Consider the following 112,099-nt stretch of genomic DNA (forward strand, 5'->3'; position numbering starts at 1 on the left):
CGTCGCGACGCCGAGCCTGTCCGCGCGGCTGCTGCAGTTCTACGAGGGCAGCGAGCGCGAACTGGTCAAGGAACTGGTGGGCGGGGACGGCGCCGACGACCTGATCGCCCGGCTGGCCGCCGCGCAGATAGTGGCCACGCAGCGCACCCTGCTGATGGACAACATCCGCCGCCTGACGAACGGGGCCCGCGCCTCGGACGCCTACCCGGACGCGGTCGCGGACGCGCGCAAGGCGTTCAAGCTCCTCCGCAGCGGCCTGGCGGAGTTCGGTCTCGGCTAGGCGCTGTCCGGTGAGTCAAGGTCGCGCTCTCCGCGCCCAGGCGGCACGGGCGAGTTCGGCCGAGTACGGCCAGTACGAGGCCGAATCGCCCGCACCGCCAGGAACCACCTGGATCACGAAGCCCATCGACCAGACCCACAGGGCAGCGCCTAGTTGGCCGCGGGGATCAATGCCTGCACGTCCAGGCGTTGTTTCAGCACGCCCGCGCTGTGCATGAGGTCCGCGACCCGTTGCAGCCGCACGCCGCTCAGCGAGCTCGGGTAGCTGCCCAGCGAGACCAGCGCGGCGGTGTTCGCGTTGATGCCGGCGAACGACGGCAGCGCCTGCCGCACGATGGCCGGGTCCGCGGCCTTCTGCTGCGCCTGGCTCAGCAGTGACCGGAACAATGCCAGCGTGCGCGGGTTGGCCTGGGCGAACACGGCGTTCGACGCGTAGGCGGACACCGGGAACTCGAGCGTCGCGCCGCGGGCGGTGTCGGCGAGCACCTTCGCGCCGAACTCCTGCTGCGCCAAGGTGATCTGCGGCTCGACCAGCCAGGCCGCGTCCGCGTCGCCGTCCCGCAATGTGGACATCATCTGGTCGGCACCACGCTGGGTGAACTTGATGCGGTTCGCCTCCACACCCGCGGTGGCCAGCACCGAGCGGGTGGTGAGCGTGCCGAGCCCGTCGAGGGTGTCCACCGCGATGGTCGGCGAACGCTTGGCGGTGGGCGAGTCGTAGGCCGAGCCGGGCAGGGTCACCAGTGCCATCGTGCCGGCGCCCGCGGTGTACGCCTCGCCCTGGAGTTGAAGCGCCACACCGTTTCCGGCGGCCTTGAACAACGCGACGTCGCGGCCGAAGGCGACGTCCAGCTCACCGGCGGCCAGCCGGCCCAGTCCTTCGTCGGCACCCGCCTGCTCGACCAGTTCCACCTTGAGCCCGGCCTGGGTGAACAAGCCCTCGGCTACCGCCATCCGGAGCGGGGCGCTCTCGATCGGGTTACCAACACCGACACGGAGAGTGTCACGTTCGGGCGCGGCCGGGGTGGCCTGCGGGTTCTTCTCGAAGGCCGAACAGCCACCGAGCGCGACCGTCAGCGCCACGACCAGCACTGCCGTGACGGCTCGCCGCGCTCCGGTGCCCATCGCTGCCTCTCGTAGCCGGGAAAACTCGCATCTGTTTGGAGCTTAAAGGCTTCTGCCCATACCATCGCCGCAAGGGCGGTGCTGGCGGACAGCTACCATCGGACTACTCGAGTCGTGCACTACTCTCCAGTAGGTTACCGGCGGCTGGCCCGCGTTCGAACGAGCTGGGTGGAAAAGGAAGCCAGGTGAACCGTCGCGGAAACGAGCCCCGAAAGGGTTATGCGACGGATTCCACATCTGCGCAGAGTTTGACCGGGGACCCCGGCGGCCGGTGGCGGCTGCGCAACTGGCGGCTGCGCACGAAGTTGTTCGCCGTGCTGCTGATCCCGACCATCGCGGTGATCACGCTGGTCGGCCTGCGGGTGCGGCTGGATCTCGGCGAAGCGGGCAGGCTGGCCGAAGCGGCCACCCGGGTGAAGGTCGACACGGCACTCGCCGAACTGACCCACCGCCTCCAGCGTGAGCGCGACCTCACCGTCCGCTTTGTCGCCACTGAGCGGAAAACCGGCCTCGACGAGTTGCGCGGGCAGCGCGACAAGGTCAACGAATCGCTCGGGGCGTTCGAACGTGTGCTGAGCGATACCGAATCCGGGTTGGCCCCCGAGGTCGCCGCCGATTTCGGGCGACTGCGCGATCAGCTGGCCGGGCTGACCGGCCTCCGATATGCCGGGGAGTTCTCCCAATTCCCCCCGGATTCGGTGCTGCGCTCCTACAGCGACCTGATCACCGCCACGCTCACGGTCGGTGATCAATCCGCGGCCGAGATCACCGATCCGGGGCTTTCCCGCCTGCGACTGGCGGTGAACGCGCTGGCCAAGGTGAAGGACACGATGTCGGTCAAGCGCGCGGTGCTCGCCGAAGCGCTGGCGCAGGGTTCGCTCAGCGTGGACCGCACGCGGGCGCTGCTCGGCGCGGAAGCCGAATTCGAGGCGGCGCGGGAGGATTTCCGCCAGTTCGCCACACCGGAGCAACGCCGGATGTACGACGACACCGTGCTCGGCATGGTCGTCGACAACGGCAACAACATGGTCGAGTCGGTGCTGCGCCGGTCCGAGACCGACCAGCCGCTGACCGGCCTGGATCCCATTCAGTGGGACATCGCGTCGACCTACACCATCAACCTCGTGCGCCAGGTCGAGGACGCGCTGCAGCAGTCCAGCCAGACCCGCACCGACGCGCTCGCCACCGACGCCAGGGCCTCGGCCATCCGCGACTCGGCCATCGTGCTCGGCGTCGTGTTGTTCGGCGGGGTGCTCGCGGTGATCGTCACGCGCTCGCTGCTGAGGTCGCTGCGGATCCTGCGGCGCAGCGCGCTGGAGGTCGCCGAGCACCGCCTGCCCGCGGCCGTCGAAGGCATCCTCACCGACCCGGAACCCCCGTACCCCGGCTCGCCGTCGGCGCCGCGGATCGCGCCGGTCCCGGTGTTCAGCAAGGAGGAACTGGGCCAGGTGGCCAGGGCCTTCGACGCGGTGCACGGCGAGGCCGTGCGGCTGGCGGGGGAGCAGGCGCAACTGCGCGAGAACGTCAACTCGATGTTCGTCAACCTGTCGCGGCGCAGCCAGGAACTGGTCGAGCGGCAGCTGTCCGTGCTGGACCGGATGGAGGCCGACGAGCAGGACCCGGACATCCTCGGCGGCCTCTTCGAACTGGACCACCTCGCCACCCGGATGCGCCGCAACAGCGAGAACCTGCTGGTGCTCTCGGGCACCGATCCGGCGCGCGAGGTGGCCGGGCCGGTCAGCGCGGACGAGATCATCGGTGCCGCGCTGTCCGAGGTCGAGCACTACCAGCGGATCGAACTGCCCGCGGCGCCGGAGCTGACCGTGCGCGCGGAGGCGGTCAGCGACCTGGTCCACGTGATCTCCGAACTGCTGGAGAACGCCACCGCCTACTCGCCGCCCGCCACCACGGTGTCCGTGGTGAGCCTGGTGCTCGACGACGGCGGCTGGCGGATCGACATCGTGGACCGGGGCAGCGGCATGGCCGAGGCGGAGGTACGCCGGACGAACGCGCGCCTGGCCGACCCGCCGAAGGTGGACGTCGAGGTGTCCCGCCGGATGGGGCTCTACGTGGTGGCGCGGTTGTCCAACCGGCACAACATCGACGTGCGCCTGGCGAACCGGCGCACCGGCGGCATGACCGCGACCGTGGTGGTGCCGCCGGAGCTGGTCAGCGTGTCGTCCCCGGTCTCACTGCTGCCGCCCGAGCCGGTCGCGGTGCTGCCGTCGTTCAGCGAGCCGCCCGCCGAGATCGTGGTGGCCCGGCCGGAACCCGAGCCGCGGTACGAACCAGAACCAGAGCCGGAACCAGAACCAGAGCCGGAACCAGAACCAGAGCCGGAGCCCGTACCGGAGCCCGAGCCCCGGTTCGAGCCGACCTGGCCCGACGAGGCCTACGACGAGCCCTACGAGCCGGACTGGCCCGCCTACGACCCCGAGCCGCCGGAGCCGCGACGGCCGATCGACCCGCCCGCCAGGGCGCCGGTGCACGAGTTCGAACCGCCGGAATGGCCCACGGAGGACGACGTCGAAGTCGAGGACGAGGCCGGTATCGACGGCCCGACCGAGCGCATGCCCGCCTACGTCGAGGTGCTCACGCGCTGGTTCCGCGACGAGGAGGCCCGTGGGGACGAACCGGCCGCCCGGCACCGCCGCACCAACGCGGAGCAGGCGGTGCTCACCCTGAGCCCCGACGCCGTGCGCGGCCGGATGTCCAGTCTGCAGAACGGGGTCGAGCGCGGTCGTTACGTGCGCGACCGGCAACGGGAGAGAGGACTCGAGTGAGCCGCGACCGGGGGTTGCTGGAAGTGATCGCGCTCGACGCGCGGGACGCCGAACAGGCCCAGCTCGGTGGCGCCGACCGCGTCGAACTGGTCACCGACATGGCGCTCGACGGGCTCACCCCGTCCGACGCGGTGGTGCGCGAGGTGCTCGCCGCGACCGACCTGCCGGTGCGGGTGATGCTGCGCGAGTCCGGTTCCTTCCTGGCGGCCAAGCTGGACGCCCTGCGGGCCCGCACGAACGAGCTGCTGGCCTTGGGCGCCGAGGAGTTCGTGCTCGGCTTCCTCACCGAGGAGGGCAGGGTCGACGAACTGGCCACCCGCGCGCTGGCGCGGGAACTGCGGGGTGCGAGCTGGACCTTCCACCGCGCGGTCGACCACGCGCGTGACGTGCGCGGTGCCTACGCCAGGGCCGCGCGCCTCGGCTGCGACACCATCCTCACCGCCGGGCACGCCGACGGGGTCACCGAAGGCATCCGCACGCTCGAACAGCTGGCTTCGCACGAAGAACCGCCGATGCTGATGGTCGGCGGCGGCCTGCGCGCGGACCACGTGGCGCGGCTGCGCGAAGCCGGGGTGCGGGCGTTCCACGTCGGGTCCGGGGTGCGGCCGCTCGGCTGGGTGGAGCCGGTCGACGCCGACGCCGTGCGCCGGTGGTCGGAACTAGTCCACGGCTGACTCGCGCTGCAAGATCAGGAGCCCGGCCGAGGTGAGCACGGTGAGCGCGCCGCCGAACAGCAGCACGCCGGTGGTGCCCAGCGAGTCGACCCACAGCCCGCCGAACAACGCGCCGAGCGAGATGGACACCTGGAACGCGGTGACGAACAGGGCACCGGCGATCTCCCGGCGGTCCGGCACCGCGCTGCCCAGCCAGATCTGCAGGCTCACCGGCACCGCGCCATAAGCCGTACCCCAGACCAGCAGCAGCGCGATCAACCCGGGGAGCGTCTGGCCCACGAGCGGGAAGAGCAGCAGTGAGCCGCCGAGTCCGGCGGCCGCGACGATCAGCGTGCGGCGTGGTCGCCGGTAGGCGGCGGTGCCGCCGAGGAAGTTGCCCGCGAACCCCGCGCCGCCGTAGGCCAGCAGCAGCGCGGTGATCAGCGCGGGCGGGGTGCCGCCGGACTCGCGCAGGATCGGCGTGATGAAGGTGTACGCGCTGAAGTGCCCGATCACCAGGAGGAACACCGCGACGAAGCTGATCCGGATCTCCGGGTGGCGGAACAGGGAGAGCAGGTCGCCGAGCTTCGTCGTGCGTGCGGCGGGCAGGGCGGGCAGCAGGAACGCCTGCACGATCAGCACGCCGAGCGCGACCACGCCGAGCACCGCGAAGGCCGCGCGCCAGCCGGCGAGGTCGCCCAGGAGCTTGCCCGCGGGCACGCCCGCGACGGTCGCCGTGGACACCCCGGCGAAGATCGTCGCGGTGGCCCGGCCGACCACCGCTTCCGGCACCAGTCGCACGGCGATCCCGCCCGCGATCGCCCAGAACCCGCCGACGCTCAGCCCGACCAGGACGCGCGCGATCAACAGCACGGTGAAGTCGGTCGCGATCGCGCTGACCAGGTTCGCGGCCACCAGCAACGCGCTCAGCCCGGTGAGGATGAGCCTGCGGTCGAACCGGCTCGCGGCCACGGTCAGCGCGGGCGCGGCGAAGGCGGCGACGAACCCGGGCACGGTCAGCGTCAGCCCGACCGTGCCCTCCGAGACGCCGAGCGCCACGGCGATCTGCGGCACCAGCCCGACCGGGAGCAGTTGGGAGGTGACGATGGCGAAGGTCCCGACCGTCACCGAGAACACGGCGAGCCAGTACCTCAGCGGAGTCCGGGTTTCCTGCTGCACGCCCACGAGCGCAGGGTAAGCACCCGTTCTAAAGCGGTGGTTCAGACGATCCCGGGGTCGGCGGGCGCGGCCACGTGACCGACCCGGCGCTCCCGGCGTTCCAGCCACCGCCCGAGCCTCGACAGGGTGAAGTTGACGACGAAGTAGATCAGCGCGACGACCAGGTAGGTCTGGACCAGGTACCGGTTGTACGAGGCCAGCTGCTTGCCGATGGTGATCACCTCGGCGAAGCTCAGCACGTACCCGAGCGAGGTGTCCTTCACCGTGCCGACGGTCTGGCTGATCAGCGACGGCAGCACGTGCCGCAGCGCCTGCGGCAGGATGACGTGCCACATCGCCTGCCGCGGCCGCAACCCGAGCGCGGCCGCCGCCTCGCCCTGACCGGCGTCCAGCGAGAGGATGCCCGCGCGGAACACCCCGGCCAGCTGCGCCGACCGGTTCAGCGTCAGCGGCACCACCAGCTTCCACAGCGTCGGCAGGTCCAGCCCGTACCGCGGCAGCGCGAACAGCATCATGAACACCATGAGCAGCGCGGGCACCACCCGGAACACCTCGATGTAGGTGCGCGCGGGCAGCCGGATCCAGCGGTGCTGCGACAACCTGCCCAGCGCGAGCAGCAGGCCCAGCGGCATCGCCAGCACCAGCACCAGCCCGGCGGCGAGCAGCGTGCCGCCGAGGCCGTTGAGCAGGTACTTCCACATCGGCCAGGTGCCGTAGGGCTGCCACTTCGCCGGATCGAGCTGGCCGTTCACACCGAACTGGTACAGCGCGAAGGCCAGCGCGCCCAGGCCCAGCAGGAACGCGAGCGCGGTGGCGATCCGGATCCGGCGCCTGCCCTGGGGCCCCGGCTCGTCGAAGAGCACGTTCACCGGTGGATCACCAGCTTCTTCTCCAACCGCGAGGTGACCAGCGAGATGAGCAGCGCGAGCAGGCCGTAGACCACCCCGGCGCCGATGTAGACCGGCAGCGGATCGGAGGTGATCACGTTGACCGCGTTGGCCGCGGCGGTCAGCTCGAACAGGCCGGTGCCCGCGGTGAGCGCGGTGTTCATCAGCAGCCCGATGGTGATGTTGCACAGCGGCTGGAGCACCGAGCGCAGCGCCTGCGGCAGCACCACGCTCGTCTGCGTGCGGAGGAACCCGAGCCCGAGCGCCCTGGCGGCCTCGGCCTGGCCCTTCGGCACGGAGTTGATGCCCGAGCGCAGCGCTTCGGCGTAGTAGGCCGCCGAATACAGGGAGAGCGCGAGCACCGCGCAGAGGAACAGGTCGAAGTTGAGGGCGATCTCGGGCAGCGCGAAGATGATCAGGATCAGCCAGAGCAGCAGCGGGATGTTCTGGAAGACCTCCACGTACGCGATGGCGAAGGCACGCAGCGGCTTGACCGGCGACACCCGGCACGAGACCACCACCAGCGCGACGAGCATGGCGCCGGTGAAGGACAGCACGGTGAGTTCGATCGTGGTGAGCACACCGCGGCCGAAGTCGGGGAGGTGGTCGAGGAAGACGTTCATCCTGGTGGGGCCTGCCTGCGGCGGGCGGGAGCGCGCGGCCCCCGCCCGCCGGCGGATCAGGAGCCGGCGACCGAGCCGATGGCGGGCGGCGCCGGGGTCTCACCCGGGATGACCGTGCCGAGGGACTCCTCGTACGCCTGCTGCCACAGCCCGGCGTCCTGGATCTTCTTCAGCCAGTCGTTGACGAACTTCTTGAACGAGTCGTCCCCGTGCTTGATGCCGATGCCGTACGGGTCGTTGCCGAAGGTGCCGGTGGCCAGCTGGATCTTGTCGTTCAGCTTGGTCTCCCCGGCGATCACCGGGAGGTCCTTCACCCAGGCGTCACCGCGGCCCTGTTCCAGCGCCTGCACGCACTCCGGGTCGGTGTTGAACGAGATCTGCTGCGCCTGCGGGGCCAGCTCCTTGACCACCCCGGCACCGGTGCTGCCGGTGGCGACCAGCACCTTCTTGCCGTTGAGGTCCTCGGGCCCGGCGATGTCCGGCTTGCCCTTGAGCGTCGCCACGGCCTGGCCGGAGATGAAGTACGGCCCGGCGAAGGACACCTTCTCCGCGCGCTTGGCGGTGATCGAGTAGTTCTGGATGACCGCGTCCACCGTGCTGTTCTGGATCAGCGCTTCCCGGATCTGCGGGGTGGTGGTGATGATCTTGCGCTTGGGCTCGCCGAGGATGTACTTGGCGAGCAGCTTGCCGAGCGTGGCGTCGAAGCCCTCGGCCTCACCGGTGGTCGGGTTCTGCTGGGACATCAGCGGGGTCTCCAGCGAAGCACCGATGAACAGCTCGCCCCGCTGCTTGATTGCCAGCGCGGTGGGGCTGGCCGCCAGCTCCGCCTCGGTGGCGACCGGCGCGCGGTCGAGCATGCTCTGGGCGGCGCTGTTCGTGCCCGGGACCGCGTCGGTGCCGCCGGAGCAGGCGCCCGCCGCCGCTCCCAGCGTGACTACCGCGCACACGAGCGCGATCCTCCTGCGCGTCGAAGACGCCTTGGCCATGGTCGACTTGTTCCTTCCTCGACTAACCACCGTGCGCCGGTCCGAGCGGTGTCACTCCGGAGTGCTACTTCGGGTAGCACGTGACGTTCCGGGCTCACCCAGTGGTGCGAAGCGAACACACGGCGCTTGGGCCGAAGAATGGTTCAGTCCTCTGGGGTGCGTCAAGCAGGGGTGATCCGCGTCGCGACCCGCCGGGAACTGGGGAAAACACTGTTTCCACAGGTCCGGGCCTGCCTCTCACATCGTGGGAACAGGCCCCGGTCGCCAAAATTTCACCCCCGGATAACCAGGTCAGCGGGAAGATCACCGTGGTGCCGGGAAGTGAATTTCGGTCGCTTGACAGTTGCCCCGTTCGCGGGAGTGACGCAGGTCGCCCTGCTTCCGTTTCGCGCTTGTTGTCGATACCCTCTAGCCCCAATCGGGTGATCGATGTCATGCGCCCGGCTCGGGGTGGCCTCGGCGTGCCGGCGACCCAGCCGGACGGATCGGGCTGCCCGACCTCCCGGCGCGTGGGAACCTGGTTGCCACCGGACGGATGCAACGAAAACGGGAAGGAACTCCTCGGTGCCCCAGCTCACGAGCGGGGAGCACGGTCGCAAGGCGGTGTCCTCGGCGCACCCTCGTGTCGCAGAAGGTAATGACGCGGCAACTCAGGACGGCCCGAACGGAGTAACCACGTCACGGGCCGGCGCCTCCTTCACCCCGCCACCTGGGGGTCAGCGGACCCGTGGGCTGAAGAACTGGCGCGTGAGCAACAAGCTCATCGTGGTGTTCCTGCTACCCACCATCGCCGCCCTCTTCCTCGGTGGCCTGCGGGTCTACAACGGCTTCGAGGACATCGGCGTCTACGACCGCGCCGAGCAGCGCATCGAGCTGAGCCAGAAGGTCGCCGGCACGGTCGACGAACTGCAGTCCGAGCGCGAGACCATGTCGGCGTGGATCGTCTCCGGGCGCCCGGCCGGCCGCGGTGAACTGGACGACCAGATCGCCAGGACCGACCTCGCCTCCGCCACGCTGCGGGAGGCGCCGGAGGTCGAGGGCATCGACGACCCGGTCACCACCGCGTTGTTCGGCCAGGCCACCGCCCGCCTCGACGGCCTCGGCCAGCTGCGGGTCTCGGCGAACGACACCTCCTTCGCCGCGCTGGCCGCGCTGGAGTCCTACGCCGGCGTCATCGACGCGCTGCTGGCCGTCTCCGACGAGTTCGGCGCCGACGTCACCGACAAGGGCCTGCAGGACCGGCACGACGCGCTGGCCGCGCTGTCGCACGCCAAGGAGTACTCGGCCCAGCAGAACGCCTTCCTGCGCAACGCGGCGATCCGCGGCAGCTTCGAGCCCGCGGAGCTCTCCAGCATCAACACCGCCGAGGCGAACCTGGTCTCCCAGATCGACGCCTTCAGCAACGTGGCGACCCCGCAGGCCCGCCAGGACTACTCGAACACGATCACCGGTGAGCTGGTCTCCCGGCGCTTCCAGTACCAGCAGCTGGCGCTGCTGCGGGCCGAGGCGAAGATCAACGTGGCGATCGACCCCGGCGCGGTGGCGCAGTCCTCGGCGGCCACGCTGAACCTGATCAGCCAGGTGGAGAACCGCCTGCTCGACGAGGCCGGGTCCTACACCAGCGGGCTGGCGGGCACCGAGCAGCGCACGACGATCCTGGTCTCGGCGGGCATCCTGGCCGGGCTGCTGATCGCGCTGACGCTGATGTTCGTGGTCGCCCGCTCGATGCTGCTGCCCCTGCGCAGCCTGCGGACCAACGCGCTCGAAGTGGCCGAACGGCACCTGCCCGAAGCGGTGCGGAAGATCATGTCGGAGTCGGACCCGAAGGCCGCCGCCGAGCGCGCCATCGACCCGGTGCCGGTGCACACCACCGAGGAGATCGGCCAGGTGGCCCGTGCCTTCGACGTGGTCAACGCCCAGGCCGTGCGCCTCGCCGCCGAGCAGGCGATGCTGCGGGAGAACGTCAACGGCATCTTCGTCAACCTGTCCCGGCGGTCGCAGCGGCTGGTGGAGCGCCAGCTCGGCGTGATCGACCGGCTCGAGGCCGACGAGCAGGACCCGGACCACCTCGCCAGCCTGTTCGAGCTGGACCACCTCGCCACCCGCCTGCGCCGCAACGGTGAAAGCCTGCTGGTGCTCTCCGGCGCCGGGCTCGCCAAGTCGGTGCCGCGGCCGGTGCCCGCCGCCGACGTGATCGGCGCCGCGGTGTCCGAGATCGAGCAGTACTCGCGCGTCGAGGTCGGCGTCATCCCGGACGTCGCGGTGCAGGGCCTGACCATCCACGACCTCGTGCACGTGCTGGCCGAGCTGCTGGACAACGCCGCCTACTTCTCCGAGCCGGAGACCAAGGTGACCGTGCGCGCGGTGATGACCCGCCGCCGTGCGCTGGCCATCCAGGTCACCGACAAGGGCGTCGGCATGTCCGACGACCAGATCACCGAGGCGAACCGCCGCCTGGCCGACCCGCCCGACCTGGACGTCTCGGTGACCAGGCGGATGGGCCTGTACGTGGTCGCGCGGCTGGCCCAGCGCCACGGCATCGAGGTGCAGCTGCGCGAGAACGAGGACATCGACGGCGGCATCATCGCCAGGGTGGTCGTCCCGCCGCAGCTGCTGACCACCATGCCGGTCACCGAGCGCCCGCGGTCCGAGTCCTCGATGCCGAACATGGCCCCGCTCGGCAGGCAGCAGCCGCAAAGCGCGCTGGGTGCGGACTCACTGACCTCGCCGATGACGCTGACCCCGCTGACCCCGGCCGCGCCGCCCGAGCAACCGGCCGAGATCAGCCGCCCGCAGACCCCGGTGCCCGCGGCGCCGTCGTCCGGGCACACCGGAGGCGGATCCGGCGGCCTGGTCGCGCTCGACCAGCCGATCAGCCTCGACGACCTGGTGCACGGCTCGTCCAGCGCGGCGGGCCCGTTCCTCAGCGACGCACCGGAGCCGCCGCAGGTCGCTCCGCTGGCCGCCTCCCAGCTGCCGAAGCGGCCGGTGGACGACCTCGGCTTCCCGGTCGACGAGTTCGACGAGAACGCGCACCCGACGGTGACCAGCAGCCCGGCGTCCAACGGCGCCGGCCGGGTCGAGCGCGCCGACTCCAACGGGCACGGTCCCGAACAGCCCTTCCCGCTGGCCCTGCCCACCCGTGAACCGACCTTCGTGCCGCCCATGGGCCGTCCCGAGGCGGACGACTCGGCCGAGGGCGCGCGCAGTGCGCTCGAGGACGACGTCCCGACTCGCCGGTTGCCGATCTACCAGTCCGTGCTCTCCCGGTGGTTCAGTGAAGCCGAGGAGACCGAACCGGAAAAGCCCGGCTGGCCCGTGGACTCGCCAGAGGAGACCGCGGCCGCGCCGGAGGGGCGAGAGGGAGCGGGTGTGAGCGATGGTGGATGGCAGAGCGCCTCGGACGAGGGGTGGCAGGCCGCGCAGTCGCTGCTGGAGGACAAGAGCGAGGAGGTCACCGAGGCCGGCCTGCCCAAACGGGTGCCCAATGCCTACCTGGTCCCCGGATCGGTGACCGGGGAGTCGACGGACCAGAGTGCGTTCACCGATAATTCCTCCGCGCAGGCGGAAGCCGCTCCGGCTCTGACGACCCGATCCGCTTCGGTCGCGCGCAGCCGGATGGTCAGCTTCCAGCGGGGTTACCAGAGCGGCAGGCATGCCGTCCAGGACAATCCGGAGGCCGGCCACACGGAGCCGGACACGTACGCGGACGTCGCAGAGGGCGGCGCGGCGGAACGACCTACTGAACCAAGCGCGAAGGAGTGAGAGTGACACGGGCGGGGTCAGTGCAGCCGGGCGGGCAGCCGCAGCCTGGTAAGGCGGTGCCGCAGCCGGGTACCGGTCAGCAGGGCAGTTTCGCTTGGCTCATCACCGATTTCGTGCACCGGGTACCCGGTGCCGCGCATGCGGTCGTGGTCTCGGCGGACGGCTTGCTGCTGGCGGCCTCACGAGGGCTGCCGAAGGACCGGGCGGATCAGCTCGCGGCCGTGGCGTCCGGGCTGACCAGCCTGGCGCGCGGGGCGGCGAAGGTTTTCGACGGTGGAGCCGTCGCGCAGACGGTCGTCGAGATGGCCAACGGGTTCATGTTCCTCATGTCGGTTTCGGACGGCTCGTGCCTGGCGGTGCTGGGCGCACCGGACAGCGACATCGGGCTGGTCGTCTACGAGATGACCCTGCTGGTCGAACGGGTCGGCCAGCAGATGACCCCGGAACTGCGCGCTCAGCTGCAGGGCGCTGTCCGCCGCTAGGGCGGGCCGCGGGACACAGAGGAGATAACCGTGGACTCGGGGCGCTCGAGAGGCGAACGTCGTTTCGACGACGACTTCTCCAGTGCGCGTTGGCCGAATGAGTCGGACAACTCGAACATTTCGGACAGCCGTGGGGGCGAGGTCGCAGGAGAGGACTGGAAGAGCTTCCGCGATCGGATAGATCGCGAATGGCGGTCCAGGAGAGGCGGGGAGGACCTGCCGCCGGAGCCGGCGGCACCCGATCCGGCCTCCTGGCTCGATCCGGGGGAACCACCCGCCACGCGCGGGCCCGCCGATTTCAACGTCGACGACTTCCGCGACCGCCTGCTCAGCGGGCCGGTCTCGGAGCTCTACGGCGTCGGCGGCGGTTCGCTGCGGGACGCGGCAGGCGGGTTCACCGCCTTCGGCGGCCCCGACGAGCCGGAACCGGAGCAGTTCATCCCGTCCGCGCGCCCGAGCACGCCACCGGAAGAGCCGGTGGAGACCTCCGGACTGGTCCGGCCGTACTTCCGGACCGGCGGGCGGACCAAACCCACCTACGACCTGGCCATCGAGGCCTTGATCTCGACCAGTGAACGGGGCAGGCTGATCGATTCGGTCCGGGTGCCCGAGCACCGGTCGATCTGCGACCTGTGCCTGGACACCCGGTCGGTCGCCGAGATCGCCGCGCACCTGCGGCTGCCCCTCGGTGTGGTGCGGGTGCTGATTGGTGACGTCGCCGGACTCGGCCTGGTTCTCGTGCACAGCGGGAACACGGTCGTCGGGGACCGGCCGAGTATCGAGTTCATGGAAAGGGTGCTCAGTGGGCTTCGGAGAATTTAGCTCCGACGCGAACACGTCGGCGGCCGCGGGTCCGACCTCGTCGGCGAAGATCGTGGTGGCGGGCGGGTTCGGGTCGGGAAAGACCACGCTGGTGGGTGCGGTCTCCGAGATCGACCCACTGACCACCGAGGCCTCGATGACCGAGGCCAGTTCCGGCGTCGACGACGTGTCGGCGACGCCGAACAAGACGACCACCACGGTGGCCATGGACTTCGGCCGGATCACCCTGGACTCGGACATCGTGCTGTACGTGTTCGGCACGCCGGGCCAGCACCGGTTCTGGTTCATGTGGGACGACCTGGCCCTCGGTGCGATCGGCGCGGTGGTGCTGGTGGACACCCGGCGGCTGTCCGACGCGTTCCCGTCGATCGACTTCTTCGAGAACCGGAAACTGCCGTACGTGGTCGCGATCAACTGCTTCGACCGCCTGCTGCACCACCAGATCGAGGACGTCCGGCACGCGCTGACCATCTCCCCGTCGGTGCCGATCATGGCCTGTGACGCGCGCGAGCGCGACTCGGCCAAGCAGGTGCTGATCTCGGTGGTCCAGCACGCCATCCAGCACGACACCGCGTTGCGGGCGGGCTGAAGTTCCTCCTTTTCACCGCGGGGCGGGGTCGAACCCTGCCCCCGACGCGAATACGCTGGTCGCGGGAAGCGTCGCGCCGGGTAGTCGCCGGAGCAAGGGAGGGACAGTGATGGCTACCACCTCGTCCGGTGGGTTCAGCTGGCTCGTCACCGACTTCGTGCGCAGGGTGCCGGGTGCTGCCCATGCCGTGGTGCTGTCCGCGGACGGACTGTTGCTGGCCAGTTCGGACGGGTTGCCGGTGGCGCGGGCGGAGCAGTTGTCGGCGGTGTCGTCCGGGCTGGTCAGCCTGACCCAGGGCGCGGCCAGGTGTTTCGAGGCGGGAGTGGTGAACCAGACGGTGGTGGAGATGGAGCGGGGCTACCTGTTCCTGATGTCCATTTCGGACGGTTCGAGCCTGGCCGTGCTGGCCGCGCCGACCAGTGACATCGGCACCGTGGCCTACGAGATGACCCTGCTGGTGGACCGGGTCGGCCAGCAGCTGACACCGGAGCTGCGTGCGCAACTGCAAGGCGGGGTACGCGGCTGAACATGGGCACCCCTGGGAACTTCGGGCTGGATCCGCAGCCGGTGAGCGCCGACTGGGACGCGCTGCACGCCGGCAGCGAACGCGAGGCGCTGGACTCGCCGAGCCGGTTCGACATCGCCAAATACACCACGGGCCGGTTCTCCCTCCCGGTTTCACCGCCGCCTTCACCGCCGCCGCCCGAACCCGAGGCCCCCTCGTGGCCTTCGCACGAACCCGACCCGGAACCCGCGCCGATGCGTGCCATGGCCCCGGTCCGCCCGGCCGCCCGGCCACCCGCCCCGGTCTGGCCCGCGGGCCGCGCTTCGCGCTCGCTGGTCCGCCCGTACGCCCGGACCGGTGGCCGTACGCACTCCGCGCACGACCTGGCGCTGGAAGCACTGATCTCCACCACGGACCTGGGGCGCGCGCAGAACGCCGCGCTGCCGACGGAGTACCGGCTGATCTGCGAGCTCTGCTACGACACGCATTCGATCGCGGAGATCGCCGCCTACCTGCGCCTGCCACTGGGCGTGGTGAAGGTCTTCGTCGGCGACCTGGCGGACGCGGGCCTGGTACTGATCCACCAGTCGAGCCTCATCCAGGGCGACCCCTCCGCACGGGAGTTCATGGAACGCGTCCTCCAAGGCCTACGAGAACTCTGACCAATGCTATGAGTGGGGCATTACTAGCGTTCAATGCAAGTAATGCCCCACTCATAGCATTCGCGCGGCGAACCCCACACTCGTGCAGCCGAGTTCCACGTTCAGGAAGCTGAAACCCACACTCGTGCAGGCGAGTTCTACGTTCGTGACCCGTCGTCAGTCTTCGACGAGGGCGGCCGAAGTGATGCGGTGCAAGGGGTACCGCTCGTTGTCCGTGCTCTCCAGCATGCCGCCACCGACCCGGACCGGGGTGACCACCCGCTGTGCCGCCGTGCCGTGGGCGTCGACGAAGCCGATCCACACCTGACGCCGTTCACGCGTGGCCTGGGCGAGCAGCGCGAGCGTCATCGACGTGTCGGCACCGCCGCCACCGGGTGCGTGCACGGCCGTGCCGCGCCGGGTGCCCGCCGCGCGGTCGCCCGCCCGCAGGTTCGTCACGATCGACGCGATCTGGTCGCCGCCCGGTCCCGTCGGCTCGGCGAGCACGCGCCGCGCGTTCCGCCCCCTGGCCGGGATCCGGCGTCCCCGGTCGCGGTTGAGGTCGACCACGCGCCCGTCCGGGCCTTCGGCGGCCGGGGCGAACCCCGCCGCGCGCAGGCCGTCGAGCACCTCGGCCAGCGGGTAGGTGCTGATCAGCACGGTCGGCGCGATCTTGCGCAGGTCCAGTTGCTCGGCCGCCGGGTTGCCGAGCACCTCGGCGAGCAGCACCTCGTCGTCGCAGCGCAGGAACGAGGCGGCCACCCCGCCACGCAGGCGGCCGTGCCGCCGCGCCACGTCGTCGATCATGTACGTCAGCGACTGCGGCACCGGCGTCGCCGAGCGCTCGCGGAACAACGCGTGCAGTTCCGCCGCGGTCCGGCCGGTGTCCAGCGCGCGCCGGACCGAGGTCTCGGTGACGCGGTAGACGGTGGCGTGCCCGGCGGATTCGATGTCGGCCACCGCGGTGATCTCCGCGGCCAGATCGGCTTCGAGCGGACCGGGGGCGACCACCGTGAGATCCGCCTGCACCAGCACGTGGCTCACCGGATCCGGGAGCGCGTCGGCCATCGCGAGTGTCGCATGAGGACGATCGTCCTCGAGCAGCGCGCCGGCGGCCGTGGTGAGCGCGCCGAGCGCGACCAGGCCGAGGGCGGTCGCCTCGGACATCGTCCAGCGCACGTTCTCGTCCCGGAACCGCCCACCCCGCCGCGGTGCCCGCCAGGCCAGCGCGGCGACCAGCTCCTCGACGCTCTTCACGCCGGTGCCCGCGGGCAGGTCGGCGAGCGTGGCCAGCACGCGGCGGCGGCCGGCGGGCGCGAGCGGGCGGCGCAGGTCCTCCGACAGCGGGGCCAGCGGCTTGTCCTTCGCGTCGCGCTGCCCGGCGAGACCGGGGGAGCGCGGCAGGTCCAGCCACGCCTGCGCCAGCATCGCCCAGCGGGCCGCCGGTTCGGAGGCGAGCCAGCTGTCGGCGAGCACGGTCGGCACCCATTCCGGGGTGCCGCTCTGGTCGTCACCGGCCAGCCCGGCGCCGACGGCGACCTCCGCGACCAGCGTCGCGCGCTGGTCGTCGGCGTCGAGTTCCTTGCCCAGCTTCCGCAGTTCGCGCACGCCGAGCCCGCCCGACTTGAGCGCCGGCGGCGGCTGTTCCGACCACAGCGCGATCAGCCGTTCGGTGTGCCGGATGAACTCCATCGCCTCCCCGGCCGCCGCTTCGTCCACTGTGGACTTCTGGTGCGGGTGGGTCGGCAGCTCCGGCTCGGTCAGCTGCGCGGCGCTGAACGCGTGCCCGCCACGCAGCAGGACGCCGAGTTCGCGGGGGAGTTCGACGGTGGTGTCGCCGCGGCGCAGCAGCAGCCCGCGGGCGAGCAGCTTCTGCACCGGGGTGGTCGCCTCGTCGAGCGGCACCAGCGCGCCGGCGTCGCGGGTGTTGCCGATCGGCGGCCCGGCGGCGAGCTTCTGCAGCAGCGCGCGTTCGGCCTCGGTCACCTCGTCGACCGCGGCCGCGAGGTCCACACCGGCCAGTGCCCTGGACGGCGTGCCGAGCCCGGCGGGGAACGGGCCGAGCGCCTCCCTGGCCGTCGGCGGCACGCGGATCGCGTCGTCCTCACCCCAGGCGAGCGCGCGGTCGCGCAGGCGGTCCAATCCGGACTTCGACGGCAGCCCGAGCAGACCGTCCACTTCGGCGCGGGTGACCGCGGCGGTGTCGGCGCCGGCCAGCAGCAGCGCGTCGAGCACGGCCAGGGTGAAGGTGTCCAGGTCCTCGCAGGCACGGGCGATCGAGCCGGGCGTGCCCGCGCGGGTGGCCAGCACCGTGCTGTTGGACGGCGGCGGGGTCGCCAGGTCGCGCCGGGTCTGCAACAGCGCGGCGAGCGTTCCGTCCGGTCTGGAGCGCAGCCAGTCCGCCAATGAGGTTCCGGGCATCCGTCACAGAATATCGCCTGTTCGGACCCGCGCCGGGGCCACCTGGCACACTGGACCCGCGAGTTCGAACCATGGAGGACGACGTGGCGAAGGCCAAGACCGGTAAAGAGAGCGGCATCGACCCCACCTGGCCGCACGTGGCCGACGGGGAACACCCGGTGTCGGAGCTGGCCGCGGACCGCCAGGGCGCGCTGTCCCCGTTCGGCGACGTCACCTTCCCGCTGGACTCGGTGCCCTACGTGCACCCGGAGACCGAGATCAACAAGTAGCGGTTACCGGCCGGTAAACCGGCAGATCGCCAGTGTCGGCGATCACCGGACTAGGGTTTGTGCACCACTGTTCCAGCACAGATCGCGGGGGTTCTCCCATGCCGGTTCCCGGTCCCGGATATTCGATCACCGTCCGAGTCGAGGCGCCGTCTTCGGCGAGCGCGGCGGGGGACCTGACCAGCGCGGTCGGCCGCGTCGGCGGCGTGCTCACCGCGTTCGACGTGGTCGAGTCACACCCCACCTCGATCGTGGTGGACATCAGCGCGAACGTGCTGTCGGCCAACCACGCCCAGGACATCACCGAGGCGCTCGACGCGATGCCCGGCGTCCGGGTGCGCAAGTTCTCCGACCGCACCTTCCTGATCCACCTCGGCGGCAAGATCGAGGTCACGCCCAAGGTCGCGCTCCGCAACCGTGACGACCTCTCCCGCGCCTACACCCCGGGCGTGGCCCGCGTCTGCCAGGCGATCGCGGCCAACCCCGAGGACGCGCGGCGGCTGACCATCAAGCGCAACACCGTCGCCGTGGTCACCGACGGCTCCGCCGTGCTGGGCCTTGGCAACATCGGCCCGGCCGCGGCGCTGCCGGTGATGGAGGGCAAGGCGGCGTTGTTCAAGAAGTTCGCCGACGTGGACGCCTGGCCGGTCTGCCTGGACACCCAGGACACCGAGGAGATCATCAGCATCGTCAAGGCGCTGGCCCCGGTCTACGCGGGCATCAACCTGGAGGACATCGCCGCGCCGCGCTGCTTCGAGATCGAGGCGCGGCTGCGCGAACTGCTCGACATCCCGGTCTTCCACGACGACCAGCACGGCACCGCGATCGTGGTGGTCGCCGCGCTGCGCAACGCGCTGCGGGTGGTCGGCAAGCGCATCGAGGACTGCAAGATCGTGGTCAGCGGGGTCGGCGCGGCGGGCTCGGCGATCATCCGCCTGCTGCTGCGCAAGAACCCGGGCGACATCGTGGCCGCCGACATCGACGGCATCGTGCATTCGGCGCGCGGCAACCTCGACGAGAACCTGACCCAGATCGCCGCGGCCACGAACAAGGAGGAGATGTCCGGCACCCTGCACGACGCGCTGGTCGGCGCGGACGTGTTCATCGGGGTCTCGGCGCCGAACCTGTTCGGTGCCGAGCAGGTCGCCACCATGAAGGACGACGCGGTGGTGTTCGCGCTGGCCAACCCGGACCCGGAGATCGACCCGCTGGAGGCGCAGCGGCACGCCGCGGTGGTCGCCACCGGCCGCAGCGACTACCCGAACCAGATCAACAACGTGCTCGCCTTCCCCGGCGTCTTCCGCGGCCTGCTCGACGCGCACGCCCGGCACATCGACGACGAGATGCTGCTGGCCGCGGCCGACGCGATCGCCGACGTGGTGGACGGCGAGCGGCTCAACGCCTCGTTCATCGTGCCCAGCGTGTTCGACTCGGCGGTGGCGCCCGCGGTCGCCGAAGCGGTGAAGAACGCCGCGCGGGTAGTCTCCGGCGGGTGAGCGAACTTACGCACGTCGACCCGGCGGGCGCGGCTCGCATGGTCGACGTCTCCGGCAAGGACCCGACGGTCCGGATCGCGCGGGCGAGCGGCGTGGTCCGCACCACCGCGGAGGTGGTCGGGCTGCTGTCGTCGAACGGCCTGCCCAAGGGTGACGCGCTGGCGACCGCCCGGATCGCCGGGATCATGGGCGCCAAGCGCACGCCCGACCTCATCCCGCTGTGCCACCAGCTGGCGCTGTCCGGGGTGGAGGTCGAGTTCACCCTCGGCGAGGCGGAGGTCCGGATCCTGGCCACCGTGCGGACCAAGGACCGCACCGGCGTGGAGATGGAGGCGCTCACCGCGGTGGCGGTGGCGGGGCTGACCGTGCACGACATGATCAAGGCGGTGGACCCGGCCGCGTCGCTGGACGAGGTGCGGCTCGACCGCAAGGAGGGCGGGAAGACCGGCCTCTGGGAGCGTCCTGGTTCGGCGGGAGGTGGCCGGTGAAGCGTGCGGCGAGGGTGATCGTGGCGTCGAACCGGGCGGCCACCGGGGTGTACCCGGATCGGACCGGCCCGGTGATCGCGGACTGGTTGACCCAGCGTGACTACGAGGTGCCGGACCCGATCGTGGTCGAGGACGGCGAGCCGGTGGCCTGCGCGCTGCGGGCGTGCCTGGCCGAGGACGTGCACGTGGTGATCACCACGGGCGGGACCGGCATCTCGCCGACCGACCGCACCCCGGAGGCGACCGCGCCGCTGCTGGACTACCAGCTGCCGGGCGTGGCCGACGCGGTGCGGGCGGCCGGGCTGCCCGAGGTGCCGACAGCGGTGCTCTCACGGGGTCTCGCGGGGGTCGCGGGGCGGACGCTGGTGGTGAACCTGCCGGGGTCGCGGGGTGGGGTGAAGGACGGACTCGGCGTGCTGGAGGGCGTGCTGGACCACGCTGTGGAGCAGTTGCACGGGGGTGATCATGTGGCGGGTCCGGCGACCGCCGGGGCGCGGATCGCGCTGGCGGCGGTGACGGATGCGCCGATCTCGGCGTCGGAACACGCCGCCCTGGTCGGGGACGACGCGGCTGGGGCCGTGGTGACGTTCTCGGGGGTGGTCCGGGACCACGACGGCGGGAAGGGCGTGACGGGCCTGGTGTACGAAGGCCACCCGAGTGCCGGCGATGTGCTGGCGCGGGTGGTCTCGGAACTGGCCGCCCGCTTCGACGGGGTGCGGGCGGTGGCCGTGAGCCACCGGATCGGCACGCTGGCCATCGGGGACGTCGCCCTAGCCTGCGCCGTCGCCGCCGACCACCGGCGGGAAGCCTTCCTCGCCTGCTCCGACCTCGTCGACGAAGTCAAGGCGCGCCTCCCGGTCTGGAAACACCAAACCTTCACCGACGGCACCGACGAATGGGTCAACTCCCCCTAACCCAGACACGCGAGTCCCACGTTCAGGCAGCCGAGTTCCACACTCCAGCGCCCGAGTCCTGCGTTCAGGCGCCCGAACCCCACACTCGCGAGCCTGAACTCCACACTCTGGTACCTGAGTGTCACGTTCGAGCGCTCGAGTCCAGCACTCACGCGGGCTGAGTGTTGCGCTCCGGCAGCCGAACTCCACGTTCAGGAGGCCGAACTCCACACTCGGGCGGCGCCTGACCCTCGCGTTCGCCGAGACTCCCAGGCCTCGAGTGTGGAACTGGCCTGCCTGAGTGGAGTTCGGCTGCCTGAGCGCAGGACTCGGCTGCCCGAGTGTGGGACTCGGCTGCCTGAGCGTGGGACTCGGCTGCGCGAACGTGGATCTCGGCTGCCTGAGTGTGGAAGTTCGGGTGTCCGAACGTGGGACTCGCCCGCGCGAGTATCGACCTTGCCTGCCCGGAGATGGGCTCGCGGGCCCGAATGTGGAGTTCGGGTGCCTGAGTGTGGGACTCGGGTGCGCGAACGTGGATTTCGGGTGGCTGAACGTGGGGGAATGGGTTCGGGGGGTTATTGGGGGGTTGCGGTGAGTGGTGATAGAGAGCGCGAAAAGGCCCCACCGCCCAGGGGATCGGCGGTGGGGCCTTTTTGCTCGTCACGGCGTTATCGGGCCGTGATCGCACACACGGAACTTACTTGGTGGCGATCTTCTGGCCGACCACGATGAAGTCCGCGTTCGGGATGAACTCCTTGTTCAGCTCCTGCAACTTCGAGAAGCCACCGTCGACACCGTGCGCCTGCGCGATCTTCGACAGGGTGTCGCCCGCGACCACGGTGTAGTCGCCGATCGGGTTGGACTTCGCGACGCCGGTGGTCACCGGGGCCGACTTCGGCGCGGCCGAGGCCGGGGCCGGAGCGGACTTCGGAGCGGACTTCGGCGCGGCCTTCTTCGCGGGGGCGCTCTTCTTGGCCGAGCCACCGGTGTTGGTGCCCTTGTAGCTGGCCGACGAGCCGCCCTTCTTGCCACAGGTCGGCCAGGCGTTGATGCCCTGACCAGCCTTGACGCGCTCGGCCACGGCGATCTGCTCCTCGCGGGAGGCGTTGTGGGCGCTGCCCTTGCCGCCGTAGGCCTTCCAGGTGCTCGGCGAGAACTGGAGCCCGCCGTAGTACCCGTTGCCGGTGTTGATGGACCAGTTGCCGCCGCTCTCGCACTGGGCGATGGCGTCCCAGTTGGTGCCGCCTTCGGCCTGCGCGGGGGTCGCGGCGATGGCGAGCGGGGCGCCGACAGCCATGCCGGCGATCGCGACGCGGGCGATGTGCTTGGTGGCGGCGGACATCTTGCGGTGCTTGCCTCGGTAAGCCATGGGATTACTACTCACTTCCCGCGCCTGCTGAACTCGGGGTGTTCTCGTCGTCCCTGTCCGGAAAGTTTTCTTTCGCTCGGGGTATGGGCCGGGATTCCGCCGGACAGGGTTCGGCGCTTCGGAATCCCGGTGTTGCTCTGGTCGGTTCGGGGCCAACCGAAATGCGACGGTACGTAACCTTCGCCGTGATCGGAAATTAATCGGGGTGTGAGCTACGTCACTGTAACGACGCGCAACCTTCGACGATTCGCTGGTTTTCGCAGCTCAACTGGCCGTTATCGGGCCGTTTCCTTCCCGAGATCATTCACTGATCGTGAGGTCTGGGTCACGTGAAAACGCCCGTCTAGGCCGTTGGTGGAGATAACCGAACTGTGTGGTTTACCGGCCGGAATCGCGCAGGAATGCCGCCAGGCCGGTCAGGTCGTCGGTGTTGACGTGGTCCACGCCCGCGGCCACGAGCTCGGTCCACACGGCTTCCCGTGCCGGACCGGGGGCATCGGGTGTGGCCCAGAACCGTACCCGTTGCCCGGCAGCGTGCGCGACGGACACCACGTCCCGCAGGCGGGCGCGCTCGCCGGCGGGGAACTCGCCCACGCCGGTCCAGGTGAACAGCTTGGTCCAGTTCTCCGAGACCAACGGCGTCAGGCGGGCGTCGGAACCGGGCCCCAAATCGTCCGTAGCGGCGATACGGCCGTCGTAGAAGGCCAGGCGGTGCTTCTCCGCCGCGAGGACCGCACGCGGCCGGTTGCCGGACAGCACGACCTCGACGGCCTTCTCACGCACCCAGCTGTCCCGGTAGGCGGTGAAGAGGAAGGAGTAGCGCGGGGACGTCAGAACCCGCGAGAGCGCCGCGTAGGTGTCCTCCGCGCCGCTCTTGAGGTCCACCAGCAGCTGGAACGGCGTCCGCCGTGGGTAGACGTGCCCGAAGTTGCGCAGCACCCGCTCACGCAGCGGCTCCAGGTACAGCGCCTCCAGCGTGCGCTCCGGGGTCACGTCCTCCGGGTCGTGCGCCACCAGCAACTGCCCGCCGACCAGGTAGATGTCCGCCTCGACGCTGGTGAACCCCTGGTCCAGCGCGTCGTGCAGCGGCCGTGCGTGCTCGTAGTCGTTGTGCGCGTGCGCCTGCGCGAGCGGCCGGACCCAAGCGGCGGCTGACGCGGGTGTGGCGAGCCCGGCCACGGCGAACGCGGTCAGCAGGAGCACGAGGAGGCGGCGCATGCGCGTCAGCCTCGGTGAGCGTGGCGTCCGGGGGGTGACACCGGGGTTAACCGCCGGCGAAAGGCGGCAGGACGTCGAGTTCGGCGCCGTCCGGCAGGCGGTGGGAGGTGTCGCGCACCGCGACGCCGTCCAGCAGGAAGCTGGCCACGTCGAGCACCTTCGGCAGCCGCTCGGGGTGGCGCTGCCGCAACTGCTCGACCGCCTCGGCCACCGACGAGCCGGAGGGCAGCGTGAGCACCTCGCTGTCCATCCCGGTCGCGGCCCGAGCGGAGGCGAAGAACCGCACCTGGACCGTGGTCACCCGCATCAACCGCCGATCGCGCTCATCGGCCGGATCGGCTGCGCGAACCCGGCCTCGTTGATCTCGTGCCCGGCCAGCTTGCCCCACATGGTGGCCCGCCAGGCGTCCGCTATCTCCTCATCGCGCGCGCCCGTGCGCAAGAGGACACGCAGGTCGGTCTCCTCGTTGCTGAACAGGCAGGAGCGGATGGAGCCGTCCGCGGTCAGCCGGGTGCGCTCGCAGGCCGAGCAGAACGGCCGGGTCACCGAGGCGATCACGCCGACGTCACCGGGACCGCCGTCGACCAGCCAGCGTTCGGCGGGCGCGCCGCCGCGCGGTACCTCGCTCGGGGTCAGGGCGAACTCGGTGCCGAGCAGGCCGAGGATGTCCTCGGCGGTGATCATGCCGCCGCGGTCCCAGCCGTGCTGGGCGTCCAGCGGCATCTGCTCGATGAACCGCAGGTGGTAGCCGTTGTCCAGGCAGAACCGCAGCAGCGGCACGGCCTCGTGGTCGTTGACCCCGCGCATCAGCACCGCGTTGACCTTCACCGGCGACAACCCGGCGTCGCGCGCGGCGGCCAGGCCCTCCAGCACGTGGCGCAGCCGGTCGCGGCGGGTCAAGCGGGCGAAGGTGTCGCGGTCGATGGTGTCCAGCGAGACGTTGATCCGGTCCAGCCCGGCGGCCACCAGGCCCTCGGCGCGTTTCGCCAGGCCGATGCCGTTCGTGGTCATCGACAGCCGGGGTTTCGGCCGCAACGCCGACACCTCCGCGATGATCCGCTCGAGCCCCTGGCGCAGCATCGGTTCACCGCCGGTGAGCCGGATGTCGGTCACCCCGAGCAGTTCGACCGCGATCCGCAGCAGCCGCAGCAGCTCGTCGTCGCTGAGCACCTGGTCGCCGGGCAGCCAGTCCAGGCCCTCGGCGGGCATGCAGTAGGTGCAGCGCAGGTTGCACTTGTCGGTCAGGGACACCCGCAGGTCGGTCGCCACCCGGCCGAAGGTGTCGAGCAGGCCGGGATGGTCGGGCCGGGGCTCGGCGGGGTCCTGCCGCTTCCCGGTCACCCGGGGAATGCCTAGATTCACCGCCGTCACCCTGCCCAGCGTAGTGCGGATCCGGCTGAGCAGTGGTCGAGCGGGAAACGAGGATGATGGCGCATCCGCAGTTGCGGAGCTAGCGTGGCGAACATGCCGCAGTTTCGGTTGGCCGAGGTCGCACGCCTGCTCGGCGTCAGCGACGACACCGTGCGCCGCTGGGTCCGCGCCGGCCAGTTGACCGCCCTCGACGACAGCAGCGGGCGCAAGGTGGTCGACGGCGCCGAGCTCGCCGCGTTCGCCAAGGCGCAGGCCGACGAGCCGCCGGACCCGTCGCGGGTCGGCCGGTCCGCGCGCAACCGGTTCGTCGGACTGGTCACCGAGGTGGTCCAGGACAAGGTGATGGCCCAGGTGGAGATCCAGTGCGGGCCGCACCGGGTGGTGTCGCTGATGAGCAGCGAGGCCGTCACCGAAATGGGGCTGAAACCGGGCTCATTGGCGGTCGCCGTGGTGAAGGCCACGCAGGTGATCGTCGAGACCCCCACCGGCTAATAAGGTGGCGGCCATGAGCGACGAACCGCGCTGGAGCTATCTCAGCGACATGGACGGGGTGCTGGTCCGCGAGGAGCACCTGGTGCCCGGCGCCGACGAGTTCCTCACCGAGCTGAAGGCCAACGGCATCGGCTTCCTGGTGCTGACCAACAACTCCATCTACACCCCGCGCGACCTGCGGGCGCGGCTCGCCCGGACCGGCCTGGACGTGCCGGAGGAGTCGATCTGGACCTCCGCGCTGGCCACCGCCGAGTTCCTGCACCGCCAGCGCCCGAACGGTTCCGCCTTCGTCATCGGCGAGGCCGGGCTGACCACCGCGCTGCACGAGGCCGGTTACGTGCTGACCGACCGCGACCCCGACTACGTGGTGCTCGGCGAGACCCGCACCTACAGCTTCACCGCGATCACCAGGGCCATCCGGATGATCGAGGCGGGGGCGAAGTTCATCGCCACCAACCCGGACGCCACCGGCCCCAGCCTGGAGGGCTCGATGCCGGCCACCGGCTCGGTCGCCGCGCTGATCGAGAAGGCCACCGGCCGCCAGCCGTACTTCGTCGGCAAGCCGAACCCGCTGATGATGCGCTCGGCGCTGCGGGCGATCGGCGCGCATTCGGAGCACACGCTGATGATCGGCGACCGGATGGACACCGACGTGCACGCCGGGATCGAGGCCGGGCTGGAGACCATCCTGGTGCTCACCGGGATCTCCACCAGGGAGAGCGCCGAGCTGTACCCGTACCGGCCCACCCGCGTGCTCGACTCGGTGGCCGACCTGATCGGGCGGACGAAGGATCCCTTCGCGCAGGGGTGACGAACCTCTCGAGTGAGCAGGCCTTATCTTCGTGGGATGAACGATGCCGGTGCGGCGGGACCGCCGACCTATGTGGTGGGTGACGTGCACGGGCATCGGGACGGGCTGGCCGAGGCGCTGCTCGCGAAGGAACTCGTCGACGACAGCGGTGACTGGGCCGGCGGCGAGAACCGCGTCTGGTTCCTCGGCGACTTCGTCGACCGCGGGCCCGACGGCGTCGGTGTCATCGACCTGGTGATGCGCCTGCAGGAGCAGGCCGCCGAAGCCGGTGGCGAGGTGGAGAGCCTGCTCGGCAACCACGAGATCCTGCTGCTGGGCAGGCACCGCTTCGGCGACACCGAGGTGCCGTCCGACTTCGGCCCGCGCAGCTTCGGCCGCAGCTGGGAGATCAACGGCGGGCAGCAGTCCGACCAGGAGAAGCTGACCGAGCGCCACATCGAGTGGCTGATCCAGCGCCCGCTGCTGGCCCACGCCGAGAACTACCTGCTGATGCACTCCGACACGCTCGAGTACCTCGAATGGGGCGCCGACGTGGCGGAGATCAACGAGAACGTGGGCGAGGTGCTCGCCGGCGACGACATCTCCGAGTGGTGGGAGGTGTGGCGCCGGATGACCACGCGCTACGCCTTCCGCGGGCCGAACGGGCCGGAGATCGCGCAGTTGCTCCTCGAGCGGCTCGGCGGCGAGCGGATCGTGCACGGGCACAGCGTGATCGCCGACCAGCTCGGCATCCACCCGATGCAGATCGAAGCGCCGTACCTCTACGCGGGCGGCAAGGTGCTCGGCGTCGACGGCGGCCTGTTCGTCGGCGGGCCGTGCCTCATCGTTCCCCTGCCTTGGGATCCAGAGGAGTAGAACTCCCAGCGTATGGGAGATCTTGACCATCGTCCGGACGCAGGTCCATAGTCCTCCCATGTCCGAAACCCTGGGTCACCGTTGTGTTGTCCCGCGGACGAGGCGGTCTCCTCACCGCCTGGTCGGTTGCGGCGTCGGCGCGCTGCTCGTGCGTCGTGGTCGCTACGGCTCCCCGCCGAAGTAGCGCGTTCTTCCCGCGCTAGCACCGATCCCTTTGCACAGTGAGGAAATGCGTTGTCCGTAGACCTGCCGATTCGTGCTGCCCTGCGCCCGGCCCACGTTCCCGCCGATGGCATCCTGGAAGGCCCGCGGGTGCTGAACCACGGCGAATCCCGGCCCTACCCACTGTTTTCGCTCATGCCGCTCGGCCCGGTGATCGGTGCCGAGATCGACGGCGTCGACCTCGGTGAGCCGCTGACCGCCGAACTGCGCGCGGAGCTGAACCGCGCGCTGCTGGAGTGGAAGGTGCTGTTCTTCCGCGACCAGGACATCACTTCCGCCCAGCAGCGGGCGTTCGCGCGCAACTGGGGTCCACTCGAGACGAACCCGTTCATCCCGACCGGCGACAGCGAGCAGGTGACCCGGTTCGCCCGCGGCGCGGCCATGCCCGGGTTCGAGAACATCTGGCACACCGACGTGACGTTCCGGCCGGAGCCCGCGCTCGGCTCGGTGCTGCGGCTGATCGAGGTGCCGCCGTTCGGCGGCGACACGATGTGGGCCGACATGGCCGCCGCCTACGACAACCTGCCCGAGGACGTCCGCGCGCGGATCGACGGGCTGACCGCGGTGCACGACTTCATCCCCGGCTTCGAGCGCTTCTCCGACGTGGACTTCCTGGCTTCGCAGCAGGCGCATTTCCCGCCGGTGGAGCACCCGGTGGTGCGCACGCACCCCGAGTCGGGGCGCCGGATGCTGTTCGTGAACCAGGCGTTCACCACGCACATCGTCGGACTGGAGCGCGAGGAGAGCGACCGGCTGCTGCGGTTGCTGTTCCAGCAGGCGCACGTGCCGGAGTTCCAGGTGCGCTTCCGGTGGCGGCCGAACTCGGTGGCGTTCTGGGACAACCGCGCCACCCAGCACTACGCGGTGAACGACTACTTCCCGCACCCCAGGGTCGCCGAACGCGTCGCCATCGCCGGCGATCGTCCGTTCTAGCCGACTTTGGTCGGGAACCCAGCTGATCTGGCGGCCCGGCGGACCTCGGTGAGCAGCCGGTCCACCAGATCACCGGCAAAACTGTGAAAACCTCACCCTTGAGGGTTTGGGGCGTGGGCGGTTCGCTTCGAGGAGCGGAAGAACCCGTACCCCAGTGAGGAGTTTCCAAAGTGTCGACTCCGAAGGCCTTCAGATCCGTACTGGCGGCGCTCGCGCTGCTGTTCCCGCTCGTGCTCTCGCAGGTGGCCACGAGCCTGCCCGCGTCGGCGGCCGAAGTGGCCGTGCGCACGGTGTACTACGACTCGAGCGGGGCAGCGGAGTTCAAGGCCGCCGTGGACGCCGGCGCCGCGGTGTGGAACAACAGCGTGCGCAACGTGCGGCTGGTGAAGGGGTCGCCCGCCGCCCTGGTCATCGTGGCCGACAACGGGTGGCCGCGGGCGCAGACGACCTCGCTCGGCCGGGGCAAGATCTGGTTCGGCCGCCAGGCGGTGAACCAGGGTTATGACGTGACCCGGATCGCCGCGCACGAGATCGGCCACATCTTCGGCCTGCCGGACCGGCGGACCGGGCTGTGCCAGGACCTGATGTCCGGTTCGAGCGCGCCGGTCTCGTGCACCAACCCGAACCCGAACGCCAAGGAGAAGGCCGAGGTCGAGGCCAACTTCGCCGGTTCGCGCGCGGCCGCGGACTTCCGGGGCTACTACGACGAAACCCCGGTCGCCGCGTTCTGACCCGCCCCTCGTGCCAATGCTATGAGTGGGGCATTACTTGCGTTGAATGCTAGTAATGCCCCATTCATAGCGTTTGGCGGCACTCACGGTGCCGGCACGATGTCCTTGCCCAGCGGCACCAGTGACACCGGCACGAGCTTGAAGTTCGCCACGCCCAGCGGGATGCCGATGATCGTGACGCACAGCGCCAGCCCGGTGAGCAGGTGCCCGATCGCCAGCCACCACCCGGCCACGACGATCCAGATGATGTTGCCGACGACCGAGGCCGCTCCGGCGCCGCGCCGGTCGACCAGGGTCCGGCCGAACGGCCACAGCGCGTAGTTCGCCATCCGGAACGCCGCCCGGCCGAACGGGATGGTGATGATCAGGATGTGGCAGATGATCCCCGCGATCGCGTAACCCACCGCCATCCAGAAGCCGCAGAGCACCAGCCAGATGACATTCAGGATCGTCCTCATGCCCCTATTGTCCCGTGAACTCCGGGTCAAGCGTGGAGGTCGCCGGAGAACACCGTCACCGCCTGGCCCGCGAGCGTGACGCGATCCCCGTCCTGCACCACCCGGACGATGCCGCCACGCGGCGACGCCTGCTCGCCCACCAGCTTCTCGCGGCCGAGGCGCTGGGCCCAGTACGGCGCCAGCGTGCAGTGCGCCGAGCCGGTCACCGGGTCCTCGTCGACCCCCTTCGCCGGGGCGAAGAACCGGCTGACGAAGTCGATCCCGTCCCGGTCACCGGGCGCGGTGACGGTCAGCCCGCGCACGTCCATCGCCCTGATCGCCGCGAGGTCCGGCACCAGTTCCCGGACCTGAGCGGCGTTTTCGGCGACCACCAGCAGGTCGAACCGGCCCTTGGCGACGTGCTCGACGATCACCCCCGGCAGCGCGTCCCCCGGTGAGACGTCCACCGGCTCGGACGGGTCGGCCGGGAAGTCCATCCGCACCCAGCCGTCCGCCGCGGTGCAGCGCAGGTCGCCGCTCTTGGTGCTGAAGACCTGATCACCGCCGAGCACGTGCGCGGTGGCGAGCGTGGCGTGCCCGCACAGGGCGACCTCGGCGACCGGCGTGAACCAGCGCAGCGGCTTCGCGCCCTCGGCTGTCGTGACCACGAAGGCCGTCTCGGAGTGCTTCAGCTCCGCGGCCACGGACTGCATCCAGGTTTCGTCGGCGGGGGAGTCCAGGAGCACCACGCCGGCCGGGTTGCCGGCGAAGGCGCGATCGGTGAACGAGTCCACGAGGTACATGCGCATGCCGTCGAATCTACGATGGAAGGCGCGTCAACGCCGACCTGCTGGAGGAACCATGCCCGCTGTTCCGAGTTACTCCTCCGGGACCTCCGACGTGTCCCTTCTCGGTGACACGATCGGCGGCAACCTGGCCCGCACGGTGGCGAGATTCGGCGACCGTGACGCGCTGGTCGAACGGCTCACCGGCCGCCGGTGGACCTACACCGAGCTGGCCGCGGACGTGGACGCGCTCGCGCTCGGGCTGGTCGCGCGCGGCATCGTCAAGGGGGACCGGGTCGGGATCTGGTCGCCGAACCGGGCCGAGTGGACGCTGCTCCAGTACGCGACGGCGAAGATCGGCGCGATCCTGGTCAACATCAACCCGGCGTACCGCTCGCACGAGCTGAAGTTCGTGCTCAACCAGGCCGGGGTGCGGTTGCTGGTGGCGGCCGAGTCGTTCAAGACCTCGGACTACGCGGCCATGATCGAGGAGGTCCGGCCGGAGTGCGCGGCGCTGGAGCAGGTGGTGCTGCTGGGCAGCGAGGCGTGGGATTCGTTGTCGGACCACGATCTTGACGAGGCTCGGCTGGAGGAGATCGCGGCGACGCTGGGTGCGGACGATCCGATCAACATCCAGTACACCTCGGGGACGACCGGGTTCCCGAAGGGCGCGACCCTGTCGCACCACAACATTCTGAACAACGGGTTCTTCGTCGGCGAGCTGTGCGGGTACACCGAGGCCGACCGGATCTGCATCCCGGTGCCGTTCTACCACTGCTTCGGCATGGTGATGGGCAACCTCGCGGCGACGACGCACGGCGCGTGCATGGTGATCCCGTCGCAGGCCTTCGAGCCCGCGGCGGCGCTGGCCGCGGTGCAGGCCGAGCGGTGCACCTCGCTCTACGGGGTGCCGACGATGTTCATCGCGGAACTGTCCGAACCGGACTTCGATTCCTATGATCTGAGCAGCCTGCGCACCGGGATCATGGCTGGTTCGCCCTGCCCGGTCGAGGTGATGAAGCAGGTGATCGAGCGGATGGGCATGGCAGAGGTGTCCATTTGTTATGGCATGACCGAGACCTCACCGGTGTCGACCCAGACGCGCGCGGACGACTCGGTGGAGCGGCGGGTGTCGACGGTCGGTCGCGTGGGGCCGCACCTCGAGGTGAAGGTGGTCGACCCGGAGACCGGGCTGACTGTGCCGCGCGGCGAGCCGGGCGAACTGTGCACGCGCGGGTACTCGGTGATGCTCGGTTACTGGGACCAGCCGGACAAGACGGCCGAGGTGATCGACGCGGCGCGGTGGATGCACACCGGCGACCTGGCCATCATGGACGACGAGGGTTACCTGAGTATTACCGGCCGGATCAAGGACATGGTGATCCGGGGCGGGGAGAACGTTTATCCGCGGGAGATCGAAGAATTCCTGTACACGCATCCGGATATTCTGGACGCGCAGGTCATCGGGGTGCCGGATGCGAAATATGGGGAAGAGTTGATGGCTTGGGTTCGGTTGCGGGAGGGGGTTTCGGGTTTTAGCGTGGAGCAGTTGAGGGAGTTTTGTGCGGGGAAGTTGGCGCATTACAAGGTGCCGAAGTATGTGCACGTGGTGGAGGAGTTCCCGATGACGGTTACGGGGAAGGTGCGGAAGGTGCAGATGCGGGAGGAAGCTGTATCTTTGCTGGGTCTTTGATTTCTGGGGGTGCCACCCCGGTTTTTAGTGTGACTACGGCGAAGGTCTCCATGTCAAGGCGGGAAGGATGCCTTGACATGGAGACCTTCGCCGTGTTTTGGGCTTGGGACCGGGGATGGGGAGGGGTGGGTGGCTCTGGTGCTCCCCTTTTGTGCCCGGGTGGCGGTTGGTGTCCCCGGGAGGTGGTTGGGTGCCGTGAATGTGGCTTTCACGGCGGAATGTGCCGTGAAAGCCACATTCACGGCATGAAGGGGGGGCGAGGCGCGAATGTGAGGGGTGGGACGTGGGTGGTGTCACGAATGTGGCTTTGGGGGCGTAATCGGCCCCCAAAGCCACATTCGTGTCCCGGGGAGGGGCTAGGCGAGGGCTTCGGCGAAGGCTTTGGCGTCTTCTTCGCCGAAGGTTTCTTCCAGGATCTCGGGGGTGTAGTCCAGGTCGATCTGTTCGACCGGGGTGCCCCGTGCGGATTCGATGGCGCCCAGCCGTCGTTGTGCGCGGTCGGCGGCGTACGAGATGAATTCCTGCGGATCGTTGTCGAAGGGCCGCGGCTCTTCGAACTGGTCGTTCACCCATTCGATCATGCCCAGCGCGAGCGGCAGCAGTTCACCCATCCGCTGTTGCACGACCTCCCACAGCGAATCGTCCGCGGCTACGTGGCGGCGGCAGGTGAAGGTGCCCCAGGCCATGTGCCGTCGTTCGTCATCGCCGATCCGGCGGACCAGTTCCTGCATGCCCGGCAGGATGTTCCGCGAGGTGCACACCTTCTGCCAGGCGTAGTACCCGGTCAGCGCGAGGCTGCCTTCGACGACGTGGTTGTAGGTGACGCTCGCGCGCACCTGGTTGACCGGGCTGGGGTCCGAGGCCAGCACGCCGAGCGACTGCGGCAGCTCTTCGTAGAAAAGCTTGCGGTAGAACGGGTTTTCCGCCACGTACGGGTGCAGGTCTTCGGTCAGGCCGACGGCGTCCATCCAGCGGCGGAACACCTCGGTGTGCTTGGCCTCCTCGAAGCAGAACTGGCTCAGGTACATCTCGTCGCCGAAGCGGCCGGTCGACGCCATCGCCTTCATGAAGGGCTGGATGTCCTCGGTCACCGCCTCCTCACCGGCGATGAACTGGGCGCACAGGTACGTCGCCGAGCGGCGTTCGTCGTCGGACAGGGTGCGCCAGTCGGCGGCGTCCTGGCTGAAGTCGATGTCGGCGGGGTTCCAGAACTTGGCGTTGCCCTTGACGAACAGGCGCAGCGGGAACGAGTCCCAGTTGAGGCCGCCCCGCCGCAGGGAGCTGAAGCCGCTGCGCAGTTCCGTGGTGGTCATAGAAAACCTCTCACTCCGGTGTGAGCGCTGTGGACGAGGAGTACTTCTCGATCGCCGGGGCGATCACCGCGCACACCTGGTCCGCCGCCTCGGCGGGGGAGTGCGTCGGCAGCACGAGGTGGCTCAGGTTGAGCCGGACCACGGTTTCGGCGAGCAGGTCGACCTGCTCGTCGTCGAGCCACGGCGCGCGCGAGCGGTAGTGCTCGGCTGCCGCGTCGGCCGCGGCGCGGAGCACGGGTTCCGCCCGGGTGGTCAGCAGCGGCAGCAGGTCCTCCGCCGGGCCGGCGCCGAGTGCGGCGGCGACCAGCGGGTTCTCCCGCGCGTGCTCGATGGTGAACACGGTGGCCGCGCGCACGCCGTCGAGCAGGTCCGGCTCCGCGTCGAACCGCTGGTGGATGCCGTTGAGCAGTTCCGCGGTGGTGCGCAGCGCGACCGCCTCCACGAGCGCGGCCTTGGTGCCGAACTCGTTGTAGACCGTCTGCCTGCTCACCCCGACCCGCGTGGCCACATCGACCATCCGCAGCGCCGCGTAGCCCTTCTCCACCAGCAACGTCGTCGTCGCGAGGAGCAGTTCTTCGCGCAGGGAGGCCTTGGCGCGCTGGGTGAAGGACGTGACCTCGGACACATCCTCAGCTTGACACAGTGCCCGCATATGTCAAGGCCGTTGACGTCGTCCACAGGACTGTCAAATCGGCTACCGTGCAGGCGTGGGGATCACCGTGGGGTTCGACCTCGACATGACCTTGATCGACCCGCGGCCCGGCATGGTCGCGGCGCTCGACGCGCTCGCCGAGGAATCCGGCCTGCCGCTGGACGGCGAGCACTTCGCCGCCAACCTCGGCCCGCCGCTGGACGCCGTGCTCCGCGGCTTCGAGGCACCCGAGGAGCGCATTCCCGAACTGGTCGACCGCTTCCGCGAGATCTACCCCGAGCTGGTCGTCCCCAGCACGGTGGCGCTGCCCGGCGCCCACGCGGCGCTGGACGCGGTGCACCGCGCGGGCGGGCGCACGGTGGTGGTCACCGGCAAGTTCGCGCCCAACGCCGCGCGGCACATCAAGGCGCTCGGCTTCGAGGTCGACGTGCTGGTCGGCGAGCTGTGGTCGACCGGGAAGGCCGCCGCGCTCACCGAGCACGGCGCCGAGGTCTACGTCGGCGACCACCTCGGGGACATCAACGGCGCGCTGGCCGCCGGAGCCGTGCCGGTCGGGGTGACCACGGGGCCCTGCAGCCGCGCCGAGCTGCTCGAAGCCGGGGCGGAAGTGGTGTTCGAGAGCCTGGCGGAGTTCCCCGCCTGGCTGGCGGGGATCAGTCCGCGCGCTTAGCCGCTTTGCGGTGCTCGCGGACCAGTGCCCACAGCCCGAGCCCGAGCCCGAGCGGCGTGATGACGCCCGCGCCCGCGCTCAGCCAGACCGGCAGGTCCTCCAGGCCCGCGGCGAACAGCACGAAGACGGCGAGCACCGCCAGCATGCCGACGGCGAACAGGCCGATCCCGGCTCGCATCAGCAACGGCTTGGTCCGGGGCGCGCTCTCCATGCGCTCCAGATTAGAGCGCGACGCGGTGTGTCCGGTATGTGCTTCGCTTCACCGGACGGCGGGGGATACGCTTGTAGGTACGCGCGTCTGGGTACGCCCCTGGCGCGCGTTCGTCGTGCATGGCTGCGCGACGGGTACACGTGAGTGAAGGAACGGGTGAGGGCAGTGCCGACCGGCAAGGTCAAGTGGTACGACGCGGAAAAGGGTTTCGGTTTCGTCACCCAGGATGGCGGCGCGGACGTCTACATCCGGAAGGCCGCGCTACCGCAGGGCGTAGCGGCGCTCAAGGCCGGTCAGCGGCTGGAGTTCGGGGTGGCCGACGGCCGCCGCGGTCCGCAGGCGTTGTCCGTCCGGCTGCTCGACCCGCCGCCTTCGGTGGCGGAGGCCCGCCGCCGTCCCGCCGAAGAGCTGCACGGCCTGATCGAGGACATGATCAAGCTGCTCGAGCTCAAGGTGCAGCCGGACCTGCGGCGCGACCGCTATCCGGACCGCAAGCACACCAAGCAGGTCGCCGAGATCATGCGCGCGGTGGCGCGGGACCTGGACCCCTAAGCCCCGGCTTCGATCTGGAGCGTCCAGATGCCGCGGACGACCAGCTGCGGGTTGCCCTGCTCGTCTTCGATGGCCGCCCCGGTGGCGTCGATCGCGGTGGCCGCGCTGATCTGCTGGATCTCGACCACCACCAGCTGGTCGCCGGGGCCCGCCGTGGCGGTGTAGGCGTGCTGCTCGCCGGGGGAGAAGAACTCCTGCTTCACCGGCTGCAGCGCGCCCGACGCGTCCTGGTACTGGACGTTGACCAGCCACGGGGTGTCCACGATCTCCCGCGGCAGCGAGATCTGCACCGGCTTGCCGGGGCGCACCTTCAACCGCGCCTCGGCGGCGTCGTCCTGCTCGCAGGAGCTCACCCGCTCGTCGCAGTGGATGAACGGTCCGGTCCGCACGGTGTTGCCGTCGGCGAAGAAGGTCACCTCGGGGCGGGGGACCGGGGAACAGCCGGCCAGCGCGAGGGCACCACCGGCGAGCACGGCCAGAACACGACGCATACCCCGGACTCTACGAGCCCGCCGGTCCGCGCGAGGGAGCCGGTCCCTCGCTGCGCACGCCGCGCGGCGGGGTGGTGGTGGCGTCCGGCCGGAGTGGACGGTCGCCGCCGAGACCGGGGATGAGCGAGCTGCCGCGGTGCACCAGCATCGTCTGCACCACGCCGAAGGCCAGCAGCACCGAGATCACCAGGAAGCCGATCCAGTAGCTCGCGGGCAGCAGCAGGCCGATCGCGCCGCCGAAGCACCAGGCCAGCTGCAGCACGGTCTCCGACCGCCCGAACGCCGACGCCCGCGACTCCTCCGGCAGGTCCGCCTGGATCACCGCGTCGAGGCTGATCTTCGCCAGCGCGCTCGCCGTGGCACCGACCAGGCCGACGATCGCCGCGGTGGCCAGCCCGGCCAGTATCGCGGCGAGCACGGTCGAGGCCAGTGTCGCGGCCGCGCAGCCCATCACCACCTGGTCCGGCTTGCCGAAGGTCATCCGCGAACCCAGCGCGTTGCCGAGGAACCCGCCGGCCCCTGCCGCGCCCCCGATCACGCCGAGCAGCAGCAACTGCATGAACGGGCTCTGCCCGCTGCCCTCGGTCTGCGCCTTGACCGCGAACGCGGCGAACAGGAACAGGAAGCCGGTGACCAGCCGGATCGAGCCGTTGGCCCACAACGCGACCACGATCTGCCGGCCCATCGGCTGGCGTTTCTTCTTCTGCGGGTGCGCGGCGAGCGAGGCGGGGACCTCGCCCTCGGTCACCTCGACCCAGGACGGGATGCGCATCGCCTGCACCGCCCCGACCACGCAGATCGCCGCGGTGAACCACAACGCGCCCGCGGAGGTGAACAAGCCGTTGAGCCCGGCCGCGATCGCGCCGAACACCCCGCCCGCCACCAGGCCGAACACGGTCAGCCGGGCGTTGGTCTTGGACAGCGTGATCTCCGGTGGCAGCACCCGCGGGGTCACCGAGGACTTCAGCACCATGAACGATTTCGACAGCACCATCTTGCCCAGCGCCGCCGGGTACAGGCCCCAGTCGTCGAAGTGCAGTGCCATGAACACGCACATCAGCGCCTGACCGGCCGAGGTGGCGCACATGGCGAGGCGCCGCCCGCGCTGGATGCGGTCCAGCGCCGGGCCGATCACCGGCGCGACCAGCGCGAACGGCGCGATGGTGATCAGCAGGTAGAGCGCCACCTTGCTCTTGCTCTCGCCGCTGCTGGCGGCGAAGAACAGCGTGTTCGCCAGCGCGATGGCCATCGCGGCGTCGCTGGCGTAGTTGAGCATGGTCGCGTAGGTCAGCGAGGTCAGCCCGGACTTGTCCGCGCCGTCGGCCTTGGCCGCGCGCTGGAAGGCGTCCACCGCCTGGCCGGTCAGCTGGCGGCTGCGCAGCGCGGCGACCCTGGTGACCGTCAGCTTCTTCGGCAGCCGGGGCAGGCTGCGGCCCCGCGGGGGTTCGGCGGGTGCTTCGAACCCGTGTGCGGCCTCGGTGTGCTCGGACTCCTCGAAGGAGCGTCGCTGCTGCTCGTTCGCGAAGCCGCCGGAGTCGTAGCGCTCGTGCTCACCGGAGTGCCCGCGCGGGCGGTTCAGCGGGGGCGGCGGGACCGGCGGCAGGTTCGACCGGGTGCCCTGCCGCGGTGGCGGGGGCGGCGGGGGTGCCTGCCGTTCGCGCTCGCGTTCGCGGCGGACCGGCTGGGTCAGGAAGTGGTCCGGGTTCGGCGCGTAGGACGGCGGCGAAGTCGGGATGGCGCCAGTGGGGGCCTCGTCGGCCGTCGGCACCCGGCGGGGCTCGCGCGGCGGCGGGTAGTCGGAGGCGGGTGTGCGGGTGCGCGGATAGCTCTGTTCGGCGGGCGACGGTCCCCCGGACCGGTCGGCTGGCATGACGCGCGTCGGCGGCCGCTCGCGCGAAGGCGGCGGCGGGGGCGGATCGTGGCGGGTGGTGCTACCGGGTTCCGGGGTCCACTTGCGCTTGCCCTTCTTGCCGGCGCGACCCTTTCCCGACCGCGAGGACGAACCGAAACGCATCACACCTGCAATCTTGCCGTACCACCGGTCGCCTTCGCCGGGTCAAGGCGCGGTGGGAACGAACTTCACCCGGAACATCTTCGGCCACAGCTTGCCGGTGAGCAGGAACTCGTCCGTACCCGGCACGGCGGCGATGCCGTTGAGCACGTCCGCACCCCCCGCTTCCGGCGCGCTGAGCAGGCCGGAGGCGTCGATGTGCCCGGTGATCGCACCGTCCGGACCGATCCGGAGGATCTCGTCGGTCTGCCAGACGTTCGCGTACACCGAGTCGCCCACGCACTCCAGTTCGTTGAGCTTATCCCGCTGGACGCCCACCGAACCCGTTTCGGCGAAGGTCGCCGGATCGCGGAAGGTCAGCTCGGCCGAGCCGTCGCTCATCACCAGCCGCCCGGAGGCCTGCTGGCAGATGCCCCAGCCCTCGCCTTCGTAGGACACCCGGCGCCGCTCGGTCAGCGTGGCCTTGTCGTATTCGATGGCGGTCTGGTTCTGCCAGGTGAGCTGCCAGACCGAGTCACCGGTGACGGTGATGCCCTCACCGAACAGCGGCGAGGGCAGCGGGATCTCGGTGACCGGCGGCTGCCCGAGCGGACCCGCGCGCAACGCGGACTTGCCGACCAGGCCGGTGCCCTCGTAGAGCGTGCCGCCGTCCAGTTCGAGGCCCTGGGTGAAGGCGCCGGGGTCGTGGGGCAGGGTTTCGAGCACCTGCACGCGCAGCTGTTCGGTCGCCGGACCCTCCGTGCCGTTCGCGGCACAGCCGGTCAGCCCGATCGTCAGAGCGAGTGCCGTAGCAACTGGAGTGCGCACCTGCCCAGCTTCCCACGAACGCGTGCGGCATCATGGACACCATGACGCTGCTGCTGACGTTCGACGACGGTTCCTTGCGGGAGTCCCTGGTCGAAGCCGTCGAGCTGGCTCGCGCGGCCGCCGAGCGGGACGGAGGGGCCGAGCAGGTGGGGGCGCACGCCGGCGTCGAGCGCGAGGACGCCGTGTCCATCACCCACCTGTTCGAGGCACACGTGCCCGGGTACCGCGGCTGGCGCTGGTCGGTCACGGTGGCCACCGCGGGGGCCGGCGAGCCGGTGACGGTGAGCGAGGTCGTGCTGCGACCAGGGCCGGAGGCGCTGACCGCGCCCTCGTGGATCCCGTGGGAACGCCGCGTCCGCGCCGGTGACCTCGGTGTCGGGGACATCTTCCCGGCCGACGAGAACGACCCCCGACTGGCTCCGGGTTACCTGGCTTCCGACGACCCGGCGGTGGAGGAGGTCGCGCTCGAGGTCGGGCTCGGCCGCGTGCACGTGCTGTCGCGCTACGGCCGCGAGGACGCCGCCACCCGCTGGCACAGCGGTGAGTTCGGCCCCCGCTCGGACATGGCGCGCAGTGCGCCGGGGTCCTGCGGCACCTGCGGGTTCTTCCTGCCGCTCGCCGGTTCGCTGCGAGCCGGGTTCGGTGCCTGCGCCAACGACATCTCCCCGGCGGACGGGCACGTGGTCGACGTGGAGTACGGCTGCGGCGCGCATTCGGAGATCCGCGTCGAGGTGACCTCGTCGGTGCCGGTGGCCGAACTGGTCTACGACGACTCCATGCTGGACACGACTCCGGCGGAGGAAGAGAATCTCGCGAGTGACAAGTCCGAGTGACCCCTTCGGCACCGAGAGCATCCGCACCCCCGTACTGACCGCCTGGCGAGATTCGCCGACGAGGTTCACCGAGGACACGAACACCGAGCGCGACCTGCGCGTCGGTGGTTATCGGGACCGCCTGTTCGTCGAACTGGCGCAGAACGCCGCCGACGCCGCCAAGCTGGGCGGCAGGCCCGGCACGCTCCGGGTGTCCCTTGTGGACGGTGAGCTGCGGGTGGCCAACACCGGTGCGCCGCTGGACGCGCCCGGCGTCGCCTCGCTGGCTTCGCTGCGGGCGTCGTCGAAGGGCGCGGGCCTGGTCGGGCAGTTCGGTGTCGGCTTCGCCGCCGTGCTGACCGTGACCGACGAACCGCGCGTGGTCTCCAGGCCGGGCGGGATCCGGTTTTCCGCCGCGCAGACGCGTGCCGAAGCCGGTCGTGAGGGCGAGGTGCCGGTGCTGCGGCTGCCGTGGCCCACCGAGCCGGACGAGCCGCCGCTGCCCTCGGGTTTCGACACCGAGGTCCGACTGCCCTTGCGGTCCGATGTGGACGGTCCGGCGCTGCTGGCGGAGCTGGACTCCGCCGCCGAGGACCTGCTGCTCGCCCTGCCGTGGCTGAACCGCGTGGAACTCGACGGCCGGGTGTGGCTGCGTTCCGAGGTCGCCGGGGCGCTGGTGATCACCGCGCCCGACGGCAGGACCCGCCGCTGGCTGACGCACGGCTCGCTGGACATCGACTGCGTCTGGGCGGTGCAGGTGCTCGCTTCGGGCGAGCCGATCCCGCTGGAGTCGAGCGTGCTGCACGCGCCGACGCCCACCGACGAGCGGTTGTCCCTGCCCGCGCGCCTGATCGCGGCGATCCCGATCGAGCCGTCGCGGCGCCGGGTGCTGCCGGGGCCGGGCGTGCGACCGGCGCTGGTGGCCGCCGCGGCCGCGTACCCGGGACTGGTGCGGAAGATGCACGCGGAGTACCGGCCCGCGCTGGTGCCGGCCGCCACCTTCCCCCTGTCCGAAGTGGACACGACGCTGCGGGAGCTGATCACCACGCGGCTGCGTGAGGACGCCTGGCTCCCGGCGGCCGAGGGCGACGACCTGACCGGCGGCCGGGCGCGCGTGCTCTCCGCCGAGTCGCCGAAGCTGGTGAAGATGCTGGCCGAAGTCGTGCCGGGGTTGATCTCGCTGTCCGGACCGAAGGTGCAGCGCGCCCTCGCGCCGGTCGGGGTGGAGCCGATCTCCCTCGCGCAGGTGATCGAGCAGATCACCGGCATCGCACGCGAACCGTCGTGGTGGCGCGAGCTGTACGACCAGCTGCTGCCGCTGCTCGAAGCGCACACGGTGTCCGCAGAGGAGCTCGGCGGGCTGCCGGTGCCGCTGGTCGACGGCCGCACGCTGCCCGGTCCACGCGGTTCACTGCTCTTCGGTGCCGCCGACGACCTGCTCGAACTGCTCGCCGAGGCCGGTATCGGCGGCCTGCGGCTGGTGCACCCCGACGCCGCGCACCCGCTGCTGGAGCGGTTGGGTGCCAAGCAAGCCGAAGCCCGCGACCTGCTGGAGTCGCCCGCCCTGCGGGACGCCGTCGAGCGGGGTGCCGAGGGCTCGGACGTGGTGCCGCTGGCCGGGGCCGTGCTGCGACTGGCCTACGAGGCACCGGTCGACTGGCTGGGTTCGCTCGTGCTGCCCGCCGAGCACGGCTGGCGCCGGGCCGAGGAACTGGTGTTGCCGAGTTCGCCGTTGCTGAAGATCTTCGACGCCGACGCGATCGGCGAGGACGCCCCGCTGGACGTGCTCGACGCCGACTTCGCCGAGGACTGGCCCGCCGATGTGCTCACCGGTGCGGGCGTGCTGGACACCTTCGTGCTGCAGGACGACGAGGACGAGCCGGAGGTCCGCGACCTCGACCTGGTCGCCGACGACCGCTGGCCGGACGCGCTGCGCCTGCTCGCCGCGCGGCCGAACACCTGGCGCGTGCTGGCCCGGCCGGACAGCCGGACCGCGCGGTGGCTCGCCGTGCACGCCGAACTGGCCGGGCGCGCGCCCGCGGAATGGCGGATGCCGTCCGCGACCACGCTCGCCGGGCTCTACGACCCGGTGCCGGACGTGGACCTGCCGGACGAGGTGCTGCTCGCCGCCGGGGTGCGCACGACCCTGGCCATCACCGACGCCGACGACGTCGCCGAGCTGATGGACCGGCTCGCGGACGCCTCGCGCGAGGTCTCCCCGGGCTTGGCGGCGCGGGCGCACACGGTCTTGGCGGACGCCGAATTCGCGGACGACTACGTGCCTTCGCGAGTGCGGGCGCTGGACGGTTCGGTGTGCGACGCCGAGGACGCCGTCGTGCTCGACACGCCGTGGCCGCTCGGGGTGCTGCCCGCGTCGCGGGTGGTCGCCGCGCTACCGGGGGCCGAGCGGGCGGCGCGGCTGGCCGACCTGCTCGACCTGCCGCTCGCCGCGGAGAAGGTCGCCGAGGTGCGGGTGGACAGTGAAGGCGAGCTGATCCCGTGGCGGGAACTGGCCGCCGTGGTGGTGGTCGCCGACCTGCTCGGGCTGGAGCTACCCGAGGGCGGGGTGCACATGCACGAGGAGCTGACCGTGGCCCACGGCGGCGCCTCGGTGGCCGTGCCATGGTGGTTCGACGGCGGCCTGCACGCGGCCGACACCTCGGAGGGCCTGGCACGAGCGCTCGCCTGGGCGATGGACCGCTGGGACGACCGGCACACCATCACCGCCTTCCTGGACGAACCCACCGCCGAAAGCCTGCACGCCTGACCCTCACCGAGCCCCACACCCAAACACCCGAACCCCACGTTCGTGCAGCCGAGTTCCACACTCGTGCAGATGAACCCCGCGTTCGCTGCATCCGGCGGGACACGAATGTGGCTTTGGGGGCCGAATCCGCCCCGAAAGCCACATTTGTGTCCCATGGGGCTTCGCCTCGGGACTTGGCTGGCGCGGGCGCCTGAGGGTGGGACTCGGCTGGCTGAGTGTGGGACTCGGCTGCCCGAGTGTGGAACTCGGCTACCTGAACGTGGGACTCGGCTGCGGGAACGTGGGGTTCGGCTGCGGGAACGTGGGGGTCGGTTGCGCGAACGTGGGGGTCGGCTGTGGGGTCAGGCGGCGCGTTGGGCGGATTTGGAGCCGCGGCGGAAGGCGGCGCGTTGCCAGGTCATGATGCCGAGGCCGATGAAGCCGAGGCCGACGCCGGCCGCGCAGGTCCACAGCCACACGTCCGAGCTTGTGCCGTTGACCAGTTTCACCACGAGCAGCACCACGAAGGCCAGCGACCACAACCCGGTGCCGGCGACCACCACGGGCCAGAGCGCGATCCAGCGCTCCGGTAGCTCCGGAGTGTGCTGAAACCCGCTCTTTACCCCGCCGGAATTGATCGATTCGGCCACGTCAGGCAGGGTACCCGGCGTCGGCATCACAGCGGAGGCAGGGAAACCCGGGATGAGAAGCGATACTGGCGCGGAGCGCTCCGTTGAGGGTGGCGGCGGGCGACGGGCGGGCAAGATCGACGGCTTCTTCAAGATCAGTGAACGCGGCTCCACGCCGGGCCGCGAGGTCCGCGGCGGCGTGGTCACGTTCGTCACGATGGCCTACATCGTGGTGCTGAATCCGCTGATCCTCGGCAGTTTCTCCGCCGACGACGCCGGCGCGCACAAGGACGCCTTCGGCGCCATCCTCCCGGTCGGGCAGGTCGCGGCGGTGACCGCGCTGGTCGCCGGGGTGATGACCATCCTCTTCGGACTGGTGGCGAACTACCCGTTCGCCATCGCCACCGGCCTCGGGGTGAACTCGCTGGTCGCGGTCACCATCGCGCCGCAGATGAGCTGGCAGGCCGCGATGGGCCTGGTGGTGGTCAACGGCCTCGTGGTGCTGCTGCTGGTGGTCACCGGGGTGCGGACGATGGTGTTCAACGCGGTGCCCGCGCCGCTCAAGGCCGCCATCGCCGTCGGCATCGGCTTGTTCATCTGCCTGATCGGCCTGGTCGACGCCGGGTTCGTGCGGCGGGTGCCGGACGCGGCGAAGACCACCGTGCCGGTCGGGCTCGGCATCGACGGCTCCATCGCTTCTTGGCCCACCGCGGTCTTCGTGTTCGGCCTGGTGTTCACCGGCATCCTGGTGGCCAAGAAGGTGCGCGGCGCGATCCTGATCGGCGTGCTGACCGCGACCGTGGTCTCCATCGCGCTGGAGGCCATCGTCGACGCCGGGCCGTCGCAGGGCACCAACCCGCGCGGCTGGAACCTCGGTTACCCGGGCCTGCCGGACAACGTGCTCGGCGTGCCGGACCTGTCGCTGGTCGGCGAGTTCAACTTCGACGCGTGGGTGCAGATCCCGGCGATCTCCGCCGCGCTGCTGGTGTTCACCCTGGTGCTCACCGACTTCTTCGACACCATCGGCACGATGACCGGGCTGGGCAAGGAAGCCGGCGTGATCGACAAGGACGGCCAGTTGCCGGGTGTGGGCAAGGCGCTGTTCGTGGACAGCGCCGCGGCCATCGCCGGGGGAGCGGCCTCGTCCAGCTCCAACACGGTCTTCGTGGAGTCGGCGTCGGGCATCGCCGAGGGCGCGCGGACCGGGCTGGCGAACGTGGTCACCGGACTGCTCTTCCTGGTCGCCATGTTCTTCACCCCGCTGTACGAGGTGGTGCCGGTGGAGGCCGCCGCGCCCGCGCTGGTGATCGTCGGCGCGCTGATGATCCGGCAGGTCACCGAGATCGACTTCGGCGACTTCTCCATCGCCCTGCCCGCGTTCCTGACCATCGTGGTGATGCCGTTCACCTACTCGATCGCCAACGGCATCGGTGCCGGGTTCGTCAGCTACGTGCTGATCCAGCTCGCCACCGGCCGGGCCCGCCGGGTGCACCCGCTGATGTGGGTGGTCGCGGTCGCGTTCGTGATCTACTTCGCGCTCGGTCCGATCCGGGCGGTGCTGGGCTGAGCTACGCCGCCCGGCGATCGTGAGGTATGCTAACTATATGCCCGACAGTGTGCAGGATCGGTCGCTCGCGAGCCGCCTGCGCCTGTCCGTCGTCCGGTTGAACCGGCGGCTCCGGGCGCAGAGCGCGACCGAGACGATCTCGCTCACCCAGATCTCGGCGCTGTCCACGCTGCACAAGTGCGGGGCGCTGACCCCGGGGCAGCTGGCGGCCAAGGAGGGCGTGCAGCCCCCGTCGATGACCAGGGTGATCGCGGCGCTCGAGGAGCTGGGGCACGTCGAACGGCGGCCGCACCCCACCGATGGCAGGCAGGCCATCGTGGAGCTGTCGGAGACCGGGCTGGCCTACATCCGCCAGACCATCTCCGTGCGGGAGGCCTGGCTGGACGCGCAGTTGGCGGAACTGAGCGGCGAGGAGCGCCAAGTGCTCTCCCACGCCGCCGAGATCATCGACAGGATGGCGGGGAACTAACAGCGGTGCCGAGGAACCTGGGTAGCGAAGCCGAGTCCACTCCCGCGACGACAGCTACCCGGGAAGCGGTACCCCTTCCCGCGACCGCCCCACGCCGGTCCGGCACGTTCAGCTCGCTCAAGGTCCGCAACTACCGGCTGTTCTTCAGCGGCCAGGTGATCTCCAACACCGGCACCTGGATGCAGCGCATCGCGCAGGACTGGCTGGTGTTCACCCTCAGCGGCAACGACCCGGTCGCCCTGGGCATCGCGGTCGGCCTGCAGTTCACCCCGATCCTGTTCCTCTCGCTGTGGGCCGGGGTGCTCGCCGACCGCGCGGACAAGCGCAAGCTGCTGCTCGGCCTGCAGGCCGTGGCCGGCACGCAGGCGCTGGTGCTCGGCATCCTGGACATCACCGGCGTGGTCGAGATGTGGCACGTGTTCGTGCTGTGCTTCGTGCTCGGCTGCGTGGCCGCGGTGGAGGTGCCGACCCGGCAGTCGTTCGTGGCCGAGATGGTCGGCCGCGAGCACGTGGCGAACGCGGTCGCGCTGAACTCCACGATCTTCAACATGGCGCGGATCGTCGGGCCCGCGATCGCCGGTTTCGTGATCGTCTGGGTGGGCACCGGCTGGCTGTTCCTGGCGAACGCGGTGAGCACGCTGGCCGTGCTCGCCGGACTGCTGCTGATGAACCCCGACAAGCTCTTCCGCGGGCCGCGGGTGGAACGCGCGAAGGGACAGCTGCGCGAGGGCCTGCACTACGTGCGGCGGCGGTCCGACCTGATGACCGTGATGGTGCTGGTGTTCTTCGTCAGCACCTTCGGCATCACCTTCTTCACCTCGCTGGCGATCGTGGCCGCCAACGTGTTCGGCACCGAGGCCGACGGTTACGGCCTGCTGTCCACGCTGCTCGCCGTCGGCACCTTCACCGGGGCGCTGATGTCGGCCAGGCGGGGCTCACGCGGGCGCCCGCGCGTGCGGGTGCTGCTGCTCTCCGCGTTCGCGCTCGGCCTGCTGGAGGTCGTCACCGGGTACATGCCGACCTACTTCGCCTTCGGCATCGCGCTGATCCCGCTCGGCTACGCCACCATCACCTTCCTGAACACGGCGAACGCGCTGGTGCAGACCGCGGTCAGCCCGCAGATGCGCGGGCGCGTGATGGGGCTGTACGTGCTGGTGCTGGTCGGTGGCAACCCGATCGGCGCGCCGATGACCGGCTGGATGGCCGAGGCCTTCGGCGGCCGGTCGCCGTTCATCATCGGTGGCGCGATCTCGGCGTTCGCCGCGCTGGTGTGCGCGGTGATCCTCGTGCGCCGCGGCGGGGTGAGCCTGCCGCGGCGGCGCTTCCCCGGGCTGCGCGTGCTGGACCGGCGCGCTTAGCGAACGCGTAGCGGGCGGCGGCACGCTTCTCGGTGAACTCATCACTGGGAGGAAACATGCAGCTCAACAAGTTCGGCCGGGCGCTGGTCTTCGCCGCGGCGCTGACCTTCGCCGGGACCGCGGGCACGGTGACGGCCTCGGCCGACCAGGCTCCGCCCGCCGACCTGTACAGCGAGATCACCGCCGCGGACATCGCCGACCCGACCGCGCTGCTCGGCCCGGAGGCCGACGGCGGCTTCGAGGCCGCGCAGACCGCCAACGGCGCGATCAACTGGTTCAAGAACCGCGAGGGCAGCACCGCGTACCAGGGCTACTGCGAGCGCGCCGTGCGCCTGGCCTGGAACCGCAGCACCCACCACGCGAGCGCGATCGCGCACTGGCGGTCCTCCGACGGCGCCCGCCGCACCACCGGCACCCCGCCGCGCGGCGCCTTCGTCTTCTGGAACATCTCGGCATATGGGCACGTCGGCCTGGCCGACGGCAGCGGTGGCGTGTGGGCGACCAGCGTGAACGGCAAGATCGGGCACGCCAGGCAGGGCTACTTCGCGAACTACCTCGGCTGGAAGCCGGGCAACAGCAACTGACCCTTGCGCGGACGAATCAGGTTAGGCTAACCTCAACTCGTCCGCTTCGTGGTGGGAGCGGCAGTCAGTTCGGGAACGAACGAGGCCTCGCGACCGGGAACCCCGGGAGCGGGGCCTCGTTCACGTCCGGGGTGCCCGTCAGTCAGTGCGATCCACTGTCCACAATGGACTAGCACGCTCGGCTGCCGACGAAAAACGGGGCCCTCCGGCAGGAGAGCCCCGTTCGGCGGACCTTCGTTCAGGAAAGCAGCAGGCCGTTGCCACCGGCGACGGCGTTGTCGAACCGCTTGCTGATCTCGGCCCAGTTGAAGATGTTCCACAGCGCCTTGACGTAGTCCGGCTTCACGTTCTTGTAGTCCAGGTAGAACGCGTGTTCCCAGACGTCGACCAGCAGGATCGGCGTGGTCGGCAGGATCAGGTTGTTGTGGTGGTCCCGCAGCTGCTGGGTGATCAGCGTCTTGCCGATCGGGTCCCAGGAGAGCGCACCCCAGCCGTTGCCCTGGATCGTGGTGGACACGGCGGTGAACTGCGCCTTGAACTTGTCGAACGAACCGAACGCCTCGTCGATGGCGGCGGCCAGCTCGCCGGTCGGCTTGTCGCCGCCTTCCGGCGACAGGATCTTCCACCACACCACGTGGTTGGCGTGCCCGGCCAGGTTGAAGGCCAGCGTGGTCTCGAGCCCGACGATGGAGCCGAAGTCGTCGGCTTCACGGGCGGCCGCGAGCTTGTCCAGCGTGTCGTTCGCGCCCTTGACGTAGGTCGCGTGGTGCTTGCTGTGGTGCAGCTCGTTGATCTCGCCGGAGATGTGCGGGGCGAGGGCGCCGTAGTCGTAGTCGAGGTCGGGAAGCTCGTAGCGGGCCATCGGCCCTCCTTCTTCTTGATCGACGCAGGTTGTACTGGCGCTGCCAAACCTAGTGCCATTCACCAGGCCGGGGCGAGCTGGGTCGCCCGCTGGGACACCGCCTCCGGTGGCGGTACCCCGGGGGGCCGCCGCTGTAAACCCAGCCTCCTACCTCGAGCTAGGTGGAGGTCAACGCGGTGTGATCAGGCCGACTCGAGTCCGGCCAGGTCGGCCAGGTCGGCGAGCGCGGCGATGTTGAGCTCGAAGGCGAGCAGTGTCTCGTCGATGATCCGCCGCCGTTCCTCCACACCCCACGGTGCCGCGTCCAGCAGGGCGCGGTAGCGCTTGCGGAAGGCGCTGGGGCTGCCTGCGCTCTCGAAGTCGTAGAACAGCGCGCCGGGACCGGTGACGCCGTAGGTCTTCTTGAGCAGCGCGCGCACCACCTGGCCGCCGGCGAGGTCGCCGAGGTAGCGGGTGTAGTGGTGGGCGACGTACCCGCCCGGCCAGTCGGCCATCCGGCCCAGCCGGTTGACGTAGGCGGTGGTCGCGGGCACCGGCTCGATCTTGTCGGTCCAGTTCTCGCCCAGCAGGAACGCCAGGTCGGCTTCGAGCGCGGGCAGCCGCCGCAGCTCGTCGATGACGAAGTCGCCGCCGACCGGGTCGCCCGCCATGGCGTCGGTGACCTGCTCCAGCGCGCGGTAGATGAAGAAGTACTGGGCGGCGAGCAGGCCGTAGCCCTCCAGCGTGAGCGACCCGCTGAGCAGAGCGTCCATGTAGCTGGAGTGGTGGGCGCGCTCGTGCACGGCCTTGGTCGAGCCGCGGAGGGATTCGGAGAACGGGCGCAGGGCCAGTTCCTCGGTCACCGGTGCTGTCATGGGACGCCCTCCTGACGATCTGACAACCTGTCAGAAAGAGCGTAGGTCACTCCGGCCGGTAAGGCGAGCCTTATTTGCCGGTTTTGACCCCGACCGCACGCAGGATGAACCGCACGGCGCCGGCGATCGCGGCGTCCAGCTGCTCGGCGGGCACGTCGATGATCTGGCGGCTGGCCAGCGCGGAGGTGATCATCGGGATGAGGATGTCGGGGTCCTCCTCTGGCAGCCGCCCGGCCGCCATGCCGTCGGTGAGGATGGTGCGCAGCCGCCCGGTGATCGGGTCGGCGTGCGCGGCGATGCGCCGGTAGGACGCCGGGCCGAGCGTGGTGGCCAGCGCGCCGCCGGGGGGCAGGTGGTACTCGGACAGCGCGCGCAACTGCAGCCGGACGAACACCGCCAGCTGGTCCACCGGGTCGCTGGCCGCGTCCACCGCGGCTTCCAGGCGCCGCACGTACTGCGCGGCCTCCTCCTCGACGAAGGCGACGAGCAGGCTCTCCTTGTCCGGGAAGTGGTTGTACATGGCGGTGCGGCCCAGCTCCGCCTCGGCAGCCACCCCGGCCAGCGTGATCGCGTCGAAGCCGCGCTCGTAGAGCTGGTTGCGCAGGGCGGTGAACACCCGGGCACGCACCTGCTCGCGGTGGGCGTTCAGCGAGCCACCGATGATCTTGGGCATCCGACCTCCCGGGAAGCGGCCCATTCTATCCCGGCGGCCCGCCGGTCGGCGCTAGTCGCTGTCCTGCACGCCACGGTCGCGCTCTCCGCGCCCAGGCGGCCAATGCTATGAGTGGGGCATTACTTGCGCCCTCCCGTCGCCCGCCGCCACCCTCAACGGAGCTGCGCGCTGTCTTGGAATGCAAGTAATGCCCCACTCATAGCAATCGAAGTGGGCTCAGTCGACCGAGGGGCCGCCAGGAATCACCTGGATCACGAAGCCCATCGACCAGACATGCAGGACAGCGCCTAGTCACCGGGCCAGGCGTGCACCGGCTCTTCGGTCTGCGCCAGGTCGAGGTAGCGCGCGAGCATGCTGGCCAGTGCGGTGTCCCGGTCGGCTCCGCGTTCCTCGGCGCGCTGCACGTGTTCGCGTTGCCAGCGGGCGCCGGTGCGCCGCGTCAGGCAGCGCTGCTCGATGACGCCGAGGTACCGCTCTCTGGCCACATCGGACACTTCCGACTGCCGCAACCCCTCGTGCGCGAGCGGGAGCAGGATGCGCAGCACCAGTTCGTCCGGCGGGATCCAGCCGATGCCCGGCCAGTACAGCTGGGCGTCGAGCCCGCTCCTGGCGCCCGCGTACAGGTTCTCTTCGGCTGCCTGGAAGGACATCTGGGTCCAGACCGGGCGGTCGGCTTCGGCCAGTGCGCGCTGGGCGCCGTAGAAGAACGCCGCGTTCGCCATTGTGTCGAGCACCGTCGGCCCGGCGGGCAGCACCCGGTTTTCCACGCGCAGGTGCGGTTTTCCGTCGACCACGTCGTAGACTGGCCGGTTCCAGCGCCAGACCGTGCCGTTGTGCAGGCGCAGTTCGCTCAGCTTCGGCGCCTGCCCGGATTCCAGCGCCTCAACCGGATCCTCGGCATCCGTTTCCGGCAGCAGCCCGGGGAAGTAGCGGACGTTCTCCTCGAACAGGTCGAAGATCGAGGTGATCCACCGCTCGCCGAACCACACCCGCGGTCGCACGCCCTGGTTCTTCAGCTCCTCCGGCCGCGTATCGGTGGCCTGCAGGAACAGCGGGATCCGCGTTTCGTGCCAGAGCGCCTTGCCCAGCAGGAACGGCGAGTTCGCGCCGAGCGCGACCTGCACGCCCGCCAGGCACTGCGCGGCGTTCCAGTGCGGGGCGAACTCCTCCGGCGAAACCTGCAGGTGCAACTGGACCGAGGTGCACGCGGCCTCGGGCAGGATCGACTCCGCGTAACTGCGCAGTCGCTCGGCCTGCTGCCCCGGCAGCGCGGTGCCCTCCATCGACAGCACGGTCTGCTCGCCGCGCGCGGCGAAGATCTGGTCGTTCAGCAAGGAATAGCGCGCGTTCGGCGTGAGCCACTTCTCGTCGAAGTGGTCGTGCGTCAGCGTCGGCAGGATGCCGATCGCCGCCAGGTGCGAGTGCTTCTCGCGGGCCTTGGCGCCGGCCCTGGTGAGGTACGACCGGAGCTCGTCTTCCAGTTCCAGCGCGGAATCCCCGGCCAGCGGCCGGGGCGGCACGTTGAGTTCGATGTTGTGCTGGCCCAGTTCGGTGGTGAACGACGGGTCGTCCAGCGCTTCGAGCACCGCGGCGTTGGTCATCGCCGGGCGCATCTTGCCGTCCACCAGGTTCAGTTCGACCTCGAGCCCGATGTGCTTGCGGGGGAAGGAAAAACTCCCGTCCGAGAGCATTCGCGCGAGGGTGTCCAAGCAGCGCTGGACTTTGCGCCGGTAGCGCCCGCGGTCGCGGGGGTTGAACGGGTCCGCTGACACGTCCTTGCCCATGCCCATCCCTGTTCTTTCCGGCCGAGGCCGCCCGAGTCCTGTGGTGGTTTGCCAGCCCGGCGGACAACCGTTGCACAGCCCCTGCAGATGAGCTAGGCCCAAAGCGGTGCTGTGAGTTACCTTTCCTTAACTATCCGCGATAATCATCCGTTTGCACTAGACCGCCGTGGTCGTTCGGCCCACCTCGGGGTGGGACGAGCGGATGGCAGACTCGCCGGGTGGCGCACACCATTCACATCCATGACCCGGCAGATCCCCGGTTGGACGACTTTCGAAACCTTTCGACCGCGGATCGGCGGCCGGATCGCCCCGGTGGCCGCGGTTTCGTGATCGCCGAGGGCACGGTGGTGGTGCGCCGGCTGCTCGAATCCGCTTACCCGGTACGGGCGTTGCTCGGTGTTCAGCGGCGGATCGAGGAGTTGACCGACGAGCTGGCGCCCGCCGAGGTCCCCGCGTACGTCACACCGGCGGAAACGATGGCCGACGTGGTCGGGTTCCACCTCAACCGCGGGGTGCTCGCCGTCGCGGACCGGGCACCGCAGCCGGATGCGCGTGAACTCGTCGCGCGGGCGCGGAAACTGGCGGTGCTCGAAGGCGTCGGCGACCACGAGAACCTGGGCTCGATCTTCCGCAACGCGGCGGCGCTCGGCATCGACGGCGTGCTGATCGGGCCGGGGTGCGCCGATCCGCTGTACCGCCGCAGCGTGCGGGTGTCCATGGGCAACGTGCTGCGGGTGCCGTTCGCACGGCTGGAGCCGTGGCCGGACGGCCTGGGGCTGCTGCGGGAGAACGGCTTCCGCGTGGCCGCGCTGACCCCGCGTCCTGGCTCGGTGGACCTGCGTGAGCTGCGTGCTCCGGCGCTAGAGCGGGTGGCCGTGCTGGTCGGTTCCGAGGGGCCGGGGCTGACCGAGGAAGCACTGGCCGCGGCCGATCTGGCGGTCCGGATCCCGATGGCCGAGGGCGTCGACTCGCTCAACGTGGCCACCGCCGCCGCCGTCGCGTTCTACGAACTCGGTGGCGCTCGGTAGGTTTGGGGCGGGACGGACGAAGATCAGGAGGCCGGCGCGTGGAGTTGCGGGTCCGTGGTGAGCGCGCGGTGCTGGGCGAGGAGGTCGACCCGCACCAGGTGGCGCTCGGCGCCGACCTCGCCGACGCGCTGCACGAGTGGGCCAGGGTCGCCGCCGCCGTCCGCCGCTCCAGCCCCGACCGCGAGGCCGCTGCGGTGGTGTCGCAGCGCGGTCGCCAGCTCGCCGGGAGGGTGGCCGAGGTGATGGGCACGCCGGTCTACTACGTCGACCCGGTGACCGATGCGGGCTCGGTGATCCCTCCTCCGGAAGCGCTAGTCCGCGAGCCGCGCCCGCCGGAGCCGACGCCGTGGGCCACCGGGCTGACGGTCGCCGCTTTCGTCGCGGTGGTGGTCTTCGTCGCGATGCTCGCGCTGGCGCGGACGCTGGCCGCGGAGACGAGCGGCTTGCTGGCCTTCGTCGCGGCGGTACTGGTCTCGGCGGGCCTGGCGCCTTCGCTGTGGCTGGGCCGGAAGCTGCCGATCGTGCGGTGGGTGGTGCTGGGCGCCGCCGGGGGACTCGCGTTCTCGTGGATCGGCGTCCTGGCGGTCGTGTTCGGTTAGGCCGGTGTCACGAATGTGGCTTTTCGGGACGTTTTCGTCCCGAAAGCCACATTCGTGCATCAACGGTCGTTTGACTCGTCGTCCGGTTCGGCTGGGTCGATCAGCTCGCGCACGCCGCCGGTGTACCCGCCCCCGACCGGACCTTCTTCCTCGGCCGGGTCGAGCGGTTCGTCACCGTTCTCGGGTTCGGTCAAGTCAACCCCGCGAGGAGCGGACTCCGAGCAGGACGTCCTCCCAGGCGGGTACGGCCGGCCTGCCCTTCTTCTTGGGCGGGCGTGGCGTCGCCTTGGCGGATTCGACCTGCTCCTCGACCCCGGGCAGCGGCAGCCCGCCGTCACCGGCGGCGACCGCGGCCGTCTCACCGGCGACCTCGGGCACTTCCGCGACCGGGGTTTCGGCCACCTTTTCCGCTTCGACGTCCAGCGCGGGCTGCTCTTCCTCCACCGGCGCGGGCGCGGACGGCCTGCCGAGCGCGTCGACCGCGCGCAGCGACCGGTAGGCGTTCGGGTCCATCAGCGCCTGGGCGTTCTCGTCCAGCGCGGAGACGGTGCCACCGTGCGCACCCGGCGCGAAGCACCAGTGCGCGCGGTTGTCCGAGCGGCCGGTCTGCCAGTTCAGGCACACCACCCACTTGCCGTCCTCGCCCTTCCACGAGTCCCAGCTGGCGCCGGTGTAGTCCTGGCCGAACACCCCGAAGGCGTAGGCGACCACCTCACCGAGCGTCTGCACGTCGGGCCCGTCCTCGCGGACCGGGTGCGCGGCCTGGGCCATCTCCGCCGTGCGCGAGCGCTCCAGCAGCACCGGGTAGGCGAACCGCTCCACCCGCGCCACGGGGATGCCCCCGCTGGTGGCGACCTGCTCGACGGATTCCCCGGCCCGGATCCGGGCCTGGATCTCACGTGGACGCATCTGGCTCTCCAGCTCGATTTCGATCTGCCCCAGCCGCGTGATGTCACCGCGGGCAGCGGCCCGCAGGCGTTCGTCGGCGGGCAGCAGGAAGCGCTCACCACGGGCCGTGTCTTCGCACACGATGGACCGGCCGTCCTCGTGCAGCCCGACCACCCTCAGCGCTCGCACCTTCCTCGCCTCCCCGCTGCTCTCCACTCCGTCAAACCGTGGCCGAAATCGCTGAACCCTGTACCGCACGAGGCTCACTCGTGTGGGTGTCCAGGCTACTTCGGCGCGTCGGCTTGACGTGGTAGGCGCGCCGATGCTTGTGCCATCCGTTCGACATTGCCGGTGGAGATCTTGCCGAAGTCCGGCGATCCCCGCTCGCCGACACGCGGAGTGATGGGTCATCTCGATTCCGGTAACCAGACCCCCACCACGAGTCCGCCGGATTCGGCGGGCTGGGCGTAGACGCTCCCGTCGTGCGCCTGGGCGACCGAACGCACGATGGACAGGCCCAGTCCGGCGCCCGACGCGCCGCTGGTGCGGTCGTGGTCGAGTCGCCGGAACGGCTCGAACAACGCGGGGATGGCGTCGGCGCGGATCACCGGGCCGGTGTTCTGCACGGTCAGCGCGGGGTTCCGGCCGATGCGCAGGTGGACCGCGCCGCCGGGCCGGTTGTAGCGCACGGCGTTCTCCACCAGGTTCGTGACCAGGCGTTCCAGCAGCACGGGATCACCGGCGACGGTCCGCTCCGCGTCCTCGATGGTGACCGTGACCTCGTGTTCCCCGGCCTGCGGGCCGAGCGCGCGCACCACGTTCGCCGCGACCTCGCCGAGCTGAACCGGCACCCGGCTCGGCAGCCCCCGATCGCTGCGGGCCAGCGTGAGCAGGCCTTCGATCATCCGCTCGCTGCGCTCGTTGGTGTGCAGCAGGTGCTGCCCGAGCCGCCGCACCTGCGGGGTGACCTCCGGATCGGCCAGCGCCACCTCGATCAGCGTGCGCTGCACCGCGAGCGGGGTGCGCAGCTCGTGCGAGGCGTTGGCGACGAACCGGCGCTGGCTGTCGAACGAGCCCGCGAGCCGGTCGAGCATGCGGTCGAAGGTGTCGGCCAGTTCCTTCAGTTCGTCGGACGGGCCGTCGAGGTTGATCCGGCGGTCCAGGTTCTCCGCGCCCAGCCTGCGTGCGGCCGAAGTGACCTCGTGCACCGGCCGCAGCACCCGGCTCGCGGTCAGCCAGCCCAGCAGCACGGCCAGGCCGACGGCGATCACCAGCGCGATGCCCGACTGCAGCAGCAGGGTGGCCAGCGTCGAGGTGCGGTACTCGGCCAGCGAGGTGCTGACCAGCTCGACCGCGGGGCCTGCCTGGGTCACCACCGTGTCGGTGGGGCCCGTGGGCATGCGGGCGGCCACCGCGGCGCTGGCGAACTGTTGCGTGGCCGGCAGCGTGGCGCTGACCAGCAGGTAGTTGATCAGCAGCAGGATGATGCCGGTGACCAGGAACAACCCGCCGTACAACGCGGTCAGCTTGGTCCGGACGGACAGCCGCAGGCCGCTCACGAGCCGAACCGGTAACCGGCGCCGGGCACCGTCTCGATCAGCCCGGGCACCCCGAGCTTGCGGCGCAGGGTCATCACCGCCACCCGGACGGCGTTGGTGAACGGGTCGGCGTGCTCGTCCCACGCCTTCTCCAGCAGCTCCTCGGCGCTGACCACCGCGCCCTCAGCCCGCATCAGCACTTCCAGCACGGCGAACTCCTTCGGTGACAACGGCAGGAATCGGCCGTCCCTGGCGGCCTGGTGGCGCGGGAGGTCCAGCACCACGCCACCGCCTTCGAGCACCGGGGGCAGCGCCGGACGGGCCCGCCGCGACAGCGCCTGCACCCTGGCCACGAGTTCGGCGAAGGCGAACGGCTTGGTCAGGTAGTCGTCGGCACCGAGGCCGAGCCCGGTGACCCGGTCCTCCACCTCGGCCGCCGCGGTCAGCATCAGCACCCGCGCCACCCCGCCGCTGCCCAGCACCGCGCGGCACACGTCGTCGCCGTGCACCACCGGCAGGTCGCGGTCGAGGACCACCACGTCGTAGGCGTGCACCCCGATCCGCTCCAGCGCCTGCGCGCCGTCGTAGCAGACGTCCACCGCCATGGACAGCCTGCGCAGTCCCTCGGCGACGGTGTCCGCCAGCAGCCGTTCGTCCTCGACGACGAGCACCCGCACCCAGGCCTCCCTGTTCTCTTCGTCCGCACAGTTTCCGCCAAGGGGGGATAAGCGGGAGATAAGCGACTTCGCTTAACGGGCGCAGACCGCCGGATCCGTAGAAATCCGTCCACGGTTACCAGTGAGGAGACGGCATGAGGTTCAGGTACGGACTGGTGCTCGTGGTGGCGGCGCTGTCGCTGGCCGCCTGCGGGGGTGAGGACCCCGGCGGGGACGGCGTGGCCAGCCTCGACGGCACGAACACGGGGAACAGCCAAGCCCCGGCCGAGGCGGACGACGAGTTCACCCACGACGAGCAGCTGGCCTTCGCACGCTGCATGCGGGACAACGGCGTGGACATGCCGGACCCGGTGGACGGCAGGATGGTCATGGAAGCCGCGGGACCCGACGAGGCCCCGAAGATGGAGAAGGCGCACAACGCGTGCCGCCACCTGCTGCCCAACGGCGGCGAGGTGAAGCCGCCGACCGCCGAAGAGCTGGACCGGATGCGGCAGACCGCCCAGTGCTTCCGCGACCACGGCATCGACGTGCCCGACCCGGATCCGGCGAACCCGGGGCTGGCCATGCCCGGTGGTGACCCGGAGGACCCGAAGACCAAGAAGGCCTTCGAGGAGTGCTCGGGCGGGTCCGTGCCGATGATGCACACCGAGCCGGGGGAGTGAGCGGCCGCTGTGACGGAGATCGAACAGGTGCGCCGCAGCCGGCGCACGCGGTGGCTGCTGGCGGCGCTGGCCGGGGTCGCGGTGCTCGGCACCGGCGCGGTCGTGGTGGTGGCGCGGGTGGCGGCGGGCTCGGCCGACGAGGGGCCACCGCCCGCGGCACCGGTGGAAACGGCGGAGATCACCAGGGGTGACCTCGCCGAGCAGGCGAAGGTGGACGGCACGCTCGGCTACGGCGCCGAACGCGAGGTGGCCGGGCGCAAGCCGGGCACGATCACCTGGCTGCCCGGTGCCGGTGAGGTCGTCGACCGCGGGGAGCCGGTGTACAAGGTGGACGACAAGCCGGTGCCGCTGTTCTACGGCGTGGTGCCGTTCTACCGCGAACTCGGCGAGGGCGCGGGCACCGGCCCGGACGTGAAGGTGCTCGAAGAGAACCTGCGCGACCTCGGGTTCGGCGGTTTCGGCAAGCCGGACGAGAAGTTCACCGCGGCCACCGCGACCGCGGTCCGCAAGTGGCAGAAGTCGCTGGAGCAGGAGCAGACCGGCAAGGTCGCGCCCGCCGACGTGGTGGTGGACAGCGGCGCGCTGCGGGTGTCCTCGGTGAGCGCGAAGCTCGGCGGCGAAGGCACCGGGCCGCTGCTCAAGGCGACCGGCACCGAGCGCGTGGTCACCATGGAGGTCGAGGTGGCCAAGCAGGGCATGTTCAAGACCGGGGACAAGGTGGACCTGTCGATCGCCGGGGGCAAGCAGGTCAAGGGCACGGTCTCGGCCATCGGCACCGAGGTGGAGGCGGACTCCGGGGACGAGAACGCGCCGGGTGCCGAGGAGAAGCCGAAGGTCGCCGTGACGGTCACGCTGGACGACCCGGCCACCGCGGGCTTCGACGCCGCGCCGGTCGAGGTGGTCGTCACCACCGGGCAGCGCGAAGGCGTGCTGGTGGTGCCGGTCGGGGCGCTGCTCGCGCTCGCCGAGGGCGGGTACGCCGTCGAGGTCGTCGAAGGCGCGCAACGGCGGCTGGTGGCGGTCGATCCCGGGTTGTTCGCCGGGGGCAAGGTGGAGGTCAGCGGGGACGGGCTGGCCGAGGGCACCAAGGTGGTGACCACCTCATGACGCCGGTGCTCGCCGTGCACGCCGCCGGGCGCACGTATCCCGGCGGGGTACACGCGCTCCGCGAAGTTTCGCTGTCCATTGAGGACGGTGAGATGGTCGCCATCGCCGGGCCGTCCGGGTCCGGCAAGTCCACCCTGCTGCAGTTGATGGGCACGCTCGACCGGCCGAGCACCGGCCGGATCGAGGTGGGCGGGCTGGACGTGGCCGACCTGTCCGACCGGCAGCTGTCGGCCTTGCGCTCGCGCTGGATCGGGTTCGTGTTCCAGCAGTTCTTCCTCAACGACGGGGTGTCCGCCGTGGACAACGTGGCCACCGGGCTGCTGTACGCGGGGGTGCCTCGGCGGCGTCGCAAGGAGATGGCGCTGGCCGCGCTCGACCGCGTGCACCTGGCCCACCGGGCCGGGCACCTGCCGAGCGAACTGTCCGGCGGGGAACGGCAGCGCGTGGCGATCGCCAGGGCCGTGGTCAACCGCCCGCTGATCCTGCTCGCCGACGAACCCACCGGGAACCTCGACACCGGCAACGGCGCGTCGGTGCTGCGGTTGCTCGCCGAACTGAGCGACGACGGCACCACGGTCGTGCTGATCACCCACGACCGCGACATCGCGGCCGGGGTACCCCGGCGGATCGAGGTGCTCGACGGCACGATCCGGCTCGACACCGGCACCCCGGCCGGAGCGCTGCGGTGAAGCCGCCGACGCCCTCCCGGCTCGGCCCGGTCGACCTGCTCTCGCTGGGTTCCCACGGCATGCGCACCCGGCCGTTGCGCGCGGTGCTCTCCGCACTGGGCATCGCGATCGGCATCGCGGCGATGGTCTCGGTGCTGGCGATCCCGGAGTCCAGTGCGAAGGCGCTGCGGGAGCAACTGGCCGCGCTGGGCACCAACCTGCTGCGCGCCGAACCGGGGCAGACGTTCTTCGGCGAGGACGCCGTGCTGCCGGACACGGCCGTGCCGATGGCCGAGCGGATCGGGCCGGTGCTCGGCGCGGCCGCGACCGGCAACACCGGGAAAACGGTGCGCCGCACGGACAAGGTCGCCGAATCGGAAACCTCGGGACTGTCCGTTCAGGCCGCGAACCCGGACCTGCTCGGCCTGCTCGGGGGCACGCTGAAGGCCGGTGAGTTCCTCGGCGCGGCCAACGCCGACTACCCGGTGGTGGTGCTCGGCTCGGTCGCGGCGACCCGGCTCGGGATCGACCGGATCGACGCCCAGCAGCGGCCACAGGTCTGGATCGGCGACCGCTGGTTCACCGTGATCGGCATCCTCGACCCGATGCCGCTGGCCGCCGAGATCGAGCGCGCGGTGCTGGTCGGCTGGACCGCCGCCCAGCGCCACCTGAACTTCGACGGGCACCCCAGCACGGTCTACGCCAGGGCCGAAGAGTCGCGTTTGGACAGTGTCCGCCAGGTGCTGGCGGCCACGCTGAACCCGGCGCACCCGGACGAGGTCAAGGTGAGCAGGCCGTCCGACGCGATCGAGGCGCAACGGCTGACCGAGAACACCTACAGCGCGTTGTTCCTCGGCCTCGGCGGGGTCGCGTTGCTGGTCGGCGGGGTCGGGGTGGCCAACACCATGGTGATCTCGGTGCTCGAACGCCGCCGGGAGATCGGCCTGCGCCGGGCGCTCGGCGCCACCCGGAGACAGGTGCGCGGGCAGTTCCTCACCGAATCGATGCTGTTGTCCGCGCTCGGTGGCGCGTGCGGGGTGCTGCTCGGGGTACTGGCGACCGCGGGGTACGCGCTGAGCCAGGACTGGCCTGCGGTACTTCCGGTACCCGCGCTGGTCGGCGGGGTCGGGGTGGCGGCTGTCGTCGGGGCGGTGGCTGGGGCGTACCCGGCGATGAGAGCGGCCCGGTTGCCGCCGACGGTCGCGCTGGCTTGAGCTTGTTTGAGGTGGGGATCCGCCCCGGTTTTTGATTGTGACTACGGCGAAGACCTCGATGTCAAGGCGGGAGGGATGCCTTGACATCGAGGTCTTCGCCGTGTTTTTGGCTGTGGACCGGGGTGGGGTGGGGGGTCTGGGCGGGGTGCTCCTGCTGGGTACCCGGGCGCGAGTTGTGATGGTGGGGGCCTGGCGGCTGGCGAGTGCTATGAGTGGGGCATTACTTGCGTTGGATGCGAGTAATGCCCCACTCATAGCATTGGGACGGAGGGATGGCGGCGGGTTGGGCGGGCTCGTGTTGGATGTCCGGGTGACGCGCAGGTTGGAATCCGGCAGCACGGGCCGCCGTACGCTGGTCGGGCTGGTGGCCGTCGAGCTGGTGCTGCTGGCCGTGGTGCTGGTGTGGAAGCGGCTCGACGGGCTCGATCTGGACGTCTACCGGATCGGTGCCGAGGCCTTCTTCACCAGCGGCGATCCGTACGGCCCGCTGCCGCCCACCCGCAACGGGACCTGGCTGCCGTTCACCTACCCGCCGTTCGCCGCGATCGCCTTCGCGCCGTTGCTGGTGATCCCGCTGGACGTGGCGCTGGTGGCGATCACCGTGGTCGGCGTGCTCGCGCTCGGCGTGGTGATCGCCCTGAGCCTGGCCGGCTACCAGCCGAAACTGCTCGCCGCCGGCGCCGCGGTGCTGGGCGTGCAGGCGGTCGCGCTGATCAGCGAGCCGGTGCGCGCCACGCTCGGCTTCGGCCAGATCAACCTGCTGCTGATGGTGGTGGTCGCGGTCGACCTGCTGGCCACCCGCCGCTCGCGCGGGCTGCTGCTCGGCGTGGCGGCCGCGGTCAAGCTCACCCCGGCCGCTTTCGTGCTGTTCTTCCTGCTGCAGAAGGACTTCAAGGCGGCCGCGCGCGCCGTGGTGGCGTTCGCGGGGTGTGCGCTGGCCGCTTGGCTGGTGGCGCCGTCGGCCTCGGTGCACTACTGGACCGAGCTGGTCTTCGCCGGTGAGCGGATCGGCGACCCGGGGTACATCGGGAACCAGTCGTTGCGCGGCATGATCGCGCGCTTCGGCTTCGCGACCGGGACGCAGACGGTCCTCTGGGCGGGCGCTGTGCTGGTCACGCTGGCCGTGACCGCGCTGGTCATGCGACGCGCGCTGGCGGCTGGGAACCCCGTGCTGGCGATGTTCGCCTGTGCGCTCGGGGCGCTGCTGATGTCGCCGGTGTCCTGGACGCACCACTGGGTGTGGAGCGGCCCGATCGTCGGACTGCTGGTGCTGCTGGCCGTGCGGGACCGCGACCGGGTGCGGCAGGTGGTGCTGCTGGTGCTCGCGGCGTTGTCGGTGTACGTCTTCCTGGACAGTCCACTGTGGAACAACCGGGACGTGTGGCCGCTGCGCGAGAGCTACGTGCTGCTCGGGGCGCTGCTGCTCGCCGCGATCGCGTGGGTCGCTCGAACTTGTCGGACCCCGCGGGCAGAATGACGGACATGTTGCCAACGACCGAGTTCGCCCTGCTCCGCCGCCTCGCCACGGAGCAGTCCGCCAACCGCGCGCCCTCACTGGTCGCGGCCATCGTCCGCGACGGGGAGATCGCCTGGTCGGGCGCCCGCGGCACGGTCGGCGACGAAGCACCGGACGAGGACACCCAGTACCGCCTCGGCTCGATCACCAAGTCGATCGTGGCCGCCGAGGTGCTGCGCCTGCGTGACGAGGGCAAGCTCGACCTGACCGACGCGCTGGACAAGCACGTCCCCGGCACCGCGCTCGGCGGGCAGACCGTCGCGCAGCTGCTGTCGCACACCGGCGGCGTCACCGCCGAGTCGCCCGGTTCGTGGTGGGAACGCAGCCCGGGGGCCGACTTCGCCGCGCTCGACGCGAGCCTCGGCGCCGACGAGATCAAGCTGCGTCCCGGCGCCCGGTTCCACTACTCCAACGTCGGCTACGGCCTGCTCGGCGAGCTGGTCTCGCGCCTGCGCGGCACCAGCTGGCTGGACGCGCTGAACACCGGGATCCTCACCCCGCTCGGCATGACCAGGACCACCCCCCACCCCGAGGGCAAGCACGCGCGGGGCTGGGCGGTGCACCCGTTCGCCGACGTGCTGCTGCCCGAGCCGTCGCCGGACGCCGGCGCGATGGCGCCCGCCGGGCAGCTCTGGTCCACCGTCCGCGACCTGGCGACGTGGACCGCCTTCGTCGGCGGCCGCACCGGCGAGGTGCTGCGCCCGGAGACCGTCGCCGAGATGCGCGAGATGGCCGCCGTCGACGACGGTGACGCCTGGAGCTCCGGGTACGGCCTCGGCCTCCAGGTGCTCCGGCACAACGGGCGGCGGCTCGCCGGGCACACCGGGTCGATGCCCGGCTTCCTGGCCGTCACGCTGATCGACCCGGCCACCCAGACCGGCGTGCTGGCGATGGCCAACTCGACGGCCGGCGTGGCGATCATGTCGCTGGCGCTGGACCTGCTGACCATCGCCGACGAGTACGAGCCCCGGCTGCCCGCCGAGTGGCGGCCGTCCGAGGTCTCGCCGGAGCTGCTCGCGATGACCGGGCTCTGGCACTGGGGCCCGAGCCCGTACCACCTGCGTGTCCTGCCCGGTGGCTGGCTGGACCTGAGCCCGGCGAACGGTGCGGGCCGCGCGTCGCGGTTCCGCCCGCAGCCGGACGGCACCTGGGTCGGGCTCGACGGGTACTACACCGGCGAGACGCTGCGGGCGGAAAAGGGGCCGGACGGCACGGTCACGCACCTCGACCTCGCCACGTTCGTGTTCACCCGCACCCCGTACGACCCGGCGGCCCCGGTGCCCGGCGGGGTGGACCCGAAGGGTTGGCGGATCGGGTGAGAGACTGCGCACATGACCGACGTCGCAGCGTTGACCATTCCGGAAGACCTCAAGCCCGCTGACGGCCGCTTCGGCTGCGGGCCGTCCAAGGTGCGCGCGGAGCAGCTCGCCCACCTGGCCGCCGACGGGGCGGCCCTGCTGGGCACCTCCCACCGCCAGAAGCCGGTGAAGTCACTGGTCGGCCGGGTGCGCGCGGGGTTGAGCGAGCTGTTCTCGCTGCCCGAGGGCTACGAGGTGGTGCTGGGCAACGGCGGCACCACGGCGTTCTGGGACGCGGCCGCGTTCGGCCTGGTCCGTGAGCGGGCGCAGCACTTCACCTACGGCGAGTTCTCCTCGAAGTTCGCCACGGTGACCAAGGGCGCGCCGTTCCTGGCCGACCCGATCGTGGTCAAGTCCGACCCGGGCACCGCGCCGGAGATCGCCTACCAGGCCGGGGCGGACCTGGTCGGCTGGGCGCACAACGAGACCTCGACCGGCGTCGCGGTGCCGGTGCGCCGTCCGGAAGGCAGCGAGGGCGCGCTGGTCGCGATCGACGCCACCTCGGGCGCGGGCGGCCTGCCGGTCAAGGCCGAGGACTTCGACGTCTACTACTTCGCGCCGCAGAAGTCCTTCGCCTCCGACGGTGGCCTGTGGCTGGCCCTGATGTCGCCCGCCGCGGTCGAGCGGGTCGGCGAGATCGGCGGCTCGGACCGGTGGGTGCCGGAGTTCCTGTCGCTGACCACGGCGCTGGACAACTCGCGCAAGGACCAGACGTACAACACCCCCGCGGTGGCCACGCTGTTCCTGCTGGCCGACCAGATCGAGTGGATGCTGGGCAACGGCGGTCTGGAATGGACCACCTCGCGCACGGCCGAGTCGTCGACCCGGCTGTACCAGTGGGCGGAGAAGACCTCGTACACCACGCCGTTCGTGTCCGACCCCGCGCTGCGTTCGCAGGTGGTCGGCACGGTGGACTTCAACGACGAGGTGGACGCCTCCGCCGTCGCGAAGGTCCTGCGGGCCAACGGCATCGTGGACGTGGAGCCGTACCGGAAACTGGGCCGCAACCAGCTGCGCGTCGGCATGTTCCCGGCCATCGACCCGGACGACATCACCAAGCTCACCCAGTCCATCGAATGGACCGTCGACCACCTCTCCTGAGGCCCGACCCCCACACTCAGACACCCGAGTTCCACACTCAGGCACCCGAGTTCCACACTCACGCACCTGAACTCCACACTCGCGCACCTGAGTCCCGCACTCGGGCGGGCCCGAATGTGGGGTTCGGGCTCGCGAGTGTGGAACTCGGGTGCACGAACGTGGGGTTCGGGTGCCTGAGTGTGGTGGTCAGGGGGGTAGTAGGCCCAGTGACATGGCGGTGGTGACGGCGGCGGTGCGGTCGGAGACGTCGAGTTTGCCGAACACCCGCAGCAGGTGCGTTTTCACCGTCGCTTCGCTGATGTGCAGGTCCCGGCCGATCTCGGAGTTCGTGTGGCCCCGCGCCACCAGGCGCAGGACTTCGACCTCCCGCGGTGAGAGCGTGGGTCCGGAGGGCGTGCGCACCTGCTTCACCAGGCGTCCGGCGACCGAAGGTGCCAGGACGGTCTCACCTCGTGCGGCGGCACGGATCGCCCCGGCGAGTTCGGCTCGGGAGGCGTCCTTCAGCAGGTAACCGGCGGCACCCGCTTCCACGGCACGCAGGATGTCGGCATCGGTTTCGTAGGTGGTCAGCACGACCACCCGCCGCGCGGGGTCGGAGCGCAGGATCTGCCGCGTCGCGCCGACACCGTCCAGGCCCGGCATGCGCAGGTCCATCAGGATCACGTCCGGCTGCTTGACGCGGTTCAGCGCCACCGCCTCCTCGCCGGAGCCCGCCTCCCCGATCACCGTCAGGTCCGGTTCGGTGTCGAGCATGCCGCGCAACCCCTCCCGTACCACGGGATGGTCGTCCACCAGCAGGATCCGGATCACGCAGGCACCTCCACCACCAGTTCGGTCCCCCCACGGGTTCCACTGTGGACGGTCAGCTCGCCGCCCACCTGCCGGGCCCGCGCGGCCATCCCGGCCAGGCCGTAGCCGGACCGGGGTGCGTCCGGGTCGAAGCCGACCCCGTCGTCCCGCACGGTCAACCGGACCCGCTCGTCCACAATAGACAACCCGAGCGAGACCGTGGTGGCGTGCGCGTGCCGTCGCGTGTTGTGCAGCGCTTCCTGGGTCGCCCGCAGCAGCACCACTTCCGCGGCGGTGGCCAGTTTCGGCAGTGGACCGTCGATCCGGCAGGTCACCGTGAGCGCGGTTTCGGCGGCCAGCCGATCCGCCTGCCGCCGGACCGCGTCGGCCAAGGTGCCCGAGGTGAGCGCGGACGGCGTCAGCGCGGCCACCATCGAGCGCGCCTCATCGAGGTTCTCGCGGGCGGTCCGCGCGGTCAGTTCCAGGTGTCGCCGCGCCGCCGCCGGGTCGGTGTCCAGTTCGGACTCGATCGCCTGCACCAGCGCCACGATGCTGGTGAACCCCTGTGCCAGCGTGTCGTGGATCTCCCTGGCCAGCCGCTCGCGTTCGGCCGCCGTCCCCGCCTCGTGCGACAACCGCGAGACCTCCGACCGGCTGGCCGCGAGCCGCTCGATCAGGACGGTCTGGTCCTCCTTCTGCTGCGCGATCCGGTGGACGAACAGCCCGAGCATCAGCGCCAGCGCGCAGAAGATCACCCCCGCCGGGATCGTGGTGGCGAGCTGCTCGGCGATGTTCCCGCCGCGGCTGAGCGAGATGATGCCCGGCACGAAGCTGATCAGCACCACCGCCACCACGGACGTGCGCAGCGACAGCAGCCAGAACACCTGCGAGATGACCGACGGCGTGATCCAGGCGGCGCCCGGCGTGAGCAGCAGCGCGCCGAAGAAGAAGACGAGCACCCCGGCCACCGCGAGCACGCCGACCGGCGTCGAGACCTCGCCAGCCGTCCGGACCAGCGGCCGGTGCCCGAACCACCAGTACCAGCCGAAACCGGCGGCCAGCAGCGCCGAGCCGCCGGTCCGCTCCGGCATCGGTTCCTCCGCCTGCAACTGCAGCGCGATCAGCGTGGCCACCAGCGCGAAGAGGTAGAACAGCTCCCAGTACCGCAGGAGCTTCAGTTCGACCGGTTGCTCCAGCGGAAGGTCAGCAGGCACAGCAGCAGGCCCGCCACGCACCAGGCGCTCAGCACGCCCGCGGTCAGACCCAGTTCCCATTTCCCCGCCAATTCGTAGGCCGCCAGTTCGTCCGGGAGGAACACCGAGCGTAAGCCCTGGCAGATCCACTTCACCGGGAACAACGAGGACACCGCGGTCATCGCGGGCGGCAGCTGGGAGATCATCACGAACACCCCGGAGGTGAACTGCAGGCCGAGGAAGACGATCTGGCTGGCCGCCGAAGCGCCGTTCACCCCCTTGGCCACCGAGCTGACCGCGATGCCGAGCATGCCGCAGCCGATCACCCCGAGTACGAACACCCACAGCAGGGTGAACCAGTCCAGCGGGTCGGAGGGCAGCCGGACGTCGAACATCACCATGCCGACGACCAGCATCACCAGCACCTCGGCCACGCTCGCCACCGCGACCAGGATCAGCTTGCCGATGAAGTAGCTGGTCGCGGGCATCGGCGTGCCGCGCAGGCGCTTCAGCGTGCCGTCCTCGCGGTCGAGCGCGACACCGGTGCCCATGGTGACGAACGAGGTGGAGATGATGCCCGCGCCGATCATGCTGGCCGCGAACACCTGGCTCGAGGTGATCGACGAACCCGGCAGCGTGTCCCCGAAGATCGAGCCGAGCAGGACCAGCAGGAACGCCGGCAGCGAGAAGGTGAAGATGACGAATTCCCGCTGCCGGAAGAACTGCCGCAGTTCGGCCCCGCCCCTGGCGAGCCCCATCGAAAGTGTGCTCGGCAGGGTGCCCGGCGGTGCCGCGGTGGTGCTCATGACTGCTGTCCGATCAGTTCGAGGTAGGTGTCCTCCAGGCTCGGCCGCGTGACGGTCAGTCCGGCCAGCTCTCCACCCCCAGCGGAGAGCTGGCGGACCAGTTCGGTGGGCGTCGCCGTGCGGCGTTCCTGCAGACCCTCGGCGTCCTCCCAGCGCACCGTCGCCTCGGCCCCGGCGCGGCCGCCGAGCGTCGCCGGGGTGCCCTCGGCGACGATCTCGCCGCGCGCGATGACCGCGACGCGGTTCGCCAGCGCCTCGGCTTCGTCGAGGTAGTGGGTGGTGAGCAGGATCGTCGTGCCGTCGAGCGCGAGCAGCCGGATCAGCTCCCAGAACTGCCTGCGTGCCTCCGGGTCGAACCCGGTGGTCGGCTCGTCGAGGAACAGCAGTTCGGGACGGCCGATGATGCCGAGCGCGACGTCGAGCCGCCGCCGTTGCCCCCCGGAAAGCGCCTTGACCCTGGCGTTCGCCTTCTCGGTGAGCCCGACCTGCTTGATCACTTCGTCGGGATCACGCGGGCGCGGGTAGTAGCGCGCGAAGTGCCGCACCGACTCGGCGACGGTCAGCTCGGCCGCGTCGGTCGCGGTCTGCAGCACCATGCCGAGCCGCGCGCGCCAGGTCCGGTCACCGCGACCGGGGTCGACGCCGAGCACGCTGGCCTCACCCGCGGTCCGGCGGCGGTGTCCTTCCAGGATCTCCACCGTGGTCGTCTTGCCCGCACCGTTCGGGCCGAGCAGCGCGAAGACCTCGCCCTGCCGGATGTCCAGATCGATGCCGCCGACGGCCGTGTGGCCCGGGTACTCCTTGCGCAGCCCGCGCACCTTCACCGCAACTTCCATGCCGCTCAGCCTGATCGACGCCGCGCGCACCCGGGACGACCAGCGGGTGGAACCCGGTTGTCCCCCGATCGGTGGACACCGGGCTCAGCGAGGCGTGACCAGCTCGCGCAGGGCCAGGTCCAGCGACCGCAGGAGGCTGGTGTGGACCTCGCCGCCGGGGGTGGTGTGCAGCATGCGGTTCGCCATGCCCTCGGTCAGCGCGATCACCAGTTCGGCGAGCGCCGCGGCGGGGAGGTCGGTGCGGAATTCGCCGTTGTCCTGGCCGTGCTGGAGGAACTCGGTGGTCACCTGCAGCGTCCAGGCGTAGTCCTCGCGCAGTTTTTCCGCCCATTCGGGCCGGGTCGCGGCCTGCACGGTGAACGCCAGCACCACCAGCAGCTCCGACCGGGTCTGCGCGTCCAGCGGCAACGCGGCGAGGATGTGCCGCCGCAGCACGTCGAGCAGGGGGCCGGTCGTGTCGAGCCCGCGCCAGCGCTCGACCAGGATCAGGCCGGTCAGGTCGAAGGCCTCGCGCAGCAGGTCTTCCTTGCTGGCGAAGTACTTCTGCACCGCGCCTGCGGAGATCCCGGCCTCGGCGGCGACCGCGCGGATGCTCACCGCCTCGATTCCTTCGCGCGCGACGAGGGTGAGCAGCGCCCCGGCGATCTCACGCTGGCGCTCGGCTCTGTCGACCACCTTCGGCACCTCGCCACCGTACCTTGACGCCGGGTTTAAGATACGATCGTATTCTCAAACAGGGGGCGGGGCATGACTTCCGTGGGGGAACGCGCCGGACGGGACCGGCTGGCCGCCGGGCTGACCAGGGGGCCGGCCGAGGTGCTGGACTTCTTCCTGCCGCTGTGGGCGGGCAGTCACCTGGCCGCGTCGGCGGCCGAGGTCGGTGCGCTGACCGCGCTGGAGACGCTGGTCTCGTTCGCCGTGCGGCCGGTGGCAGGCGCGCTCGCCGACCGGTTCGACCGCGGCAGGCTGGCCGCCCTCGGTGCCGTCCTCTATGGACTGTCCTTTGTGGTGTACGCGGTGACGCCGTCGATGGCCTGCGCCTATGGGGCGGCCGTGCTCGGTGGAGCGGGTGGCGCGCTCTTCTGGGTCGCGCTGCGGGCGCGGGTCGGGGAAGGGCTGCGTGACGACGACGGCGCGTTCAGCAAGCTCTTCGCCGCGGAGGGTACGGGCACCTGGATCGCGTTCATCGCGGCGCTGTCGCTCGTCGCGCGCATCGACTACCGCGGTGTCTTCGTGCTCGGGGCGGCTGCCTGCCTGGTCGCGGCGGTGGTGCTGGTGCGCTCCGGCGCGAAGGCCACGCCGATGCCGGACGACGCGCCGAAGTTCCGGCAACTGGGCGGGCGGATGTGGCCGATGCTCGGGCTCGTCGTGGTCACCGCGCTCGCCGAAGCCGGGGTCGCGTTGCTGCTGCTCATGCACCTGCAACGCGGGCACCAGCTCGAACTCGGCGAAATCGCGGCCGTGTTCCTGCCAGGGTTCATCGTCTACAGCGTGCTGCCCGACTACCTGCACCGCGTGGTGCGGCGAGTCGGGCGGCGGAAGGTGCTGTCGCTGGCGATGGTGTGCAGCGCGGTGTTCGCGGCGGCGCTGTCGTTCGCGCCGAGCCCGCCGGTGCTGGCGGTGTTGTGGGTGTTGTCCGCGGTCGCGTTCGCCGCCGCGGTGCCGGTCGAGCAGGCGATCGTCGCGGAGGCGGCGGGCGTGAGCCTGGGACGCGGTATGGGGATCTACGAAGGCGCGACGCTGCTGGGCGCCACGATCGGCACGTTCACCGCTGGCCTGCTGTACTCGGCGGGTGACGGCTGGTGGGTTGCCTGCCTGGGGGCCGCCGGGCTGTTGTTGAGCACGTCCGTGCTGGTGCCGAAGGCGGTGGCGCGGGTGGGCGTGGTGGACCGGCCGGTGGCGGTCGAACCGGTGGCACCCGCCGAGCCCAAGCCCGAGCCGGAACCCGAGCCGGAGCCGGAGGCGGAAACCGAGTCGAAGAAGCCGGGTTGGCGCAACTGGGCCATCCACGCGGCGGTGTTCGTCGTGGCGCAGGCCGCGTTGGCGATCGCCGGGTACAGCTGGCCGCTGGCGGCGCTGGGCAGCGACGATCCGGACTTCATCCTCAACGACAGCGGCCACTGGCTGCTCAACGCGGGCCGGATCTGGTGCCTGGTCTTCGTCGTCGACACCCTCTGGACCGGCTGGATCTTCCTCCGGAAGAGGGATGGTTGATTTGCTGACAATCTGTCTAACATGACGAGATGTCTCACAAGTGGGTGACGGCCAGCGACGGCGTGCGGCTTTCGGTGCGGGAGGCCGGGCCCGCGGACGCTCCGGTGGTGCTGGCGGTGCACGGGTACCCGGACAACGGCTCGCTGTGGGACGAGGTCGCCGCCGAGTTGCGGGCGCTCTACCGCGTGGTGGTCTACGACGTGCGCGGTGCCGGTGAGTCGGGCAAACCGCGCGCCCGCCAGGCGTACCGGCTCGACCAGCTAGCCGCCGACCTCGCGGCGGTCGCCGACGCGGTCAGCCCGGACGCGCCGGTGCACCTGCTCGCCCACGACTGGGGCTCGATCCAGGCCTGGCACGCGGTGACCGGTGACTGGGCACCCGGCCGGGTCGCCTCGTTCACCTCGATCTCCGGCCCGAGCCTGGACCACGCCGGCGCCTGGTTCCGCGCCCAGCTGACCCGGCCGACGCCGAAGCGCCTGCGCAACGCGCTCAACCAGTTCCTGCACTCGCAGTACATCACCGGTTTCCAGGTGCCGCTGGTGCCGGAACTGCTCTGGCGCACCGGCCTGATGCGACGGCTGATCGCCCTGCTGGAGCCCGCCGAAAAGGCGCCGGAGATCTCCGACGGCATCCACGGCCTCAAGCTGTACCGCGCGAACATCCTGTCCCGGCTCAGCCGTCCGGTCCCGCGCGCCGCGAGCATGCCGGTCCAGGTGCTCGCCCCGACCGGCGACGGGTTCGTCAGCACCCCGATGCAGACGGAGATCGAGCGCTGGGTGCCGGATCTGCGCGTCCGGCGGATCACCGGCTCGCACTGGGTGGTGCGGTCGAAGCCGGGGTTGATCGCCCGCGCCGCCACCGAACTGATCGAGCACGTCGAAGGCGCGCCCGAGCCCCGCGCGCTCGCGCGGGCGAGGGTGACCGCCAAGGCGCGCGGCCGGTTCGCCCACCAGTTGGTGGTGGTGACCGGTGCGGGCAACGGGATCGGCCGTGCCACCGCGCAGGCTTTCGCGAGCGAAGGCGCCGAAGTGGTGGTCACCGACCTCAACGCCAAGGCCGTCGCGGAGACCGCGCGGCTGGTGCGCGGGCATGAGTACACAGTGGACTCTTCGGACGGGGAAGCGGTGCACGCCTTCGCGAAGGCGGTGCGCGCCGGACACGGTGTGCCGGACGTCGTGGTGAACAACGCGGGCATCGGCGTGTCCGGCCCGTTCCTCGACACCGGTGTGGACGACTGGGAACGCGTGCTCGACGTGAACCTGTGGGGCGTGATCCACGGCTGCCGCGCGTTCGCCGAGCAAATGAAACAGCGCGGCGAAGGCGGGCACATCGTGAACCTCGCTTCGATGGCGGCCTACGCGCCGTCCAAGATCCTGCCCGCGTATGCGACGTCCAAGGCCGCGGTGCTGATGCTCAGCGAATGCCTGCGCGCGGAACTGGCGGCGGAGAACATCGCGGTGACCGCGATCTGCCCCGGCATCATCCACACCGGCATCACCGACCGCACCCGCTTCGTCGGCGTGGACGAGGTGGAACAGCGGCGGCGCCGTCGCAAGAGCACCAGCCTGTACGCGAAGCGGAGCTTCGGCCCGGAGAAGGTGGCGCGCGATATCCTGCGCGCCGTGGAGAAGAACACGGCGGTCGCAACGTCCACACCGGAGGCGAAGGCGGCGCTGGTGCTGTCCCGGCTGACGCCGGGTGTGCTGCGGGCGGCCGCCAGACTGGACCTCACGCCCAGGTGAACCGCAAACCCCGGCGCATGTCACGCGAAGCCCGGCGCGAGGACCTGATCGCCGCGGCGCTGGACCTGTTCAGCACCAATCCACCCGAGCAGGTCTCGGTGGACGACATCGCGGCGCGCGCGGAGGTGTCCCGGCCGCTGTTCTACCGCTACTTCTCCAGCGTCCGGGAACTCCAGGTGGCCGCGCTGCGCACGGTCACCGACGGGCTGGTCGACCGGCTCGCGGTCAGCGCGGAAGGGCCGCCGCTGGACCGGCTGCGTGCGGTGGTGCGCGGGCTGATCACGGTGGCCGGCGAGTACCGCGCGGGCTACATCGCCTTGCTGCGCAGCGGATCCGTGATCGCCACCTCGGAAACCGAGGCGCTGGTGGACCAGGTGCGCCATCGCGCGGTCCAGCTCATCCTCACCGAGGCACGGGTGGCCGAGCCGTCACCGATGCTGCTGGTCACCCTGCGCTGCTGGACGGCGGTGGTCGAAGGCACGCTGCTGAGCTGGCTGCAGGAAGGCGTGCTGCCGCGCGACGAGCTGGACACCTGGCTGGTGGACCAGCTCGTCGCGATGCTGGCGGTCACCGCCGAGCACGACCCGGCGGCGGCGGTATCTTTGGCCTCGCCTTCGGCGAGGCGAGGAGATCGCTTTTGAGCCGGTCAACGGAGGAAAACACGCCGTGCCGCTGGGCGGCCCGTCGCGCCTTCCTCCGTTGACCGGCGCGATCTCCTGCCGCTGCCGGCGAGCATGACCCGGCGGCGGCGGTGTCTTTGGCCTCGCCTTTGGCGGGGCGGGGGGATCGCTGTTGAGCCGGTCGCAGTGTCTTTGGCCTCGCCTTCGGCGAGGCGAGGAGATCGCTGTTGAGCCGGTCAACGGAGGGAAACACGCCGTGCCGCTGGGCGGCCCGTCGCGCCTTCCTCCGTTGACCGGCGCGATCTCCTGCCGCTGCCGGCGAGCATGACCCGGCGGCGGTGGTGTCTTTGGCCTCGCCTTTGGCGGGGCGGGGATCGCTGTTGAGCTGGTCGACGGAGGAGAGCACGTCGTGTAGTTGGGCGGCCCGTCGCGCCTTCCTTCGTTGACCGGCGCGGTCTCCTACGGCTTGATCGAGTCCCAGCCTTCGACCTCTTCCGGCTGACGCGGGCCGGGGCCGACGTACTTGGCCGACGGGCGCACCAGGCGGCCGGTTCGCTTCTGTTCGAGGATGTGCGCGGCCCAGCCCGCTGTCCGCGCGGAGCTGAACATCGCGGGCATCATGTGCAGCGGGACCTGCGCGAAGTCGAGGATGACCGCGGCCCAGAACTCCACGTTCGTCTCGATCGCGCGGTCCGGGCGGCGCTCGCGCAGCTCGGCCAGCGCGGCCTGCTCCAGCGCGGCGGCCACTTCGTACCGCTCGGCACCCAGCTCGCGGCAGGTCCGGCGGAGCACGCGCGCCCGCGGGTCCTCGGCCCGGTAGACCCGGTGCCCGAAGCCCATCAGGCGGTCCTTGCGGTCGAGGATGCCCTTGACCACGGCACGCGCGTCACCGGTGCGCTCGGCCTCGGCGATCATCGGCAGCACGCGCGCGGGCGCGCCACCGTGCAGCGGACCCGACATCGCGCCGATCGCGCCCGACAGCGCCGCCGCCACGTCCGCGCCGGTCGACGCGATCACACGGGCGGTGAAGGTGGAGGCGTTCAGGCCGTGCTCGGCGGCGGAAACCCAGTAGGCGTCCACGGCCTTGACGTGCGCGGGGTCCGGCTCGCCGCGCCAGCGGACCATGAACCGCTCGGTGATGGTGTTCGCCTCGTCGACCCTGGCCTGCGGCACCGCGGGCTGCCCGACCCCGCGCGCGGACTGCGCGACGTAGGACAGGGCCATCACCGAGGCACGGGCCAGTTGGTCACGGGCGTCTTCGTCGCTGATGTCGAGCAGTGGCTGGTAACCCCAGATCGGCGCCAGCATGGCCAGCGCGGCCTGCACGTCGACGCGGACGTCACCGGTGTGCACCGGGATCGGGAAGGCCTCGGCGGGCGGCAGGCCCTGGCCGAACCTGCCGTCGACCAGCAGGCCCCAGACGTCGCCGAAGGTGACCTTGCCCGCCAGGTCCTCGATGTCGACGCCGCGGTAGCGCAGCGCGCCGCCGTCGCGGTCCGGTTCGGCGATTTCGGTGCGGAAGGCGATCACGCCCTCCAGTCCCGGGCGGAAGCCGTCGTCCGCCTCCGCGGGCGGTGCTGGTGATACGGGCGCTGTCGTCACTTGAGCGGAACCTTTCGATGCGCGTTCCCCGAATGATGTGCGTGCGTGGCGCGGCAGGGGACGGCGCTTGCGCCCCTTCGCGCGATGGACAAACCATCCTCCTGTCACCGGCGCGGATCAATCGAAAGATGTCGTGGTTTCGGTCACGATTACGAGAACGATTCAGACGATCGGGTGTCCTGGACGTAAATCCTGTGTTTCGCGGACCGGTCCGGCGGGCCTACCGGTGGTAGACCTCTAGCCATGCACCTCTCCCCGCAGGAACGGGACAAGCTGCTGGTCCACGTGGCCGCGGACGTGGCACGACGCCGGCTCGAGCGCGGGGTGAAGCTGAACTACCCCGAGGCCGTCGCGTTGATCACCGATCACGTGCTCGAAGGCGCGCGGGACGGCCGCACGGTCAGCGAACTGGTGGCCAGTGGGCGGACCGTGCTCAGCCGGGACCAGGTGCAGTCCGGCATTCCGGAAATGGTGGATTCGGTGCAGGTCGAAGCCACCTTCCCGGACGGCACCAAGCTCGTCACCGTGCACGATCCGATCGTTTAGGGAGCGTGGCGATGCGGCCAGGAGAGATCATCACCGGCGACGAGCCGGTCGAGCTGAACCCCGGGCGCGACCGGGTCGCGCTGCGCGTGCGCAACACCGGCGACCGGCCGGTCCAGGTCGGTTCGCACTACCACTTCGCCGCGGTCAACCCGGCGCTCGCGTTCGATCGCGCACGGGCGGCGGGCCGGCGGCTGGACATCCCCGCGGGCACCTCGGTCCGGTTCGAACCGGGCATCGAACGCGAAGTGGTGCTGGTGCCGTTCGCCGGTCGCGGTGTCGTCCCGGGACTGAGGAAGGACTGACCGTGCCGCAGATCGATCGCGAGCGCTACGCCGAGCTGTTCGGGCCGACCGTCGGCGACCGGATCCGGCTGGCCGACACCGACCTGCTGATCGAGGTCACCGAGGACCGCAGCCGGGGCCCGGCTTCGGGCGACGAGGTCCTCTTCGGCGGCGGCAAGGTGATCCGCGAGTCGATGGGGCAGGGCATGGCCACGCGTGCCGAAGGCGCGCCCGACCTGGTCATCACCGGCGTGGTCGTGCTGGACCACTGGGGTGTGGTCAAGGCGGACGTCGGCGTGCGCGACGGCCGGATCGTCGGCATCGGCAAGGCCGGGAACCCGGACACGATGGACGGCGTCGATCCCGCACTGGTGATCGGCCCGGCCACGGAAGTGCTGGCGGGCAACGGGAAGATCCTGACCGCCGGGGGCATCGACTGCCACGTGCACTTCATCTGCCCGCAGCTGGTCGAGACCGCGCTGGCCGCCGGGCTGACCACGCTGGTCGGCGGCGGCACCGGTCCGGCGGAGGGCAGCAAGGCCACCACGGTCACGCCCGGCGCGTGGAACCTCGGGCGCATGCTGCGGGCGATGGACCACCTGCCGATCAACATCCTGTTGCTGGGCAAGGGGAACACCGTGCGCGCCGAGGCGCTGCGCGAGCAGCTCGTCGCCGGTGCGGGCGGGTTCAAGCTGCACGAGGACTGGGGCACCACGCCTGCCGCGATCGACACCTGCCTCACCGTCGCCGACGAATCCGGTGTCCAGGTGGCGATCCACACCGACACCCTGAACGAGGCCGGGTTCCTTGAGTCCACTGTGGATGCAATCGGCGGCCGGTCGATCAACGCCTACCACACCGAGGGGGCCGGTGGCGGGCACGCGCCGGACATCATCCAGGTCGCCGGGCTGCCGAACATCCTGCCGTCGTCGACGAACCCGACCCGGCCGCACACCGCGAACACCCTCGACGAGCACCTCGACATGCTGGTGGTCTGCCACCACCTCAACCCGTCGGTGCCCGAGGACCTGGCCTTCGCCGAGAGCCGCATCCGACCGACCACCATCGCCGCCGAGGACGTGCTGCACGACCTGGGCGCGATCTCGATGATGAGCTCCGATTCGCAGGCGATGGGCCGGATCGGCGAGGTGATCATCCGGACCTGGCAGACCGCGCACGTGATGAAGCGCCGCCGGGGTGCGCTGCCGGGGGACGGCGCGGCGGACAACCTGCGGGCTCGTCGTTATGTCGCCAAATACACGATCAACCCGGCCATCGCGCACGGCATGGACGGCGAGATCGGCTCGGTGGAGGTCGGCAAGCTGGCCGATCTGGTGCTGTGGGAACCGAAGTTCTTCGGCGTGCGCCCGCACGTGGTGCTCAAGGGCGGGTTCGCGGCGTGGGCGGCGATGGGGGACGCCAACGCCTCCATCCCGACACCGCAGCCCGTGCTGGCGCGGCCGATGTTCGGTGCCTCGGCGGTGGTCGCCGCCGAAACCAGCCTGACCTTCGTGGCACCCGAAGCGATCGACGCCGGGGTCGCCGACGAACTGCGGCTGGCCAGCCGGGTGGTGCCGGTGGCGAACACGCGCTCGCGCGGCAAGGCGGACATGGTGCTCAACGACGCGCTGCCGGACATCCGCGTGGAGCCGGACAGTTTCGCGGTGTACGTGGACGGTGAGCTGATCGAGCCGCAACCCGTGGACGAACTGCCCATGGCCCAACGGTACTTCCTGTTCTGATGAGAAGCACCGACGTCTCCGCGCTGATCATGGCCGACTCCCGGTTCCCCGGGGGTGGGCACGTGCACTCCGGTGGGCTGGAGGAAACCGTGGTGCGCAAGCTCGTCCGTGCCGAGCGCGACCTTCCTTCGTTCCTCAGTGGACGGTTGCGCACGGCCGGCCTGCTCGCGGCTTCGTTCGCCGCGGCGGCCTGCCGCCAGTCGGACTGGGCGCTGCTCGACGCCGAACTCGACGCACGCACACCCTCTGCCGCGCAACGGGAATCGTCACGCGCGCAGGGGCGTGGGACCGTGCGCGCGGGCAAGGTCGCCTGGCCGTCGCCGGTGCTGGACGAACTGCTGCGGGTCACGCCCCGGCCGCACCACCCCATCGCGGTCGGCGCGCTCACCGGGATCGCCGGGGGAGCGCCGATCGACGCGGCGCTCGCGGTGGCCTACCTCGCGGTCAGCGGCCCGGCGAGCGCGGCGGTGCGGCTGCTAGGGCTGGACCCGTTCGTGGTGAACGCCGTGGTGGCGCGGCTTTCCGATGAACTGCACGCGGTCGCCGAAGACGCGGCCGCCGTCGCAGGGGAACACCCCGCCGAACTCCCGGCGCCGGGTGCGCCGGCGCTGGACCTGCTCGCCGAAGCGCATGCGCGCGGACACAAGGAAGAGGTGCGTCTCTTTGCCAGCTGACGGACACGGACACGGCCACGGGCACGTGCACCCGGTCAACTTCGATCCCACCGCCACCGAACCGGACCAGTTCCCGGCCGTGTCGATGGACGGGCGGCCGTATCGGATCGGCATCGGCGGCCCGGTCGGCAGCGGCAAGACCGCGCTGGTCGCGGCGTTGTGCCGCGCGCTCGGCGACGAACTGGACCTGGCCGTGGTGACCAACGACATCTACACCACCGAGGACGCCGACTTCCTGCGCAAGGCCGGGGTGCTGGACCCCGAGCGGATCGAGGCCGTGCAGACCGGGGCGTGCCCGCACACCGCGATCCGCGACGACATCACCGCGAACCTCGATGCCGCCGAACGACTGGAGGAGCGCTTCCCCGGCCTCGATCTGATCATCATCGAGAGCGGCGGGGACAACCTGACCGCCGTGTTCAGTCGCGGCCTGGCGGACAGCCAGGTCTTCGTGGTCGACGTGGCGGGCGGCGACAAGGTGCCGCGCAAGGGCGGTCCCGGGGTCACCACGGCGGACCTGCTGGTGATCAACAAGATCGACATCGCCCACCTGGTCGGCGCGGACATGGCGGTGATGACCTCCGACGCGCACCGGATGCGCGGCGAACTGCCGGTGATCACGCAGTCCCTTGTGGACACTCCGGACGCGCCGGCGGTGGCGGACTGGGTGCGCTCGCTGGTGCCGGTCCGCGCGGGGTGAAGGCCACCGCGCGACTGGTCGCCGAGCTCGGTCCCGACGGCCGCACGGTGTTGCGTGAGCTGCGCTCGATGGCGCCGCTCACGCTCTTCCCGCGTCGGCGGTTCACCCGGGATGCGTTGGTGCACCTGGTCAACTCGGCGACCTCACCCCTGGGCGGCGACGAGCTGCGGCTGGTCGTGCGGGTCGGCGCGGGAGCGCGGCTGACGCTGTCCGGGGTGGCGGCGACGCTCGCGCTGCCGGGTCCGCGCGGGGAGGCGAGTTCGTCGGTGGTCGAGGTGGTGGTCGAGGCGGGCGGGCGGTTCGAGTACCTGCCCGAGCCGACCGTGGTCACGGCCCGCGCGCGGCACGTCGCCGAGCTGCACGTTTCGCTGGCCGGGGATGCCGCGTTCCGGGCTCGCGAGGTGCTGGTGCTCGGGCGCGAAGGCGAGTCGCCCGGGCGGCTGACCACCACGCAGCACGTGGTTCGCGACGGCCGCGCGGTGCTGCGGCAGACCCTGGACATCGGTGACCCGGCACTGGGCGCGAGCCTCGCCTACCTGGCCGGCCGCCGGGTGCTCGCCACGGAAATCCTGCTGCTGGACGAAAAGCCGGTGGAACCGACCGGCGGCGAGTGGTGGTCGGTCAGTCCGCTGGCCGGGGGTGGCGCCTTGGTGACGGCCCTCGCCGACAGCACCGTGGAGGCCGAGCGGATGCTCACGTGCGGGTGATCGCGGCGAGCATGACGCCCTTGAGTTCGGCGGCGATGGCCTCCACCGGCAAGGGCGGTTCGTGGGCCTGCCACTCGCGGAGCAGGCCGGTGGCCGCGCCGACCAGCGCGATCGACGTGAGCCGGTAGTCGCGGACGGGCGCGAGGCCGTGCTGTGCTGCGCGCTCGGCTTCGGTGGCGATGAACTCGGCCCAGCGCGTGACCCAGTCCTGGTGCTGGCGCTCCAACTCCGGGCTCACGCCGACCGCCTCGACGTAGTTGAGCCGCGGCAGGCGCGGGTCGGCGGTCACCGTGGCGACGAAGACGTCCAGCGCGGCGGAGATCCGGGTGACCGCGTCCAGGTCGCCCAGTTCGTCGAGCTTGGCGCCGACGCGTTCGTAGGCGGCTTCGTTGATGCGGGCGTGCAGGGTCAGGAGCACCTGTTCCTTGCTGCTGAACTCCTCGTAGAAGTTCCGGGTGGACACGCCGGCGTCGGTGCAGAGGCGGGCGATCTTGGTCTGGGCGTAGCCGTCCGAGGTGAAGCGTTCGAGCGCGGCGGCGAGCAGCTTCTCGCGGCGCTCGGCGCGGCGCTGCTCGGGCGCGATACCGCCGTAGGTGCGAACCACCCGACCTCCAACCGGTGAATTTCGGTAACCAGGATTGCCAAATCATAGCCAACGGCCTACATTGCGAAAATCCTGATTACCACTCCTCTCGGGAGCGATGATGCGCCGAGCCCTGGCCGCCCTGTCCGTCGTACTGGTGGCGTTGACCGCCGGTGCCCTTCCCGCGCAGGCGGCCAGTCCGCCGGTGCCCTCGGAGGATCCCTTCTACACCCCGCCCGACCGGCTCACCGGCGCGCCGGGCGACGTGCTGCGGCAGCGCTCGGTCGAGGTCAAGGTCGGCCCGTTCCCGGCGCCGGTGAAGGCCTGGCAACTGCTGTACCGCTCGACCTCGGCGACCGGCGAGGCGAACGCGGTGTCCGGCACGCTGCTGCTGCCGCCGGTCCCGTGGACGAACGGGCCGCGGCCGCTGGTCACCTACGCCGTCGGCACGCACGGCATCGGGGACGCGTGCGCGCCTTCGTACAAGCTGCGCACCGGCACGGAGAACGAGGTCGCGCTGATCGGGCAGGCGCTGAGCAAGGGCTGGGCGGTCGTGCTGACCGACTACGAGGGCCTCGGCACACCGGGCACGCACACCTACGCCACCGGCCAGTCCGAAGGTCGCGCGATGCTGGACGCCGCACGGGCCGCGTTCAAGGTGCGCGAGGCGGGGCTGTCCGCCGATGGGCCGGTCGGCGTGTTCGGCTACTCGCAGGGCGGGCAGGCGGCGACTTTCGCCGGTGAACTGCAGCCGTCGTACGCGCCGGAACTCGACCTGACGGGCGTCGCGGCGGGCGGCGTGCCCGCCGACATGGCCGCCGTGGCGAAGTTCAACGACGGCGGCCCGGCGTTCGGCCTGGTCCTCGGTGCGGCGGCGGGCCTGTCGACCGCGTACCCGGAGGTGCCGTTCGAGTCGATCCTGAACGACCGCGGGCGCGAGATCGTCGACCGGATCCAGGGCGCCTGCACCCTCGAACTCGGCGCCGCCGCCCCGTTCGCCCGGCTGCGCGACTTCGTCACCGTCCCGGACCCCCTGAGCGACCCGCGCTGGCAGGCGCGCCTGACGGAGAACCGCGCGGGCGACCGCGCCCCGATGGCGCCGGTTTTCCTGTACCACGGCACTTTGGACGAGTTGATCCCGTTCAACGTGGGCAAGGCGCTGCTGTCGCGGTACTGCGCGAAGGGCGTGACGGTGCAGTGGCAGACGCTGCCGTTGCTGGAACACATCGGCGGCGTGGCGGCAGGGGGACCGCTCGCCATCGAATGGCTGGGGAATCGGTTCGCCGGGAAGGCTTCCGCGTCCTCCTGCTGAGGCTTCATCCCGGTTTTTAGTGTGACTACGGCGAAAACCTCGATGGGGAAGGGGAAGTGTGGCTGCACCTCCTGTTCCCCACCCACCTCCCCTTGGCACCCCGGATTCTTTTATTCCGGCCGAGTTCCACGTTCAGGCACCCGAGTTCCACGCTCGTGCAGCCGAGTTCCGCACTCCCGTAGCCGAGTTCCACACTCGGCGTGTCCCGGCGCCGGGCCGCCGGGACACGAATGTGGCTTTGGGGGCCGAATCCGCCCCCAAAGCCACATTCGTGACATTGCGGGGGCGTATTAAGGCAGGGGGGTGCGTGGGGTGGGCGTGGGGAGGTCGACGGGGGAGGCGCCGGGGTGTTGGCACTGGTCGTGGCAGGTGGCGTCCAGGGTGCAGCACAGGGAGCAGATGGCCCCCTGTTGTCGTGAGCAGTCGGCGACGTCCGGGAGTTCGTACGAATCCCCGCACACCGTGCATTCGTGCGTGGCCCGCAGGTCTCCCGAAGCCACCGTGTTCGGTCGCGCCAGGTAGTACCGGCCCCCGGTCAGGCGGGCCAGCAGCGGGACGCAGACGACGGCGGTCACCAGCGCCAGCAGTGGGCTGAACGCCGCCGGGTAGACCCCGAAAGCCCCGAAGTACGCGGTGATCGAGACCGCCGAGGCGAACACCATCGAGCCGAAGCCGACCGGGTTGATCTTGTGCAGGTAGGCCCGCTTGAACTCGACGTACCGGGGCGACCACCCCAGCGGCTTGACGATCAGCAGGTCGGCGCACACCGCGCCGATCCACGCGATGGCCACGTTCGAGTAGAAACCGAGGATCTTGTTCAGCAGCGCGAACGCGCCGAACTCCATCAGCGCCAGTGCGATCCCGCAGTTCACCAGCACGTACCAGACGCGCCCCGGGTGGCGGTGCAGCACGCGCGAGAAGAAGTTCGCGAACGACAGCGAGCCCGAGTAGGCGTTCGTCGTGTTGATCTTGATCTGCGAGACGACCACGAACAGCGCGGCGAAGGTCAGGGCCACCGGACCCAGTGCCGGCTTGACCGCTTCGAGGTAGGGCGCGATCGGCTCCAGTGCGTGTGCCTCGCCGACCGCTCCGAGCGCGAGGAACGCCAGGAGCGCGCCGCCGATCTGCTTCGCGGCGCCGAGGATCACCCAGCCGGGGCCCGCGGCGAGCACCGCCGCCCACCAGGAGCGCTTGTTCGCGGCCGTCTTCTCCGGCATGAACCGCAGGTAGTCGGCCTGTTCACCGATCTGCCCGATCAGCGACAGCGCCACCCCCATGCCGAAGCCGAACCCGATCGCGGAGAACTCCGACCCGGCGCCCGCGGTCCCGCCGAACGAGGCGAACTCCGCCAGCCGGTCCGGCTCCCGCACGGCGACCACCACGAACGGCAGGATCAGCCCGGCGATCCACAGCGGCTGCGTCCAGGTCTGCATCTTCGCCAGCGCACCCATCCCGTACAGCGCGAACGGCAGCACGATCAGCGTGGACAGCAGGTAGCCGACCGGCAGCGGCACGCCCAGCGCCAGGTCGAACGCCTGGGCCATGATCGAGCCTTCGAGCGCGAAGAAGATCACCGTGAAGCTGGCGTAGACGAGCGAGGTGAGCGTCGAGCCGAAGTAGCCGAACCCGGCACCGCGGGTGAGCAGGTCCATGTCCACGCCGTACTTGGCGCAGGCCGCGGCGATCGGCGTGCCGGTGACGAAGATGACCAGCGCGGCGGCGAGGATCGCCAGCACCCCGGAGGTGAAGCCGTAGCTGAACACGATGCTGGCGCCGATGGCGAAGTCGGCCAGGTAGGCGATGCCGCCGAGGGCCGTGGTCGCGACCACGAGCGGGCGCCAGCGGCGGAAGGAGTGGGCGGCGAAGCGGAGGGAGTAGTCCTCGCGGTTCTCGTTGGCCGCGAGCTTGGCGTAGCGCCGGCGGGGTTCGGTTTTCGGGGTTGGAACGGTCTCCGTCATGGGTACCTCCAGTCCGGTAAACAGACCGAAGGTAGGGACGCGGTTTTGCGCCCGTGTGGCGTCAGGTAAGCGGTGAGTTACGAGTGGGCGACAACGAGGTGGCAGGAGTCACCGTTCTGTGGGTTTCGCCACGGTGTGCCAACGCCTACCGTCGGGGGCACAAATGACGGCCCTACAGGGCACGGAGGTTGCGGAACATGCCGGAGCTCGACAACGCGAACGGTGCGGCCGACGTAGCCATCCGGCTGCCCGGCATGCGGGTGGCCTACGAAGGCGAGTCGCTGGACGAGGGGAACCTCGCAGGCACCTGGACCGAACAACTGCAGTCCTGGCTCGACCAGGCGATCTCGGCGGGGGTCCCCGAGGCCAACGCGATGGTGCTGGCCACCGCCGACGGTGAGGGCCGCCCGTCCTCGCGCACGGTGCTCTGCAAGGGCCTCGACCAGCGCGGGGTCGTCTTCTACACGAACTACACCTCGAACAAGAGCCACGACCTGACCGTCACCCGGTACGCCTCGGCGACCTTCCCCTGGTACCCGCTGCACCGCCAGGTGCACGTCCGCGGCGAAGTGGAGAAGGTGGACATCACCGAGACCGCCGAGTACTGGGCGTCCCGCCCGCGCGGGTCGCAGCTGGGTGCCTGGGCCTCCCCGCAGTCGCGGGTGGTCGACGGCCGCCGCGCGCTGGACAACGCGCTGCACGCGATCGAGCGCCGGTTCGCCGACGTGGAGCAGGTGCCGTTCCCGCCGCACTGGGGTGGGTGGCGCATCCGCCCGGACGTGGTCGAGTTCTGGCAGGGCCAGCGCGACCGCCTGCACGACCGGCTGCGCTACGTCCGCACCGACGACGGCTGGAAGATCGAGCGCGTCGCCCCGTAGCGACCGTGCCGTAGCGAAAATCACGCGACCGCAAGAGCTTAGCGGGGCTAAGCTCTTGCGGTGAGCGCCGGCGCGGAAACCAGCAAACCGAAGGGCGCGCGCAAGGTACTCGGTTCGATCGTGATGGACACGCGTCCGTTGCGGATCCCGGCCTTCCGCCGCCTCTGGCTGACCACCGTGGTCACCGCCATCGGCAGTCAGCTGACCGCGGTCGCGGTGCCCAAGCAGGTGTTCGACCTGACCGGTTCGTCCGGCTGGGTCGGCCTGACCGGGGCCGTCGCGCTGGTCCCGCTGCTGGTCTTCGGCCTGTGGGGCGGGGCGATCGCGGACACCGTCGACCGCCGCAAGCTGCTGATGGTGACCAACACCGGCATCGCGGTGACCGCCGCGCTGCTCTGGGCGCAGGCCTTCTTCGCGGTGAACTCGGTTTGGGTGGTGCTCGCGCTGCTCGGGGTGAACCAGGCGTTCTTCGCGATCAACATGCCCACGCGCAGCGCCGTGGTCTCCCGGCTGGTGCCCGAGGAACTGCTGCCGTCGGCGATCGCCCTGCAGAGCACGATGAGCCAGTTCGGCGCGGTGTTCGGCCCACTGGCCGCCGGTGCGCTGCTCCCGGTGGTCGGTCTGTCCACTTTGTACCTGTTCGACACGGTGGCGCTGGCGCTCACGCTGTGGGCGGTGTGGAAGCTGCCCCCCATGCTGCCGCTGTCCGGGCTGGTCCGCCGGGCGGGGCTGCGCGACGTGCTCGACGGCTTCCGCTACATGGCCACCCAGAAGGTGCTGCTCGCCTCGTTCGTGGTCGACGTGATCGCGATGGTGTTCGGCATGCCGCGCGCGTTGTTCCCGGAGATGGCCGAGCGGACCTTCGGCGACCCGGCGGGCGGCGGGCTCGCGCTCGGCTGGCTCTACACCGCGATCCCGCTCGGTGCGATGCTGGTCGGGCTGCTGTCCGGCTGGCTGACGCGGATCAGCAGGCACGGTGTGGCCGTGGTGATCGCGATCATCGTCTGGGGCCTGGCGGTGTTCGCCTTCGGCCTGACCGACTCGCTGTGGCTGGCGGTCGTCTTCCTGGCACTGGCCGGCGCGGCCGACATGGTCAGCGCGATCTACCGGATGGCCATCCTGCAGGCCGCCTCCACCGACGAGATGCGCGGCCGGATGCAGGGCGCGCTGACCGTGGTCGTCGCGGGCGGGCCGCGCATCGCCGACCTGTCGCACGGCTGGGCCGCGGCCGGGATCGGCACGGCCGCCGCGACCAGCGGCGGCGGAGTACTGGTGATCCTCCTACTCCTGGTCGCGGTGCTGCTCCTGCCCGCTTTCTGGCGGTATCGGGCCCTCGTCGCCAAGACGTGACGAAGAACTGATCAATTCGGACTGTCGGTCACGGAAGTGATGCGGCACACTCTTGCCGCATGGCGGACACGACGACAACCGAGCCCGAGCAGACCGGTCCGGCCGGTCAGCCGAGCCTCAAGCGGGTGATGGGCTCCAAGCTGCTCCTGTTCTTCGTGGTCGGGGACATCATCGGAACCGGCGTCTACGCGCTCACCGGGCAGGTGGCGGGCCGGGTCGGCGGCGCGCTGTGGCTGCCGTTCCTGATCGCGTTCGTGGTCGCGTTCATGACCGCGTTCAGCTACCTGGAACTGGTGGGCAAGTACCCGCAAGCGGCCGGTGCGGCGCTGTACACGCACAAGGCCTTCAAGCTCCGGTTCCTCACCTTCATGGTCGCCTTCGCGGTGATGTGCTCCGGCATCACCTCCGCCTCCTCGGCGGCGAAGGCGTTCGGTGACACCTACCTCGCGGAGTTCATCACCGCGCCGATGCCGCTGGTGGCCATCCTGTTCGTGATCGGCCTGGCGGCGATCAACTTCCGGGGCGTCGCCGAATCGGTGAAGACCAACGTGGTGCTGACCTGCATCGAGATCGCCGGGCTGCTGATCATCATCGGGGTCGGCGTGTGGGCGGTGCTCAACGGCAACGGCGACGCCTCGCGGCTGACCCAGTTCGACACCGAGAACCAGACCATGCTGGTGGCCATCACCTCGGCCACCTCGCTGGCGTTCTTCGCCATGGTCGGCTTCGAGGACTCGGTGAACATGGCCGAGGAGTGCAAGGACCCGGTCCGGATCTTCCCGAAGGCGATGCTGTGGGGCATGGTCATCGCCGCCACCATCTACATCCTGGTCTCGGTGACCTCGTCGCTGCTGGTCCCGGCGGACGACCTGGAGGCGGCCAAGAGCAGCGCGCTGCTGAAGGTGCTCGACGTCGGCGCGCCGGGCTTCCCGCGCGAGGTCTTCTCCGCGATCGGCCTGTTCGCCGTGATCAACTCGGCGCTGATCAACATGCTGATGGCCAGCCGCCTGCTCTACGGCATGGCGAACCAGCGGATCATCCCGAAGGCGCTGGGCACGGTGCACCCGTTCCGCCGCAGCCCGTGGGTGGCCATCGTGTTCACCAGCCTGATCGCCATCGGCCTCGTGTCCTTTGTGGACATCGGCGTGCTGGGTGGCACGACGGCGTTGCTGCTGCTGGTGGTCTTCGCCATCGTCAACGTGGCGGTGCTGGTGCTGCGCAAGGAAAAGGCGGCGCACAAGCACTTCAGGGCGCCGACGGTCATCCCCGTACTGGCGGCGATCTTCTGCGTGTACCTGGTGACCCCGCTGTCCGGACGACCGGCGAGGGACTACACCGTGGCCGCCATCCTGCTGGCGGTCGGCCTGGTGCTGTGGGGGATCAACTGGCTGGTCATGCACGCCACCCATGCGGAAGCGGACCGGGAACCGAGCGAACCCCCGGCGGGCTGAGTTCGGAGGCTCCACCCCGATTTTGATTGTGACTACGGCGAAGACCTCGGTGTCAAGGCGGGAAAGATGCCTTGACACCGAGGTCTTCGCCGTGTTCTGGGCTTCGGATCGGGGTGGGGAGGGGGAGTGGGTGGCTGCTCCGGTGTCGTGCCGGGTGGCGCCGAGCCCGGCGCTCCTGTCACGAATGTGGCTTTGGGGGCGGAATCGGCCCCCAAAGCCACATTCGTGTCGGTCAGGGGCGTTGGGCGTGGCGTAGTTCCAGTGGGTCGTGGGCGGAGAAGACGGTCACCTCGTCCTGGTGCCCGATCGCCAGCTCCCGCAGCCTGTCCAGGTTCTCCAGCCGGGCGGTCCGGTCAGACTGGGTGAGGTTCTGGAACGTGGTGAGCACCGGCGGGCAGTGCGGCTGACCCGGGTTCAGCTGGCCGTGGAAGAAGTACGCGTCACCGGCGTGCAGCAGCCAGCCGTCGCCGGTGTCCACCGCGACGCCCGCGTGGCCCATGGTGTGCCCGGCCAGCGGCACCAGCAGGATTTCCGGCGGCAGCCCGGCGAGGTCGCGGACCGCGCCGAAGCCGAACCACTGCTCGCCGGGTTCGGCGTAGGTGCGCCACTTCGGGCCGTGCTTGAACTGCGCCTGCTGGTACCGCATGCGCTCGGCGGTGTTGGCGGGCGCGGTCATCGCCCGGTGCTCGCGTTCGTAGACGTGCACGGTGGCGTGCGGGAAGTCCGCCAGCCCGCCCGCGTGGTCGAAGTCGAGGTGGGTGAGCACGATGTCGCGCACGTCGCCGAGGGCGTACCCCAGCGCGGTGACCTGGTGCGCGGCCGAATCCTCCCGCCGCGGTCGCGCCCCGAGCAGCCAGCGCGACGGCCCCATCCAGGGCCCCGGTTGCTCGAGCGCCTGCAGGCCGAGGCCGGTGTCGACCAGCACCAGCCCGTTGTCGGTCTCGATCAGCAGGCAGTGGCAGACCAGCCGCGCCCGGTGGGCCGCACCGCCCTGGCCGTCGACGAGCCTGCCGCCGGCGGGGCGGAATGTGCCGCAGTTCAAGTGATGCACCTTCACCCGGAACAAGCTCGCGCACCCGGGCCGGAAAGTCCAGCCGGTAGATTTATGCCCCATGGCCAATCCCACAGGAGCACAGTTCGAGATCACCCGCGGCGGGGCCCGGGCGGTCGTCACCGAGATCGGCGCCGGCCTGCGGGCCTTCGAGATCGGCGGGGTGCCGTTCGTGGAAACCTTCGGTGAGGACGAGAAGCCGCCGAAGGGCGCCGGGCAGGTGCTGCTCCCGTGGCCGAACCGGACCAAGGCCGCGCAGTGGGTGTACCAGGGGGAGAAGCAGGAGCTCGAGGTCACCGAGGACAAGCGCGGCAACGCGATCCACGGCCTGACCCGCCGCGAGGAGTGGGAGCTGCTGGAGCACGCCGAGTCGTCGATCACCATGGCCGTCGACGTGCCCGTGCAGCCGGGCTGGCCGGTGCCGCTGCGCGCGACGATCACCTACGAGATCGCGCCGCGCGAGCTGACCGTGACCCACGAGATCCGCAACGAGGGCGAGTCCGCGATCGGCGTCGGTCTCGGCACGCACCCGTACTTCCGCATCGGCGACGCCCCGACCGACGACCTCACGCTCACCCTGCCCGCCACCCGCGTGCGGCCCTACGACGCCGACGCGCAGATGCCGTACAAGGAGGAGCAGGACGTCGAGGGCACCGAGTACGACTTCCGCGAGGGCGTGATCCTCGGCGGCGTCGACCTCGACACGGCGTTCGGCGGCCTCACCACCGAGGAAGACGGCAACCACCACTTCCGCCTTTCGCACGAGGACAAGGTGCTCGACGTCTGGGCGGGCCCGGACTTCAAGTGGGTGCAGGTGTTCACCCCGGCCGAACTGGTCGGCCGCGGCCGCGGCGTCGCGATCGAGCCGATGACCTGCCCGGCGGACGCGCTGAACTCCGGCACCGACCTGATCGAGCTGGCCGAGGGCGAGTCGTGGACCGGGAGCTGGGGAATCCGGGTGTCCTGAGGCGGTTCGCCGATCCGTTGGTTAGCGTGTCGACCATGGTGAGCGCGATTGTTGGTGGCTATGTGGTTCCCGTCGACGGCGAGCCGATCGACGGGGGCACGGTCCTGATCGACGGCGGCCGGATCACCGCCGTCGGTGCCGAGGCCGAGGTCGACATCCCCGAGGACGCCGAGCTGATCGACGCGTCCGGGAGCTGGGTCCTGCCCGGGTTCTTCGACGCGCACGCGCACCTCGGCGTGCACGAGGAGGGCGAGGGCTGGTCGGGCAACGACGTCAACGAGATGACCGACCCGAACGGCGCCCGGTTCCGCGCGATCGACGGCATCGACCCCACCGAGACCGGCTTCGACGACGCGCTGGCCGGCGGGGTGACCAGCGCGGTGATCAAGCCGGGGTCGGGCAACCCGATCGGCGGGCAGACCGTCGGCGTGAAGACCTGGGGCCGGACCGCGCTCGACATGGTCTTCGCCGAGCACGTCAGCGTGAAGAGCGCGCTGGGGGAGAACCCGAAGCGCGTGTACGGCGACAAGGGCCAGACGCCGTCGACCCGGCTCGGCGTGGCCGCGGTGCTGCGCGAAGCGTTCACGAAGGCGCGTGACTACGCCGCCCAGCGCGAGCACGCCCGCAGTGAGGGCAAGCCGTTCGACACGGACCTGACCAAAGAGGTGCTGGCGAAGGTCCTCGACGGCGAGCTGTACTGGGACCAGCACGTGCACCGGGCCGACGACATGGTCACCGCGATCCGGCTGGCCGACGAGTTCGGCTACAAACTGGTGATCAACCACGGCACCGAAGGGCACCTGATCGCCGACCTGCTCGCGGAGCGGCAGATCCCGGTGATCCTGGGGCCGCTGTTCACCACGCGCAGCAAGGTCGAACTGCGGAACCGGACCCTGCGCTCGGCGGGCATCATGGCGCGCGCCGGGGTGAAGCTGGCGATCACCACCGACCACCCGGTGATCCCGATCAACTTCCTGGTCTACCAGGCGGCGCTGGCGGTCAAGGACGGGCTGGACCCGGAGACCGCGCTGCGCTCGCTGACGGTCAACCCGGCGGAGATGCTGGGGCTGGATGACCGGATCGGCGCACTGAAGCCGGGCCTGGACGCCGACGTGGTCATCTGGTCGGGTGACCCGCTGGATGTGATGAACCGGGCCATGCGCGTGTTCATCCGGGGCCGCGAGGTCTACCACTTCGACGAGGCCCGCTGCGAAGGCGTCGTCGCCCCACGCCGCTACAGGGAAAGCTGACCGAGGTCGATCTCCAGCGGGAAGGGTTCCGGCAGGGTGGTCCTGCCGGAAACCTCCGGCGCGTTCTGGTACCCGAAGCCCGGCGCGAGGTGGCAGGCCGTGAGGGACATCGGCTCGGTCAGGTCGACGATCCAGTAGTGCGGAATACCCGCGTCGGCGTACTCACCGTGCTTGATCACCGTGTCCGTGCGCCGTGAACTCGGCGACACGATCTCGATGACCAGCAGCACGTCCTTCGCGCGGATGAGCTGCTCGCTTTCCTGCGCGCGCCGAACCCCGGCGAGCTCGGCGACGATCAGGTCGGGCCGCCGGGAGAACCCCGGTTCCTCCGGCCCCGCCAGCTCCAGATCGATGTCGATGGCCAGAAGCGAGTGCCACTTCGTGGGCACTTGGTCCCTCAGCTGGACGCACAACTCCCCGGAAGCGATGTTGTGGGCGGGGCCCGAATTGGGCGACACCACCAGGCGGCCTTCCTGAAGCTCCGTGTAGCCATGCTCGGTTTCACCGAGCGCGGCGTACTCCGCAACCGTCAGCAACCTCGGTCGCCAGTCGGGTATCACAAGTGGATTATGCCACTCGTCGCCCGGAGGGACACGAATGTGGCTTTGGGGGCGGATTCGGCCCCCAAAGCCACATTCGTGTCCATCGCCAGGGGTCCGGTTCAGCGACGGGTGAAGGGGGTCCCTCACGTCCGGTCCGCCCCTTACGTTTCCAGTGCGAAGCGGTACCGAACTGGGGATGGAGTGAAGCATGGTGTCACGCAGGTTGGGCGCGCTGGCCGGGGCGCTGGTGGCGGCGGGAACGCTGGTGGGGGCGGCACTGCCCGCGCAGGCGGTCGAGAGCAGCGCGCTGCCGACGGTGCAGTTCTGGGTGCACGCGAACTTCGACGGCTCCGGTGGCGGGTGGGGCACCGGCGCCGGCTTCGGGCAGTGCGTGCAGCTCGACGATTTCTACAAGAACAAGTTCTCGTCGCTGAAGACGTCGAACACGGTCATCCTGTTCGACGGGGACGGGTGCAGCCTCGGCTCGGCCACCTTCACCCAGGAGGCCGGTGGCTTCGGCTGGATGAACGACCGGGCCAACTCGTTCAAGATCATCTGATCTCGGCGGGAGCTGCGGCTCACGCCTTCCGCAGCTCCCGCGCGATCACCACGCGCTGGATCTGGTTGGTGCCTTCGAAGATCTGCGGCACCTTCGCCTCCCGCATGTACCGCTCCACCGGGAAGTCCCGCGTGTACCCGGCCCCGCCGAGGACCTGGACGGCGTCCGTGGTCACCTTCATCGCGGCATCCGTGGCGACCAGCTTCGCGATCGACGCTTGCCGCTGGAACGGGAGGCCGCGGTCCCGGCGGCGTGCCGCGTCCAGGTACATCGCCCGCGAGGATTCCACGGCGGCGGCCATGTCGGCCAGCATGAACTCCACGCCCTGGAACTCGATGATCGACCGCCCGAACTGCGTACGGCTCTTCGCGTAGGCGACTGCCTCGTCGAGCGCCGCCTGCGCCAGGCCGACCGCGCACGCGGCGATCCCCAGCCGTCCCGAGCTGAGGGAGGCGAGCGCGATCTTCAGCCCGTGGCCTTCCTGGCCGACCAGTCGATCAGCCGACACGCGGGCGTTCTCGAACCGCATCTGCGCGGTGGTCGAGCCGGTCAGGCCCATCTTCCGCTCGGGAGCCGAGGCCGAGAGGCCCGGCGTCGCGCCGTCGACCAGCAGGCAGGAGATGCCGCCGCTGCCCGGTTCGTCCGAAGTGCGCACCATCGTGGTGTAGAAGTCCGCCTCACCACCGTGCGTGATCCACGCCTTGGTCCCGTTGACCACGTACTCCGAGCCGTCGAGCCGCGCGCGGGTGGACAGGGCCGCCGCGTCCGAGCCCGCCTGGAGTTCCGACAGGGCGTACGCGCCGAGGAGGCCGCCTTCGAGCATGTCCGGCAGCCACTGGTCGCGTTGCGCGTCGGTGCCGTGGTGCGCCAGCGCGAAGCAGGACATGGTGTGCACCGACAACCCGACGCCCACCGACATCCACGCGCCCGCGATCTCCTCCAGCACCTGCAGGTAGACCTCGTACGGCACCTCGCCGCCGCCCCAGCGCTCCGAGTACGGCAGCCCCAGCAGGCCCGACTTGCCGAGCAGGGTGAACTGCTCCCGCGGGAAGCGCGCGGCGTCTTCGTATTCACCGGCCAGCGGCGCCAGCTCGTCGCGTGCGATCTCGCGGGCGAGGCCGAGCAGATCCTCGGCCTCGGTGGTCGGAAGCAGACGCTCGGCCGGCATTACTGTCCTCCACGATGAGAAAAGCTCAGAGTACTGAAAACAGTACTGCGGGACAGTTGAGAGTACTGTATCGACATGGCTGATGTCGATGCCCGAGCGCGGGCACCCCGCAGGCAGCCGACCGCACGGCAGCGCGCCCTGCTCGCCGACCTGGAGGAACTCTTCCTCGCCGAGGGCTTCGCCGAGTTCACCCTCGACGACCTCGCCACGCGGATGCACTGCTCCAAGTCGACGCTGTACGCGCTGGCACCGAGCAAGGAACAGCTCGCGGTGAAGGTCGTCGGCCGCTTCTTCCGCGGCGCGGCCGAGCGGATCGAGGCGAGCATCGCCGACCTCGACGACGCGCGGCAGCTGATCGGCACCTACCTCGACGGCGCCGCCGAGCACCTCAAGCGCGCCTCCCCGGAGTTCATGCGCGACATCGCCGAGTTCGCCCCCGCGCGCGCGGCGTACGAGCTGAACAGCCGGGCCGCCGCCGAGCGCATCCGCGGCTTCATCAACAAGGGCGTGCGCGACGGCGTCTTCCGCACGGTCCAGGCCACCCTGATCGCGGAAATGGCCGGGCTGATCATCGAGGGCATCCAGACCGGGGTGATCGCCTCGCGGGTGGAGGTCTCCGACGCCGAGGCGTTCACCGCGCTCGCCGAACTGCTTCTGGGTGGGCTGGCCCCGTAGCAATTCGGGGTCCGGGGGTCGTCCCCGTGCGAAAAATACGGGGTAGCATCCTCCGCGTGATCGTTGTCGGTGGTGAAGCACTGGTCGACCTGGTGCCCGGAGAGTCCAATCTGGACGGTGGCCTCCGGCCGCTGCTGCCCCGCCTCGGCGGTGGCCCGTACAACGTGGCGCTCGCCGCGGGCCGCCTCGGCGTGCCGGCGGCCTTCCTCTCGCGGGTGTCCACCGACCGGTTCGGCGAGGCGCTGATCGCCCGCCTGCACGCCTCCCAAGTGGACACCGCGCTGGTGCAGCGCGGCGACGAGCCGACCACGCTGGCCGTGGTGGCGCTCGACGAGACCGGCTCGGCGCACTACACCTTCTACACCGAGGGCACCGCGGACCGGTTGTTCACCGATCCCGGCCCGCTGCCCGAGTCGGCCAAGGTGCTCTCGCTCGGCACCCTCGGCATGGTGCTCGAACCCGGCGCTTCCGCGTACGAATCCTTGCTGCGCCGGGAATCCGAGCGCGGACTGCTCACCGCGCTGGACCCGAACATCCGCTCCGCCCTGATCGCCGACCCGGCCGCCTACCGCGCCCGGTTCACCTCCTGGCTGCCGCACGTCCGGCTGCTGAAACTTTCGGTGGAGGACGCCGAGTGGCTCTCCGGCGGCGCCGACGCGGTGACCGCCGCCCGCTCCTGGCTCGACGCGGGTGCCGGTGCGGTGGTGCTCACCCACGGCGCGGACGGTCTCTCGGCGCACACCCGGGAGCGCGAACCGGCCCGTGTCCCGTCGGCTCCGGCGCGATTGGTCGATACCATTGGCGCCGGTGACACGGTGCAGGGCGCGCTGCTGGCCTGGTTCGCCAAGCGGGACGTGCTCGACCCGGCCGCGCTGGACGCCGCGGCCTGGACCGAGGCCCTCACCTACGCCGCCCGCGCGGCGGCCGTCACCGTCTCGCGCAGTGGCGCCGAACCGCCCACCGAGGCCGACCTGGACGCGCCCGGATAGCGGTAACACTCACCAGGCGTGTGAATCTCGTCGCAAACCGTTCGTCACGGATAACACAGTGGCTGCGCGAGAGGCCCTCTCTCGACTAGCGTAGGGGGGAATTCATACCCCAGCGGGGCGGTGTGCAGCGAGGCCAACGGCCGCCTCGCGCGAGACATGAGGCAACCTGTGCGACCTGCAGGCGCCGCCGGCCCGTGTGAACAGTGAGAGGGACTTTCATGTCGGACGCTACGTCCGCGCCGAGCGGCTCCCAGACCGTTTCGCTGCGGCTGCCGAACGGCGAGCACGAGCTGAAAGTGGTTCACGCTGTCGAGGGCGCCCCCGGTATCGAACTGGGCAAGTTGCTGGCTTCCACCGGGTACATCACGCTCGACCCCGGTTTCGTGAACACCGGCGCCGCCTCGTCGTCCATCACCTACATCGACGGTGACGCCGGAATCCTGCGCTATCGCGGTTATCCGATCGAGCAGCTCGCCCAGCACTCCAACTTCATCGAGGTCTCGTACCTGCTCATCTACGGTGAGCTGCCGACGCCCGCGCAGCTGGAGCAGTTCACCTCGAAGGTGAACCGCCACACCCTGCTGCACGAGGACCTCAAGCGCTTCTTCGACGGCTTCCCGCGGGACGCGCACCCGATGCCGGTGCTCTCCAGCGCGGTGTCCGCACTGTCCACCTTCTACCAGGACTCGCTGAACCCGTTCGACGAGCCGAACGTGGAGCTGTCCACGATCCGCCTCCTGGCGAAGGTGCCGACGCTGGCCGCCTACGCCTACAAGAAGTCGATCGGGCAGCCGTTCCTCTACCCGGACAACTCCTACGGCCTGGTGGAGAACTTCCTGCGGATGACCTTCGGGCTGCCCGCCGAGCCCTACGAGGTCGACCCCGAGGTCGCCAAGGCCCTCGACCTGCTGTTCATCCTGCACGCCGACCACGAGCAGAACTGCTCCACCTCGACCGTGCGCCTGGTGGGTTCCTCCGAGGCCAACCTGTTCGCCAGCATCTCCGCGGGCATCATGGCCCTGTTCGGCCCGCTGCACGGCGGGGCGAACAGCGCGGTGCTGGACATGCTCGAGGGCATCCAGGCCGACGGCGGCGACGTGGCGCAGTTCGTGAACCGCGTGAAGAACAAGGAAAAGGGTGTCCGCCTGATGGGCTTCGGGCACCGGGTCTACAAGAACTACGACCCGCGCGCGAAGATCATCAAGACCACCGCGGACTCGATCCTCAACAAGCTCGGTGTGAACGACGAGCTGCTCGACATCGCGAAGAAGCTGGAAGAGACCGCCCTCTCGGACGACTACTTCATCGAGCGCAAGCTCTACCCGAACGTGGACTTCTACACCGGACTGATCTACCGGGCGCTGGGCTTCCCGACGCAGTACTTCACCGTGCTGTTCGCGCTCGGCCGCCTGCCCGGCTGGATCGCGCACTGGCGCGAGATGATCAACGACCCGGCCACCAAGATCGGCCGCCCGCGGCAGATCTACACCGGCGAGAAGGAGCGGGACTACCGCCCCATCTCCGACCGCTGAGCTGCACCGGACTCGTGAGTGCGCAAGCCCCTTGCGCACTCACGAGTCTTTTTGTGCCCGAAATCAGTGTCTACAGTGGACGGTCAGCCCTTGAGGGCCTCGGTCAGCTTGACCCGGCTCCCGGTGCGCAGCACCGCGTTGCGGTAGATCTTGCCGCCCAGCCAGGTGAACAGCGCCACCGCGGCGACGGTGAGCACCAGCGCCAGCGCGACCTCCCAGCCGGCCACCACCCCGGCCGCGATCCGGCCCGGCATCAGCACCGGCGAGAGCAGTGGGATCAGCGAAAGCCACGCGGCCAGGCTGCTGTCCGGGTCCTGGATGAGCACGTTGAAGCCGACCAGGAAGCCGATCAACAGCACCATGGTCACCGGCATCATCGTCGACTGCATGTCCTCCTGGCGCGAGACCAGCGCGCCGGCCCCGGCGAAGATGGTGGCGTAGAGGAAGAAGCCGAGCAGGTACCAGACCAGGCCCCAGACGATCGTGCTGGTGGCCACGCCGGACAGGGTGATCACGCCGGAGATCGTGGTCATCGCCAGCGCGGCACCGGCGAGGATCAGCAACTGCGCCAGCCCGACCAGGCCGAGCCCGATCACCTTGCCCAGCAGCAGCTGCCACGGTCGCACGGTGGACAGCAGGATCTCCACCACCCGGCTGGACTTCTCCTCCACCACGCCCTGGGCGACCAGCGAGCCGTAGGTGGTGATGCTCATGTAGAGCAGGACGACCATGGCCAGCCCGATGGCGAGCCGCTGGCCGCGCTCGGGGTCCGGCTGTTCGAGCTGGGTGAGCTTCACCGTGGTGGCCTGGACGGCGGCCAGCACCTGCTCCGGGTCCCCGACCGCCTGGGCCAGTTCGGCGCCCAGCACCTCGTTCTGCGCGATCTGGTTCAGGATGGCGCCGAGCCGCGGGTCCAGCTCGGTCTTCACCAGCACCTGGAGGTCGGCGCGGCTGCCGGTGAGCACGGCGTCGAGCTCGTCGTCGGCGACCTGCCTGCGGGCGTCGTCGAGATCGGTGACGGTGACCGTCTCGATCTCCCGCTCGAGCAGCTTTCCCTGCTGCTTCAGCGTGTCCGCGATGCTCGCGGTCTGCCCGGCGAGGCCGACGGTGCTCTTGTCGGCACCGCTGAACAGCGACGCCTGCAGCAGCACGTACCCGCCGAGGAAGGCGAGGATGAGCAGGGTGCCGATGACGAAGGACTTGGTGCGCAACCGGGTGTTCAGCTCGCGTTGCGCGATGAGCCGGACCGCGGTGAAGCCGCTTGCCGAGCGGGTGGTGGTCATCGGGCCTTCTCCTCGGTGACGACGTTGCGGAACAGTTCGGTCAGCGACGGCTGGCGGCGGCTGAACTCGGTGACCGGGCCGGTGGCCAGCGCGGCGGCGAGCACCGCCTGGTCGTCGGCGCCGGGCTCGAGTTCCAGCTCGGTGGTGGGGCCCTCGCTGAGGACGCGGGTGCCGGGCACCCCCGCCGCCCAGCCGGGCGCGGCTCCTGGCGCGGTGATCCGCAGGTGCACGGCCGCGTCGGCGGTCAGCTCACCGACCGCGCCGGTGGCCACCATGCGGCCGTTGCGGATGATGCCGACCCGGTCGCACAGCCGCTCCACCAGGTCGAGCTGGTGGCTGGAGAAGACCACCGGCACGCCGTCGGCCGCCTTCTCGCGCAGGACCTCGCTCATCACGTCCACGGCGAGGGGGTCGAGGCCGGAGAACGGCTCGTCCAGCACCAGCACCGCCGGGTCGTGCACCAGCGCGGCGGCGAGCTGCACGCGCTGCTGGTTGCCGAGGCTGAGCTTCTCCACCTCTTCGGTCCGGCGCTGCTTGAGGCCGAGCCGGTTGATCCAGTACTCGGCGCTGGTGTGCGCCCGATCGGTGCTCATGCCGTGCAGGCGGGCCAGGTAGACCAGCTGGTCGAGCACCTTCATCTTCGGGTACAGGCCGCGTTCCTCCGGCATGTAGCCGATCCGGGTGCGGGTGCGGTGGTCGACCGCGGAGCCGCCGAAACGCACCTGACCGGCGTCGGCGGCCAGCACGCCGAGCACGATGCGCATGGTGGTGGTCTTGCCGGCGCCGTTGCTGCCGACGAAGCCGAACAGCTCGCCGCGCACGTCGAAGCTGACCTGGTCGAGGGCGAGCAGGTCGCCGAATCGCTTGGAGACGCCGTCGATCTCCAGCCGGTTTTCAGACATCGGATTCCTCCCCGGTACCCGGTTCGATGAAGTCTTCTGGGTCGTCGTCGGGCAGGGACCAGGCCAGTGCCAAGGTCGGCACGGAGAGCCCGGCCACCATCAGCGCGGCGAGCATCATGGCCCCGCGCAGGCCCGCGTCCGCGGTGTCCGCGATCAGCACCAGGTAACCGAAGCCGATCAGCGACAGGACGCTGAACGTCTGGTAGCCGGCGTAGTTGACGCGGTGGCGCCACTCCCGCTCGCGCTCGTCGAGCAGTGCGGAGAAGGCGGTGCTCATCCGGCCGCTGAGCACCCGGAGGACGGTGAAGCTGACGAGCCACAGCACCAGCCCGCCGAACCACAGCGCGGCGAAGACCGCGGCGGTCTCCTGGCGCGCGACCAGCGCCGCCGCGATGAGGATCAGATCGCCCGCCAGCACCAGCGCGGCGAACCGCCGCCGGTGCCGCCGCGTCCGCCAGTGGCGCAGCTGTAGCGCCCGCGCGCGTTCCCGGCGATCCTGGGCTTCCAGTCGCCTGGTCTGCACCGCGTCGACGCGTTCGCGTAGTGAGGTCATGGGTTCCCCCTCGAATAGACCTGTGTGGACAGTGGGGTGAACGGCTGCCGGTTGAACACCGCTTCGACCGGGAGGCCGAACACCTCGCAGATCCGGAACGCCAGATCGAGGCTGGGGTAGTGGTCACCGCGCTCCAGCGCGCCGATGGTCTGCGGATTGACCTCCACCGCCTCGGCGAGCTGCGCGCGGCTCATCCCCCGCTCGGCCCGCAGAACCTGGAGCCGGTTGTGGATCGGCAGCTCCTTGCCACGTCTTACCGGACTCATGGAACACACTGTTGCAAAAACCCAACGACACGTCAACTTTACGCAACGGACACGTCCCACTACGCGCGGCGACAATGCTATGAGTGGGGCATTACTTGCATTCAACGCTAGTAATGCCCCACTCATAGCATTGCCACCTTGGCCCGGGGCGGATGCGGCGAGTGTGGAAGTCGGCTGCGGGAGTGTGGGACTCGTCCGGCGAGGTCAGGTGGGGTTGGGGAGGCCTCGCAGGGAGCGGGCTACCAGGTCGGCGACGCGGTCCCGGGCGGCGGAGGCGTCCGCGGGGACCAGGCCCAGGCGGGTGCGGCGGTCCAGGACATCGTCGACGTCCAGGGCGCCTTCGTTCCGGACGGCCCACACGACTTCGGCGCCCGAGATCTCGCTGCCCGCGAACACCGGCTCCGCCAGTGCCGGGTCCAGTTCGCCGATCGCGGAGATCCGCGGCGCTTCGGTGCCGTACTTGACCACCAGTCGTCGTGGGGCGTCCACAGTGGACAACCGTGAACGTGGTGCGGCGCCCACGAGCGGGAGTTTGTGCGTGGTGGACGGTCCCGAGTGCAGTCCGGCCGCGTCGACGGCGTCGGCGGCCATGCGCCGGTAGGTGGTCAGCTTGCCGCCGACCACGGTGAGCACGCCGTCCGGTGAGCGCAGCACGGCGTGCTTGCGCGACAGGTCCGCGCTGCGGCCGCCGCCGGGCATCGCGATCAGCGGGCGCAGCCCGGCGAACCGGCCGACCACGTCGTCCTGGGTCAGCCGCCGCGCCAGTGCCGACGAGGCGACTTCGAGCAGGAAGTCCACATCGGATTCAGGAACCGTGGGCACCAAAGGGATGGGGCCGCTGACGGGTTCGTCAGTCAGTCCCAAGTAGACATTCCCGTCTGGCTGCGGCAGTAGGAAGACGAACCGGTTGGTCTCCCCGGGCACGCCGATCATCACCGAGCTGACGCTGGTGCCCGCCGCGGCCCCGCGCAGGATCAGGTGGGACCCGCGCGACGGGCGCAACCGCACCGATTCGACCAGTTCGCCCGCCCACACACCGGTCGCGTTGATCACCTGGCGCGCCTGGACCTCCAGCGTCTGCCCGGTCAGCTCGTCCCGCGCCTGCACGCGATCGGCCAGCAGCTTCGTCGCGCGTACCCGCGTCAGGATCCGGGCGCCGTACGAGGCGGCGGTGCGCGCCAGTGCCACCACCAGCCGGGCGTCGTCGGTGAGCGCGCCGTCGAACGACAGCAGCGCGCCGCGCAAACCGTTGCGCCGCAAGCCAGGCGCGAGCGCGAGCGCCTCGTGCCGGGTGATCGTGCGCGGTCGCGGCAGCACGCGACCCGGCGTCCTGGTGACGCGCCGGAGCACGTCCCCGGCCTGCAATCCGGCCGAGATCACGCCCTGCTGGGCACGCGAAGTCGTGGTGTGCAACGGGAAGAGCTGCGGCAGCGTGCGGGTCAGGTGGGGCGCGGTGACGGTCATCATGATGCCGCGCTCGACCGCGCTTTCGTGCGCCAGCGCGAAGTCACCCTTGGCCAGGTACCGCAGTCCACCGTGGACCAGCTTGCTCGACCAGCGCGAAGTGCCGAAGGCCAGGTCGTTCGCTTCGAGCAGTACCACGGACAGCCCGCGCGCGGCAGCGTCCAGCGCGATGCCCGCGCCGGTCACCCCGCCCCCGATCACCGCGAGGTCGACCCGTTCACCGCCGGCCACCTGCGCCAGCTCGGTGCTTCGGCGGGCGGCGTTGAGGGAAGCCGGGTTCACGGCCGCAACGCCGCGTCGAGCAGGTGCCGGAACTCGCTGAGCAGCGCTTCTTCGTCCACATCGGCCGTCGCGGGCCGCAATGAGAGCACGAACGACTGGACCACCAGCAACACCGCGCGCACCTGGGCGCCGGTTTCGCCGCGGCGGATGGTGCCGTCGGCCCAGCCCGCCGCCAGCAGCGCGGCGATCACCTGCTCGGCGAGGCGCTGCGTGCCACCGAGGCGTTCGACGATGTAGGGCAGCACAAGTTCGGCGTCCACATCGAGCACGATGCGCATGAGGGAATCGCCGACGAGGGCGCGCACGGCTTCGACGGCACTCTCGACCAGTCTGCCGCGCGCAGTCGCCGCGGCCCCGCCGCGGGCGCTCGCCCCCTGCAGTAACGCGCCGAATTCGCGCGTCATCAAGGCCGCGAGCACGCTGCGGACGTCCGGGAACCGGCGGTACAGCGTCATCCGGCTCACCTTGGCGGTGCGGGCGATCTCGGCGAGCGTGGTGCGGCGCACACCGACCGCGAGCACGCATTCGCGAGCCGCGTCGAGCAGCACGTCGTCGGAAACCCGGGTGGCGGCCTGCCGGTTGCGGGTGTCGGCCAGTGCCGACGCGCTGCGAGCTGCGCTTATGTTACGTTCGACAGGCATATGTAACACTATACCGGTGAGTGAACTAGTTGACCACCGCCTGCGGGCTGCGTGGACGCCCGAGGGCGCGGACGCCGCCCACCTCCCGGCGAAGGCGATGCGCTGGCTCACCGAGCGTATCGGGAATCCGGGTGGTCCCGCACCGGTCGTTCCATCCGCCGGACTGCGAATATCGGAATCTTCGCTGGCAGCGGACGCGAAAGAGGCTCTGCGTGACGTCGTCGGCGCCGCGCACGTGCAAACGGAGCGTGCGGAACGACTGAGCCGCGCGGGCGGTTTGTCCTACCTGGACCTCCTGCGCCGGCGGCACCCCGGCGAACTGCCGGTGCCGGACGCGGTGGTGCTGCCCGCGGACCCGGACGAGGTGCAGCGCGTGCTCGAGGTGTGCGTGCGGTTCGACGTCGCGGTGGTGCCGTTCGGCGGCGGCACCTCGGTGGTCGGCGGGGTCCGGGCGGCCCGCGGGGACAAGGCCGCGGTGATCGTGCTCGACCTGGTGCGCCTGGACCGGCTGGTTTCGGTCGACCCGGTGTCCCGGATCGCCGTGCTGCAGGCCGGGGTCCGCGGTCCGCAAGCCGAAGACCTGCTGGCGGAGCACGGGTTCACGCTCGGGCACATCCCGCAGTCCCACGAGCGGGCGACCATCGGCGGGTTCGCCGCGACGCGGTCGGCCGGGCAGGCGTCCAGCGGCTACGGCCGGTTCGAAGACATGGTCACCGGCGTCCGGCTGGCCACCCCGTGTGGACAGTGGCGCCTCGGCGTCGCGCCGGCTTCGGCGGCCGGGCCCGACCTGCGGCAGCTCGCCGTGGGCAGCGAGGGCGCCCTCGGCGTGCTGACCGAGGTCGGGCTGCGGGTGCGACCCGTGCCGAAGGTCCGCCGGTACCAGGGTTACGTGCTGGACGGCTGGGACACCGCGGCCGCGCTGGTGCGGCGGCTGGCGCAGTCGGGTGCGCTGGCCGACGTGACGCGGTTGTCCGATGAGGACGAAACCGAGGTGTCGCTGTCGTTGAGCGGTGGCTGGAAGACCGCGGCCGTGAGCCGCTACCTCAAGGCACGCGGGGTTTCGCGGCCCTGCCTGCTGATCCTCGGCTGGGAAGCGCAGTCCACCAGGGAGATCGCGCTGCGCCGCGCGGAGACCGTGCGGCAGGTGCGGGCGGCCGGTGGCCTTTCGCTCGGCAAGGCGGCGGGGGAGTCCTGGCGCAAGGGCCGGTTCAACGGGCCGCGGCAGCGGGACGCGTTGCTCGACCTCGGCGTCTGCGTGGAAACGCTGGAGACCGCGGCGCACTGGTCCTCAGTGGACACTCTGCGGGACGCCGTGCGCACGGCCCTGCGGGATTCGTTCGATTCTTCGGTGGTGATGTGCCACATTTCGCACGCCTACGAAACGGGTGCTTCGCTCTATTTCACCGTGCTCGCTGCGCGTTCCGACAAGGACCCCGAAGGGCAATGGCTGCGCGCCAAGAAAGCGGCCAGTGCGGCGATTACCGGATTGGGTACCATTTCGCACCACCACGCGGTGGGAATGGACCACGCACCGTATCTGGGCGAAGAAATCGGGGAGATCGGGCTTTCGGTGCTCGCGGCCGCGAAGGCCGCGGTGGATCCGACCGGGATCATGAACCCGGGCAAGCTCATCGGCTGATGGACGGCCGTGAGTGCGCGGGGATACCAGGCACCCGCGCACTCACGGCCGTTGGTTCACCGGTCCTTGCGGTCGCGGTCACGCAGCTTCGAGTCGTCGTCGATCTCGATCTGCTCCTTGCGGAGCTCGCCGGTGACGGTCTCGGTGTCGGTCACCCGCTCCTTGCCCATCCGCACCCGCTCCACCGGCACGGCTTCCTTGCGCACCACGGGCTTTTCGGCGTGCAGGATGACGTCCTGCTCCGCCTCGCCGATCCGGGCCTTGCCCGCCTCGCCGTCGGTGATCGGCTCGCGTTCGATGCGCACCTCTTCGTGGCTCACCGGCACGGAGACCTGCTGCTCCTCGGTGACCACGTACTTGCGCAACCGCACGCGTCCGCTCTCGACCTCTTCGGTGCCGACGTTGAACCGCTCCTCGGAACGGATCATGTCCTCGCCGTCGCGCTGCCGCTTGGCGTCACGGTGCTCGTGCTTGGCGGCGGTCGCTTCCTTGTCCTTGCCGGTCATCCCGGCGGTGCCTGCGGCTCCGGCGGTGCCCGCGGCCCCCGCCATGCCGCCCATTTCGGCCTTGTCGCGGCGCATGCTGTCGCGCTCGCGGTCCGCCCGGTCCTCGCCGGCGCGGTCACGCTGCATCGGCAAGCCGTAGTAGCGGTACAGTTCGCCACTTTCCTCGGGGGACAGATGGCCGTCCGCGTCGATCTGCGGGGCGTCGGCCACCTGGTCCTTGTCCACCTGGACGTGCAGGCCGTCGTTCGCCAGGTCCGCGCCGTTGAGCGGGACGAAGCTCTCGCGGTGGCCGAACAGCCCGGTTTTCACCGTCACCCACTCGGGTTGGTGGGTGTCGTCGGAGAGGTAGACCGTGCCCACCTTCCCGATCTTGCTTCCGGCCGGGTCGACCACGGGTGAGTCGATGAGATCCTGCGGGCGCATCGTGCCGGTCATGGCTACCGCATCCTTTCGCTTGCTGGATTAGTGCGGGTCTGCACTCACGATCATCCCGCCGTTGCACAGCTGCAACCGGCCGACACAAACGAGTGAATGACCGGCGGTGGAATCACAACAATGCGATTCACGAAATAGGGGAAATCCGTGAATGGGAGGTTTAATCGGTTTCGATGACCGTGACCTCGAGACCGTGCGACTCCGCCGTCTCCCCGGTCATGGCCCCGGCCTGGGCCTGTGCCACGTCGGCGATCCGCACCGGACTCCCGCCGATCAGCAACGGCAACCGGATCGGTGACGCCGCCACGTAGGCGAGGACGTCCGGTAAGGACGCGCCGTTCGTGAGGGTTACCTCGCCCGTGTGTACCCGCGCGAGGTGATACCGGTTTCCCCGGCCCTCGCAGACGTCCAGCACGCGCAGCTGCTCCGGCGTCGCCAGCCAGACCGCGTGCTCCTCGACCACGCCCGGCATGGCGGCCAGGGTGGCCGGGCGCTGGTCGTCGACCACCCGCCTGCCCGCGGCCCACACCGCGGCGAGGCCGGTGCACTTCGCCTGCAGCACGATCACCGCACCGGTGAGCCCGAGCGTGCGCCGCAACCAGGTGATCTTCGACGGGCAGGCGTTCGAGCCGTAGGCCAGTACCGGGATGCGCCCTTCGAGATCGGGCGGGTCCGGCACCTCGTACCCGGCGCCGTCGAGGTGCACGAAGGAACACCCCGGCCGGGCCCCCGGATACGGCTCGGCGGGGTAGTCCTCGTCGTCGAACAGCTTCCTCAGAAGGTCACCACGCTGCGCAGCACGTCACCGGAGTGCATCCGGGCGAACGCCTGCTCCACGCCGTCGAGCGGGATCCGCTCGGTGACGAACTTGTCCAGCGGCAGCCTGCCCTGCAGGTAGAGGTCCACCAGCAGGGGGAAGTCCCGCGACGGCAGGCAGTCGCCGTACCACGACGACTTCAGCGAGCCGCCGCGCGAGAAGAAGTCGATCAGCGGCATCTCCAGCCGCATGTCCGGGGTCGGCACGCCCACCAGCACCACGGTGCCCGCCAGGTCGCGTGCGTAGAACGCCTCGCGCCAGGTCTCCGGGCGGCCGACCGCGTCGATCACCACGTCCGCGCCGAAGGAGCCGGTCAATTCCTGGATGGCCTCGACGACCTCGTCCTCGGACTTGCCCGCGGCGTTGAACGTGTGCGTGGCGCCGAAGTCCTTGGCCCAGGTGAGTTTGCGCTCGTCGGTGTCCACCGCGATGATCCGGTCCGCCCCGGCGAGCCGGGACCCGGCCACCGCCGCGGCACCCACGCCACCGCAGCCGATCACCGCCACCGAGTCGCCGCGGCCCACCGCGCCGGTGTTGATCGCCGCGCCGATGCCCGCCATCACCCCGCAGCCGAGCAGCCCGGCCACCGCGGGCTCGGCCTCGCGGCTGACCTTCGTGCATTGTCCACTGTGGACCAGCGTCTTCTCGAGGAAGGCGCCGATGCCCAGCGCCGCGCTCAGCTTCGTGCCGTCGGCGAGCGTCATCGGCTGCTGGGCGTTGTGCGTGGAGAAGCAGTACCACGGCCGCCCGCGCTTGCAGGCGCGGCAGGTGCCGCAGACCGCGCGCCAGTTCAGGATGACGAAGTCGCCCGGCTCCAGGTCGGTGACGCCGGCGCCGACCTGCTCGACCACCCCGGCGGCCTCGTGACCGAGCAGGAACGGGAACTCGTCGTTGATCCCGCCCTCGCGGTAGTGCAGGTCGGTGTGGCAGACCCCGCAGGCCTGCACCGAGACCACCGCCTCACCCGGACCGGGGTCGGGCACGAGCACCGTCTCCAGCGAGACCGGCTCGCCCTTCACCCGCGAAACCACGCCCTGGACTTCGTACGGCATGCGACCACCTTCCGCGTTCGGGTCAGTCACCCGAACTCTGCCACGCCACATGCACCCATCGCGACATCCGCATGACCCCGACCCGACGGAATCCGGCCGCCGCGAGCTGCCCTGAATGCTATGAGTGGGGCATTACTAGCGTTGAACGCAAGTAATGCCCCACTCATAGCATTGGCGGGGGCTCGGATGGGGCGGCGAGTGTGGGGTTCGGCTGCCTGAGTGCGGGGTTCGGCTTCCTGAGTGTGGGACTCGCCCGGGACGAGGGGATCCGGGTGAGTCCCACGTTCCCGCAGCCGAACTCCACACTCAGGCATCCGAACCCCACGTTCAGGACGTCGAACCCCACGCTCGGGACCTCAAGCCAGCCACGGTGGAAGGGCTCCACCCATGCCGTGAATGTGGCTTTCACGGCACCTGTCCCGACCCCCCACGCATGGTGGGGTGGGTTACTTGGGTGGGGTGATCAGGTAGACGACGCCGCCTGGGCCGGAGGCGACGTTGCCCGAGGCGGTGTACCGCTTCGTGCGTTGCCAGATCTTCTCGAACTGGTCCCGCTTGTACACGTTGCGCACGGTGTCGTTGCTGTTCGTCGCCGGGTCGTTGACGATGACGTCACCCTCGGCGGTGAAGCCGACCACCACGAAGATGTGCCCGGCGGTGCCGTACCCGGCGCCGTCCAGTTCGTCGGCCAGGAACGACTGCGAGGTGATCACCGGGATGCCCTTGGCGATGTAGGACTCCAGCTCGTTCAGCGAGTGCAGCCGGGTGATGTGCCCCTTGAGCCCGAGCGAAGCCGCGTACGCGGTGTTGAACGGCCAGTTGCCGGTGCCCTCGTACGAGTAGTCGTAGGTGAAGCGGGCGCCGTGCGCGACGGTCGGGTCCACGTAGTCCGCGGGCAGCCACGACATGTCCGCGGCGCTCGGCTTGCGGCCCCAGAACTCGGTGACCATCGCGGTCGAGGTCGGGCTGCACCAGCTCTGCCCGCCGCCGCCGAACTCCGGGTACTTGCCCTTGTGCAGGTTCTGCGCGTGCCGTGGCACCGCCAGCTCGATCCCGGTGGCCACGCCCGGTTCGGTCGGCTCCACCTCGAACCGTGCCGGCACGTTCGACGCCATCGCGCCGAGCGAGCTGACCGTCGGGGTGGCCGCGCTGCCCGCTTCCCGGTAGAGCGTGGCGCGCACCTGGTACGAGCTGAGCGTGACGCCGTCGTTGGCGACCAGGGTGTCCACGCTGACCGAGGCGTGCGCGTCGGACTGGCCGTCGACCGTGGTCCGGTGGATGTCCTGGTCGCCGGAGGCCCACTGGCCGAGGATGTACCAGGCGGTGTTCTCCCCGGTGGCCGTGGTGGCCTTGACCTCGACCTGCAGCCAGGTCTTCGCCGGGGTGAGCGCGTTCCACGAGGCGATCAGCTCGGTGGCGTCGAAGCCGTGCCGGTAGTCGGGCGAGGTCCAGCGGCCGTACTCGTAGGTGCGCGTGGTGCCCAGTGCCGGTTCGGTGCGCTCGATCGTGCCGACCGGGCGGGTCAGCCGCAGCCCGCCGGGGCCCAGCGCCACGCCGTCGAGCGTGCCCGCGCGGAAGTCCCTGGTCGACGCCCACTCGTGGTAGTCGATCGCCTCGTCCTGCATCGGTGGCGCGGCGCTCGCCGGGGCGGCGGTCGTGGCCAGCAGGCCGACCGAGAGCAACGACAGCAACAGACGTCCACGCATGCTTTTCACACCCTCCAGAACCGGACTCCCCGGGTGTCAGAGATTTTCACCGGTCGGCCAGCTGGTGTAAACCACTTGCCGGGTGCAGGTTCATAACACCGCCTGGGTCTGCGTGACCTTGGCGATCAGCTTCTCCGCGCCGTCGTGCACCTCGGTCTCCACGACGATCACCCGCCGCCCGGCGTGCAGCGGCTTCGACGTGGCCACCACGTGCCCTTCGCGGACCGCGCGCAGGAAGTTCGTCTTCGACTCGATCGTGGTGGTGCCCTGCGCGCCCTCGGGCAGGTTGAGGAAGGCGCAGACGGCACCGGTGGTGTCGGCCAGCGACATCAGCAGCCCGCCGTGCAGCCCACCCCCGGTGTTGGTCAGGTCCGCCGACCAGTCGATCCGGCCGCGCACCCGCTCCGCCGTCGCCTCGGTGATGTCGACGCCGAGGCGTTCGGCGAACGGGATCAGCTTCGAGAAGTCGGTCATCCGCTCAAGCTAGCGGGTTCACCAGCAGCAGTTCGGTGTTCCGGTCGGCGGACCGGCCCAGGCGGATCGGATCGGCGTGGATGTCGTTGTACGACAGCTCGCGGTACAGGGATGCAAGCGCTTGCGCCGAGGTGTCGCCGTAGTCGGCGGCGTAGGGCGCGTCGGCTTCGACCAGCGTGGTGAACAGCGAGAGCGTGCCGTCGCCGTTGTCGGCCACCTCGACGATCCGCGCCTGCTGCGGGAAGTCGATGTGCGAGGCGGTGTTGATCTCCCAGAAGCTCTGGGCGGGCGTGGCGCCGGCGTGCGCGACGATCCCGTTGAGGTGGGTGTGGCCGTTGACCCAGGCGAGCACGTTGGGAAAACGCTTGAGCAGGCCGACGAAGGTGTCGCCGTTCAGCCGCGGCTCCAGCGGGTGCCGCGAGTCGGGCAGGATGTTGCCCATCGTGTCGCTGGTGTGGTGGCTGAACAGCACGAACAGCTCGTCGGTGACCTGCTGGGTGACCTTGTTGCCCCAGAAGTCGTAGTACTTCGAGCTGCCGCGCCGCAGCGTCTTCTCCACCCAGAGGTACTGGCCGAGGCCGATCGAGCCGTCGGCGAGCCCGGCCAGCGTGGTGGTGTCCAGGCTGATCCCGGTCAGGCCGGGCGCGATGCGGAAGGTGTAGTAGACGTCGCGGCCGTCGGCGTTGTCGCCGGTGAAACCGTGGCCGACCGGCCCTGGGCCGGTGTTCGAGGCGTCGAGGTGGGCCTGCACGAACTCGGCGGTGGAGAAGGTGCGGCGGCGCTCGTCCGGGGTGACCTCGCGGATCGTGCCGGAACCGCCGAAGAGCTGCGCCACCGCCACTCCGCCGCGCTCCAAGGAGTCGGCGAGCTTCTTGGCTTCGCTCTCGTCCTTGCCGATGACCTTGTACCGGCCGGTGTACCAGTGGTCGATGCCGGGGATGTTCGCCGGCAGGCTGCCGACCGGGGTGTTGTCGTGGTTGCCGAAGGTGCACAGCCACGGGATGTCCAGGCCGGGGGAGTCGTACCGCGCGATGGCCGCGTCGAGCAGGCCGGGCAGCTGCGGGAAGCCCTTCCGGGTGTACGCGTCGTCCAGCGGCTTGCCGGGGTTCCAGTACAGCGGCGCGCCCGAGTCCTGCACGCCCTCGTAGCGGGCCGGATCGCCGGTGTTGGGGGTGACCGTGCCGCCGTTGAGCGTGTCGAGGAACCACTCCAGCTCGATCTGCTCGTGGTTGTCGGTGTTGTCGCCGGTGGTCATCATGAAGTCGAACCCGCGCCCGGTGAACGGACCGCCGGGCAGGCCGTTGACCCGGCGCAGCAGCGACGTGGTGGCGGCGGGCCCGAGCGCCTCCTGCGGGCGGTGGGCCGAGCCGGTGAACGGGTGCAGGTACTCGAACCGCGCCGGGCTCTGGACGTCGGTGATGTGCATGTCGGTGAACTGCACGAAGGACGCCCTGGCGGTGCGCCGGTCGTCGCGGCCGGACTTCGCCGCGGTGATGTCCTCGCGCACCACCAGCGGCCAGCCGGGACTCGCGGTGAGCCTGCTGTACGCCGGACCGGGCGTGACCGGGGTGGCGACGGCCTCGAGCGTGGTGCCCGCCGTGCTCACCGCCCGCGCGGCGCTGTAGCCCATCGCGCGGTCGATGGCCGAGGCCATCGGGGTGCTCAGCAGCAGTCCGGCACCCGTGGCCCCGGCCGCCGTGACGAATCCCCGCCTGCTCAGTCCGCTCATGCGGTCACTCCCCAGTCATCCGGTGGTCACGTGCACGCTGGCGCACGACGTTAACCACCGGATGAACCCCGGGGAAGCCGAACGCGAATAATTGTCACGTTCGGCGTAGTCCGTTCGTCGCTTACAACCGGCTCACAACTGGGAGACGTCGAGCTTGCCCTCGGTGTGGAAGGCCCGCAGCCGCTTCTTGTCGAACTTGCCGACGCTGGTCTTGGGCACCTCCTCGATGAAGGTCCAGTTCTCCGGCAGCTGCCACTTGGCCACCTTGCCCGCCAGGAACTCGCGCAGCTCCTCGGCGGTGACCGTCTGGCCCTCACGCAGCACCACGGCCACCAGCGGCCGCTCGTCCCACTTCTCGTCCGGCACGCCGATCACCGCGGCCTCAGCCACCGCCGGGTGCGACATCACCGTGTTCTCCAGGTCCACCGACGAGATCCACTCGCCGCCGGACTTGATCACGTCCTTGGCGCGGTCGGTCAGCGTCAGGAAGCCGTCCGGGGTGATCCGGCCGACGTCACCGGTGCGCAGCCAGCCGTCGTGGAACTTCTCCGGATCGACCTCGGCGCCGCCGTGGTAGGCCGCCGCGATCCAGGGCCCCCGCACCTCCAGCTCGCCGACCGCCTTGTCGTCCCAGGGCAGCACCTCGCCGTTGTCGCCGATCAGCCGCGCCTGCACCGAGGCGGGGAAGCGGCCCTGCGTGTAGCGGTAGCGCCAGCGCTCGTCGCCGGTCGCGGACTCCGGCGGGCGCGCCACGCTGCCCAGCGGGGAGGTCTCGGTCATGCCCCAGGCGTGCAGGACCGGCACGTCGTAGCGCTCCTCGAAGGCGTGCATCAGCGACGGCGGCGCCGCCGAGCCGCCGACGACCACCTCGCGCAGGTGCGAGATGTCCTGCGGCTTGGCGTCCAGGTACTGCAGCAGGCCCTGCCAGATCGTCGGCACGGCGGCGGCGAAGGTCGGCTTCTCGGCGGCGAGCAGCTGCGCGATCGGCTCCGGCTGGAGGAAGCGGTCCGGCATCACCAGCGTGGCGCCGACCATCAGCGAGGCGTAGGGCAGGCCCCACGACATCGCGTGGAACATCGGCACGATGGCCAGCGCCGAATCGGACTGTGCCAGCCGCATCGAGTCCGACATGCAGACCTGCATGGAGTGCAGCCAGATCGAGCGGTGGGAGTAGACCACGCCCTTGGGGTCACCCGTGGTGCCGGAGGTGTAACACATCGCGGCGGCCGACCGCTCGTCCACTTCCGGCCAGTCGAACTCGCTGGACTGCTCGGCGAGGAGGTCGGCGTACGAATGGACCTGCACGCCGTCCGGTGCTTCGAGCCTCGAAGCGTCACCGTTGGCGACGAGCACGTGCCGCACGGTCTTCATCTGCGGCAGCTGCTTGGCGAACAGCGGCACCAGCGTGCCGTCCACGATCACCACGTGGTCTTCGGCGTGGTTCGCCACGAAGACCAGCTGCTCCGGGAACAGCCGGATGTTGAGCGTGTGCAGCACCGCGCCCATGGCGGGCACGGCCAGGTAGGCGGCCAGGTGCTCGGCGTTGTTCCACATGAAGGTGCCGACGCGCTGGTCGCCGGTTACCCCGAGGCTGCGCAGCGCGTTCGCCAGGCGCGCGGCGTGCGCGCCGAGCTCGCCGTAGGTCTCCCGGCGGGACTCTGTACCGGTCCAGGTGCGGACTTCGCTCTTGGCGTGCACGCTGCTGCCGTGGCGCAGCAATTTGCCGAGCGAAAGTTGCCCATCCTGCATCGTGCTCAACATCGACGTCTCCCGATCGGTGCTCCGGTGGACCAAACCTGGGGCCGACTCTAAACCGAGTAGAGCCGATCGGGCAGTGTCGCGAGGCCGTCCGGGACCGGCTGTGGCCGAGTTGTGAACGGTCCTTCGGACGAGTGACGCCGCAGCCGTCGCACCGTGCGCGTACTTGTCCGCGGAATTACCGGCATTTCTTTGGTGGCAACAAAATCGCCGGTCCGGAAAATCGGTTACCGGATCTCGCGGTGATCACCCTGGCGATGGGCGGCGCGGATGATCTCGCTCCCAACCGGACAGTGGGACGGGGTGTTTTCGCAGGCCGGAGCGGGGGATGTGGGGTTGCCCGGACGGGCAAGGACGGGTACTAAGTGCGTGTCGGTTGCACAAGGGTGGGCCTCGTGGCGTTTACTGGGCCGGTGGTACGAGGTGGCCTGGCCAGCGCATGAGGCAAAGCGTGCGTCGAGACTTCCGGCCACCGCCGCGTCAAGCGGACACCTGAGAAGGAAAGGACTAATACGTTGGCTCTGCCTACGTTGACGCCGGAGCAGCGTGCCGATGCCCTCGCCAAGGCGGCCGAGGCTCGCAAGGCCCGCTCCGAGCTGCTTGCTTCGATCAAGTCCGGCAAGGAGAGCATCGACAAGGTGCTGCTCCGCGCCAAGGAGGACAAGACCATTGGCAAGACCAAGGTCACGCAGCTGCTGAAGGCCGTGCCCGGACTGGGCGCGGTCAAGGTCGCCGCTCTGCTCGAGCAGGCGAAGATCCCGGAGGACCGGCGCGCCGCCGGGCTGGGCGATGTCCAGCGTCAGGCGCTGATCGACGCGCTGAAGTAGTTCGCGCAGCTCACCAGGCGTGCGAGACCGGTGACGGGCAGTCCGTCACCGGTCTTCGCGCACGTCCAGGTGGTGCTCTTGCTCACTTAACCCCGACCGGCCACGGACAAACCGAGGTGGCAGGCGGAAACTCGGAGGTGGACGCGGAGAGGCCGCCGAGAGGGAGTGAGCCGATGACGGCTACGGCGCACGAAGGTGCACGGGTGGCGGACCTGCTGGACGGCTACGCCGCCGGCGACTTCTTCTTCGGCACCGAGCGCCGCACCCTGCTGGGTTCCGGAGTGGACGGTGTGCTGTCCGAACGGGACCCGGTGGCACTGGCCGAACGGGTGCGTGAGGCGCTGGCCGACCCCGATGTGCCACTGGCGGCGGGCATCCTGCCGTTCGACACCGGCCCGGACGCGACTTCCCCCGGGCACATCCTGCTCCCCCGCGAGGTCCGGATCAGCGGACCCGCGCACCCCGCCGCGGCGTCCCTCCCGCAGACCGGAATCGGCGTCCCGCGTTCGATGCGCGCGGTGCCCGAACCGGCTGAGCACGTGGCCGCCGTGGCTCGCGCGGTGGAAATGTTGCGTGACGAACGGTTGCGCAAAGTCGTCCTGGCCCGGGTGCTCGACCTCGAATTCGACGAGCCGATCCGGCCCGAAGCGATCCTGCGGAACCTCGTGCGGGGTAACCCAGCTGGGTTCACCTTCGCCGCACCGTTGCCGGGTGGCTCGACCTTCGTTGGTGCGACACCGGAACTACTTCTGTCACGTTACGGCGATCGCGTCTTCTCGCACCCGCACGCCGGATCCGCGCCGCGCTCGGCCGATCCCCGCATCGACGCGGAGAACGCGCGGCGGCTCGCGGAGTCCGCAAAGGACCGTCGGGAACACGCCGTGGTGATCGAGGACATGGTGGAGGTGCTGCGGCCGTTCTGCACGCGGTTGCGCGTGGCACCGACGGAAGTCGTTGGCACACCGACGATGTGGCACCTCGGCACCACGGTCACCGGACGGCTCACCGATCCGTCCATCACCGCGCTGCGCCTCGCGGCCGCGCTGCACCCGACCCCGGCGGTCTGCGGCACCCCGACGGAGGCGGCGCGGCGCGTGCTGGGGGAACTGGAACCGTTCGACCGCGGGTACTACGCGGGCGCGGTCGGCTGGGTGGACGCCGCGGGCGACGGGGAATGGGCGGTGGCGATCCGGAGCGCGGAAGCCGCCGAACGCTCACTGCGCCTGTACGCCGGCGGCGGCATAGTCGCCGACTCGGACCCGGAAGCCGAACTCGCCGAAACCACCGCGAAGTTCGAAACCGTCCTGCGCGCCATGGGCCTCGGCCACCCCTGACCCGAAGCCCTTCCGAATGCTATGAGTGGGGCATTACTAGCGTTCATTGCAAGTAATGCCCCACTCATAGCATTGACCCAGGGCCCCGGGCGACGGGAGGGCGGATCCGCCCCCAAAGCCACATTTGTGTCCCGGTGGCTTCATCGAGTGTGGAAGTCGGCTGCGGGAGTGTGGGACTCGGCTTCCTGAGTGTGGGACTCGGCTGCGGGAGTGTGGGGTTCGGCTTCCTGGGTGTGGGACTCGCCCGGGAGGGGGTGGGGGAGTGCGGTGGCCAGGCCGTCCAGGTGGCGGGTGAGGGCGTGCTCGAAGAGGCCGTCCAGGTCGGCGACGACGCCGTGCGGAATGGTTGCCAGCAAAGGGAAAGCGCCGCTGCGCAGCAGTTCGCCGGTCCGGTGTTCGCGGGCCAGCCACCACAGGTCGAACGTTTCGCCGGTGTCCTGCTCGGCTTCGATCTCGGCGGCCAGTGACATCGCCGTGGTCATCACCAGCGCGGGCAGGATGATCGCCTCCCGT

General features: G+C 70.4%; 110 protein-coding genes (2 of these 110 only partly in view). 58 read left to right on the forward strand and 52 right to left on the reverse strand.

Features of this window, described 5'->3' with window-relative positions; translation table 11 throughout:
* Positions 1-280, forward strand: the 3' portion of a protein-coding gene (locus L3Q67_RS14320; protein ID WP_423580492.1) for a TetR/AcrR family transcriptional regulator. Its footprint begins 359 nt before the window's first position; 280 of the gene's 639 nt are visible here — the last part of the coding sequence; its start codon lies beyond the left edge, outside the window; the stop codon is at positions 278-280.
* A gap of 149 nt (positions 281-429) precedes the next feature.
* Here L3Q67_RS14320 and L3Q67_RS14325 read toward each other — a convergent pair whose 3' ends face one another.
* A complete protein-coding gene (locus tag L3Q67_RS14325) occupies positions 430-1,404 on the reverse strand; it encodes an ABC transporter substrate-binding protein (protein ID WP_499189961.1) in 975 nt (324 codons plus the stop codon).
* A gap of 185 nt (positions 1,405-1,589) precedes the next feature.
* Here L3Q67_RS14325 and L3Q67_RS14330 point away from each other — a divergent pair, with 185 nt between their 5' ends.
* Positions 1,590-4,187: a sensor histidine kinase gene (locus L3Q67_RS14330; protein ID WP_499189962.1), complete on the forward strand. Its 2,598-nt coding sequence runs from the start codon at positions 1,590-1,592 to the stop codon at positions 4,185-4,187.
* The gene (locus L3Q67_RS14335) at positions 4,184-4,861 is read left to right on the forward strand and encodes a copper homeostasis protein CutC (RefSeq protein ID WP_499189963.1); all 678 of its coding nucleotides are present in this window, start codon (positions 4,184-4,186) and stop codon (positions 4,859-4,861) included. The genes L3Q67_RS14330 and L3Q67_RS14335 overlap by 4 nt, the downstream gene beginning before the upstream one ends.
* Here L3Q67_RS14335 and L3Q67_RS14340 read toward each other — a convergent pair.
* From L3Q67_RS14340 to L3Q67_RS14355, 4 genes are read right to left on the reverse strand one after another with little or no spacing between them, the layout of a single operon-like run.
* Positions 4,847-6,025: an MFS transporter gene (locus tag L3Q67_RS14340; RefSeq protein WP_499189964.1), complete on the reverse strand. Its 1,179-nt coding sequence runs from the start codon at positions 6,023-6,025 to the stop codon at positions 4,847-4,849. The genes L3Q67_RS14335 and L3Q67_RS14340 overlap by 15 nt on opposite strands.
* Positions 6,026-6,060: 35 nt before the next feature.
* On the reverse strand, positions 6,061-6,888 hold the full coding sequence (locus L3Q67_RS14345) for an amino acid ABC transporter permease (RefSeq protein ID WP_499189965.1): 828 nt from the start codon (positions 6,886-6,888) through the stop codon (positions 6,061-6,063).
* Positions 6,885-7,529, reverse strand: coding sequence for an amino acid ABC transporter permease (locus L3Q67_RS14350; protein ID WP_499189966.1), 645 nt, complete (start codon positions 7,527-7,529; stop codon positions 6,885-6,887). Before L3Q67_RS14350 ends, L3Q67_RS14345 begins: the two co-directional genes overlap by 4 nt.
* Positions 7,530-7,585: 56 nt before the next feature.
* A complete protein-coding gene (locus L3Q67_RS14355; protein WP_499189967.1) occupies positions 7,586-8,515 on the reverse strand; it encodes a glutamate ABC transporter substrate-binding protein in 930 nt (309 codons plus the stop codon).
* A 747-nt stretch (positions 8,516-9,262) separates the two neighbouring features.
* Here L3Q67_RS14355 and L3Q67_RS14360 point away from each other — a divergent pair.
* From L3Q67_RS14360 to L3Q67_RS14385, 6 genes are all read left to right on the forward strand, one after another.
* Positions 9,263-12,280, forward strand: a complete 3,018-nt coding sequence (locus L3Q67_RS14360) for a sensor histidine kinase (protein WP_499189968.1) — start codon at positions 9,263-9,265, stop codon at positions 12,278-12,280.
* Positions 12,281-12,282: 2 nt separating this feature from the next.
* Positions 12,283-12,762 carry a roadblock/LC7 domain-containing protein gene (locus tag L3Q67_RS14365; protein ID WP_499189969.1) on the forward strand — a complete coding sequence of 160 codons (480 nt, stop codon included), beginning with the start codon at positions 12,283-12,285 and terminating at the stop codon, positions 12,760-12,762.
* 30 nt (positions 12,763-12,792) lie between these two features.
* Complete coding sequence (locus L3Q67_RS14370) at positions 12,793-13,584, forward strand: DUF742 domain-containing protein (RefSeq protein ID WP_209662834.1); 792 nt, start codon at positions 12,793-12,795, stop codon at positions 13,582-13,584.
* Positions 13,565-14,173 (forward strand): GTP-binding protein, encoded by a 609-nt coding sequence (locus L3Q67_RS14375; protein WP_209662833.1) that lies wholly within the window; start codon positions 13,565-13,567, stop codon positions 14,171-14,173. The genes L3Q67_RS14370 and L3Q67_RS14375 overlap by 20 nt, the downstream gene beginning before the upstream one ends.
* Before the next feature lie 109 nt (positions 14,174-14,282).
* A complete protein-coding gene (locus L3Q67_RS14380) occupies positions 14,283-14,699 on the forward strand; it encodes a roadblock/LC7 domain-containing protein (RefSeq protein WP_499189970.1) in 417 nt (138 codons plus the stop codon).
* Between the two features lie 2 nt (positions 14,700-14,701).
* Complete coding sequence (locus L3Q67_RS14385; RefSeq protein ID WP_499189971.1) at positions 14,702-15,340, forward strand: helix-turn-helix domain-containing protein; 639 nt, start codon at positions 14,702-14,704, stop codon at positions 15,338-15,340.
* A gap of 156 nt (positions 15,341-15,496) precedes the next feature.
* Here the strand turns inward: L3Q67_RS14385 and L3Q67_RS14390 are convergent, their stop codons facing one another.
* On the reverse strand, positions 15,497-17,740 hold the full coding sequence (locus tag L3Q67_RS14390) for a helicase-associated domain-containing protein (protein WP_499189972.1): 2,244 nt from the start codon (positions 17,738-17,740) through the stop codon (positions 15,497-15,499).
* Positions 17,741-17,811: 71 nt separating this feature from the next.
* On the opposite strand from L3Q67_RS14390, the gene L3Q67_RS14395 reads away from it, so the two are divergent.
* The 4 genes from L3Q67_RS14395 to L3Q67_RS14410 all read left to right on the forward strand — a co-directional run bounded on the left by L3Q67_RS14395 (position 17,812) and on the right by L3Q67_RS14410 (position 20,904).
* Complete coding sequence (locus tag L3Q67_RS14395; protein ID WP_499189973.1) at positions 17,812-18,009, forward strand: hypothetical protein; 198 nt, start codon at positions 17,812-17,814, stop codon at positions 18,007-18,009.
* A gap of 98 nt (positions 18,010-18,107) precedes the next feature.
* Positions 18,108-19,502, forward strand: a complete 1,395-nt coding sequence (locus L3Q67_RS14400; RefSeq protein WP_499189974.1) for an NAD-dependent malic enzyme — start codon at positions 18,108-18,110, stop codon at positions 19,500-19,502.
* The gene (gene moaC / locus L3Q67_RS14405; protein ID WP_499189975.1) at positions 19,499-19,990 is read left to right on the forward strand and encodes a cyclic pyranopterin monophosphate synthase MoaC; all 492 of its coding nucleotides are present in this window, start codon (positions 19,499-19,501) and stop codon (positions 19,988-19,990) included. The genes L3Q67_RS14400 and moaC overlap by 4 nt, the downstream gene beginning before the upstream one ends.
* Positions 19,987-20,904, forward strand: coding sequence for a molybdenum cofactor biosynthesis protein MoaE (locus L3Q67_RS14410; protein ID WP_499189976.1), 918 nt, complete (start codon positions 19,987-19,989; stop codon positions 20,902-20,904). The genes moaC and L3Q67_RS14410 overlap by 4 nt, the downstream gene beginning before the upstream one ends.
* 676 nt (positions 20,905-21,580) lie before the next feature.
* On the opposite strand, the gene L3Q67_RS14415 is transcribed toward L3Q67_RS14410, so the two are convergent.
* The 4 genes from L3Q67_RS14415 to moaA form a co-directional block, all read right to left on the reverse strand.
* The gene (locus L3Q67_RS14415) at positions 21,581-22,252 is read right to left on the reverse strand and encodes a LysM peptidoglycan-binding domain-containing protein (protein ID WP_499189977.1); all 672 of its coding nucleotides are present in this window, start codon (positions 22,250-22,252) and stop codon (positions 21,581-21,583) included.
* 378 nt (positions 22,253-22,630) lie between these two features.
* Positions 22,631-23,470, reverse strand: a complete 840-nt coding sequence (locus tag L3Q67_RS14420; protein ID WP_499189978.1) for a phosphatidylinositol-specific phospholipase C/glycerophosphodiester phosphodiesterase family protein — start codon at positions 23,468-23,470, stop codon at positions 22,631-22,633.
* Positions 23,471-23,516: 46 nt separating this feature from the next.
* Positions 23,517-23,777: a MoaD/ThiS family protein gene (locus tag L3Q67_RS14425; protein ID WP_499189979.1), complete on the reverse strand. Its 261-nt coding sequence runs from the start codon at positions 23,775-23,777 to the stop codon at positions 23,517-23,519.
* Positions 23,777-24,841 (reverse strand): GTP 3',8-cyclase MoaA, encoded by a 1,065-nt coding sequence (gene moaA, locus L3Q67_RS14430; protein ID WP_499189980.1) that lies wholly within the window; start codon positions 24,839-24,841, stop codon positions 23,777-23,779. The genes L3Q67_RS14425 and moaA overlap by 1 nt, the downstream gene beginning before the upstream one ends.
* Before the next feature lie 93 nt (positions 24,842-24,934).
* On the opposite strand from moaA, the gene L3Q67_RS14435 reads away from it, so the two are divergent.
* From L3Q67_RS14435 to L3Q67_RS14455, 5 genes are all read left to right on the forward strand, one after another.
* On the forward strand, positions 24,935-25,333 hold the full coding sequence (locus tag L3Q67_RS14435) for a TOBE domain-containing protein (protein WP_423580462.1): 399 nt from the start codon (positions 24,935-24,937) through the stop codon (positions 25,331-25,333).
* Between the two features lie 13 nt (positions 25,334-25,346).
* Positions 25,347-26,144: an HAD-IIA family hydrolase gene (locus L3Q67_RS14440; protein ID WP_499189981.1), complete on the forward strand. Its 798-nt coding sequence runs from the start codon at positions 25,347-25,349 to the stop codon at positions 26,142-26,144.
* Positions 26,145-26,180: 36 nt separating this feature from the next.
* Positions 26,181-26,999, forward strand: coding sequence for a metallophosphoesterase family protein (locus tag L3Q67_RS14445; RefSeq protein ID WP_499189982.1), 819 nt, complete (start codon positions 26,181-26,183; stop codon positions 26,997-26,999).
* Between the two features lie 234 nt (positions 27,000-27,233).
* Positions 27,234-28,154 carry a TauD/TfdA dioxygenase family protein gene (locus L3Q67_RS14450; RefSeq protein ID WP_499189983.1) on the forward strand — a complete coding sequence of 307 codons (921 nt, stop codon included), beginning with the start codon at positions 27,234-27,236 and terminating at the stop codon, positions 28,152-28,154.
* A gap of 170 nt (positions 28,155-28,324) precedes the next feature.
* Complete coding sequence (locus L3Q67_RS14455; protein ID WP_282770433.1) at positions 28,325-28,885, forward strand: snapalysin family zinc-dependent metalloprotease; 561 nt, start codon at positions 28,325-28,327, stop codon at positions 28,883-28,885.
* 83 nt (positions 28,886-28,968) lie between these two features.
* Here the strand turns inward: L3Q67_RS14455 and L3Q67_RS14460 are convergent, their stop codons facing one another.
* Positions 28,969-29,343: a YccF domain-containing protein gene (locus L3Q67_RS14460; protein WP_499189984.1), complete on the reverse strand. Its 375-nt coding sequence runs from the start codon at positions 29,341-29,343 to the stop codon at positions 28,969-28,971.
* A gap of 26 nt (positions 29,344-29,369) precedes the next feature.
* Positions 29,370-30,131: a PhzF family phenazine biosynthesis protein gene (locus L3Q67_RS14465; protein WP_499189985.1), complete on the reverse strand. Its 762-nt coding sequence runs from the start codon at positions 30,129-30,131 to the stop codon at positions 29,370-29,372.
* A gap of 52 nt (positions 30,132-30,183) precedes the next feature.
* Here L3Q67_RS14465 and L3Q67_RS14470 point away from each other — a divergent pair, with 52 nt between their 5' ends.
* Complete coding sequence (locus L3Q67_RS14470) at positions 30,184-31,800, forward strand: AMP-binding protein (RefSeq protein ID WP_499189986.1); 1,617 nt, start codon at positions 30,184-30,186, stop codon at positions 31,798-31,800.
* A gap of 356 nt (positions 31,801-32,156) precedes the next feature.
* On the opposite strand, the gene L3Q67_RS14475 is transcribed toward L3Q67_RS14470, so the two are convergent.
* Together L3Q67_RS14475 and L3Q67_RS14480 are read right to left on the reverse strand one after the other, a co-directional pair.
* The gene (locus L3Q67_RS14475) at positions 32,157-33,113 is read right to left on the reverse strand and encodes a R2-like ligand-binding oxidase (RefSeq protein WP_499189987.1); all 957 of its coding nucleotides are present in this window, start codon (positions 33,111-33,113) and stop codon (positions 32,157-32,159) included.
* A 10-nt stretch (positions 33,114-33,123) separates the two neighbouring features.
* Positions 33,124-33,738, reverse strand: coding sequence for a TetR/AcrR family transcriptional regulator (locus tag L3Q67_RS14480; protein ID WP_499189988.1), 615 nt, complete (start codon positions 33,736-33,738; stop codon positions 33,124-33,126).
* A gap of 82 nt (positions 33,739-33,820) precedes the next feature.
* On the opposite strand from L3Q67_RS14480, the gene L3Q67_RS14485 reads away from it, so the two are divergent.
* Positions 33,821-34,435 (forward strand): HAD family hydrolase, encoded by a 615-nt coding sequence (locus tag L3Q67_RS14485; protein WP_499189989.1) that lies wholly within the window; start codon positions 33,821-33,823, stop codon positions 34,433-34,435.
* Here L3Q67_RS14485 and L3Q67_RS14490 read toward each other — a convergent pair.
* On the reverse strand, positions 34,419-34,646 hold the full coding sequence (locus tag L3Q67_RS14490) for a hypothetical protein (RefSeq protein ID WP_209662793.1): 228 nt from the start codon (positions 34,644-34,646) through the stop codon (positions 34,419-34,421). The genes L3Q67_RS14485 and L3Q67_RS14490 overlap by 17 nt on opposite strands.
* 165 nt (positions 34,647-34,811) lie before the next feature.
* On the opposite strand from L3Q67_RS14490, the gene L3Q67_RS14495 reads away from it, so the two are divergent.
* The gene (locus tag L3Q67_RS14495; RefSeq protein ID WP_395903876.1) at positions 34,812-35,198 is read left to right on the forward strand and encodes a cold-shock protein; all 387 of its coding nucleotides are present in this window, start codon (positions 34,812-34,814) and stop codon (positions 35,196-35,198) included.
* On the opposite strand, the gene L3Q67_RS14500 is transcribed toward L3Q67_RS14495, so the two are convergent.
* From L3Q67_RS14500 to L3Q67_RS14510, 3 genes are read right to left on the reverse strand one after another with little or no spacing between them, the layout of a single operon-like run.
* A complete protein-coding gene (locus L3Q67_RS14500) occupies positions 35,195-35,689 on the reverse strand; it encodes a DUF2771 family protein (RefSeq protein WP_499189990.1) in 495 nt (164 codons plus the stop codon). The two genes, L3Q67_RS14495 and L3Q67_RS14500, sit on opposite strands and share 4 nt — an antisense overlap.
* Positions 35,690-35,699: 10 nt before the next feature.
* Positions 35,700-37,703: an MFS transporter gene (locus tag L3Q67_RS14505; protein WP_499191535.1), complete on the reverse strand. Its 2,004-nt coding sequence runs from the start codon at positions 37,701-37,703 to the stop codon at positions 35,700-35,702.
* Positions 37,704-37,745: 42 nt separating this feature from the next.
* On the reverse strand, positions 37,746-38,507 hold the full coding sequence (locus L3Q67_RS14510) for a glutaminyl-peptide cyclotransferase (protein ID WP_499189991.1): 762 nt from the start codon (positions 38,505-38,507) through the stop codon (positions 37,746-37,748).
* A 41-nt stretch (positions 38,508-38,548) separates the two neighbouring features.
* Between L3Q67_RS14510 and L3Q67_RS14515 the strand changes: the two genes are divergently transcribed.
* A complete protein-coding gene (locus L3Q67_RS14515) occupies positions 38,549-39,340 on the forward strand; it encodes a DUF3027 domain-containing protein (protein WP_499189992.1) in 792 nt (263 codons plus the stop codon).
* Positions 39,324-42,086, forward strand: a complete 2,763-nt coding sequence (locus tag L3Q67_RS14520) for a sacsin N-terminal ATP-binding-like domain-containing protein (RefSeq protein ID WP_499189993.1) — start codon at positions 39,324-39,326, stop codon at positions 42,084-42,086. Before L3Q67_RS14515 ends, L3Q67_RS14520 begins: the two co-directional genes overlap by 17 nt.
* A gap of 341 nt (positions 42,087-42,427) precedes the next feature.
* On the opposite strand, the gene L3Q67_RS14525 is transcribed toward L3Q67_RS14520, so the two are convergent.
* Positions 42,428-42,715, reverse strand: a complete 288-nt coding sequence (locus L3Q67_RS14525; RefSeq protein ID WP_499189994.1) for a DUF2530 domain-containing protein — start codon at positions 42,713-42,715, stop codon at positions 42,428-42,430.
* A gap of 52 nt (positions 42,716-42,767) precedes the next feature.
* On the opposite strand from L3Q67_RS14525, the gene L3Q67_RS14530 reads away from it, so the two are divergent.
* The 4 genes from L3Q67_RS14530 (at position 42,768) to L3Q67_RS14545 (ending at position 46,672) form a co-directional block, all read left to right on the forward strand.
* Positions 42,768-44,261 (forward strand): NCS2 family permease, encoded by a 1,494-nt coding sequence (locus L3Q67_RS14530; protein WP_499189995.1) that lies wholly within the window; start codon positions 42,768-42,770, stop codon positions 44,259-44,261.
* A 37-nt stretch (positions 44,262-44,298) separates the two neighbouring features.
* Entirely contained in the window at positions 44,299-44,730 is a 432-nt protein-coding gene (locus L3Q67_RS14535) for a MarR family winged helix-turn-helix transcriptional regulator (protein ID WP_499189996.1), read from the forward strand.
* A 137-nt stretch (positions 44,731-44,867) separates the two neighbouring features.
* Positions 44,868-46,088, forward strand: a complete 1,221-nt coding sequence (locus L3Q67_RS14540; RefSeq protein ID WP_499191536.1) for an MFS transporter — start codon at positions 44,868-44,870, stop codon at positions 46,086-46,088.
* A 56-nt stretch (positions 46,089-46,144) separates the two neighbouring features.
* Positions 46,145-46,672, forward strand: a complete 528-nt coding sequence (locus L3Q67_RS14545; RefSeq protein ID WP_499189997.1) for a hypothetical protein — start codon at positions 46,145-46,147, stop codon at positions 46,670-46,672.
* Between the two features lie 238 nt (positions 46,673-46,910).
* Here the strand turns inward: L3Q67_RS14545 and L3Q67_RS14550 are convergent, their stop codons facing one another.
* From L3Q67_RS14550 to L3Q67_RS14565, 4 genes are all read right to left on the reverse strand, one after another.
* Complete coding sequence (locus tag L3Q67_RS14550; protein WP_499189998.1) at positions 46,911-47,534, reverse strand: superoxide dismutase; 624 nt, start codon at positions 47,532-47,534, stop codon at positions 46,911-46,913.
* A 182-nt stretch (positions 47,535-47,716) separates the two neighbouring features.
* On the reverse strand, positions 47,717-48,388 hold the full coding sequence (locus L3Q67_RS14555; RefSeq protein WP_499189999.1) for a biliverdin-producing heme oxygenase: 672 nt from the start codon (positions 48,386-48,388) through the stop codon (positions 47,717-47,719).
* A gap of 70 nt (positions 48,389-48,458) precedes the next feature.
* Positions 48,459-49,061, reverse strand: coding sequence for a TetR/AcrR family transcriptional regulator (locus L3Q67_RS14560; RefSeq protein WP_499190000.1), 603 nt, complete (start codon positions 49,059-49,061; stop codon positions 48,459-48,461).
* A 287-nt stretch (positions 49,062-49,348) separates the two neighbouring features.
* Positions 49,349-50,845, reverse strand: a complete 1,497-nt coding sequence (locus L3Q67_RS14565; protein ID WP_499190001.1) for a glutamate--cysteine ligase family protein — start codon at positions 50,843-50,845, stop codon at positions 49,349-49,351.
* A 218-nt stretch (positions 50,846-51,063) separates the two neighbouring features.
* Between L3Q67_RS14565 and L3Q67_RS14570 the strand changes: the two genes are divergently transcribed.
* Together L3Q67_RS14570 and L3Q67_RS14575 are read left to right on the forward strand one after the other, a co-directional pair.
* A complete protein-coding gene (locus tag L3Q67_RS14570; RefSeq protein ID WP_499190002.1) occupies positions 51,064-51,873 on the forward strand; it encodes a TrmH family RNA methyltransferase in 810 nt (269 codons plus the stop codon).
* A gap of 38 nt (positions 51,874-51,911) precedes the next feature.
* A complete protein-coding gene (locus L3Q67_RS14575) occupies positions 51,912-52,472 on the forward strand; it encodes a DUF2537 domain-containing protein (protein WP_499190003.1) in 561 nt (186 codons plus the stop codon).
* Between the two features lie 59 nt (positions 52,473-52,531).
* On the opposite strand, the gene L3Q67_RS14580 is transcribed toward L3Q67_RS14575, so the two are convergent.
* The 4 genes from L3Q67_RS14580 to L3Q67_RS14595 all read right to left on the reverse strand — a co-directional run bounded on the left by L3Q67_RS14580 (position 52,532) and on the right by L3Q67_RS14595 (position 55,575).
* Positions 52,532-52,666: a hypothetical protein gene (locus L3Q67_RS14580; RefSeq protein ID WP_499190004.1), complete on the reverse strand. Its 135-nt coding sequence runs from the start codon at positions 52,664-52,666 to the stop codon at positions 52,532-52,534.
* Between the two features lies 1 nt (position 52,667).
* A complete protein-coding gene (gene sepH / locus L3Q67_RS14585) occupies positions 52,668-53,549 on the reverse strand; it encodes a DUF3071 domain-containing protein (RefSeq protein WP_499190005.1) in 882 nt (293 codons plus the stop codon).
* Positions 53,550-53,767: 218 nt separating this feature from the next.
* Positions 53,768-54,919, reverse strand: coding sequence for a sensor histidine kinase (locus L3Q67_RS14590; protein WP_499190006.1), 1,152 nt, complete (start codon positions 54,917-54,919; stop codon positions 53,768-53,770).
* Positions 54,916-55,575, reverse strand: coding sequence for a response regulator transcription factor (locus L3Q67_RS14595; protein ID WP_499190007.1), 660 nt, complete (start codon positions 55,573-55,575; stop codon positions 54,916-54,918). The genes L3Q67_RS14590 and L3Q67_RS14595 overlap by 4 nt, the downstream gene beginning before the upstream one ends.
* Before the next feature lie 134 nt (positions 55,576-55,709).
* Between L3Q67_RS14595 and L3Q67_RS14600 the strand changes: the two genes are divergently transcribed.
* The 7 genes from L3Q67_RS14600 to serC all read left to right on the forward strand — a co-directional run bounded on the left by L3Q67_RS14600 (position 55,710) and on the right by serC (position 63,201).
* Positions 55,710-56,237 (forward strand): hypothetical protein, encoded by a 528-nt coding sequence (locus L3Q67_RS14600; protein WP_499190008.1) that lies wholly within the window; start codon positions 55,710-55,712, stop codon positions 56,235-56,237.
* 9 nt (positions 56,238-56,246) lie between these two features.
* The gene (locus L3Q67_RS14605; protein WP_499190009.1) at positions 56,247-57,344 is read left to right on the forward strand and encodes an efflux RND transporter periplasmic adaptor subunit; all 1,098 of its coding nucleotides are present in this window, start codon (positions 56,247-56,249) and stop codon (positions 57,342-57,344) included.
* Positions 57,341-58,033, forward strand: a complete 693-nt coding sequence (locus L3Q67_RS14610) for an ABC transporter ATP-binding protein (protein WP_499190010.1) — start codon at positions 57,341-57,343, stop codon at positions 58,031-58,033. The genes L3Q67_RS14605 and L3Q67_RS14610 overlap by 4 nt, the downstream gene beginning before the upstream one ends.
* A 59-nt stretch (positions 58,034-58,092) precedes the next feature.
* Entirely contained in the window at positions 58,093-59,226 is a 1,134-nt protein-coding gene (locus L3Q67_RS14615) for an ABC transporter permease (RefSeq protein WP_499191537.1), read from the forward strand.
* A gap of 310 nt (positions 59,227-59,536) precedes the next feature.
* Positions 59,537-60,703, forward strand: coding sequence for a glycosyltransferase family protein (locus tag L3Q67_RS14620; RefSeq protein ID WP_499190011.1), 1,167 nt, complete (start codon positions 59,537-59,539; stop codon positions 60,701-60,703).
* A gap of 5 nt (positions 60,704-60,708) precedes the next feature.
* Entirely contained in the window at positions 60,709-62,061 is a 1,353-nt protein-coding gene (locus L3Q67_RS14625) for a serine hydrolase domain-containing protein (RefSeq protein ID WP_499190012.1), read from the forward strand.
* A gap of 12 nt (positions 62,062-62,073) precedes the next feature.
* The gene (gene serC, locus L3Q67_RS14630; RefSeq protein ID WP_499190013.1) at positions 62,074-63,201 is read left to right on the forward strand and encodes a PLP-dependent aminotransferase family protein; all 1,128 of its coding nucleotides are present in this window, start codon (positions 62,074-62,076) and stop codon (positions 63,199-63,201) included.
* A 186-nt stretch (positions 63,202-63,387) separates the two neighbouring features.
* Here serC and L3Q67_RS14635 read toward each other — a convergent pair whose 3' ends face one another.
* The 5 genes from L3Q67_RS14635 to L3Q67_RS14655 all read right to left on the reverse strand — a co-directional run bounded on the left by L3Q67_RS14635 (position 63,388) and on the right by L3Q67_RS14655 (position 67,509).
* Positions 63,388-64,011: a response regulator gene (locus L3Q67_RS14635; protein ID WP_395903724.1), complete on the reverse strand. Its 624-nt coding sequence runs from the start codon at positions 64,009-64,011 to the stop codon at positions 63,388-63,390.
* A complete protein-coding gene (locus tag L3Q67_RS14640; RefSeq protein WP_499190014.1) occupies positions 64,008-65,204 on the reverse strand; it encodes a sensor histidine kinase in 1,197 nt (398 codons plus the stop codon). Before L3Q67_RS14640 ends, L3Q67_RS14635 begins: the two co-directional genes overlap by 4 nt.
* A complete protein-coding gene (locus L3Q67_RS14645; RefSeq protein WP_499190015.1) occupies positions 65,165-65,989 on the reverse strand; it encodes an ABC transporter permease in 825 nt (274 codons plus the stop codon). Before L3Q67_RS14645 ends, L3Q67_RS14640 begins: the two co-directional genes overlap by 40 nt.
* Positions 65,986-66,825 (reverse strand): ABC transporter ATP-binding protein, encoded by an 840-nt coding sequence (locus L3Q67_RS14650; protein WP_499190016.1) that lies wholly within the window; start codon positions 66,823-66,825, stop codon positions 65,986-65,988. The genes L3Q67_RS14645 and L3Q67_RS14650 overlap by 4 nt, the downstream gene beginning before the upstream one ends.
* An 84-nt stretch (positions 66,826-66,909) precedes the next feature.
* The gene (locus L3Q67_RS14655) at positions 66,910-67,509 is read right to left on the reverse strand and encodes a TetR/AcrR family transcriptional regulator (protein ID WP_499190017.1); all 600 of its coding nucleotides are present in this window, start codon (positions 67,507-67,509) and stop codon (positions 66,910-66,912) included.
* 63 nt (positions 67,510-67,572) lie between these two features.
* Here L3Q67_RS14655 and L3Q67_RS14660 point away from each other — a divergent pair, with 63 nt between their 5' ends.
* From L3Q67_RS14660 to L3Q67_RS14670, 3 genes are read left to right on the forward strand one after another with little or no spacing between them, the layout of a single operon-like run.
* The gene (locus tag L3Q67_RS14660; RefSeq protein ID WP_499190018.1) at positions 67,573-69,039 is read left to right on the forward strand and encodes an MFS transporter; all 1,467 of its coding nucleotides are present in this window, start codon (positions 67,573-67,575) and stop codon (positions 69,037-69,039) included.
* A gap of 29 nt (positions 69,040-69,068) precedes the next feature.
* The gene (locus L3Q67_RS14665) at positions 69,069-70,781 is read left to right on the forward strand and encodes an SDR family oxidoreductase (RefSeq protein ID WP_499190019.1); all 1,713 of its coding nucleotides are present in this window, start codon (positions 69,069-69,071) and stop codon (positions 70,779-70,781) included.
* A gap of 17 nt (positions 70,782-70,798) precedes the next feature.
* Positions 70,799-71,422 (forward strand): TetR/AcrR family transcriptional regulator, encoded by a 624-nt coding sequence (locus tag L3Q67_RS14670; RefSeq protein ID WP_499190020.1) that lies wholly within the window; start codon positions 70,799-70,801, stop codon positions 71,420-71,422.
* A gap of 438 nt (positions 71,423-71,860) precedes the next feature.
* On the opposite strand, the gene L3Q67_RS14675 is transcribed toward L3Q67_RS14670, so the two are convergent.
* The gene (locus L3Q67_RS14675) at positions 71,861-73,003 is read right to left on the reverse strand and encodes a citrate synthase 2 (protein WP_499190021.1); all 1,143 of its coding nucleotides are present in this window, start codon (positions 73,001-73,003) and stop codon (positions 71,861-71,863) included.
* Positions 73,004-73,246: 243 nt separating this feature from the next.
* Between L3Q67_RS14675 and L3Q67_RS14680 the strand changes: the two genes are divergently transcribed.
* From L3Q67_RS14680 to L3Q67_RS14705, 6 genes are read left to right on the forward strand one after another with little or no spacing between them, the layout of a single operon-like run.
* Positions 73,247-73,549, forward strand: coding sequence for an urease subunit gamma (locus L3Q67_RS14680; RefSeq protein ID WP_209662740.1), 303 nt, complete (start codon positions 73,247-73,249; stop codon positions 73,547-73,549).
* An 11-nt stretch (positions 73,550-73,560) separates the two neighbouring features.
* Positions 73,561-73,851, forward strand: a complete 291-nt coding sequence (locus L3Q67_RS14685; RefSeq protein WP_499190022.1) for an urease subunit beta — start codon at positions 73,561-73,563, stop codon at positions 73,849-73,851.
* 2 nt (positions 73,852-73,853) lie between these two features.
* A complete protein-coding gene (locus L3Q67_RS14690) occupies positions 73,854-75,572 on the forward strand; it encodes an urease subunit alpha (protein ID WP_499190023.1) in 1,719 nt (572 codons plus the stop codon).
* Positions 75,572-76,246, forward strand: coding sequence for an urease accessory protein UreF (locus tag L3Q67_RS14695; protein WP_499190024.1), 675 nt, complete (start codon positions 75,572-75,574; stop codon positions 76,244-76,246). Before L3Q67_RS14690 ends, L3Q67_RS14695 begins: the two co-directional genes overlap by 1 nt.
* Positions 76,203-76,946: a P-loop NTPase family protein gene (gene ureG, locus L3Q67_RS14700; RefSeq protein WP_499190025.1), complete on the forward strand. Its 744-nt coding sequence runs from the start codon at positions 76,203-76,205 to the stop codon at positions 76,944-76,946. The genes L3Q67_RS14695 and ureG overlap by 44 nt, the downstream gene beginning before the upstream one ends.
* The gene (locus L3Q67_RS14705; RefSeq protein ID WP_499190026.1) at positions 76,943-77,653 is read left to right on the forward strand and encodes an urease accessory UreD/UreH family protein; all 711 of its coding nucleotides are present in this window, start codon (positions 76,943-76,945) and stop codon (positions 77,651-77,653) included. Before ureG ends, L3Q67_RS14705 begins: the two co-directional genes overlap by 4 nt.
* On the opposite strand, the gene L3Q67_RS14710 is transcribed toward L3Q67_RS14705, so the two are convergent.
* Positions 77,640-78,257: a TetR/AcrR family transcriptional regulator gene (locus L3Q67_RS14710; protein WP_499190027.1), complete on the reverse strand. Its 618-nt coding sequence runs from the start codon at positions 78,255-78,257 to the stop codon at positions 77,640-77,642. The genes L3Q67_RS14705 and L3Q67_RS14710 overlap by 14 nt on opposite strands.
* Before the next feature lie 100 nt (positions 78,258-78,357).
* Here L3Q67_RS14710 and L3Q67_RS14715 point away from each other — a divergent pair, with 100 nt between their 5' ends.
* Entirely contained in the window at positions 78,358-79,548 is a 1,191-nt protein-coding gene (locus L3Q67_RS14715; protein ID WP_499190028.1) for an alpha/beta hydrolase family protein, read from the forward strand.
* Positions 79,549-79,838: 290 nt separating this feature from the next.
* Here L3Q67_RS14715 and L3Q67_RS14720 read toward each other — a convergent pair whose 3' ends face one another.
* Positions 79,839-81,506 (reverse strand): purine-cytosine permease family protein, encoded by a 1,668-nt coding sequence (locus L3Q67_RS14720; RefSeq protein WP_499190029.1) that lies wholly within the window; start codon positions 81,504-81,506, stop codon positions 79,839-79,841.
* Between the two features lie 197 nt (positions 81,507-81,703).
* On the opposite strand from L3Q67_RS14720, the gene pdxH reads away from it, so the two are divergent.
* The 3 genes from pdxH (at position 81,704) to L3Q67_RS14735 (ending at position 85,185) form a co-directional block, all read left to right on the forward strand.
* Positions 81,704-82,384, forward strand: coding sequence for a pyridoxine/pyridoxamine 5'-phosphate oxidase (gene pdxH / locus L3Q67_RS14725; protein ID WP_499190030.1), 681 nt, complete (start codon positions 81,704-81,706; stop codon positions 82,382-82,384).
* 123 nt (positions 82,385-82,507) lie between these two features.
* Positions 82,508-83,734, forward strand: a complete 1,227-nt coding sequence (locus tag L3Q67_RS14730) for an MFS transporter (protein WP_499191538.1) — start codon at positions 82,508-82,510, stop codon at positions 83,732-83,734.
* A 59-nt stretch (positions 83,735-83,793) separates the two neighbouring features.
* Positions 83,794-85,185 (forward strand): APC family permease, encoded by a 1,392-nt coding sequence (locus L3Q67_RS14735; RefSeq protein ID WP_499190031.1) that lies wholly within the window; start codon positions 83,794-83,796, stop codon positions 85,183-85,185.
* A gap of 232 nt (positions 85,186-85,417) precedes the next feature.
* On the opposite strand, the gene L3Q67_RS14740 is transcribed toward L3Q67_RS14735, so the two are convergent.
* Positions 85,418-86,242 carry an MBL fold metallo-hydrolase gene (locus tag L3Q67_RS14740; RefSeq protein WP_499190032.1) on the reverse strand — a complete coding sequence of 275 codons (825 nt, stop codon included), beginning with the start codon at positions 86,240-86,242 and terminating at the stop codon, positions 85,418-85,420.
* A gap of 55 nt (positions 86,243-86,297) precedes the next feature.
* Here L3Q67_RS14740 and L3Q67_RS14745 point away from each other — a divergent pair, with 55 nt between their 5' ends.
* Both L3Q67_RS14745 and L3Q67_RS14750 read left to right on the forward strand, forming a co-directional pair.
* Complete coding sequence (locus tag L3Q67_RS14745; protein WP_499190033.1) at positions 86,298-87,203, forward strand: aldose 1-epimerase family protein; 906 nt, start codon at positions 86,298-86,300, stop codon at positions 87,201-87,203.
* A gap of 35 nt (positions 87,204-87,238) precedes the next feature.
* Positions 87,239-88,453, forward strand: a complete 1,215-nt coding sequence (locus L3Q67_RS14750) for an amidohydrolase (protein WP_499190034.1) — start codon at positions 87,239-87,241, stop codon at positions 88,451-88,453.
* Here L3Q67_RS14750 and L3Q67_RS14755 read toward each other — a convergent pair.
* Positions 88,438-89,205, reverse strand: a complete 768-nt coding sequence (locus L3Q67_RS14755) for a Uma2 family endonuclease (RefSeq protein WP_499190035.1) — start codon at positions 89,203-89,205, stop codon at positions 88,438-88,440. The genes L3Q67_RS14750 and L3Q67_RS14755 overlap by 16 nt on opposite strands.
* Between L3Q67_RS14755 and L3Q67_RS14760 the strand changes: the two genes are divergently transcribed.
* On the forward strand, positions 89,204-89,554 hold the full coding sequence (locus L3Q67_RS14760; protein WP_499190036.1) for a hypothetical protein: 351 nt from the start codon (positions 89,204-89,206) through the stop codon (positions 89,552-89,554). The genes L3Q67_RS14755 and L3Q67_RS14760 overlap by 2 nt on opposite strands.
* A gap of 19 nt (positions 89,555-89,573) precedes the next feature.
* Here L3Q67_RS14760 and L3Q67_RS14765 read toward each other — a convergent pair whose 3' ends face one another.
* Positions 89,574-90,722 carry an acyl-CoA dehydrogenase family protein gene (locus tag L3Q67_RS14765; RefSeq protein WP_499190037.1) on the reverse strand — a complete coding sequence of 383 codons (1,149 nt, stop codon included), beginning with the start codon at positions 90,720-90,722 and terminating at the stop codon, positions 89,574-89,576.
* A 75-nt stretch (positions 90,723-90,797) separates the two neighbouring features.
* Here L3Q67_RS14765 and L3Q67_RS14770 point away from each other — a divergent pair, with 75 nt between their 5' ends.
* From L3Q67_RS14770 to L3Q67_RS14780, 3 genes are all read left to right on the forward strand, one after another.
* Entirely contained in the window at positions 90,798-91,397 is a 600-nt protein-coding gene (locus tag L3Q67_RS14770) for a TetR/AcrR family transcriptional regulator (protein ID WP_499190038.1), read from the forward strand.
* Positions 91,398-91,453: 56 nt separating this feature from the next.
* On the forward strand, positions 91,454-92,386 hold the full coding sequence (locus tag L3Q67_RS14775; RefSeq protein WP_499190039.1) for a carbohydrate kinase family protein: 933 nt from the start codon (positions 91,454-91,456) through the stop codon (positions 92,384-92,386).
* Between the two features lie 218 nt (positions 92,387-92,604).
* A complete protein-coding gene (locus L3Q67_RS14780) occupies positions 92,605-93,918 on the forward strand; it encodes a type II citrate synthase (protein WP_499190040.1) in 1,314 nt (437 codons plus the stop codon).
* Positions 93,919-94,001: 83 nt separating this feature from the next.
* Here L3Q67_RS14780 and L3Q67_RS14785 read toward each other — a convergent pair whose 3' ends face one another.
* The 6 genes from L3Q67_RS14785 to L3Q67_RS14810 all read right to left on the reverse strand — a co-directional run bounded on the left by L3Q67_RS14785 (position 94,002) and on the right by L3Q67_RS14810 (position 99,309).
* Positions 94,002-95,201, reverse strand: a complete 1,200-nt coding sequence (locus L3Q67_RS14785) for an ABC transporter permease (RefSeq protein ID WP_499190041.1) — start codon at positions 95,199-95,201, stop codon at positions 94,002-94,004.
* Positions 95,198-96,103, reverse strand: coding sequence for an ABC transporter ATP-binding protein (locus L3Q67_RS14790; protein WP_499190042.1), 906 nt, complete (start codon positions 96,101-96,103; stop codon positions 95,198-95,200). Before L3Q67_RS14790 ends, L3Q67_RS14785 begins: the two co-directional genes overlap by 4 nt.
* Positions 96,096-96,656, reverse strand: coding sequence for a hypothetical protein (locus tag L3Q67_RS14795; protein WP_499190043.1), 561 nt, complete (start codon positions 96,654-96,656; stop codon positions 96,096-96,098). Before L3Q67_RS14795 ends, L3Q67_RS14790 begins: the two co-directional genes overlap by 8 nt.
* Entirely contained in the window at positions 96,653-96,922 is a 270-nt protein-coding gene (locus L3Q67_RS14800) for a helix-turn-helix transcriptional regulator (RefSeq protein ID WP_209662702.1), read from the reverse strand. The genes L3Q67_RS14795 and L3Q67_RS14800 overlap by 4 nt, the downstream gene beginning before the upstream one ends.
* A 204-nt stretch (positions 96,923-97,126) precedes the next feature.
* A complete protein-coding gene (locus tag L3Q67_RS14805) occupies positions 97,127-98,668 on the reverse strand; it encodes a glycerol-3-phosphate dehydrogenase/oxidase (RefSeq protein ID WP_499190044.1) in 1,542 nt (513 codons plus the stop codon).
* Positions 98,665-99,309 carry a TetR/AcrR family transcriptional regulator gene (locus L3Q67_RS14810; protein ID WP_499190045.1) on the reverse strand — a complete coding sequence of 215 codons (645 nt, stop codon included), beginning with the start codon at positions 99,307-99,309 and terminating at the stop codon, positions 98,665-98,667. The genes L3Q67_RS14805 and L3Q67_RS14810 overlap by 4 nt, the downstream gene beginning before the upstream one ends.
* Positions 99,310-99,325: 16 nt before the next feature.
* On the opposite strand from L3Q67_RS14810, the gene L3Q67_RS14815 reads away from it, so the two are divergent.
* Complete coding sequence (locus L3Q67_RS14815) at positions 99,326-100,948, forward strand: FAD-binding oxidoreductase (protein WP_499190046.1); 1,623 nt, start codon at positions 99,326-99,328, stop codon at positions 100,946-100,948.
* Positions 100,949-101,004: 56 nt separating this feature from the next.
* Here L3Q67_RS14815 and L3Q67_RS14820 read toward each other — a convergent pair whose 3' ends face one another.
* From L3Q67_RS14820 to L3Q67_RS14850, 7 genes are all read right to left on the reverse strand, one after another.
* Positions 101,005-101,889, reverse strand: a complete 885-nt coding sequence (locus tag L3Q67_RS14820) for a DUF2382 domain-containing protein (protein WP_499190047.1) — start codon at positions 101,887-101,889, stop codon at positions 101,005-101,007.
* Positions 101,890-102,049: 160 nt separating this feature from the next.
* Complete coding sequence (locus tag L3Q67_RS14825; protein WP_499190048.1) at positions 102,050-102,595, reverse strand: gamma-glutamylcyclotransferase; 546 nt, start codon at positions 102,593-102,595, stop codon at positions 102,050-102,052.
* Positions 102,596-102,663: 68 nt separating this feature from the next.
* On the reverse strand, positions 102,664-103,758 hold the full coding sequence (locus L3Q67_RS14830) for an S-(hydroxymethyl)mycothiol dehydrogenase (protein ID WP_499190049.1): 1,095 nt from the start codon (positions 103,756-103,758) through the stop codon (positions 102,664-102,666).
* Positions 103,759-104,204: 446 nt separating this feature from the next.
* Positions 104,205-105,464, reverse strand: a complete 1,260-nt coding sequence (locus L3Q67_RS14835) for a C39 family peptidase (protein WP_499190050.1) — start codon at positions 105,462-105,464, stop codon at positions 104,205-104,207.
* A 90-nt stretch (positions 105,465-105,554) separates the two neighbouring features.
* The gene (locus L3Q67_RS14840) at positions 105,555-105,938 is read right to left on the reverse strand and encodes a PaaI family thioesterase (RefSeq protein WP_499190051.1); all 384 of its coding nucleotides are present in this window, start codon (positions 105,936-105,938) and stop codon (positions 105,555-105,557) included.
* Positions 105,939-105,942: 4 nt separating this feature from the next.
* The gene (locus L3Q67_RS14845; RefSeq protein ID WP_499190052.1) at positions 105,943-107,667 is read right to left on the reverse strand and encodes a metallophosphoesterase family protein; all 1,725 of its coding nucleotides are present in this window, start codon (positions 107,665-107,667) and stop codon (positions 105,943-105,945) included.
* Between the two features lie 132 nt (positions 107,668-107,799).
* The gene (locus L3Q67_RS14850) at positions 107,800-109,428 is read right to left on the reverse strand and encodes a long-chain fatty acid--CoA ligase (RefSeq protein WP_499190053.1); all 1,629 of its coding nucleotides are present in this window, start codon (positions 109,426-109,428) and stop codon (positions 107,800-107,802) included.
* Between the two features lie 512 nt (positions 109,429-109,940).
* On the opposite strand from L3Q67_RS14850, the gene mihF reads away from it, so the two are divergent.
* Both mihF and L3Q67_RS14860 read left to right on the forward strand, forming a co-directional pair.
* Positions 109,941-110,252: an integration host factor, actinobacterial type gene (gene mihF / locus L3Q67_RS14855; protein ID WP_499190054.1), complete on the forward strand. Its 312-nt coding sequence runs from the start codon at positions 109,941-109,943 to the stop codon at positions 110,250-110,252.
* Positions 110,253-110,425: 173 nt separating this feature from the next.
* Entirely contained in the window at positions 110,426-111,586 is a 1,161-nt protein-coding gene (locus tag L3Q67_RS14860) for an isochorismate synthase (RefSeq protein ID WP_499190055.1), read from the forward strand.
* Between the two features lie 140 nt (positions 111,587-111,726).
* Here L3Q67_RS14860 and L3Q67_RS14865 read toward each other — a convergent pair whose 3' ends face one another.
* Positions 111,727-112,099: the end of a TetR/AcrR family transcriptional regulator C-terminal domain-containing protein gene (locus L3Q67_RS14865; RefSeq protein WP_499190056.1), read on the reverse strand. The gene runs 632 nt beyond the window's last position; only the last 373 of its 1,005 coding nucleotides appear in the window; the start codon falls outside the window, past its right edge; its stop codon occupies positions 111,727-111,729.

It is taken from the genome of Saccharothrix sp. AJ9571 (assembly GCF_021725495.1).
Lineage (GTDB): Bacteria > Actinomycetota > Actinomycetes > Mycobacteriales > Pseudonocardiaceae > Amycolatopsis > Amycolatopsis magusensis.

Bases quoted from the DNA above. Each gene is read 5' to 3' on its own strand.
- L3Q67_RS14610 (WP_499190010.1), top strand. From the start codon at position 57,341: ATGACGCCGGTGCTCGCCGTGCACGCCGCCGGGCGCACGTATCCCGGC.
- L3Q67_RS14460 (WP_499189984.1), bottom strand. From the start codon at position 29,343: ATGAGGACGATCCTGAATGTCATCTGGCTGGTGCTCTGCGGCTTCTGG.
- L3Q67_RS14765 (WP_499190037.1), bottom strand. From the start codon at position 90,722: ATGCCGGCCGAGCGTCTGCTTCCGACCACCGAGGCCGAGGATCTGCTC.
- L3Q67_RS14795 (WP_499190043.1), bottom strand. From the start codon at position 96,656: ATGACCTCACTACGCGAACGCGTCGACGCGGTGCAGACCAGGCGACTG.
- L3Q67_RS14530 (WP_499189995.1), top strand. From the start codon at position 42,768: ATGAGAAGCGATACTGGCGCGGAGCGCTCCGTTGAGGGTGGCGGCGGG.
- L3Q67_RS14470 (WP_499189986.1), top strand. From the start codon at position 30,184: ATGCCCGCTGTTCCGAGTTACTCCTCCGGGACCTCCGACGTGTCCCTT.
- L3Q67_RS14760 (WP_499190036.1), top strand. From the start codon at position 89,204: ATGGTGTCACGCAGGTTGGGCGCGCTGGCCGGGGCGCTGGTGGCGGCG.
- L3Q67_RS14835 (WP_499190050.1), bottom strand. From the start codon at position 105,464: ATGCGTGGACGTCTGTTGCTGTCGTTGCTCTCGGTCGGCCTGCTGGCC.
- L3Q67_RS14670 (WP_499190020.1), top strand. From the start codon at position 70,799: ATGTCACGCGAAGCCCGGCGCGAGGACCTGATCGCCGCGGCGCTGGAC.
- L3Q67_RS14490 (WP_209662793.1), bottom strand. From the start codon at position 34,646: ATGGAGAGCGCGCCCCGGACCAAGCCGTTGCTGATGCGAGCCGGGATC.
- L3Q67_RS14545 (WP_499189997.1), top strand. From the start codon at position 46,145: ATGCAGCTCAACAAGTTCGGCCGGGCGCTGGTCTTCGCCGCGGCGCTG.
- L3Q67_RS14645 (WP_499190015.1), bottom strand. From the start codon at position 65,989: ATGAGCACCACCGCGGCACCGCCGGGCACCCTGCCGAGCACACTTTCG.
- L3Q67_RS14550 (WP_499189998.1), bottom strand. From the start codon at position 47,534: ATGGCCCGCTACGAGCTTCCCGACCTCGACTACGACTACGGCGCCCTC.
- L3Q67_RS14380 (WP_499189970.1), top strand. From the start codon at position 14,283: ATGGCTACCACCTCGTCCGGTGGGTTCAGCTGGCTCGTCACCGACTTC.
- L3Q67_RS14850 (WP_499190053.1), bottom strand. From the start codon at position 109,428: ATGTTGAGCACGATGCAGGATGGGCAACTTTCGCTCGGCAAATTGCTG.
- L3Q67_RS14355 (WP_499189967.1), bottom strand. From the start codon at position 8,515: ATGGCCAAGGCGTCTTCGACGCGCAGGAGGATCGCGCTCGTGTGCGCG.
- L3Q67_RS14830 (WP_499190049.1), bottom strand. From the start codon at position 103,758: ATGCCGTACGAAGTCCAGGGCGTGGTTTCGCGGGTGAAGGGCGAGCCG.
- L3Q67_RS14600 (WP_499190008.1), top strand. From the start codon at position 55,710: ATGAGGTTCAGGTACGGACTGGTGCTCGTGGTGGCGGCGCTGTCGCTG.
- L3Q67_RS14435 (WP_423580462.1), top strand. From the start codon at position 24,935: ATGCCGCAGTTTCGGTTGGCCGAGGTCGCACGCCTGCTCGGCGTCAGC.
- L3Q67_RS14800 (WP_209662702.1), bottom strand. From the start codon at position 96,922: ATGAGTCCGGTAAGACGTGGCAAGGAGCTGCCGATCCACAACCGGCTC.
- L3Q67_RS14325 (WP_499189961.1), bottom strand. From the start codon at position 1,404: ATGGGCACCGGAGCGCGGCGAGCCGTCACGGCAGTGCTGGTCGTGGCG.
- L3Q67_RS14715 (WP_499190028.1), top strand. From the start codon at position 78,358: ATGCGCCGAGCCCTGGCCGCCCTGTCCGTCGTACTGGTGGCGTTGACC.
- L3Q67_RS14465 (WP_499189985.1), bottom strand. From the start codon at position 30,131: ATGCGCATGTACCTCGTGGACTCGTTCACCGATCGCGCCTTCGCCGGC.
- L3Q67_RS14735 (WP_499190031.1), top strand. From the start codon at position 83,794: ATGGCGGACACGACGACAACCGAGCCCGAGCAGACCGGTCCGGCCGGT.
- L3Q67_RS14790 (WP_499190042.1), bottom strand. From the start codon at position 96,103: ATGTCTGAAAACCGGCTGGAGATCGACGGCGTCTCCAAGCGATTCGGC.
- L3Q67_RS14660 (WP_499190018.1), top strand. From the start codon at position 67,573: ATGACTTCCGTGGGGGAACGCGCCGGACGGGACCGGCTGGCCGCCGGG.
- L3Q67_RS14615 (WP_499191537.1), top strand. From the start codon at position 58,093: ATGCGCACCCGGCCGTTGCGCGCGGTGCTCTCCGCACTGGGCATCGCG.
- L3Q67_RS14560 (WP_499190000.1), bottom strand. From the start codon at position 49,061: ATGCCCAAGATCATCGGTGGCTCGCTGAACGCCCACCGCGAGCAGGTG.
- L3Q67_RS14350 (WP_499189966.1), bottom strand. From the start codon at position 7,529: ATGAACGTCTTCCTCGACCACCTCCCCGACTTCGGCCGCGGTGTGCTC.
- L3Q67_RS14750 (WP_499190034.1), top strand. From the start codon at position 87,239: ATGGTGAGCGCGATTGTTGGTGGCTATGTGGTTCCCGTCGACGGCGAG.
- L3Q67_RS14500 (WP_499189990.1), bottom strand. From the start codon at position 35,689: ATGCGTCGTGTTCTGGCCGTGCTCGCCGGTGGTGCCCTCGCGCTGGCC.
- L3Q67_RS14445 (WP_499189982.1), top strand. From the start codon at position 26,181: ATGAACGATGCCGGTGCGGCGGGACCGCCGACCTATGTGGTGGGTGAC.
- L3Q67_RS14745 (WP_499190033.1), top strand. From the start codon at position 86,298: ATGGCCAATCCCACAGGAGCACAGTTCGAGATCACCCGCGGCGGGGCC.
- L3Q67_RS14395 (WP_499189973.1), top strand. From the start codon at position 17,812: ATGGAGGACGACGTGGCGAAGGCCAAGACCGGTAAAGAGAGCGGCATC.
- L3Q67_RS14415 (WP_499189977.1), bottom strand. From the start codon at position 22,252: ATGGCTTACCGAGGCAAGCACCGCAAGATGTCCGCCGCCACCAAGCAC.
- L3Q67_RS14390 (WP_499189972.1), bottom strand. From the start codon at position 17,740: ATGCCCGGAACCTCATTGGCGGACTGGCTGCGCTCCAGACCGGACGGA.
- L3Q67_RS14845 (WP_499190052.1), bottom strand. From the start codon at position 107,667: ATGAGCGGACTGAGCAGGCGGGGATTCGTCACGGCGGCCGGGGCCACG.
- L3Q67_RS14860 (WP_499190055.1), top strand. From the start codon at position 110,426: ATGACGGCTACGGCGCACGAAGGTGCACGGGTGGCGGACCTGCTGGAC.
- L3Q67_RS14535 (WP_499189996.1), top strand. From the start codon at position 44,299: ATGCCCGACAGTGTGCAGGATCGGTCGCTCGCGAGCCGCCTGCGCCTG.
- L3Q67_RS14400 (WP_499189974.1), top strand. From the start codon at position 18,108: ATGCCGGTTCCCGGTCCCGGATATTCGATCACCGTCCGAGTCGAGGCG.
- pdxH (WP_499190030.1), top strand. From the start codon at position 81,704: ATGCCGGAGCTCGACAACGCGAACGGTGCGGCCGACGTAGCCATCCGG.
- L3Q67_RS14440 (WP_499189981.1), top strand. From the start codon at position 25,347: ATGAGCGACGAACCGCGCTGGAGCTATCTCAGCGACATGGACGGGGTG.
- L3Q67_RS14780 (WP_499190040.1), top strand. From the start codon at position 92,605: ATGTCGGACGCTACGTCCGCGCCGAGCGGCTCCCAGACCGTTTCGCTG.
- L3Q67_RS14515 (WP_499189992.1), top strand. From the start codon at position 38,549: ATGACGCTGCTGCTGACGTTCGACGACGGTTCCTTGCGGGAGTCCCTG.
- L3Q67_RS14385 (WP_499189971.1), top strand. From the start codon at position 14,702: ATGGGCACCCCTGGGAACTTCGGGCTGGATCCGCAGCCGGTGAGCGCC.
- L3Q67_RS14420 (WP_499189978.1), bottom strand. From the start codon at position 23,470: ATGCGCCGCCTCCTCGTGCTCCTGCTGACCGCGTTCGCCGTGGCCGGG.
- L3Q67_RS14720 (WP_499190029.1), bottom strand. From the start codon at position 81,506: ATGACGGAGACCGTTCCAACCCCGAAAACCGAACCCCGCCGGCGCTAC.
- L3Q67_RS14685 (WP_499190022.1), top strand. From the start codon at position 73,561: ATGCGGCCAGGAGAGATCATCACCGGCGACGAGCCGGTCGAGCTGAAC.
- L3Q67_RS14695 (WP_499190024.1), top strand. From the start codon at position 75,572: ATGAGAAGCACCGACGTCTCCGCGCTGATCATGGCCGACTCCCGGTTC.
- L3Q67_RS14755 (WP_499190035.1), bottom strand. From the start codon at position 89,205: ATGCTTCACTCCATCCCCAGTTCGGTACCGCTTCGCACTGGAAACGTA.
- serC (WP_499190013.1), top strand. From the start codon at position 62,074: ATGACCGACGTCGCAGCGTTGACCATTCCGGAAGACCTCAAGCCCGCT.
- L3Q67_RS14505 (WP_499191535.1), bottom strand. From the start codon at position 37,703: ATGCGTTTCGGTTCGTCCTCGCGGTCGGGAAAGGGTCGCGCCGGCAAG.
- L3Q67_RS14680 (WP_209662740.1), top strand. From the start codon at position 73,247: ATGCACCTCTCCCCGCAGGAACGGGACAAGCTGCTGGTCCACGTGGCC.
- L3Q67_RS14425 (WP_499189979.1), bottom strand. From the start codon at position 23,777: ATGCGGGTGACCACGGTCCAGGTGCGGTTCTTCGCCTCCGCTCGGGCC.
- L3Q67_RS14565 (WP_499190001.1), bottom strand. From the start codon at position 50,845: ATGGGCAAGGACGTGTCAGCGGACCCGTTCAACCCCCGCGACCGCGGG.
- L3Q67_RS14475 (WP_499189987.1), bottom strand. From the start codon at position 33,113: ATGACCACCACGGAACTGCGCAGCGGCTTCAGCTCCCTGCGGCGGGGC.
- L3Q67_RS14770 (WP_499190038.1), top strand. From the start codon at position 90,798: ATGGCTGATGTCGATGCCCGAGCGCGGGCACCCCGCAGGCAGCCGACC.
- L3Q67_RS14785 (WP_499190041.1), bottom strand. From the start codon at position 95,201: ATGACCACCACCCGCTCGGCAAGCGGCTTCACCGCGGTCCGGCTCATC.
- L3Q67_RS14840 (WP_499190051.1), bottom strand. From the start codon at position 105,938: ATGACCGACTTCTCGAAGCTGATCCCGTTCGCCGAACGCCTCGGCGTC.
- L3Q67_RS14810 (WP_499190045.1), bottom strand. From the start codon at position 99,309: ATGCCTGTCGAACGTAACATAAGCGCAGCTCGCAGCGCGTCGGCACTG.
- L3Q67_RS14650 (WP_499190016.1), bottom strand. From the start codon at position 66,825: ATGGAAGTTGCGGTGAAGGTGCGCGGGCTGCGCAAGGAGTACCCGGGC.
- L3Q67_RS14555 (WP_499189999.1), bottom strand. From the start codon at position 48,388: ATGACAGCACCGGTGACCGAGGAACTGGCCCTGCGCCCGTTCTCCGAA.
- ureG (WP_499190025.1), top strand. From the start codon at position 76,203: ATGCGCGCGGACACAAGGAAGAGGTGCGTCTCTTTGCCAGCTGACGGA.
- L3Q67_RS14625 (WP_499190012.1), top strand. From the start codon at position 60,709: ATGTTGCCAACGACCGAGTTCGCCCTGCTCCGCCGCCTCGCCACGGAG.
- L3Q67_RS14820 (WP_499190047.1), bottom strand. From the start codon at position 101,889: ATGACCGGCACGATGCGCCCGCAGGATCTCATCGACTCACCCGTGGTC.
- L3Q67_RS14665 (WP_499190019.1), top strand. From the start codon at position 69,069: ATGTCTCACAAGTGGGTGACGGCCAGCGACGGCGTGCGGCTTTCGGTG.
- L3Q67_RS14730 (WP_499191538.1), top strand. From the start codon at position 82,508: ATGGACACGCGTCCGTTGCGGATCCCGGCCTTCCGCCGCCTCTGGCTG.